The sequence below is a fragment of the Rhodococcus mengyinensis genome (assembly GCF_048381435.1).
GTDB classification, from domain to species: Bacteria; Actinomycetota; Actinomycetes; order Mycobacteriales; family Mycobacteriaceae; genus Rhodococcus_F; species Rhodococcus_F opacus_D.
In genome coordinates, this window is the sequence record NZ_JBLWIT010000050.1 from 115,123 (window position 1) to 227,763 (window position 112,641).

The window sequence follows — 112,641 nt, forward strand, 5'->3', positions numbered from 1 at the left end:
TGTGCGCCTCGTGCCGAAAACGCCAGACCCTCGACCCGGCACACGGAGGTTCGTAGACAAATCTATTCACATCTGCGATCAGACGTAGATATGGCTAGATTCCTCTAGCGACGCCTCGACCAGCGATAACTGCCACCGCCCGCACGAACAGCCGAGGTACGTGACGACTCCCGTGCTCGTCCGATGCCGAGATACTTCCTGCCAGTCGTGTTCGTGATGCTCGCTCATGCACCCAGCATGATGTAATGGCATTGTGCATCTCAACCCTTACGGCGAATACGCGGTCACACTCGCCGCCGACCTCGCGAATCACCCACCCGACTCGACCGGCGACCTCGTCGACCGATGCGTCGACGCCGGCATCGTCGTCGACTTCCCGGTCACCGACGACGACCTCGCCGACGTGCTCGCGATGCTCGACCGGTGGGCGTCGATCGCGGACACCACCAGCGACGAAGCCCGGGCCGAACAGGTCAACCTCATGCTCACGAAGGCATCCGCCTACCCGCGACTGACCAACCACGCCGGCGACGGCTGGCACCTCCACTACCGTGACGACCAGCAGTCGCTGGCAGGCGTGCTCGAGGCGCTCTTCTCCGTCGGCACCGCACTGCACCTCGTCGGCCGCGGCATGCACCGACTCGGCCGCTGCGCACTCGACGAGTGCACCGCCATCTACGCCGACACGTCCCGCAACGGCCGTCAGCGGTACTGCTCACCGAAGTGCGCGAACCGGGACGCCGTTCGACGCCACCGGGCGCGCTGACCCGTATCGCTCAGTGCGGGAAGTCCTCTCCGGTGAACTCCCGCTTCTCCACGAGCACCAGCCAGTTGCCGGAGTTGTCCCGCATTACCGCCTCGACGCCGTAAGGGCGTTCGGCAGGCGGCTGGGTGAACTCGACGCCCTTGGCGACCAGATCCCTGTACGTCTCGCGACAGTCCGTGGTGGTCAGCCCGAATCCGCCCATCGTCCCCGCGGCCAGCGACCGGCGGATCGCCTCCGCCATGTCGGCGTCGAGCGGCGGCCCGGGCTTCATGAGCGTGACCTCGAGTTCTGGGTGGTCGGGGTGCAGGATCGTCACCCACCGGAACCCGTCGCCCATCGTGACGTCGGTGCCCTCGGCGAAACCGAGCGTGTCGATGTAGAACTTCTTCGCGTCGTCCTGGTCGGTGACCCACAGGGTGACGAGAGAAACGTTGGTGATCATGCGACCAACCTATGTCCGGCGCGACGGCCCGCGCTTCTCGGAAATTGCGGCATTTCGATCGCTCAGCCCGTGCATGAACACATAGCAGCCGGGAATGCGCGGCTCCCCGTGCTCGGCGAACTTCGCCTGATACACCGACGGCGACGCGCCGACCAGCTGGCGGAATTTGGACACTGAACGACCCGAGGCTGGTGTACCCGACGAGGTGGCAGATCTCGGTGACCGTCAGGTTCGCGCTCGCCCGACCGCTGCCATGCCCCCAGTCTGGCAGTGGCTACCGACTCGAGGACAGGAACGCCGTCGACCCGGACAGGTCGCCGGGGCGGTGACTGCGCGATTGCACGAGCCCGCGGCGTTCGAGGATCGGCCGGACCCCTTCGCCGAAGTTGAAGGCCTCTTCGAGGTGCGGGTAGCCGGAGAGGACGAAGTGATCGAGTCCGAGCGCCGCGTACTCGGCGATGCGGTCGGCGACCTCCTCGTGGGAGCCGACCAGCGCGGTGCCTGCGCCGCCGCGGACCAGCCCGACACCGGACCACAGGTTGGGGGCCACCTCGAGGGCGCGCGCTCCGGCGTCCTCGGAGTAGGCGCTTCCCCCGCCGTGCAGTTCACGCATGCGGCGCTGACCTTCGGAACCCGACCGGGCGAGGCTCTGCTGTGCCTGCTCGACCGTCGCCGGGTCGAGGGCGGAGAGCAGGCGGTCGGCCTCGGCCCACGCCTCCTCGGACGTGTCGCGGCTGATCACGTGCAGCCGGATGCCGTAATCGAGCGTGCGGCCCTGGACGTCGGCGAGGTCGCGGATCCAGGCGATCTTCCCGGCGACGGCGCTCGGCGGTTCACCCCAGGTGAGGTAGGTGTCGGCGAACTGGGACGCGACGGTGCCCGCGGCCGGCGACGAACCGCCGAAGAAGATCGGCGGCACCGGGTCGGGGATGCGCTGCAACTGGGCGTTCTCCACCCGGATGTAGTCGCCTGCGTAGTCGACCGGTCCGGTTCCCGCCCACAGCTGACGGATGACGTCGAGGAACTCGCCGCAGCGGGCGTAGCGCTGGTTCTTGTCGAGGTAGTCGCCGTAGGTGCGCTGCTCGTGGTCCTCGCCGCCGGTGACGACGTTGAGCAACAACCGCCCCTGCGACTGCCACTGGAACGTCGCCGCCATCTGCGCGGCCAGCGTGGGACTGAGCAGACCCGGCCGCAGCGCGACCAGAAATTTCAACGTCTCCGTGGTCTCCAGCATCATGGCCGTGGTGAGCCAGGCGTCCTCGCACCACGCGCCGGTGGGCGTCAGCACCGATTCGAAGCCGTTCGACTCCGCCGCCGCGCCGATCTGATTGAGGTACCGCAGCGTGGCGGGACGGTCTCCTGCCATGGAACTCCCGTGACCACCCGCCATCAGGTTGCGGGAATCACCGTAGGTGGGAAGGAACCAGTGGAAATGCAGAGACACGCGCGATCCTCTTGTCGACGACAGATGGGCAGCGCAGGCCAGTTCATCAACGACGAAGCCGGGGCGCGAGGGTTTCGATCACCGTGATTCGGAATCGTGCCCGACCGCAGCGAGCAGGGTTACGGTCGCCGCGCTATGACTACGCTGTCCGACGCCCCGTACGCATCCTCGACCGAGTCCGACCTCGAGCGGCGCAAGCGGCTCCGCACCGTCGTCGCCGCCAGCCTCCTGGGGACGACAGTCGAGTGGTACGACTTCTTCCTCTACGCGACGGCCGCCAGCCTGGTGTTCAACCAGCTGTTCTTCCCCGATCAGAGTTCGTTCGTCGGCACCATGCTGGCGTTCGCCACGTTCGCGGTCGGTTTCGTGGTCCGGCCGATCGGCGGAGTCGTCTTCGGCCACATCGGCGACCGCATCGGACGCAAGAAGACACTCGCGCTCACCATGTTCATCATGGGCATCGCCACCGCTCTGATGGGTGTGCTGCCCACGGCCGCGCAGGTCGGGGTGATCGCGCCGATCCTGCTGCTCCTGCTGCGCATCCTGCAGGGGTTCGCACTGGGCGGTGAATGGGCGGGCGCCGTGCTCCTCGCCGTCGAACACAGTCCCGCGAAGAAGCGCGGCATCTTCGGCAGCATTCCCCAGATCGGCCTGGCGCTGGGCCTGGCCCTGGGCACCGGCGTCTTCGCCGCGTTGCAGGTGATCTTCGACGACGCCCAGTTCCTCTCCTACGGGTGGCGGATCGCCTTCCTGCTCAGCCTGATTCTCGTATTCGTCGGATTCGTGGTCCGGCTGAAGGTCGAGGAGACCCCGGCGTTCCAGGAAGTGCACGACCTCGCGAAGCGCTCCTCCGCTCCGCTGAAGGACGTGTTCCGCGGCCGGGTCCGCCGGGGCACCCTCCTCGGCCTGCTCTCGCGCTGGGGTGAGGGCGCCGCGTTCAATACCTGGGGCGTCTTCGCGATCACGTACGCCACCAAGAATCTGGAGTTCGCGAAGATCCCCGTCCTCCTGGTCGTCACCGTCGCCGCGACGGTCATGGCCGTGCTCCTGCCGTTCTCCGGTCTGCTGGTCGACCGTTACGGCGCCAAGAGGATCTACCTCGTCGGGATCGGGGCCTACGGGCTCGCGGTCTTCCCCGCGTTCGCCTTGTTCGGCACGGAGAATCTCATCCTGTTCGGTGTCGCGATGGTGCTCGTGTTCGGCGTCGTCCACGCCCTCTTCTACGGTGCGCAGGGCACGCTGTACGCGAGCCTGTATCCCACCGAGATCCGCTACACCGGCCTGTCCGTCGTGTACCAGTTCTCCGGAATCTACGCATCGGGCATCACGCCGATGATCCTCACCGCCCTGATCGCCGTCGCAGGCGGAACTCCCTGGCTGGCCTGCGGATACCTCGTCGCCACCTCGGTCGTCAGCGTGGTGGCGACGGCCCTGATCCGAAAGCAGGACCTCTACCTCTGAGACCGCAGAACTCTCCGAACGGGCTCTGACAGCCGAGATCGATACACTGGTGTATCCGATACGCTAGTGTATCGACGGCTGCTGTCGACCCGATCGGAGGAGGGCCCATGCCGACGTCGCCGGCGCGCTCCCCCGAGCCTGCCACCGACACACCCCGCCGGGTGACGAAACGGCGAGGCCAGACTCGCAGGCGTCTGCTCGACGCCGCAGTCGAGGTGTTCGCGGAGAACGGCTTCGGACGGTCGACGGTCGAGCAGATCTGCGAACGCGGTGGTTACACCCGCGGCGCCTTCTACTCCAACTTCGCATCGCTGGACGAGATGTTCTTCGCCATGTGGGAACAGCGCTCCAGCGCGATGCTCGCACAGATCCGGCTCGCCGCCGACTCGTCCAGCATCGACCTCTCCGGGCTCACGGCCGCCGAAAAGCTGCGCGCCGGCACCGAACTGGTGCTCGGAGTCGTCCCCGTCGACGACCAGTGGTACCGGATCAACGCGGAATTCACCGCCCACGCCCTGCGCAACCCGTCGCTGAAGAAGGCCCTCGCAGCACGTGAGGACACGATTCTGGCGACCATCGTGCCGATCCTCGAGAAGGCGCTGCACCGGCTCGGGCGCCGCGTCGTCGGCGATCCGCGGGTGCTCGGCCGCGCGCTCGTGGCCCTGCACGACGGCACGAGCGTCCAGTGCCTCATCGAGGACGACGATGCGTCCGCCCGGGAACTACGTCTCGAATTGTTCACCCACGTCGTGGCCGCGTACACCGAACCCGACACCACCCACACCCACACACACCGGAAAGAGGGGTCCTCGTGACCGAACAGGCTGATGTGATCGTCGTCGGCGCCGGACTGGCCGGACTCGTCGCCACCTACGAGATGGTCAAGGCGGGCCGGAAGGTCCTCGTCGTCGACCAGGAGAGTTCCGCGAATCTCGGCGGGCAGGCCTTCTGGTCGCTCGGCGGCCTGTTCCTCGTCGACAGCCCCGAACAGCGGCGCCTCGGCATCAAGGACTCGTACGAACTGGCGATCCAGGACTGGATGGGCACCGCGGCCTTCGATCGAGCCCGCGAAGACCAGTGGCCGCGGCTGTGGGCCCAGGCGTACGTCGAGTTCGCGGCAGGCGAGAAGCGGCAGTACCTCCACGACCTCGGGCTGCGGTTGATGCCGAACGTCGGGTGGGCCGAACGCGGACGCGGATCCGCTCTCGGACAGGGTAATTCCGTTCCGCGCTTCCACATCACCTGGGGTACCGGACCGGGGGTCGTCGAAGTTTTCCTCACCCGCGTGATGGCCGCGTCGAAGCGGGGCCTCGTCACGTTCAAGCATCGTCACCAGGTCGACGAGATCGTCGTCACCGACGGCGCCGCCACCGGCGTGCGCGGCACCGTCCTCGAACCGTCCACCGAAGCACGCGGTGTGAAGAGTTCGCGGACCCCGGTCGGAGAATTCGAATTCGCCGCGCAGGCCGTGGTCGTCACGTCCGGCGGCATCGGCGGCAATCCCGAACTGGTCAAGAAGAATTGGCCCGCGCGCCTCGGCAAGGCTCCCGAGAACATGCTCGCCGGCGTCCCCGCGCACGTCGACGGCCGCATGCTCGAGATCACCGAGAACGCGGGCGGCAACATCGTGAACCGCGACCGGATGTGGCACTACACCGAGGGGATCCAGAACTGGGACCCGATCTGGCCGAACCACGGCATCCGCATCATCCCCGGACCGTCGTCGATGTGGTTCGACGGCAACGGCAAACGCCTGCCCAGCCCCAACTTCCCCGGTTTCGACACCATGGGAACCCTCGACCACATCATGAACAGCGGCCACCACCACACGTGGTTCGTCCTCGACCAGAAGATCATCGAGAAGGAGTTCGCGCTGTCGGGCTCCGAGCAGAACCCCGACATCACCGGCCGCGATTTCAAGCTGCTCGCCGAACGCCTCAAGAAGGGCGCGCCCGGTCCCGTCGAGGCGTTCAAACAGCACGGTGCGGACTTCGTCGTCCGCGACAATCTCCGTGACCTCGTCGACGGCATGAATGCCCTCACCCCCGAGGCACCGCTGAAGTACGAGGACCTCGAACGTGAAATCGTGGCCCGCGACAGGGAGGTGAAGAACAGCTACACCAAGGATTTCCAGATCATGGCGATCCACAATGCACGTAACCTGCTGGCCGACAAGATCACCCGCGTCGTGAGCCCCCACGAACTGCTCGACCCCAAGAACGGTCCCCTGATCGCGGTCCGGCTGCACCTGCTGACCCGCAAGACCCTCGGCGGCCTCGAAACCAACCTGGACTCGCAGGTGATCAGGCCCGACGGCACACCGTTCGAGGGTCTCTACGCCGCCGGTGAGGTCGCCGGATTCGGCGGCGGCGGCGTCCACGGGTACAGCGCACTCGAGGGCACCTTCCTCGGCGGCTGCATCTTCTCCGGCCGGGCCGCGGGTCGCGCGCTGGCCCGGCACCTGTAGGCGGCTCCGCCACCCGTGTGCGGTTGACGAGTCCCTGGGCTCGTTAACCACTCACGGGCGCGAGCCTCTCGGAAGCCTCGAGTTCGCGGACCAGCGGCAGGACGTTGGCGCCGAAGTATTCGATCTCCTCCTGGAAGTGCAGGAATCCGCCCAGGATGAGGTCGACTCCGCGGCGGCGGTATTCGACGATGCGCTCGGCGATCTGCTCCGGCGTCCCGATCAGCTGGGAGCGGAATCCGTCGTTGTACTGGACGAGATCCTCGAACGTGGAGTCGGCCCACATTCCCGACTTGTCGGCGGTGGACGCGCCTGCCTGCTGGACGGCGGACCTGAATCCCTCGACCGCGGGCTTGTTCGCCTTCTCGATGATTTCGCGGAGGGTGTCGCGTGCTTCCTTCTCGGTGTCGCGGGCGATGATGAATCCGTTGAGCCCGAACTTCACTTCCCGGTTGTGCTCGCGCGCCACCTTCCGCACGTCGACGATCTGTTCGGTGACGCCGTCGTAGTCCTTGCCGTTGCTGAAGTACCAGTCGGAGTACCGGCCCGCGTTCTGCCGTGCGGCGGCGGAGTTGCCGCCCTGGAACAGTTCGGGGTTCGGACGGTCGGGCGTGTTCAGCGGCTTCGGCTTGAGGGTGAAGTCGTGGATGCGGTAGAAGTCGCCACGGAAGTCGACGTCGTCCTCGGTCCAGATCTTGCGGAGCACCTGCAGGAACTCGGCGCTGCGCCGGTACCGCTCGTCGTGCTCGAGCCACGGCTCCCCGAGGTGGGTGAACTCGTCCTTGAACCAGCCGCTCACGACGTTGACGGCGAACCGGCCGTTCGACAGGTGGTCGGCCGTGGCCCCCAGTTTCGCCAGCACCGCGGGCTGCCACAGACCCGGGTGGACGGCAGCGATCACCTTCAACCGTTCGGTGGCCAGCAGCAGTGCGAGGCTGAAGCTGGTCGACTCGTGCTGGAACTCGGCCCCGTAGCTGGCCTCGTACCGGACCTGGCTGAGCGCGTACTCGAAACCGTTGTTCTCGGCGGTCTGGGCGAGCTTCTTGTTGTACTCGTAATCCCAGCTGGTCCGCTGTTCGATGTCGGACGTGACGAGCCCGCCACTGACGTTGGGCACCCAGTAGGCGAACTTGATCTGCTCAGCGATGTGTTCGGTTGACATACCCAGCATGCAACCCGCCTGCCCTGCTCACGCCCACCCTTCCAATCAGCGCGCGTCCAACCCTTCACCCGGCTCGCGGGTCCGTGTGAGGTTCGACGGCATGACAGCAGTACAGGGAGGTCAGGGATGACCGCCGTCCAGAGCGCCCACCGCATCAGTGACGAGGCCGAAGCCCTCGCCGTCGCTGACGAGCTCGCCGCACAGTTCGCCGAGGAGGCGGCAGGCCGCGATGCCCGCCGGCAACTCCCCTACCAACAGGTAGGCGCTCTCGCCGCGTCCGGACTGCTCGCACTCGGCGTTCCCCGCGAGCACGGCGGCATCGACGCGCGGACCGAAACCCTCGCCGAAGTCTTCCGCCTTCTCGCCGAGGGCGATCCGAGCATCGCGCAGATCCCGCACAGCCACTACACATTCCTCGAGGTGCTGCGCCACCAGGGCACGCCCGCGCAGCAGGAATTCTTCTACTCCGAGGTGCTCGCGGGGCGCCGGTTCGCCAACGCCCAGAGCGAGCGCGGAACCAAGACGATCGATATCGACGCCACGACGCTCACCGAGCAGGGCGGCGACTTCGTCGTCGACGGTCGCAAGTTCTACAGCACGGGCGCCCTGTTCGCCGACTGGATCGCGGTACGGGCCACCCTTCCGGGGACGACGACTCCGACGGGGACGCCCGCGAAGGCCGTCGCCTATCTGCCGCGCACCGCCGCCGGACTGTCGATCGTCGACGACTGGGACGGCATGGGGCAGAAGACCACGGCGAGCGGAACCGTCACCCTGGACGCTGTCCGGGTGCCCGCGTTCCACGTCGTGCCGTTCTCCCCCATCTTCGACGCACCCACCACGTACGGGTCGCAGGCCCAGATCCTGCACGCCGCCATCGACGCCGGGATCGCCGCAGCGGCCCTGAACGAGGGCGTGCGCTCCGCGCGTCAGGCAAGGCCCTATTTCGAGGCGGGCGTCACCGACGCCGTCGACGATCCCCTGCTGATCCAACTGGCCGGTGAGGCGGCGGTCAGCGTCCGGTCCGCGACGGCACTCCTCCGGGAGGGTGCGCGCAGCATCGACGCAGCGCGGCGCGACCTCAACGAGCAGAGCGCCGCGGTCGCCTCGATCGACGCCGCCGCAGCCAAGGTCGCCGCCGCCCGCGCGTCACTCGAGGCGTCGAGCGTGCTGTTCGAACTGGGCGGCACCCGCAGTGCATCGGAAACGTCCAACCTGTCGCGGTACTGGCGCGACGCCCGCACCCACACCCTGCACGACCCCACGCGGTGGAAGATCCAGCACATCGGCCGGTGGACACTGTCGGGCACCGTCCCACCCCGCCACGGCCTGCTGTAGGCCCTCCGGGCCTGTGCGCCTTTCTGGTTGCGGGAGCTACCAAAAAGGCGCACGGGCGCTACGCGCCTATGTCCGCCTTCATGAGGAAGACGTTGTAGTCGGACCAGGTCGACATGGTGAAGTACAGATCGTCGCCGCTCGACCACGGGTGGATGAAGCCGCCGTACAGTTCCGGGTACTCGACGGCGCTGACCATCGGCGCCCCGTCGGACCAGACGCCCTGCGGCGAGTAGGACTCACGGAGAACGATGGCCGCCTTGGACGTGTCGAGGTACGCCATCTGCCATTTGCCGGTGGCCTCCTCGTAGCGCACGGACAATTCGGCGGCGGGGGCGTCCACGATCGGCGTCGCCTCCGTGTAACCACCGACGGGCGTCCAGTTGCCGTTCTGCCAGTACTGGTACGCGGACGTGTTCAGCACATCGGCGGCCGGGACGCGGGCCAGGCCGATGGCGCCGAGCCTCGTGTTGGGGGTGCCGAACATGTACACGAAGTCGCCGGCCGGGACCATCGACGCGACCTGGAACTTGGTGACACCGAAGATGTTGTCCCACTTCGCGTACGGGTCCTTGGTCCACGTCGATCCACCGTCGTCCGAGTAGGCGATGCCGCCGTAGTTCGTCCACCACGTGGCGGGGATGCTGTTCCAGGTGCGGATCGACATGTAGCTCATGTACTGCCGGTTACCGACGGCGAAACCCGAGGTCGGGATGGTGGTGATCTCGATGTTGTCGAGTTTGCGGCTGTCGAGCAGTTCCGCCGCGTGGCATCGGCTGTCCTGGACCATGCTGTCGAGGCTCATACCGTCGGACAGGTTGCGGTCGGAGCTGAAACCGAGGACGTTGCTGCGCCAGTCGTCGCCCTGACCACCGGGCGGCTGGAATCCCTTGCCGACCGTGTCGCCGAACGCGACGGCGATCTGGTCGGGGGCGCTCTCCCACATGATGCCGAGGTCGGTGCCGTTGACCTGGTAACGCTTGTCGGTGCGGCTGACGGAACCGGACCCGGTCACCTTGGCCACGCGGGTCACGTCGCCGATCTTCGGGGTGGCCGGGGCCGCGCTGCGCGGCGCCTCCTCGGTCGCGGGGTGCACGAGGGGCGGCGGTGGGGGCAACTGGATGTCGGCGCCCGGGACGGGAATGCCGAAGTGGAAGGGTGTGAATTTCACGCTGACGTCGGGGATGTTCAGCACGCTCGACAGGTTTCCCGGGGCGTGGTCGGTCTCGTCGGTGAGGTCGGGGCACGGATCGGTGCACGTGTCGGCGGGCAACGCCTGCGACACGCGGACGGGCTCGGTGACGGGGGCGGGATACGGCACCGTCGTGATCTTGGGGTACGGGATCGGAATCTCGAGCTTCTCCGGTATCAGCGAATGTGTCTCGTTCGACACCTCGCTCGCGCAGGGACCGCTGCCGGGTAGGCCGTTGGACACCGGCTCGGGTTCCGCGACGGCGGTGTTCTGGTTCGAATAGGCGATCATGCCCGAGCCGATCGCCACTGCCGCGACCGACGCGACCCACCTCTTCGACATCCCCGACCCCTCCGTCAACTCCGGCCATTACCGGCGAGGGGAACATAGCATCGCGCTTGTACGCTCGCCGGTTACCACACGCCATACCTGGCGGTAACATTTTTGTCCCGATCCGAAATCGAGGCTGTGACTCCTGCCACGTGACGGCGGAAGTGACCCGTACGCGGAGTCACCGATACCGCAGGTCAACGACTTTCGACCGGTGTGTTCGCGTGCCGAACACCGTCAAGGGATCGGTGAACACCGGATTGCATCTGTTGACGCTCCGGATCGCCCGGTATTCACTGATCGTGCGCATCCACCGGATTCCCGGTCCGCGACGAGACCCCGAGCTCCTCGCCCTCTGCGCTGCGGGCCCGCCCGCGTTCTTCCGCTCCAGCGCGAACCACCGTTCTGCACGGGTCCCGCATTCCACCGATCACCGCCGTCGTCGCTCGGCGGCGTCGACCCGTGCGAATTCCGCTGTCAACGAAAGGAATCGACATGACCGCCGTCCTGGAACCGACCCTGTCCTATTCGTCGTCCATCCCCCGCGCACACGTGCACCGCGCCGCGATCTGCGAGGTCTTCCTCACCGACATCATCTGCGAGAGCTACCCACAGTTTCGTCTCGGTGTGCAGCTCCCCAGAGTCCACAGCTACTACAGCGATCACAATGTCGTTGTACGACAGTATGATCCGCTGCTGCTACTCGAAACGTTCCGGCAGGCATCCATCCTCATCTCGCATCGGCACGTCGACGCTCCGCTCGACGCCAAGTTCGTGTTCAATGCCGGAGCGCTCGAGGTCGTCGACCTCGACGCCGTGAGAGTGGGCCCCGCACCCGCCGCGGGGGTTCTGGACGCCACGATCACCGCGGAGAAGCGACGGGGCGCCGACATCGTCGGAATCACGCTCGCAATGACACTGGCGCTGGACGGAGCTGCCGCGGCCACCATGAGCATGACCATCCAGTGGATGCCCGGCGACGCGTGGGACCGCCTCCGGCAGAAGGGCCGGGCACCGCTGCAACTCGATCCCGCCCGTCCGCATCCGTTGCACGAGCGGGTCGAGCCTCGGGAGGTGGCTCGACATTCGTTCGACAACGTGGTGCTCAGCCGGATCGGTGTCGCCGGCGACACCGTGTGCAGCCAGGTTCTGGTCGATCAGGCCCATCCTGGCCTGTTCGATCACCCGCTCGACCACGTGCCGGGCGCCCTGATCTTCGAGGCCATGCGCCAGACCGCCCTCGTCGCCGCGCACGAATTGTTCGGCCTGTCCCCGCGAATGCTCGTCCTCGTGGGGTGTGACGCCGTCTTCGAGAGCTTCGGTGAGCTGGAGTTGCCGACCGATTGCGCAGCCGTCGCCGAGGCGGAAATCTGCTCCCGCCAGGTCGTCCTGTCCGTCACTCTGGCGCAGGAGGGCCGGCAGATCGCCCACGGCCGGGTCACCCTGCAACGAGTGAGCGCCTCGACTGCCGCTCTCGACCGGATCGTCCGATGACGACACGGGACGACACCATGGTCTGGTTCGACTTCGGTGGCGTGCTCTCACCCCCGCTCGCCGAACTCTTCGCGGCGTACGAAACGAAGACGGGCATCGCACCCGCCGCCCTGCAGGCGGCGATGAGCGCCGTCGGCGACGACCTCGGAGCACATCCTCTCGCCCCGATCGAATTGGCCCAGATCACCGAGCGCGAGTGGGGTGCGAGACTGAGAGAGCACCTCGCCGCCGCCGACCCCGGCCTGGACCTCACCCGGGCGCGGCTGGAGACGTTCGGCGAGCAGTGGTTCGACGGGATCACGGTCAACACGGCGATGGCCGCGACGCTACGCGGCCTGAAGGCTCACGGCCTGCGCGTCGGCGTCCTGTCGAACAACGTGGTCGAATGGGAGCGATTCTGGAGACCGATCATCGAACCCGCCGGCCCGCTCGATGCTCTCGTCGACTCGTGCCTGGTCGGGGCGCGCAAGCCGGACCCCCAGATCTTCGCGATCGCGGAGAAGACGGCCGGCGTCGACGCCGGCCAGTGCATCCTGATCGACGACCTCGAGCAGAACGTGCGCGCGGCACGCGAGAGCGGTTGGCGTGCCGTCCATTTCCGCACCAATGCCCAGGCGTCGAGTGAACTGTCCCGGCTGACCGGCGTCGCCGCCGTCCTGTGAATCCCATCAACAGAAGGAGTACGACGTGACGACCCAGATTTCGACACTCGCTCCACGTCGCCGCCGACACGATGTCGCGGTGTCCATCAACGACATTCCCTACCTCGACCCGCCGGTCGCGTACACCGCGGTGACCGCAGAGGGGCCCACCGGACTGCCGGAGATCACCCTGCCGAGCGGTCACACCGCCCTGCACGTCACACGATATGACGACGTGCTGAAGGTACTGACGGATCCGTCCTTCGGCCGGAAGGAGACCAACGTCGAAGGCGGGCCGAGTTTTCAGCCCACCACGATGCCCCCGGACCTTCTGCTGAATCTGGACACCCCGGATCACGCGCGGATGAAGAGTTTCGTCAACGCCGACTACAGCCCCGCCGGCGTCGAGAAGCTGAAGGGGTCGGTCCGCCGCATCCTCGACCGGCGGATCGCGTTGCTGCGCAACGAGGAGAACCCCGACCTGTTCGCGACGGTGCTCGACCGCCTGCCCGTCGAGGTGAATGCCGGATTCCTCGGAATCCCGGAGTCGGACATCGATTACTTCCGCCCGTCGTCGCGGGTCGTGCAGTTGTCGCACGACACCGACATTCCCGGCCTGCTGGAGAACTTCTGGCTCGTCTACCACTACGTGACCGATCTCGTGCAGGGGACGCGGCCCGTCGAACCGGGCGGGTTGATCGACCGATTCCTCGCGGCGCGGGGCGAGGCGGAACCGCCGCTGAGCGACAACGAACTCGTCGCGATCCTGCTCGGCTCCGTCCTCGGAGCCGACCAGAACGTGCTGTCCGTGCTCGCGAAGGCCGTGTACGTCCTGTTGCAGGCGCCTTCGCTGTGGTCGCTGCTGGTGGAGGAACCGGCCGCTGCGCCGCAGTTGGTCGAGGAGCTGTTGCGGGTGCTTCCGCTGGGAAACATTTCGACGTTTCCCCGGATCGCCACGCGCGAAGTTCGGCTGCGGGACTCCGTGATCCCCGTGGGTGCCCTCGTCTACGCCGACGCCTTCGCCGCGAACCGGGACCCCGACACGTTCCCGCACCCGGAACTCATCGACCCGTTCCGAGACGGGAAACGCCATCTGCAGTTCGGGTACGGCATGCATCACTGCATGGGCGCGTCGCTGGCCCGGATGGAGATCACCACGACACTGGTCCGGCTGGCGGAAGAGTTCCCGACTCTCGGTCTCGCCACCGAACCGGCCGCGGTGCCGTGGGATTCGGGAGTGCTTCTCCGGCGTCCGACGTCGCTTCCCGTCCGCTGGTAGGCGCTTCGCGCCCGTGCGCGGTTAACGAGTCCCTGCACTCGTCAACCGCGCACGGGCGGCGGAGCCGCCGAACGTCTCCGCGAGCCGGGCGACGAGTTCGCCGCCGTCGCCCAACTCCCCCGACCAGGCCACTTCACCGTCCGGGCGCACGAGCACGGTGGTGGGCCCGAGGTTCCGCGCCCGAATCAGCCGCACCCGTTCGCCCCAGAGGGGTTCGACGACTGCGTGGACGGACTCCGATGCGTCCCCGCACAGCAGGAGGCCTCGGTTTCCCGCCGCGACGTGCAACCGGATCAGGTCGGTGATTCCGGTGTCCGTCTCGATCACGGTGTTCGCGGCGAAGTCGCCGCGCGCCGCGTCCTGGAGAGCGCTGGGCGCCGGCTGACTCTGCGCACTGATCGCCGAACCCAGCGCCCGGTTGCGGTCGCGGTCCTCCAGCAGGACACCGAGTTCGTGTCGCAGGCGGTCACCGTCGACACCGATTCGCATACGTTCACGCTGATCCGCGACGTTGGCGATCACCCCGGCGGCACACGCGTGTCGCTCCCGCGAGTACACGTCCAGCACCGACGGGTCGGCCTGTCCCCGCGCGACGAGGGCGAGACGCCAGCCGAGGCCGATCGCGTCGCCGATACCGAGGTTCAACCCCTGCCCGCCGAGCGGAAAGTGCACGTGCGCAGCGTCACCGACGAGGAGGACCCGGCCGAGCCGGTAGTCGTCGACCAGCCGCGAGTAGTCGCTGAACCGGGACAGCGACCGCGCGTTGCGGAACGGAACGGGACGGCCCGCGAATCTGTCGACCGTCTCCTGCAGTTCCTCCGCGGTGAGGGGCCGGCGATGATCCTCGTGCGGACCACCGAGATCGAACGTGATGATGCGACTGAAGCCGGCATGATTGACGTTGAGGACGGTCCAGCCCCGTTCGGTGCGCACCCACCCCCTGGGGGCGTTCGCGGGGTCGTCGAGGACGGCGAGACCCAGGAGCGCGGCGGCGGTCGGCGCCGTTTCCGTCGCCGTGAAGCCCGCACTTCGCCGCACGATGCTGCGGGCGCCGTCCGCGCCGACCACCCAGTCGGCCGCCACCACCCGGGTGCGTCCTTCCTGGGTGAAGGTCACCGTCGCCCCGCCGTCGTCGTGGTCGACGTCCGTGACCACCGCCGCCTTCAGCACCGGGGTGCCGAGACCGATCAGCCGTGCGGTGAAGAGTCGTTCGAGATCGCTCTGCCCGATACCGGCGATGGCCGGTCCCTCGCCGGGCGGGGCCGTGATCTCCAGACCCCAGACCCCGGCGTAGTGAAAGGTGGTCGACGCGGCCCCTGCGCCGACGTCCGGCGCCGCGAAATGCCCTCGACGAGTGAGCAGCTGAATACTCCGCGCGTGGATCGTCCCCGCCTTCGGAACGTCCGTGGTGTGCGGGGCAGCCTCGAGGACGAGGACGTCGATTCCGCTGCGCGCCAGCTCGAGCGCCGTCAGCGATCCCACCGGGCCACCGCCGACCACCACGACCTGATAGTGCTGTCGCAGGTCGTCCGCCTCTGTCACCGCGCGCTCGCCCCGCGTCGCAGCAGCACCGCGATGACACCCGACAATCCGGCGACGACGACCGCCAGAACGACGAGCGTCGTGTGGAACGCACTGTTGTAGGCGTCGATCACGAGCGGCGCCACCTGGTCCCGGACGTCCGGCCCGGCCGCCGCCAGGGCCTGCTCCAGATCGCCGCTGGTGGCCTTGCCGACGACGTCCGCCGCATTGCCCACGCCGTCGACGCCGGCCAGCGCTTCCTCGCCCCTGCGGGTGACGAGACCGGTGAGCAGCGCCGCGTACACCGCTACCGCGATGGCCTCGCTGCCCAGTCGCATCGTGTTCACCACGCCCGCAGCCATACCTGCCTTCTCCTCGGGGACGAGGGCGAGCGCCTGACCGTCGACGAGACCGGCGGACAGTCCCATTCCGCAGCCCGCGAGGAGCAGCGGCACCGCGATGACGGCGACCACCGTGTCAGGTCCCGCCAACAGAAGTCCCAGGTCACCGGAAATCAAGGCTCCCAGGCTGATCCAGATCACCACGAGCGGGTTCACCCCGGCGCCCACCGCACGGCCTGCGGCGAGCGGTCCCACCACGACCGGAATCGTGAGGAGCACGATCACCAGACCCGCCTTCGCCGAAGACTGGCCGGCCACGAACTGGAGGAAGGTCGGGAAGTAAGTGAGCAACGTGACGAAGCCGAACGATGCCGCCACCGGAACGAGGCACAGGGCCATGAACCGGGCGTGGGTGAGCAGTTCGAGGTCCAGCAGCGGAGCCGGACGTCGCGATTCGACGCGGGCGAACGCGACGAGCAGCGCGACCGCGAGCACGAAGGACGTCACGACCGCCGGGCTGCCCCAGCCCCAGGGTTCGCCCTGGACGATGCCGACCATCGCGGCGAGCAGACCCAGCACCAGGAGGACGGTGCCGAGGAGGTCGAACTTCGCGGCCCCCTCGCCGGCCGGTCGTGCCAGTCCGATCACCGGGGTCGCCGCGAGCACCACGAGCAGCACGGCGGCCTGGACCGCGAAGATGGGCCGCCAGCCTGCCGTGTCGACGAGGAGCCCGGACAGCGTCGGTCCGAGCGCCACACCGATGCCCGCGGTCGTCCCGAACAGGGCGAACGCACGCAAACGGGCGGGCCCGTCGAAGGCGGAGGACAGGATGGCCGCGCCGCACGAGAAGATGGCGGCGCCACCGAGACCGGCGACGCCGCGGGCGACGTCGAGGACCACGATGTTCGGGGCCAGCGCGCTGGCGACGCTCCCGACCGCGAACGTGGCGGCACCGGCGGCGAACAGGCGGCCGCGGCCGAAACGGTCCGACAGCGACCCCCAGACCAGGGTGAAGCACGCGAACGACAGGTTGAACGCGTTCACCACCCACTGCTGGCCCGATGCGCCGCCACCGATGTCGGAGGAGATGGCGGGCAGCGCCACCGCGGTTCCGGAGATCGACATCGGGACGACGAGAACGGCCAGCAGTACGGCGGCGAGGGTGAGGTTCCCGCGTCGCGGGTCGGACGGTGGTGTTTCGGGTGGTGACGTCGGTGTCGTGGCATCCGACGTGGTCAGCTCCGAGGTCATGTCGATCCTTCCTGAAGTGTGCGGCCCCCGTGCACCAGAGGTTCGATACAATACGAACCATGCACCAGAGTTAGGTTCGATGCAAGACGAACCTCCACTCTGGTGGTCGACGACCCGAACCTGGAGGTGCGCCGTGCCCGACGCCGAGGGACATCCCGCGCTCGACGAGATCCAATTGGTCTCCGTCCTGGCCGCTCTCGCCGACCCCCTGCGACTGGAGGTCGTGCAGAAGCTCATGGTGGAGGCGGACGGGGCGGAACGTCACTGCACGTCGTTCGGGCTGCCGGTGTCCAAATCGACCCGCAGCCACCACTTCAAGGTTCTGCGTGAAGCCGGGCTGATCAAGCAGGTCGACCGCGGCAATTCGCGGATGGCTCAGCTGCGCAGATCCGACATCGAATCCCGCTTCCCCGGGCTCCTGGACGCCGTCGCGACCACACCGGACTGAACGCCGTCGCAGCGACCGTCTCGCCGAGCATCCGGATCGCCGCCGTGCGATGATCGTGCGCCATGAGGGGGGCGGTACGAGTGGAACAACGGGGAAGCGGAGACGGCTGGATACTGGTCGAAATCCTGGGAGACGCACCGACGGTGATCGCGGAGGGCATCAAACAGCGGCAGTGCCGGCCGCTCGGCAACGTCTACCGCGGCAGGATGCTGACGCTGGTGACGGGAGCCATCGACACGGTCAGGTCGTCGGGACAGCCGGTGCAGGTGACCCTCGGTGAGACGGTGGGCGACATCGATCTCGTCGTGGGGAAACCGGTACTCGGTCCGGGCGGAGACGTCCTCGCGGTGCAGATCTTCACCGGTCGTGCGGACAGTCCGGTGCCCCAACCGCACCGGGCGGCAGGGTGGGAATGGAACCTGTCCGTGTCGGCGGGTCCGCGACGCACTCGATGGACGCGTGAGTTCCGGAATCTGTACGGAGTCGCGGACACCCGGCCGGAGCACCACTACTTCGGTCTCGCCGACCTGTACCGGAGGGTGCCGCGGCTCTCCGACATCGCGGTGCTGATGGAACGCGTCGACAACGCGCGGGACGGCGAGTTCCTGTCCGGCGAACTCATCGCCCGCCACGACGACGGAACGCTGCGCCTCGTCCGGTTCGTGCGCCGAGCCGTCGCGACACCCGAGGGAGTGGTGCTGCGGGGCGTCGATCACGACGTCACGCACAAGACCGACGTCGGCGAACTGGCGATCCGGGTGATGGACTCCGATATCGCGTCGACCGTGCACGCGGTCGCGGGGGTTCATGCGGCACTGGTCGATTCACAGCACGGGTACGCCATCAAATGGATCACCGCACCGCTGGCGGGTTTGTCTGCCGCGGCGGAGGGCGGGCAGATCGGACTGCTGCACGGCGAAGACCTCGCGGCGGTGCGGCAACGGATCACGGCCCGTGTTCCCGGAGTCGCCCGCGTCGCCCTGTCCGACGGGTCCTGGTCCCGGCACACGGTGCGCACATTTCCCGTCCCCGGCTACGGTTCCACACCCGTGGTGATGATGACGTTCTCAGGCGCCTGTCCCGAACAGCATGCCCAGCAGGTAAGTGGCGGCGGCTGCGCCGTACCCGATTGCCAGCTGGCGTAACGCGCGCTTGACCGGGGGTCCACCCGACAGCAACCCCACAACCAGACCGGTCCCGAGCAACGCGACGCCGACCAGCGCAGCAGCGACCACGAGCGCGGCGGTGCCTTCCATGCCGAAGAGGTACGGCAACACGGGGATCACCGCACCGGACGCGAAGAAGCAGAAACTCGCGGCAGCCGCACCGAGCCCGGTGCCGATGGCCTCGTGCTCGTCGGTGGTTTCCGTACCCGAAACGGGCTCGGGCTGAACGGCTCTCCGCAGCACGTCGGCCGCGCGTTTCTCGGCGTCCTGCGCGGGCATGCCCCGCGCGCGGTACACGAGTGCAAGTTCGTTCGCGTCGACGTCGAGGAGCGGCACTGCCTCACGGGCGCCCTGCCCCGGCGCCGACGCCTCGAGCAGTTCACGCTGCGACCGCACGGAGACATACTCGCCCGCACCCATCGACAACGCGCCCGCGAGCAAACCGGCGAGGCCGGTCAGCAAAACGATGTGATTGTCGACGCCGCTACCACTGATGCCGAGCACGAGGGCGAGGTTGCTGACCAGGCCGTCGTTGGCACCGAACACGGCGGCACGAAACGTGCCGGACAGCCGATTTCGCCCGCGCGCCGCCAGCGCCCGCACCACCTCTTCGTGGATCCGCTCGTCCGCGCCCATGGCGTCGGTGGCGTCGACGTCGGTCGGGTACGGCGACCGGGTCTCCGCGCGCTGCGCGAGGGCGAGCACGAACACCGATCCGAACCGCCGGGCCAGCACACCGAGGATGCGAGTGCGGAGATCACCGCGCACGGGCTTGCCGACATGTTCGCCGAGCAGCCCGCGCCAGTGCGCCTCGTGCCGTCCCTCGGCGTCGGCGAGCGCCAGCAGAATCTCGCGTTCCTCACCGGTCCGACGTTTCGCGAGGTCGCGGTAGACGGCCGCCTCGGCGCGTTCGTCGGCGAGGTAGCGACGCCATTTCCGGATTTCACGCGGACCGGGATCCGGTCGTGCACCAACCATCGTCCGCCTCCCGATCGTCGACGGGAGAAGCCTACCGACGCGCCCTCCCCACCGCGGCGCTTCGAGGTCAGTCCTCGGCGGCGAGCGCCTTCCCGAGTGAGTCCTCCGGTTCGGAGACCACCACAGGATCGCGCCCGGACAGCAGGTCGAGGACGGCCTTCGGCCGGGCCAGCGATTCGCGCACGGTGTTCCTGGCCATCGTGATCGGGCGGCATTCGCATCCGGCGTTGACACCGGCGACGTCGATTCCGGCACCGCGGCACAGCGCGACCGCCCGGGGAACGTGGAAACCCTGCGTGACGATCAGCGCCTTGGTCACACCGTACGTCTGGACGGCGCGAGCGCACGTGTCGTAGGTGTCGAGCCCGTATCGATCGCCGACGATCTTGCTGGGGTCGATGCCCTTCTCGACCAGGTAGTCCGTCATCGCCGCGATCTCGTCGCCGGATCTGCCTGCTCCGTCGCCCGAGACGAGGACCGCCCGCGCGCGGCCGTCCTGCACGAGACGGACGGCGACGTCGAGGCGTCCGGCCAGGTACTCCCGGGGTTTGCCGTCGCGCACCTGCGCGCCGAGGACGATGACCACCGGTGCCTCGGGTGCGTCGTCGACGTCGTAGACATGGCCGGAGGCCTCCCGCGATATCCACACCGTCGAGGCCGCGACGACGAGGACGGCGAGCGCGCCGAGGCCCGCTCCGATGCCGACCAGTCGGCGGACGATCCGTCGTTCCCCCATGCCGCCATCAAACCACAGCGTCAGGCGACGGCCGGTTCTTCCCCGGCGCGCCGCTCACGCAGTCCGGATGCCAGGCACAGGCCGAGCCCGAACAGAACCCAGCAGGTCAGCACGAGTACCGCCGCACCGGCTCCGTGTCCGTCGAAGAACGCCGTCGATCGCACCGCGGTTCCCGCCGCTCCTGGTGGCAGCAACTGACCGAGTGCGCCCCACCCCGACGGCAGCCACGCCGCGGACGTCGCCAGTCCGGACAGCGGGTTGGCAAGGAAGATCATGGTCACCGCTCCGAGCGCGAATCCCGCTGTGCCCAGCACCGATTCGAGCCCGAGAACGGTCAGCGAGATGGCGGCGATGCCGAGCACGACAGCACCGGTGGTCGTCCAGTAGTTGCCGTCGACGCTTCCGAGGCCGAACTGCAGAATTGCCGTCAGCACCGCCCCGGCGCTCACGGCGAACAGCACCGCCCCGGCGACCCGTCGCCCGACACTGCGCGGAAACAGCCGCACGAGCGCGAGCGCGGGGATCATGCCACCGAAGACCAGGGGAAGCGCCAAGGCGCCGAGACCGACGCCGGCGGGGTCGTCGGCCGTCAGCGGAACGACGTCCTCGACCGGAACGGGTTGTCCCGCAGTCTTGCTCATGCCCGCCGCGAGGCCATTCATCGTCTGCGCGACGGGCGCCCCGCCTGCGCCGGCGGACAGGACCTTCATACCGTCCGGTGTCGCGACGATGCCGCCGACCACCTCCCTGTGTTCGATCGCCGTCCGGACCGCGTCGGCGTCGGGAAAGCGCTCGGTGACGAACGCGCCCGGGTGTCCCGCGGCGAGCGCGTTGTCGACCCGGGTGACGGCCGCGTCGGGTCCGGCGACGCCCAGCCGGAGGTCGTGCGGGCCGCTGTTGACGGCCGGCAACGCGAACGCCAGCAGCATGAGCGCGATCACCGCGGTGAGTCCCAGCACGACAGCGGTCAGTTTCACGGGATCGGACGGGCCGTGCGCCGACCGCTCGGTGGGCGCCGTGCGCGGCGCGACTGTCCCGATATCCGAGGCGGTCATCGGACTCCCCTTCCCTAAGTGGAGGAAATTCCTCCGTTCCTTGTGGAGAATATTCCTCCGGTTATGCTGGGTTGTCAACGGAAGAGGTGCAATCGTGCGGGCAGACGCGCTGGAACGACGCAACACCCTGATCAAGGCCGCCCGCGTGGTGTTCGCCGACCGTGGGCACGACGCGCCGCTCGACGCCATCGCCGCGCGAGCCGGCGTCGGGATCGCCACCCTCTACCGGAACTTTCCGAGCCGGGACGAGCTCGCCCACGCCGTCGCCCGGACGACGCTCGCCGAAGTCCGGGAACTCGCCGTCCGGGGACTGGACGACTGCGGCGACGACCCCGAGGGAGCGTGGCGGCGGTTCGTCAACGCAGTGGTCGAACTGCGGATGGGAGCGCTGGTTCCCGCGCTGGTCAACAGTCTCGACGAGCTACCACCCGACGTCCGCGAGTCGAGGGAGCTCACGAAGGCGACGGTCACCGACTTCATTCACCGGCTCCAGGACGTCGGGCTGGTGCGCGAGGACGTCGTGCCGCTCGAGATCATCATGGGGATCGCCATGCTCACCCGGCCCCACGTGCTGATGTTCGAGGACGCGACGGCCAATCTCGTTCCGCGGCTGATCACGGTGTTCCTCGCCGGGTTGCGCCCGGACGGGGCTGCGCTGCCGCCACCGATCCTCCCGGAGTCCGATGTACTGTGACGGGAATGCAGCCTGGGGGGCCTCTGCCACAGCCATGGAATCACCCGTATACGGGTGACGATCAGCCGCGGCTGAACGGCTGGGACGTGGCGGTGTCGGCGGCCGCACTCGTCGTCGCGGTCGCCGTCGCCAGCATCTCCGCGGTCGCGGGACTGTTCTGGCTGCTGTTCCTGGACTACTGCCCGCCCGAGACGTGCAGCGCCGAGAACGCGTGGATCGCGGTGTGCGTGGCGCTCGCGGTCGCCGCACTCGTGACCGTGATCGGCGGAATGGTCACGATCGCACGCATCGCGCGGCGCACGATCGCGTGGCCGGTGGCATGCGGAACCCTGATCCTCTGCGCAGGCGCGTGCGCGATCGGATTCGCCGGTTACGTCTCCGCGACGGGGATCTGAGCGGCCTCAGCCCACGTGATGGTGGTCGGTCCGGCTGATCGCGACAGCGGAGACGATCACCCCGACCACCACACCGACGAGCGTGTCTACGATGCGGCTCACCGCGATGTCCGGTGCGACCGCCGACCCGAGACCGGTGAGCAGCAGAGCCATGGGGGTGATGGCGACGGACGCGAACGCGTAGTTCTTGATGACCACCAGTTCGGTCACGGTTTGCAGCACCACGATGACCACGACGGTCTGCCAGTACCCCATCGCGGCGGCGATCAGCCCGGCGGCGAGGACGGCGCCCGCCACGTTACCGACGAGGCGTTGAATTCCCCGCTGCACGGTCTGGCTGAAGTTGAAACCCTGCATCGCGGCCATCGCGCCCATCGACGCCCACAGCGGATGCTCCAATCCCATTGCCACACAGATCCATCCGGCCAGCGCGGCGGCAGCGGCGATACGGGCCGCGTTGACGATCCCCTCTCGCGACCGCAGCGCACGGAGGCCGTCTGCGAAGAAGCCACCGGGCTGCGGCAGCACCGGGGTCTCCGCACCGAAGGCCGAAAGATCACTGCGTCGCTTCACCTTACGCAGTTCGGACTCGTGATCGACGAGCGCACGCAGAGTGTCGTGGTCACGCTCGTGCGCCCACCGATCGACGACCGTGTCCGCTTCGGCGAGAAGCGCGAACAATTGGTGCGAGTGCCCGTCCCGGCCCCGCCCGCTGTGGGCGATCACGTCACGCGCGTTGTCGATGGCCTTGCGTGCGGACGCGATCGCGGAGGCGTCGTGTGCATGCTGCAGTTCCGCGGCCGCGGCGAGTGCCCGCGCCACCGCCAGCCGGGCGGGACCGAGGGGAACGAACAGGCAGGGCGTCATGGCGGCCAGCCAGCCCACGACGACACCGATCGCCACGGCCACGACGGCCGGTCCGAGATCGGAGAGCCGGGTCGCGTGCCCGACCGCCGCGGTGGCCGCGAAGACCAGGATGACCGGCCCGGGACCGGCGATGCGGAACGCCGCCAGCAGGCACGCGGCGACGCCCGACGCGACGGACATGACCGCTATCTGCAGCCAGAGTGACAGTCCCGCCGCACCGAGGAGCGCTCCCCCGGCGACGAAGGCGATGAGCGCGACACCGACGAGTCCCGCCTTGCGGGCGAGCCGCGGGTACGGCTCGTATCGACCGAACGCGGCGGTCAGCGCACCGAGTGCCGCGAAGCCCGCGAGGTTGCCGTGCCCGAGAAAACCACCGACTACCAGCACCAGAGCCGTCGCCGCACCCACCCGCAGCGCGGGAGCGATGGTGGCATCGGCGTTCCGGACCTCGAACGCACGGCGCCACGTCGACGGCGCCATCGAATAGGCCAAAGCCCCACGGGAGTGATGGAGCCGGCTGAGGTCGGGTGCGTATCGAGAGGAAGCCTGCATGGCCTCAGCGTACCGTATACTTCACTAGTAAAATAGTTCTGAATTAGTGTGAAGTTGGTCGCTACGATGGTTTTCATGAGCACTGCCCCACGTCCGGATGAGGACTTCACCGATCGCGTTCGACGCGAATGGGCCGAGACCCATCCCGAAGTGGACACGTCACCGATCGAAGTGATGGGCCGCATCACCCGGATCGGATCCCAGGCCCTGCAGCAACTCGACCGTGCCCTGGACGCGAGCGGGGTCTCGCGCGCCGAATTCGACGTCCTGTGTGTACTCGCCCGCAGCGATCGACCACTGCGGGCCAGCGAGGTCACCGCCGTGACGATGCTCAGCGGCGCATCCACCACCAAACACGTCGACCGCCTTGCCCGGCTGGGACTCGTGGAACGGCTACCCTTCGAACGCGACGGGCGCGTCGTGTTGCTCCACCTGACCGAGTCCGGGCGGCAACTCGTCGACACCGAGTTCCCGCAGCGCGTCGAACGCGATCGGCAATTTCTCGCCGGGCTCGACGAGGACGAATGCGCCGTCCTGGCCGGGCTGCTCCGGCGGATCGCCGCCAACGTCGAATCCGGGCTTCGCCGGTAGTCCCTTGTCTTTCAGGGAATGACCTTCCGGGCCCGAAGGTCGCGGAAGATGTCGAGGAACATCTGCTCGGTCTCGACGTGACGGTGGAAACCCAGCCGGCGCGCCTTGGAACCGTCGGCGATGACGTCGTAGTCCCAGCCGAAGACGAAGTCGCCGAACGCCCACGACGAGACGTCCGAGTACGGCGTCGGCGCCAGCCCGTGCTTCGCGACGAGGTCGTTCCACACCGGCTCCTTGTCGGCCATGACGACGTCCATCGACATCGGCAGCGGCGGTGCGACGTCCAGGTCGAAGAAATCCGCGATCTTCGGCAGCATCTCGTCCCAGCGGAACAGATCGCCGTTGTTGATGTTGAACGCCTGATTCGCGCACTCGGGGGTGGTCGCGGCCCAGACGGTCGCCTCCGCCAGCAGTCCGGCGTCGGTCATCTCGATCAGACTCGTGTACGCGCCGGGCTTACCCGGAAACCGCAGTGGCACACCGAGTTCCTTCGACATCGTGGCGTAGACGGCAATCACCAGCGCGAGATTCATCGGATTGCCGAGAGCGAATCCGCACACGACCGAGGGGCGGATCGCGGACCACGTCCACCTCTTGCCGCGCTGACGGTCTTCGAGGAACTGCTGCTGATCCACGTTGAACTCGGGCGGCATGTGCGGCGGGTCGCTCTCGCGCGCCGGCGTCTTGAACGGTCCGAGGTGCGCGCCGTAGACCTTGTAGCCCTGCATCAGGCTGATGTGTTCGAGCCCGGCAGCCACGGGTTCGAGCGCGTTCACCGTGTTGACGAGCATCGCGACGTTGGGCGCGACGAGCTCCCCCCACGACGGACGGTCCTGGTAGGCGGCGTAGAAGATGTGGGTCACGTCGCGCAGTTCACCCAGCTTCTCAGCGGCGTCGCGCTGGTCGAGCAGATCGACCGCGATGTGCCGCACCCGGCCGGTGTCGGGTCCGCCGCGTCGCGACAGTCCGATGATCTCCCACTCCCCGGTTGCCTCGAGGTGGTCGATCAGATTTCCGCCGATCACCCCGCGCGCACCGACGACCACTGCCACTCTGCGCTTCGCCATCATTCGACTCCTATCGTCATATCGCGAAATTACGATATACCGAGTGAAGCACACATATCGGAAAATCGCGATATGGCGGTACGATCGGTCTGTGAGTGAACTTCCGGACGCGACCGACCTGGCCCTCGCCTTCAAGGCGCTGTCGAACCCGACCCGCGTACGCATCCTGCAGTGGCTGAAGGACCCCGACAGCTTTCCCCCACAGCTCGAACCCGCGGAAGAGGTGGGCGTGTGCCTGAAGCACATTCAGGCGAGGGCCGAGGTCTCCCAATCGACGGCCTCGCAGTACATGGCCGCCCTACAGAGCGCCGGACTGGTCACCAGCCATCGGATCGGCCAGTGGACCCACTACCGCCGCAACGAGGACCGGATCGCCCGGCTGGCCGATCACATCCGCACCGAACTCTGAACGAATCAGGGCATCTCGACGGTTTCGGCGCGCGCGATCTCGTCGAGCGCCCGGCGGACGTAACCGTCGGCGGGAACCTCCGCCGCACTCAGCAGATCGGCGATCACCAGGATCGCGGCCTCCACAGCACGCTCCGGTCTGCGCGGGCTCTCCTCGACATCGGCCACGCCGAGTGCACCGGTCAGCACGGTGACCAGCGAGTCGACGTCGACGGCCGGAAACCAGAGTGCCGCCGCCCGCGCGCAGCGGGTCAGGACGTCCTGCACGTCCTCCCCCGTCAGACCGTCCGGGTGCAACGTCTCGAGGAGTTCCCGGACCACCCCCGCCAGCACCGCACCGACCTGCTCCGCAGGCAGGGCCGCCAGTTCCTCCGTCGCCTCGGTCAGCGCCGACGCGTCCGACGCGCGCCCCGCGACGATGGCGGCGTCCAATGCCTCGGCGATGTCACGCGCGACAGCAGGCCAATGAGTGGGCCACATCCGGTAGATCCTCTTCTCGTCTCCGTCGATCAGCGCTCACTGTGCCATGGGGCACCGACAGTCGGCGCACGGTGCCATGGGGCTCCGACAGTCGGCGCACGGCGCCATGGGGCACCGACACTCAGCGCAGCCGTTCGATCAACCGCAGCGCGTCGAACGGCGCGTACCCCTTCATGTCGTTGTCGAAGTACGCGAAGCAGTCGAGTCCCTGCCCGAGCCACCGCTCGAACTTGCGGGCCCACTCGTCCAGCGCCTCGTCCGTGTATCCGCTGGCATACAACTCCTTGTCGCCGTGCAACCGGGCGTAGACGAAATCGCTCGTCACTGCCTCCACGTACGGGTACCGGCCTGCCGTGTCGGCGACGACGAACGCGACGTCGTGCGCGCAGAGCAACTCCCTCGCCTCCTCCGTGTCGAAACTGGGGTGCCGGACCTCGAGCGCGTGGCGGACGGGGCGATCGGCGTCCGTCTCCGTCCACGCCCTGTCGTCGGTGAGCTTGTCGTCGTGTCGAGACGCGAGCGCCGCGGCATCGGTGGTCGTCCTCGGCAGCTGGTCGAAGAACGCTGCGAGACTCGTCGAATCGAACGCGAGCGTCGGGGGCAGTTGCCACAGCAGCGGTCCGAGCTTGGGACCCAACGCGAGCACCCCGGACGCGAAGAAGTTCGCCAGCGCCGCCTCGGCGCCGACCAGCCTCTTCATGTGGGTGATGTAGCGACCGCCCTTGACGGCGAACACGAAACCCTCCGGTGTCTCGTCACGCCACTTCGCGTAACTCGTCGGTCGCTGCAACGAATAGAAGGACCCGTTGATCTCGATCGACGTCAATCGCCCCGCGGCGTAGGCCAACTCCTTGCGATGGGCCAGACCGTCCGGGTAGAAGTCACCGCGCCAACCGGGATACGTCCAGCCGGAGATACCTACGCGGGCCTCAGCCATCTCACGACCCTAGCGCCGGAACCTATTGCATGTGGCCCGTCCCGGGAGAACCATGAGAGGACCCACAATCGAGGAGGCACTGATGCCGAGATATCTCTGGCAGGTCACGTACTCACCGGAAGGCGCGAAGGGATTACTCGCCGAAGGCGGCACCGCACGACGCGACGCGATCACACAGATGGTCGAAAGCGTCGGGGGCACAGTCGAATCCTGCTACTTCGCACTGGGTGGCCGGGATCTGTTCGTGATCGGCGACGTGCCGGACGACGTCGCGGCCGCCGCGCTCGGGATCCGCACCACCGCTTCCGGTGCGGCGAGGTCCGAATCGGTGGTGCTGCTGACGCCGGAGCAGGTGGACGACGCGGTGCGCCGGGACGCCGAGTACCGGGCGCCCGGCAACTGATCCGCTACCCCTGCGGTAGCGAATATCGTTCTGCAGGATGATGTGCGGCGGCGGAGTCGGTCGATAGCGTCGAGCCATGTCAACTGACCAGGCCGACTCGACGACGGTGAACCCGTTCACCACCGAGTCCGCTCGCCGTGCCCTGTTCGCGCTGAGGGCGTTTCCCGCAGGCCTCGTCTCGCTCGGCGCGGCAGCGACCGGACGACATGGCTGGGCCGGGCGGTGGCAACTCGCTGCCGCCGACCCGAGCGAGTCGGAGCGGATCGACCGGCGTTCGCCGTCGTGGCTGCGCGTGTTCGCGCACTCGGTCCTGTCGCTGCTGATCGGGATGGTGGCCTGGTTTTTCGCGTTCCTCAGCGTGATCGCCGCGTTCCGGGGCCTGTTCTACGGGCTGATCACCGACGGTTCCTACGAGTACAGCTGGGGTGGCCCGACGCTCGCCGGCGCGTGGCTGGTGCATCTCGTGCTCGGTGTGCTGCTCGTGCCGGTCGCCATGTGGATCCTGAAGGCCATCGCCTCTCTGCTGGCCGGACTCACTCGGCGTCTGCTCGGCGACGGCGGCCCGGTGTGGGCCGTTCCCGTCGCGCTCGTGCTCGCCGCCGCGGGCGCGCTCCTGTTCCGCTCCTGGCTGCACCAGGCCTGAGAGCCGCAATCCGAAACACCGGAATGAATATCCACGAGGGAAGGTTGCACGCCACATGACGGAGACCACAGCAGAAACCCCGCAGCTCGGACAGTTCGGCGTCTGGCGTCACGCCGGCGGATTGGCCCCCGAGGTGGGTGCGGCGATCGAATCGGCAGGCTACGGCGCGATCTGGATCGGCGGCTCCCCGCCTGCCGATCTCGACGTCGCCGAACGCCTGCTCGACGCGACATCCACCATCACGGTCGCGACCGGAATCGTGAACATCTGGACCGCCCCCGCCGACGAGGTCGCGACCTCGTTCCACCGGCTCGAAGCCCGTCATCCGGGGCGCTTCCTCCTCGGCATCGGCGTCGGCCATCCCGAACAGCCCGGCCTGAACTACAGCAAGCCGTACGCCGCGCTCGTGGAGTATCTCGACGCCCTCGATGCTGCCGGCGTCCCGGCGGGACGGCGCGTCCTGGCCGCGCTCGGTCCAAAGGTTCTCGAACTGTCCGCAGCCCGCGCCGCCGGTGCCCATCCGTACCTGACCACGCCGCAGCACACCCGTGAAGCGCGGGAGCTGCTCGGCCCGGGCCCGGTGATCGCGCCGGAGCAGAAGGTCGTGCTGGACACCGATCCGGAACGCGCTCGCCCCATCGGACGTTCGGCCGTCGAGAATCCGTACCTGCACCTGCGCAACTACGTCAACAACCTGAAACGGCTCGGGTACACCGACGAGCAGATCGAGAACGGCGGCAGCGACGACCTCATCGACGCGCTCGCCGCCCACGGCGACACGCAGTACGTCGCCGGTCGCCTCCGGGAACACCTCGATGCGGGCGCCGATCACGTGGCCATCCAGGTACTCCCCGCAGGCGACGATCCGGTGCCTGCCCTGCGGGAACTCGCAGGCGCGCTGGGACTCTGAGTTCTGCTAACGAAATGATGTGATGGCGGGTACCGCATACTGAGAGGGGTTCGCCGAAACGGTCGGGGTATGGTCCCCTTCTGAACGGCAGGCAGGACTGAACGCAAGGTAGGAACTGTGCAAGAGCCAACGGCACGTCCGGTCGGCCCGTACGCTTCGGGGCCGCCACCTGCAGCCCTGACCGTGCACTCCGCGAGCCTCGACCATTTCCGCGCCGCGGAGTTGTGGCGGGCGCTCGTCATCGGCGTGGTCGTTGTCGCCTACACCCTGTTCGCGCTGGTCACCTGGCCTGTCCGACGTCGCGGCCGCACCCTTGCGGACGCGGCGTCGGAGGGCCTGGTCAACGGTTTCGAGGTGCTGGGCCCGACGTTCGTCAAGGTCGGTCAGTTGATGGCGTCGTCCTCCGGCGTGTTCCCCGCCCCGCTGGCCAACGCCTGTCTGCGATGTCTCGACGACGTGCCGCCGGTGCCCGCCGAGGAGGCCCGCCGGGTCATCGAAGCCGACCTGGGGCATCCCGTCGACGCGTTGTTCACGTCGTTCGACGACGTCCCCCTCGCGGCCGCCTCCGTTGCGCAGGTACACGGCTGCGTACTTCCCGACGGCAGGGAAGCCGTCATCAAGGTGCAACGCCCCGACATCTTCCGCCGCATGGTGGTGGACCTGCGCACCGCGTACTGGGGTGCGCGGATCCTCGAGAAGCTGTTCGAGTTCTTCCGCATCGCCAACGCCACCGCCATCATCCGCGACCTCCACGCGGCCACGATGACCGAACTCAACAGTGCGGTCGAGGCCGACCGGCAGGCCCGGTTCAGGACCAACATCGGGGCGTTCGGCGACAACAAGGGCGTCACCACCCCCGAGGTGTACTGGGACTACTGCGGCCCGCACGTCATCTGCATGGAACGCATGTACGGCCTGCCGCTCGACCGGTTCCCCGACCTCGTCCACATGGACACCCGGATGCTGATCCGCCGCGGCGTCAAGGTGTGGATCGAGTCCGTCATCCTCCACGGCCCGTTCCACGGCGACGTGCACGCCGGGAACCTGTGGGTCCTCGACGACGGACGCATCGCGATGCTCGACTTCGGCATCGTCGGTGAGCTCCCCGAGTCGTGGCGGCAGATCCTGCGCGACATGTTCTACGCGACCTTGATCGACGGCGACTTCTCCCGGATGGCCCGCGGAATCCGGGGCCTCGGCTACGCGACCGACAACGACGCCACCGACGACGAGATCGGACTCCAGGTGGCCGCCGCCCTCGCACCCCTGCTGGGCCGGGACCTCGGTGAGCTGCGGCTCAGCGAACTCATCATGGCGCTGATCGGCATCGGCAAGAAATGGGGCGTCGCCAGCCCCGAGGAACTCGTCCTGTTCGGGAAGCAACTCGGCTACTTCGAGCGGTATGCCACGGAACTCGCCCCCGGCTGGGTGATCGGGCAGGACCTGTTCCTGTTCCGCAACGTCTTCCCGGACGCCGTCGCCGCGAAGGCCCTCGAACTCGGGGTCGAACTGCCCGACGAGTGACGCGAGCTCGCGGCGAGGGATCTACTGCCCGGTCAGTGAATCCAGCACCGAGGCCCGGTGGAGGGGGTGATCCGGGAGCCGGTCGGGTGTCAGAATCCAGTCGTTGCCGGTCCACGGGTCGGAGACGGTGAGGACCCCCGACGTCGGAACCTGCTGCGCGATGCGTGCGAGCACCGCGACACCCGGATCCGAATCCGCCGAGGCACTGTCGCCGACGATGATCAGCGACGTCCCGACCGCGGGACCGTGATCGGCGAGGTGCACGATGCGGGCGGCGTCCTCAGCGCCGTACCCGTGCGGGAAGTCGCCCAGGATCACCAGCCGCGGCTCCGGCAGCGTGTCGCGGATTCCGCTGCGGGCCGCCATTTCGGCGAGGTCGACGCTCTCGGACAGCGCGGTGAGGCGGGCGGTGATGTCGGACGCCGAGGACACGACCGGCGAAGCCAGACGTGCGCCGAGGGGTTCGGTGAACGTGCGCAGCGAGCCGCTGAGGTCGACCACCTCCAACCGCTGCGCCGGCGCAGGTGACGCGACCAGCATGCGCGCTGCCAGCGCCGCGACCACCGGTGCGGCCTCGGCAGCATCGCCGACGATCCAGAGCGGACGCCCCAATGGGTAATGGACGCAGAACGGCACCCGCAGCTCACCGAGATCGGGTGCGGACAACTCGCCGAGCCTCAGCCCGTCCGTTACCGCGGTGGCGGTGACCGGGCTCGTCCAGGCGGCGGATTCGAAGGTGGCCAGCGACCGCGGCAGCAGCGGGTCGATGGCGCGGAGTTCGTCGGCCAGTTGCGAAGTCTCGCCGTCGAATTTGCGCTGCGCCTCGGCGACGAGGGCATCGCACCGCTCCTGCGCCCTGGCCTGCGATTGCACGACCGCGGGACTGTTGCGCGTGGACGGGTCGGCCACCGACTCGGACAGTTCGTCGTCCAGCCGCGCCTGCGCGTAGTCGCGGGAGGATCGGAAGGAGGCCGCGGACCGGGCGGCATCCTCGAAGATCATCCACGCCCTCTCGAACGAGTGGGCCGGGTCGAGCGGGATGCCCGCAGGACCGGGTGTCGCCGGAACCTCCTCGGCGACAGGGTGCGTGGGTTCGTCCACCTCGACGCCGTGCCGGGTGACGAGTTCGGCGAGGCCGCCGTCGTATCCCTGCCCGACGGCCCGCACCTTCCACTCGGTGCCGCGGCGGTAGATCTCGAGGCAGATCGCGGCCGCCTCGGAACCGACCAGCGGGACGTCGAAAACGACCAGGGGAAGACCATTTTCGTCGGCGAGCGTGGCCGACAGCCCCTCGCGGGCCAGCGTCGCCCGACCGTTCGGGGACGCCGGATCGACACTGACCACGCAGAGCACGCCCGCCGCAGCGGCGTCCACCTCGTCCAGCTGCAGCCGGACCGTTCCGTCCGCGTCGAGTTCCACCCCGGCGGCGCGGCGCTGGTTGTAGAACACGAAATGGTCCGAGGACAGCGTGCGCAGATCGCCGTCCACGATCAACGCGGAGACGTCGATCGGCGTCGCATCGACTGCGCGGAAACTCAGTACGCGCGACGGCAGCGGGGCGTTCTGCCCCGGAACGAGGTGGACCGTCACCGCCGCCCCTAGACGCCGAGGAAGCGGGCGAGTTGAGGCGCGGCCTCACCGGCGTGTTTGGCCTGAATGCCCTCACCGATGGCCTGCAGCTTCCACTCGCCGCCCACTCGGTACACCTTGGCCATCACCATTCCGGTGAACGGCATCCCGCCCTGCAGCGTGAACCGGGCGAGTTCGGCCGACGACGTGGTGTCCACGAGGCGGCAGAAGGCGTTCTTCACCTGCTCGAACGTGTGCCCGCGGTACGACGTCACGATGAACACGATGGTCGAGATGTGCGGCGGAATGCGAGTGAGGTCCACGAGGATCACCTCGTCGTCGCCGGCGCCCTCACCGGTGAGGTTGTCGCCCTGATGCCGGATCGACCCGTCCTTCGACGTCAGCTGGCCGTAGTAGGCGACGTCGACCATGTTGTTGTCCGCGAACAGGACCGCCGACGCGTCGAGGTCGACGTTGGCGGAACGGTTCCCGAACATGCCGCGCTTCTCGATCGGGTCCCAGCCGAGTCCCATCTGGATGTACGTCAGTGCGACACCACCGTCCTTGCGGAGCGTGACCTTCTGTCCCTTGGAGAGACTGACCGGTCGTGCCTTGGTGAGACTGACCTCGGCCGGAGCGGACGGGGCGGCGGGTGCGGGGGGTGCAGCGGGAGCCGGGGGCGCAACCGGTGCGGCGGGCGGCGGGTAGGCGGCCTGCGGTGCCGGTGCGGGCGCCGGCGGCTGCTGGACGGGAGCGACGGCGGGTGCGGGGGCGTCGTCGACGGACACGCCGTGATCGGTGACCAGTGCGGCGAACCCGCCGGCATAGCCCTGCCCGACGGCCCGCACCTTCCAGGCGCCCTGGCGTCGGTACAGCTCGAGCGCGATGACGATCGACTCGGAGTTCAGCCCCTCGATCTTGTACTCGTACAGCGAGTTTCCGGCGCCGTCGGCGACCCGGGCGGTCGGCGGCGCGGAGCGGCCGAAGCTACTGGTGGCGTCGTCGAGCGTGATGACCGCGCGCACCTGCGCGATGTCGGCAGGCACCGCGCCGAGCGACACCTTCAGCGAGGCCGCCTGCCCGGTGGCTCCTGGCACGAGTTGCACCCCGGGACCGGTCGGCTGGTTGAAGAAGACGAAGTCGGCGTCCGAACGGACCTTCCCCGAGTCCGTGACGAGCAGCGCGGACAGGTCGGCGGCGGCCGTCAGTTCGAGGGAGACGATGACGTCGTCGACGCTCAGCGGGCCGTTCTGACCCTTGGCTAGCGGAGTGGACACTGCGGTGGTTCCTTCACTGTGGGAGCGTCGGGTTTGTCCCGTTTGGTCTGTTTGCCTACAACCTACAAAAGAGAGCCGACGGCCGTCGTCCCCGCACCCCGCGCGACACGGTCCGCGAACCAGCGCAGGATCTCCTCACCAGCGGCGATACCGCTGCTTCCGGTGACCGACAGGGTCGGGTGCTGCCAGTCGAGGGTTTCGAGTTCGCCGTGCCGGGGGCGGATGGCGGCGTCGGCGGCACTGAGCATGGTGGCGTCGAGGGCCCCGTCCCCGGCCGCCAGCACGGGCGCTTCCGGCGCGAGCACTCCGTCGTCGACGAGCCTCGTACGGACCTCCGCGACCGCGCGGCTCTTGCACACCGCGTCGGGCATCGTGTAGATCTTGCGGCCCTGCCGGGAGGCCCCCCATCCCCGGTCGACGCACCAGTCGTTCCACTCCTCGACGAAGCCGGCCGGCATCGCGTCGAGGTCCACGACCAGGTAGGAGAACAACTCGTCGGCCACCCGGGACGAACGCACCCAGCTGTCGTCGATGCGTCGGCTCAGCTCGGCGCCGACCTCCACCAGCGAGGCTCCACCGTCGGCCATCGCGATGTCGACACCCGACCGCCAGCCCGCATCGGGCACCCCGTCGACGAGGATGTTGCCGCCGTTGGTCGTGATCGCGTACCGCCACGGCGCCCCCGGCAGGTCGATGCGCTGGAACTGGGCGACGGTGCGCGTGGTGGTAGGCACGACCACGGCGGACGCGGTGAGCTTCCGCAGCATGGCCTCGGCGGCCGACGTGACGTAGGACAGCGGCTTGCCGTCGTACACCTCGACGCAGAGGAGGTCCTCGTCGCCGGGCCGCTCGGCCACGTCACTCTCGATGACGGCGAGTTCCATGGCCCCGCGCGAGTAGATCATGGTGCGGTCGAGGTCGGTCGCGATCAGCGCGGTCATGTCACATCCTTGATCAGGCCCATACACGAATAGGCCAGGTCGGGGACCTCTTCGACGGGGACCGCCCGCGCGGCGGCGAGTAGCCGGATGTGTGCGTGCTCCGGGGCGTCGAGATCGCGGACGAGCACCCGCCACGGCACCCGGCGCAGCAGCACCCGGGTGGTCTCGCCGACGCCCGGCTTCACGAAGTTCACACTCGAGATCCCGTACTGCTCCCGGACCGCCTCGACGGACTTCCAGCCGTCCCAGGTGGGGGTGCGGTCCGACCGCAGCAGGTCCTCGACGTCGCCGGGAACGTGCTCACGCACATCCCCGAAGGAGGCGCCGACGGAATCGAGGAGATGATTGGACACGTCCTCGTCCGCCAGGTGCGCGTAGAACTTGGCGCCGTGGAAGTCGCCGGGTCCGATCAGTGTGTCGTTGAGGACGGTCCGCGACACCAGGCCCGACACGGTCGAGTTCAGGCACGCGGAGGCGATCAGGAAGTCGTCGCGGGTGCCGAACGTGCGGACGCAGTGCCCGGGATCGGCGAGGACGGCGAGGTCGTCGTCGAATTCGGCGCCACCGGCTTCGCGGTACTCGGCGAGTGCCTGCGACAACTCGCGGGCGATGGCGCCCTTGCCCGTCCATCCGTCGACGAACACCACGTTCGCGGGGTCGTGATGACGCGCAAGGTAGTCGAGCGCGACGGCGTCGATCCCCCGGTCGCGGACGATGGAGACGGCGTAGTGCGGCAGCGTCAACCCGTGGACGTCCCGCGCCCAGCGGCGCATGAGCACACCCACCGGGGTTCCCGCCCGCGCCAGTGACACGAGGGTGACGTCGCGGCCCCGCTCGGCCAGCACGAGGTCGGTGACCGTCCCCACGGCGCGCGCCAGCCGGATGGAGCTGTCCTGCAGCACCTTCTCGAACAGCTCGCGGTACTCCGCGTCGGGCTGGTACTCGATGGGCAGCGTCTCCGCGTAGTGGGACTCACCCGACTGGATTCGGCGCTCCCGCTCGGCGACATCGGCTTCGAGGTCGACGTGCGACAGGTCTTTGAGCAGCCAGCCCACCTCGTCGGCGGAGTACGAACCGAACGCCGGGCCGGTCAGCGGCGCCGTCACGTCGACGCTCCCGCACGTGCGGCGCGCAGCGACCGCGGGTCGGCGCCGGACACGACGGCCAGGAGCACATCCGTCCCCGACGCGGTGAGCACGTCGAGGAATCCGCCGGCCGCCGTGAGCCGGTCGGTGTCGGCCGCGGCGTCGATCACCGCGACCACGACGGCGTCCTCGTCCGGCCACTCGGCGTTGTAGACGAAACGCGGCTGCTCTTCACCGTTCTCGGGCGCTGTGAAACGGAATCCTCGGCGCAGCGGATATCCCGGCTGGTCGAGCACGTAGGCGGGTGACCGCGTGGTCGTCTGGAAACGAACCCGGACACCGGACGTGGCGAGCGCGTCCGCAATTCGCAGAGGCAGGTACATCAGCTCTTCGTGTCCGACGACGATCACCGGGCGCTGCGGATCGAGCCGGTCCCGGAGCACCGCGGCCGCCGACGCGACGGCCGCATCGAACTCCTCGGTGTCTTCCCGCAGGAACCCGTGCCGGCCACCTTCCGGAACCGCTGCGGGCCACGGTATGTCGGCGCGCTCGACGGCCCCGGTCCGCTCACCGACGGGGTTGAGCACCGGTTCCGGAAGGGCACCGACCGAGTCGATCAGGCCGTCGGGAAGCTCGGTGCGCCCCACCGCCAGACTCACGCTGTCGATCTGCACCCCCAGTTCGGCGGCGGCGGCGTCGACGGCGTCCCGGTGGCCCTGCTCGCGCATGTCGACGAGCGACGCCACGACGTAACGGCTGCGCGGGTTCTGCCGGTGCAGCGCGCGGATCGCGTCGACAGCGGTGGCGCCGGTGGAAATCTCGTCGTCCACGAGGACGAGGGGACGATCGCCCGTGAACAACTCGACGGACGTCGGCTGCAGCTGGTGGCTGGTCGCGTGCGAGTGCCCCTCCTCGAACCCGGCGGACGTCCCGATCTCGGGGACGTCCCGGCGCGTGGAGTGCAGGTAACACCGAGCGCGCAGCCGGGCCGCGACACAATGCCCCAGACCTGTTGCGGTCTCCGCGAATCCGAGCACCACGGGATCTGCATCCGGTCCGAGAACGTCGGCGACCAGATCGCCGAGACGGTCGCCCGCGCCGATCACGGCACCCGGGTCGGTGGGCACGTGCTTGCCGAGGACCGTCGAGACGAGCAGGTGGGCACGACGCGGGTTACGCCGCAGGCCGGGCTCGACGAGTTCGGGGATGGTCAGCCCCGTGCCCGAACCCACGTGGGCGAGCGTCAACCCCAGGTGTTCCGTGGCCCAGGGCACTGCGCGCACGGCAGTGGGTGAGCTCATCGGACGGCCAGTGCAGTCAGTAGATCCACGAACGTGATTCCCTCGTTTGTCACGCCGAACACCTTCGCCCGGACGAGTGTCTTCTCGGCCCAGCTGCGGTGCGGGCGCATTTCGTTCATCTTGTTGCGGTATCCCGACGCCTGGACGCCGCCGACGCCCTCGGCGCCGAGAATGTCGAGCGCATCGTGGTACTCCTCGTGCGTCACCGCGGACAGGGCGTGCACGGCCGCGACGTGCGTGGGGTGGATGACCGTCTTGCCCTGGATGCCGTTGGCGCGGTCGAGGGCGATTTCCCGCAGCAGACCGTCCAGATCCCGGCTGACCAGCTGCTGACGGAACCGCACCTCGTTGTGCTCCTCGAACGGCGTGGCGCGCAGGGTCGGCCGGAACATCCGCTCGTGGTCGGCGAAGTACTCCCACACGGGACCGGTGATGACGTGTCCGGTGTCGTCGGCGCGGCCCAGGAAGTTGACGATGCCGGCAATCGCGTCCGCGACCACCCGCACGTCGTAGATCGTCAGGTCGCGGTCGCGGCGGATACCGAACGTGGCACACATGTCGGTGGCGCCGATGCGCACGGCGAGGATCCGCTCGCGGTGTTCGACGAGCAGTTCACCGATCTTCGCGAGTTCGTCGTCGCGGGTCTCCCGGTGCACCAGTGCCGGCGATTCGAGCACCGGCATCGCGTACAGGTGCTTGCCGAGCCGCTCCGACGCCGCGGCCAGCTCGTCGAGGAATGCACGTCCCGTCGCACCACCGAACTTGGGGATCACGAATCCGGACAACACCTCGACGCCGGTGGTCAGCAGGTCGGCGATCCGCCGAAGGTCCTCGGCCGCCCGCACCCGCACGAACAACTGCATCCGCGCACCACCGTGGACGGCGAGCCGATCGAGCGCGTCGACGGCGTTGAGCAGCGCCGCCTCCACCTGATCGTCGGCCACCGCGTCCTCGAGGTCCAGGACCATCGAGCAGACTCCGTCACCGGACCGGCGAAGGATCGTGTCCGCGAGGTCGGACCTCGTCGCAGGCACGTACAGCGTCGCGCCCAGCGCGACGGCCAGCACCGTGCGATCCTCGTCCGGCCCGAGAGCGTGCGGAGCGTGCAGGAACAGCCGGCCGTGCGTTTCGGGATCGAGGTGGTGGAAGTGCCGCACGTGCCGCACCGCCGCCGTCGTCGCACCTGGCGGCATGTCTTCGCTAATGCTCATCGTTCCCCCGTGTCATCGCTGTCCTGTGTGTCCTCTCATCTTCTGAACCACCTCGGCGATGAACGCCGACACGGCATCGAGCTGGGCGACGTACGCCCAGTAGTCGGGATGCCTCCCGGTCAGTGTCCCTGCAATTCGGTCTATCCGCTCGAGCTGAGCGTCGAGGACCGATCCCCATTCCCGCACGAGACCACGATTGACAGCCAACATCTGGGCGTCGCGGAGGCGAAATCTGATCTCGTTCTCCTTGGCCCGTGGGTTCTCGCGGACCTCCCGCAGCAACAGCAGGCGATCGGTGACACCGTCGACGTTCGCCTCGGCGTCGACCAGATGGGTCCGCGCGGCGGCGGTCAGATCCAGCGCCCCCTCCGGATTTCCGGCGGTCAGAGCCTTCTGCGCCTGCTGCAGATCGGTTTGCGCCTGCTCGATGTGCCTGCGGCTCTCGCGGTCGTTGTGGACGAGATCCGCCGAACTGGCCGCGTTGAACTCGCGCAGCAGGGCGGAGTAGGCGGGCGCCAGCCGTTCCGCCCGCGTCTGCACCGCGGCGATCCTCGTCGTCACCGACGACACGGCGTGAGCGGCGTCCAGTTCCTTGGACGGGGCCGCGGCCAGTGCCTTCTCGAGCGCCGCCGACACCTCCCGCACGCGCGCTGCCGCTTCGCGGACCGGATTGGCGCCACGGGCGCCCTGCAGCGCCACGACCGCGGCGTCGAGTGCCGCTCCCCGGTCGCGCACCGACGGGTAGCCTGCGTACGCGCCGCCCTCGGTCTGCACCCGCTGCTGCGCCGCGGAGGCGACCTGAAGCGCCTGCTGGGCGAGTTGGGGTACGGCCGCCAGCATCGCGGTCGACTCCTCGAGATGGCCCCGATATGTGCGATAGAACTCGTCGAGAGACTGCGTCGCCGCCACCAACTGCCGCGTCACCTGCTCGTACGCGGCGGCCGCCGCGGGTGTCTGCACGTTCTCGAATTGGTCTTCCGCCGCCAGATACGCCGTCGCGGCCTGGTAGCACCCGTCGCGAACCGGTTCCCAGGCCCGCCGGATTCCGCGTTCCGGAGTCAGCTGGTCCGAGGCGTCCACGGCCGCGGCGGCGATGCTCTGCCGGTTGTCCATATCGAGAAACGCTGCGACCATCGTGTCGTGGGCGCGACGAGCCGAGTCGTCGCCCCGGGCTCTTCCTCGGAAGCGTCCCGCCCATCCGCTCGTCACGTCCTGAATCGTACTGGTCGGGCCGACAACACCGAGTGGTCCGGAATTGCCTGTGCACAAACCTGTGGACAGTTCGCGGGATGGGACAAGTCGGACAAATTCATTATCGTGGTGTTGCACGACGAACCCGGAACTTCGACAGTTGTCGAGGGTCCACCCACCTCCTCTCGAAAGGACCCCTGAATGGGCGTCAGCTTGACCAAGGGCGGCAATGTTTCTCTCACGAAGGAGGCGCCGAACCTGACCGCGGTGGCTGTCGGACTCGGATGGGATGCCCGCTCGACCACCGGCACCGACTTCGACCTCGACGCCAGCGCCATCGGTGCGGGCGCCGACAAGAAGGTCGTGTCGGATCAGCACTTCGTGTTCTTCAACAACTTGCGCTCCCCCGACGGCTCGATCGAGCACATCGGTGACAACACCACCGGTGCGGGCGAGGGCGACGACGAGGTGATCAACGTCAACCTGGCGGCGGTCCCCGCGAACATCGAGAGCATCCTGTTCCCCGTCTCGATCTACGATGCGGAGACCCGTTCGCAGTCGTTCGGTCAGGTCCGCAACGCCTACATCCGCGTCGTCGACCAGGCCAACGGCAACGAGCTCGCCCGCTACGACCTGTCCGAGGACGCGTCGACCGAGACCGCTATGGTTTTCGGCGAGCTGTACCGCAACGGTGCGGAGTGGAAGTTCCGCGCCATCGGACAGGGCTACGCGTCCGGGCTGGCCGGTATCGCCCGCGACTACGGCGTCAACGTCTGACAGTCGTCACGTTCTCCAGCCGGGGGAGGGTTTCACGGCCCTGACGTGAAACCCTCCCCCGGTGCTCGTCCACCTGCAGTAGCCACCCTGCATGCCCACTAGAGAAAGGCCACGCTTCGTGGTTCTGCGAATATTCGGTCTCTCCTTCGCCGTGACGGTGATTTCCATCATCATCGCGGCGCTCTACGGAGGCCCCCAGGCCGTCCTCCTCGTGGTGATCCTGTCGATCCTCGAGATCTCACTGTCCTTCGACAACGCCGTCATCAACGCCACCGTGCTCCGCCGGATGAGCGAGTTCTGGCAGAAGATCTTCCTCACCGTCGGCATCGTCATCGCGGTGTTCGGTATGCGTCTGGTCTTCCCCCTCGTCATCGTGTGGCTCGCGTCCGGCCTCGGCCCCGTCGCCGCCCTCGACCTGGCTCTCAACCCGCCTGCCGACGGTGCCGCGTACTTCCCCGACGGCAGCGCCAGCTACGAAACGCTGCTCACCGACGCGCACCCGCAGATCGCGGCGTTCGGCGGCATGTTCCTGCTGATGCTGTTCCTCGGCTTCATCCTGGAAGAGCGGGAGATCACCTGGCTGTCCTGGCTGGAGAAGCCCCTTGCCCGCGCGGGCAAGCTCGACCAGCTGGCCGTCATCATCGCCGGCGCCCTGCTGCTGATCACCGCCGCGTACATCGCCCCCGCGGACACGGTCTCCACGGTGATGATCGCGGGCGTCCTCGGCATGGTCACCTACATCGCCGTCAACGGTCTCGGTGAGTTGTTCAACACTCCGGGGGAAGACGAAGACGGAGAACTGGTCGAAGGGTCCAAGGGCGGACCGACCGAGCTGGCCAAGGCCACCGGTAAGGCCGGGTTCTTCCTGTTCCTCTACCTCGAGGTCCTCGACGCGTCGTTCTCCTTCGACGGTGTTATCGGCGCGTTCGCGATCACGTCCGACCCGATCATCATCGCCCTCGGCCTCGGCTTCGTCGGCGCGATGTTCGTCCGGTCCATTACGGTGTTCCTGGTCCGCAAGGGCACCCTGTCGGACTACGTGTACCTCGAGCACGGCGCCCACTGGGCCATCGGCGCACTGGCCGTAATCCTGCTGGTGTCCATCGGCTACCACGTCAACGAGAACGTCACCGGACTCGTCGGCGTCGCCCTCATCGGTGCCGCCTTCATCTCCAGCATCGTCCGCAACCGCAAGGCCGTCGCGACGGCGGGCCAAGCGGAAGACGACGTGGACGAGCAGAACCCGGTGTCCGTCGGCTAGGTTCTGCCTGTACTCACATCCAGCGGCAGTGCTCGTGACTCGGTCACGGGCACTGCCGCTCGACACTGGAAAGGGCACCCATGGGGCGGCTGCTCGACAAGTCGAAGAAGGTGGTGGAGGCGCAGCTCGCCGGAACCACCATCCGGGCGATACAGGGTTCGATGATCGCCTACGAGGGCAATGTCAGTTTCAAGTCGGCAGGTTTCGGTGGCGGTGACGGGGTCCTCGCCGGAATGAAGAGGCGCGCCACGGGCGAGGCCCTGTCGCTGATGGAATGCTCCGGCCACGGTGTCGTGTACCTCGCGGTGGGCGGTCAGTACGTCTCCGTCGTCGACCTGGCGAACGAGACCCTGCAGGTGGAATCGCAGCAGCTGCTCGCCTTGAGCGGCAACCTGAACACCAACGTCACGTTCACCGGACTACGCGGCGGGGTCGGCGGTCAGGGCCTGTTCACCACGACCGTCTCCGGCCAGGGTCAGGTGGCACTGCTGTCGGCGGGCGGGCCACTCATCCACCTCGAGGTGTCGCCGCAGTACCCGCTGGTGGTCGATCCCGACGCGTTCGTCTCGGCGCGCGGGCAGGTGACGCAGTCGTTCGTGACCGACGTGTCGTGGCGCAGCGCCGTCGGCCAGGGCAACGGTGAGGCCTTCTCCCTCAAGTGGGACGGTCACGGCGTCGTCTCCATTCAACCGGCAGAGCGGTGAGCCCCATGGTCTTCTCGAAAGTGAACTCGAAGGTCGTCAAGGTCGACGTCGGCGCCGCAGGCGGTGTGGTGGCGCGCACGGGTGCGATGTTGTTCTACACGGGTCAGGTGCAGTTCTCACCGCATCAGGTGCCAGGTTCCCAGTCGATGGCGGGCATGGGTGGATTCACCCGGATGGCCGGACGCATGATGCAGGGCGAGCACGAACGCACGATGCTCGCGCAGGGGCAGGGCGAGGTGCACTACGGTCACGCCGGACTCGAGGTGCATGTCGTCGACATGTCGCAGGGTGGCGCGCTGTGCGTCGAGGCGTCCCGGCTGCTCGCGCACAATGCGGGACTGCAGAGTTCGGTGATCTCCGTGACGAGTCAGGGCGGTGGTGGCGGCGGACGCGGCATGCTCGGCGCCCTACGCGGCGCGGCGGCAGGCGCCCTCTCCGGGACCGGAATGTTCACCACGCAGTTGTCCGGGTACGGGTCGGCGGTGCTGCTCGCACACGGCGGCTTCATCGAACTCCCTGTCGGCGGCCCGAATCCGGTGTTCGTCGACCCCGACGCTTTCGTCGGCACGTACGGGAGCGTCCAGGTGGAACTGAAATCCGCCGTCGGCTGGCGTGAGGCCATGGGTCGCGGGGTCGGGGAAGCAATGCAATTGCAGTGCACGGGTCAGGGCATCGTCTACGTTCAGGCTTCGGAGGAGAAACTGTGACCGCCATCCACAATCCGTCGACTCTCGGCGCCAGCGACAACATTCCCGACAACAGCTACGCATTCTGCATCGACCTCACCGCGCCCTGGTTCATCCGCAAGGGTGCGATGATCGCCTATTACGGTCAGATGCAGTTCCAGGCCCTGACCCACGGATTGCACGGCGCCGCACTGCACATGGTCGCCAACCAGTTCTCCGCACCGCTGTACATGGGCGACTATGCGGTGGCCGAAGGATTCGGGAAACTGATCATCGGCGACCGCGGTTACGACATCAACTCGTACGACCTCGACGACGGCAACCTCACCATCCGGGCGTCGAATCTCCTTGCATTCGAACCGGGTCTGGCCCTGAACCAGTCCATCGTGCCGGGATTCCTGACGCTCATCGGGACCGGCAAGTTCCTGGCGTCGTCCAACGGCCCGGTGATGTTCGCCGAGCCGCCGCTGCGGATCGATCCGGAGGCGCTCGTCGGGTGGGCCGACTGCCCGTCCCCGAGTCACCATTACGACCAGGGGTGGATCAGCAACTTCCTCGCGGCGGGCGCCCACATGATGGGAATCAACTCCGGGGAGGAACGGCAATTCGACTTCACCGGCGCCGGAACGGTTCTGATCCAGTCGAGTGAGAAGGTCCTCAGCGACACGCATGTCGTGCGCAGTATCGAGGGGCAGATCCACGGCATCACTCCGAGCGGTCTGCAACGGCTCAACGGCGTGATCGCCGCCAAACTGGCGGAGCAGCCTCGCTGACACCCAGGCGATTGACAGGCTGAGCGAAGAGTTGCGGCAGGGACGGGGAGCACTCTGATCTGTGTCAGGAAGTTCTGACACCGCATCCGATACGTTCCAGGAGGAACCGCATGAAGTCCGTCGTGACCAAGGCCGTCGCAACCGGTGGCATCGCCCTCGCAGCCCTCGGCATCGGAGCCGGCGTTGCCAGCGCCGACCCGGTGGGCCACAACCCCGCCCCGGCCCAGCAGCAGCAGGCGCCGCAGCCTCAGCAGCAGCACGCTCCACAGCAGCAGACCCCCGCGCCGAGCCCGCACGGATTCTGGTTCTTCGGCACCTGGGTTTCCCTGCCCTGATCTGCGTTCCCCTCGCAGGGCGAAGGTGCCCTTCGGCGCTCCCACGGCGCCGAAGGGCACCTTCGTATGTCTACCCGCGACGACTAGCGGGCGGGTCGCATACTCGGATTCGGGCCGAGAGTGATCGTCCGGGTTCTCGGCAGAAGTCCTATTTCCTTCCACCCCGCGGTCAGTGTGATCGTCCCCGACTCCGGGTAGTCGCTGATCCAGTAGTGCGGCGCGGAGTGATATTCGGACGCGTCCGCGGCGTCGGTCTTCGACGTCGAATGCGGGTGGCGTGGATCGGCGACACCCTCCATGTCGTCGACCTGCACGTTCACCGCGAGATACGACCACCGCGCCGAGGGGTCGTCGGGATCGTCCAGCGGACGCGTCTCGTGCCGCGCGAGATCAGCGGATCTGCCTCTCGCCGTCAACTCGATGCGCAGCAGCATGCCCGTCGGGTGCGCGACGACCTCCGCCAGTCTCAGGCTCAGGTCGCGGCTCGTCACGAGCTCCACCGGCCCGTGCACCACGATTCCCTCCGTGGCAGGCGGCGGTGCCGCCGGCCACCGTCTCCTGCGCATGACTCAATCGTCCCACCGGCTCCGACCGGCTGCCACAGCTACGTTTCGCACACTCAGGGCAACTGGGCCATGCCGTACACCTTCGTCGCTCGGACCCGGAGTACCTGCCGGTGCTCGGACACCATCGCGCGGCGGAACTCTTCCCAGTCGTCGTGCTCTTTTCCGGACGCGAGCCGGAACACGTCGACGAGCTCGTCCGCCGCCGCGTCGTGCGGATCGGCCGCGACCGCGCTCAGTTCCGCGTCTCCCTCCACGACCGCGTAGCTCCAGAAGTCGGTCGCGCTGACGTGCAGCGAGACCCGCGGGTCGCGGGCGGCGTTCCGGGTCTTGGCCCGATCCGCCGTCACCGACACTCTCGCGGTCTGCGTGCCGGGGTCCCAGGCATAGATCACGTTGGACAATTGCGGGCGCCCGTCGCGTTTGATCGTCGCGAGGACCGCACGGTTGTGTGCGGCGACGAGGTCGAGAAGGGGGCGCCGGTCGTCATTCGCATCGAGGGTCATGTCTCACCCAACCACGGTCACCGCGGAGGTGTTCCCGTGCGGAGTCGCGGCTGCCCCTGGTCGCAGTCCAGGGCCCTACCGACGAGTAGGGCACCGGGATCGGAAAAACATTGGCCGGTAACGTGTTCCAGGAAATCTCAGGATACTGACCGGTACACATTCTCGTGTGGGATCTGCGGTTCTTCTCGGGTACGCTCTCGTGATCCCGAGCCGGAAGGACCACACGTGAACGACTCATATCTCGTCATCGGCGAAACCACCGTGGCCCGACGGGTCTGTGCATCCCTCCGCGAAAGGGACTTTCACGTACGCCATCTCGTCGCCCCCGACGACGACGAACTCCGCCTGGCGATGGCGGACGAACCTTGCGGTATGGCCGTACTGGTGCGGGACGACGTCGTCGCGCTGCGCTACGCGCTGGCCGCGGCGCACATCTCCGCGTCGATCCCGTTGGTGGTGACGATCTTCGACCGCACGGTCGCGGACCAGCTGTCACAGCTGCTCCCGCAGTGCGAGGTGACGTCACCGGCAGACCTGGCCGCACCGACGCTCGCCGGTCCGTGCCTGGAACCCGAACTCGTCGCGGCCCGGCACGCGGGCGAGCACATGCTGACGGTCCGCATGATCGACGGCCACCCGGAGGGCGCGCACGTCGACCTGCCCCGGCGGAACTGGTGGCGCACCGCGGCGACCGGCGCAACCGGACTGTTGCGGTCGCACGACATCGGCACGCGCATCCTGCTCGGTGGGCTCGCGGGACTCCTGGCGGTCCTGTTCGCCGACTGGCTGTGGCTGATGCTCGGCCAGCACGTGGCACCGCTCGACGCGTTCAACGAGGCGGTGCGGGTGGTGACCACCGTGGGCCCGGGAACCGATACCCACGGCAGCCCCGCCTACGCGGTGTTCGCCTCGGTGGCGATGCTGTTCACCGTCGTCTTCACGGCCATGTTCACCGCCGGAATCATCGAGCGCCTGCTCGGCCCCCGGCTGGTCGGCCTGGTGGGCAGCCGCGTCCTGCCCCGCTCGGGTCACGTCATCGTGGTGGGCCTCGGCCAGGTCGGGCTCCGGCTGTGCCGGGAGCTACAGGCCCTCGGTGTCGCGGTGGTGGGCGTCGAACGCGACCCCCACGCCAAGAACCTCCGGCTCGTGCGGTCGATGAACATCCCGACCGTCGTCGGGCACGGCGGCGACCGTGAACTCCTCGAGCGACTGGGCGTGGGCCGCGCCCTGGCGCTGGCAGCCGTCGGCTCCGACGACCTGGACAACATCGCGGTGTCCGTGGCCGCGCAGGCCCTGTCGCCCGGGCTGCGGCTGGTCCTGCGGGCCGGGGAGCAGGAGGCGATCGCCGAGACGCGGTCGTTGCTGCGGCTCGGCATCATCCGCGACGTCACCAGCCTGAGCGCCACGTACGTGGTGGCCAAGCTGATCGGCCTGCAACCGCAGGGGGTCGTGGCGGACGGCAGCCACCTCTACCTGGAGGTGCCGACGGCGGACACGTCCGAGCCCGTCTTCACCGAGCTGCCCATGTCGCCGCGGATGAGCTGCCGGCACCTCGTCACCGCGTAGCGACCTAGCCGGTCACTGCCAGCGCGTCGATCTCGACGAGCATGACCTCGTGCGGGAGGTCGACGAACACCGTGGTCCGGCACGGCAGCTGTCCGCTCGGCACGTTCGCCGCAATGAACTCTCCGTACACGTCGTTCATCGCGGCGAAGTCGTCCCGGGTGGTGAGGTAGACGCGGAACATCAGCACGTCCTCCACGCTCGCGCCGCCGGCTTCGAGGATCGCCTTGACGTTCTCGAGGGTGCGACGGGTCTGCTCGCGCACGTCGCCCTCCGCGATGTACTTGTTGGTGACGGGGTCCATGGGACCCTGCCCCGACACCTGGAGCATGTTGCCCTTCTTGATGCCCTGGCTGAACGTGTGCGCGGGGGCGGGGGCGCCTTCGGTGCGGATGACGGTGGTGTCGGACATATCGATTCTCCTGTGTGTCGTTACTTTTCGGGTGGACGGGGGACGGTCAGGGCTGGGCGCGGTATCCACAGTCGCGGGAGATCCGCGCCCCCACGGCCTGAAGGGGTTCGAGCAGGTCGAGGACGCGTTCGTAACTGAGCACGACGTCGGGCACCGAGACGGAGACGGCGGCGACGACGCGGCCGGACGCGCCACGGATGGGCACCCCGATGCAGTTGACGGACGGCTCGTTCTCCTCCTGATCGTGCGCCCAGCCCTGCTCCCGGACCATGCGGATCTCGTCGAGGTAGCGTTCGGGCGTCGTGATCGTGTTGGCGGTGCGGGCGGAGAAGTCCATCGAGTCGACGATGGGCCGCAGTTCCGAATCCGGCAGGTCGGCGAGGATCACCTTCGCGACCGCGGTGGAATTGAGGTTGGCGCGCAGTCCGATTCGCGAGTACATCCTGATCTGGTCGTGCGATTCGAGTTTGTCGATGTACACCACGTCACCGCCCTCCATCGCCGCGAGGTGTGTGGTGCGCCCGTATTCGCGGTTGAACGCGACGAGGTGCGGTGACGCGATGCGCCGGACTTCCCGCTGATCGGTGGCCTGCGCGGCGAGCTCGAAGATGCGGGAACCGAGGTGGTACTGGTTGCTGTTGTCGCGGAACGTGAACCGCTCGTCGGACAGCGTTCGCAGCAGCCGCAGCACGGTGGTCTTGTGGACCCCGGTGGATTCGGCCAGCTGGTCGAGATTGGCGGGACCGTTGCCGAGTTGCAACAGCAGGTGCAGGGCGCGGGAGACACTCTGACTCATCCGTTCACTCCACTTTCTCGGGGGGAGAAACCTTTGGCGGTGACGCTCGTGGCCGCCCAGTCCGATTCGGAGCACCGGAGCAGCTCGTCCAGCAGTTCGGCGGGCGGCGGTGGCGCCGAGTCCGCGGCCACCGTCAGGGTGGCGGCGGCACCGATGTGTCCGCGGCGCAGGCACCGTGCCTGATCCTCGCCGCGCACCACACCGCTGAGATATCCGGCGGCGAAGGCATCGCCCGCGCCGACGGGTTCGACGACGTCGACGCGGAGCGCCGGAACCGCCACACTGCGGCCACTGCGGTCGACGGCCAGCGCCCGGTGCGCTCCGTCCTTGACGACGACGGTGGCCGGGGCGGGCAGGATGAGCCGCAACTCGTGCGGATCCGCGGTGCCGAGAACGCGCAGGGCCTCGTCGGCGCCGACGAGAACCAGATCGGCGAGATTCGCCAGTTCCACGACCATCCGCGGGTCGCCGTCCGGCCACAGTTGCTCACGCCAGTTGACGTCGAAGCTGACCACACCGGAGATTCCCGGCCGGTCGCGGAGCAGTCTCCGCATCAGCGCGAGGCACGAATCGGACAGGGCCGGTGTGATTCCGCTGCAGTGGACCACGGCGGCGCGGCCGAACAGGTCCGCGACCGCCGGCCTGTCGAGGAAGCCGGGATCCATGGCCGACGCCGCCGAACCCGCCCGGGAATACAGGCTGTCCGTTCGCGGCTCGCCGTGCTCGTCGAGGGCGGTGGATTTCGAGTAGTGCCCGGTGGGCCGGTCGGGATCGACCTCGATCGCGCGGACGTCGACACCCCGCGCCTGCAGTTCGGTGCGGATGAGGGTGCCGAACTCGTCGTCGCCGAGGCGTCCGACCCAGGCGGCGGGGACACCCAGCGCGGCGAGCCCGGCGGCGACGTTCGCCTCGGCGCCTGCCAGGTGGAGTGTCGAGTCCGGGGCCACCAGGACCATCGCCTCACCGAGGCACGCGACACCGGACTCGGGGGTGGGGGTCGATTCCTGCACTTGTTACCTCTACGACTGCTCGGACCGGCACTGGAGTTGCGTTTCGAGAGCCCTCGCCCCGGCGATGCATGCCACACCGGACCGTTGACGATGACCCAGGCCAATGCTAGACATAGGTGACTCAAAAACGCAATCACCGTTGCATACAGCGCAACGTTGCACTTCACGACCCTCCCCCCGATGAAGACCAGCCCCACAGAACCCGAACGACAGGATCGACGATGACGATCAGCGGACCGGACACACTCGATTCCGGCGCCTTGGCGGAGCTCGACGAGCTGCACTTGTCCGACGTGGACAAAGCTCTCCCCTCCGCGGCGAACGGCCTCACCAAGACCGAGTTCCTCGGAACGCAGCCGCGGCTGTCCGCCTTCAGCACACCCGTCATGGTCCTCGACGAGACGGCCATCGCCGGCAATCTCGACACCATGGCGGCCTGGTGCGAGGCGCACGGGGTCGACCTCGCTCCGCACGGGAAGACGACGATGTCTCCGGTGCTGTGGGACCGGCAGATCCGCAGCGGCGCGTGGGGAATCACGCTCGCGAACTTCGGTCAGCTCCGGGTGGCGGTGCGATTCGGCGCGCGCCGGGTGCAGATCGCGAACTCGCTCGTCGACCCGACCGCGCTGCGGTGGCTGGCCGAGCAGATGGACGCGAACCCGGAACTCGAAGTCCTGATGTGGGCCGACTCCGCGCAGACGGTCGACGCGATGACCGCGGCGCTCGCGGACGTCACGGTGGTCCGTCCGCTGCCCGTGCTCGTCGAACTCGGCGGAGCGGGAGGACGCACCGGCGCACGCTCGGTGGCCGAGGCCGTGAAGGTGGCCGAACGTATCGGCGAGAGCCCCGCCCTCCGGTTGGCCGGCGTCTCCGGTTACGAGGGCGCCCTCGCACACGATGCCTCCGAGGAGTCCCTCGCCCGGGTCCGCACCTACCTCCGGTCGATGGCCGAACTGCATCGCCGGCTCGAGGCCGAGGGTCGCTACCCCGAGGGTCGGGACGTGTACGTGACCGCGGGCGGCAGCGCCTACTTCGACGTGGTCGCCGAGGTGCTCGCCGAACTTGCCGGCGGCAGAACCAAAGTGGTGGTCCGCGCCGGCGCATACATCATCCACGACGACGGCTTCTACACCGGGATCTCACCGTTCGGCCGCAGCGAAGACAGGCAGGCGCGTCGTCTCACGTCGGCGATGCACACGTGGGCCCGGGTGGTGTCCCGCCCCGAGCCGGGCCTCGCCCTGCTCGACGCCGGCAAGCGCGACGTCCCGTTCGACGAAGGACTCCCCACCGCGCAGGTCGTCGCCGGCCAACTCGGGGCGACGCCGCGGCCCCTCGACGGCACCGAAGTGACCGCCGTCAACGACCAGCACGCGTTCCTCCGGCTCGATCCCGCACGGCCCGAACACGATCTGCGTGTCGGGGACGTCGTCCGGCTCGGTCTCTCCCACCCGTGCACCGCGTTCGACAAGTGGCGCTGGATTCCCGTCGTCGGTGACGACTCCGACGATCCCGTCGTCGTCGACCTGATCCGCACCTTCTTCTGATCCCCCGGCCGAGGACTCACATCATGACCACTCTGATCCGTTCCGCCACCGTCGTCGACGGTTCGGAGGCGCCGCGGTACCGCGCCGACGTGCTCGTCGACGGAGACCGGATCGCCGAAATCCGGCCCGAGGCAGATCACTCCGAGACCGGACGCCCCCGCGCGGATCGGGTGATCGACGCCGACGGCCGGGTGCTCGCGCCCGGTTTCATCGACATGCACGCCCACTCGGATCTGCAGATCCTGCTGAACCCCGAGCACCCGTCGCGGATCACCCAGGGCGTCACCACCGAGGTACTCGGTCAGGACGGGCTGTCCTACGCGCCCGTCACCGACGACGTGCTCGCGGTGGTCCGGCGCAAGATCGCGGGGTGGAACACCGATCCCGAGGATTTCGACTTCTCCTGGCGGAGCGTCGGCGAGTACCTCGACCGACTCGACCGCGGTATCGCCACCAACGTCGCATATCTCGTCCCGCACGGGGTCGTCCGGGCGCTGGCGGTCGGCTGGGACGACCGGCCGGCGACACCGTCGGAGATCGTGGAGATGCAACGGATCGTGGCGCAGTCCATGGCAGAGGGTGCCGTCGGGTTGTCCGCGGGGCTGACCTACACGCCGGGGATGTACGCGGACAACGAGGAGTTGCTGGCACTGTGCCGGACCGTCGCCGAGTACGGCGGCTACTTCTCCCCGCACCACCGGTCCTACGGCGCCGGCGCCATGGAGGCCTACGCCGAGATGGTCGACCTGACGTCGCGGGCCGGGTGCGCTCTGCATCTCGCCCACGCCACGCTGAACTTCGGACCCAACAAGGGCCGCGCCCCGGAACTGCTGGCCCTGCTCGACACGGCCGAATCCGCGGGCGCGGACATCAGCCTCGACACCTACCCCTATCTTCCCGGCGCCACCACGCTGTCGGCGATCCTGCCCAGCTGGGCGTCGGCGGGCAGCATGGAACAGACGCTCGATCGACTCCGGGATCCGGTTGCGCTCGAACGCATCCGGGAACATCTCGAGGTCACCGGCTCCGACGGCTGCCACGGGGTGATCGCCGAGTGGCACACGCTCGAGATCAGCGGCGTGCAGAACGCGGAACTCGACGACTACGTGGGGAAGACCGTCGCGGACATCGCCGCCGCCGAGAACCGCGACCCCTTCGACGTGTGCATCGACATCCTGATCCGCGACCAACTCGGCAGCGGCATCCTGCAACACGTCGGCCACGAGGAGAACGTGCGCGCGATCATGCAGCACCCCCGGCACACCGGCGGCAGCGACGGACTGCTGGTCGGCGCGAAACCGCACCCGCGCGGGTGGGGAACGTTCGCACGCTACCTCGGGCACTACAGCCGCGACCTCGGTCTGATGTCCCTCGAGGAGTGCGTCGGTCACCTCAGCGGCCGAGCCGCGACGCGGTTGCGGCTGGTCGATCGCGGCTTCGTCCGCCGCGGCTACGCCGCCGACCTCGTGCTCTTCGATCCGGAGACGGTCAGCGACACCGCGACCTACGCGCAGCCGCGCCAGGCCGCGGCCGGTATCACCCACGTATTCGTTCGTGGCCGCCTCGCCCTCGAGGACGGCCGCCTGACCGGCGCGACCGCCGGAAGATCGTTGCGCCGCGAAGAAGGAGGAGCAGTTCGATGACCGAGATCGACATTTTGCGTGCCGACCGGGTACTGACGGTGGTGCGAGCGGAGACCATCCCCGACCCCGCGGACCTGTGCCACGCCCTCGCCGAGGGCGGAATCCGGACGGTCGAGTTGACGTTCACCACGCCCGATGTGCTCCATCATCTCGGTCGCGCCGCCGACGCCGCAGCCGCGGCAGGCAGCATCCTCGGCGTCGGAACCGTGATGACCAGCGATCAGGCCGCCGCAGCGATCGACGCCGGCGCCCGGTTCCTCGTCACCCCCGGCATTCGACCGGACGTCGCGAAAGTCGCGACGGGACGGTCGGTTCCCGTCTTCCTCGGCGCGTTCACCCCCACCGAGGTGGCCATGGCCGTCGACCTCGGCTCGGCCGCGGTGAAGATCTTCCCCGCCAAGCGGCTCGGCCCCGACTACCTGTCGGACCTGCACGGCCCGTATCCCGGCGTCGAACTCCTGCCGTCGGGTGGGATCAACGATTCCAACGCCCGCCAGTTCCTCGACGCCGGTGCGCTGGCCGTGTGCGCGGGCACCAGCGTCGTCCCACCGTCCAGCGTCGAGGCAGGCAACTGGACCGACATCACCGACCGCGCACGATCGTTCGTCGCCGCGCTCTCGAACTAGTCCCACTCTCGCCCGACCCCACCCACCTCCCCTGGAGACGCAATGACGTCGTTCGTCGACTGGCTGCAGCACGACACAGCCGGACTACTCACTCTCGCAGCGGTATCCATCGCCGTGCTGTTGATCCTCATCATCAAGCTGAAGCTCGAGCCGTTCATCGCGCTGATCGTCGTCGGCGTCGGCGTCGCGCTCATCGCGGGAGTGTCGGTGGTCGAACTGGTCGGCACACCGACGTCGGCGGCCGACTCGATCCTGGAGAAGGGGTTCGGCGGCATCCTGGGGCACATCACCCCGATCATCGGTCTGGGCACCGTCCTCGGCGCGATGATGGAACGCTCCGGCGGTGCCGACGTCCTGACCGAACGGCTCCTGAAGTTGTTCGGGCCCAAGGGCGCTCCGCTGGCGATGGGTGTCACCGGACTCGTGCTCGGCATCCCGGTCTTCTTCGACATCGGCATCTTCATCCTCGCCCCGCTCGTGTACGTGGCGGCGAAGCGCGGCGGCAAGTCGCTGGTGATGTACGCGATGCCGATGCTCGCCGGCCTGTCCATGACGCACGCGTTCCTGCCACCGCACCCGGGCCCCGTCGCCGCGGCCGGTCTGCTGCACGTCGACATGGGCTGGATCATCATCATGGGTCTCGCGTGCGGTATCCCCGCCTGGTTCGTCAGTGGCGTCGTCTGGGGTAGCTGGATCGGCAAGCGGGTGATCATCGAGGTCCCGGACGAGTTCATCCCGGAGGAGAAGGAAGCCGACAAGAACCCGCCGCCGCTCTGCCTGATCTCGTTCATCATCCTCGTCCCGATGGTGCTGATCCTCGGTGCGACGGTCGGCAACGTGGTCCTCGAAGAAGGCTCGACGCTGCTGTCGGTCCTCATCTTCCTCGGCACACCCACGATCGCGCTGACCATCGCCGTCCTGCTGGCGCTGTACCTGCTCGGGACCCGGCGCGGAATCACGGCGCAGGAGATCGGTGCGATGTCCGCGGCGGCGTTGAAACCGGTCGGCATGATCCTGCTGGTCGTCGGCGCAGGTGCGTTCTTCGGCGCGGTGCTGCGGGCCACCGGAGTCGGGCAGGCCCTGGCCGACTCGATGGACGCACTCGGCCTCCCGGTCATCCTGTCCGCGTACCTGATCAGCTGCGCACTCCGCATCGCCCAGGGCTCGGCGACCGTCGCCATCGTCACCACCGCAGGCGTCATCGAACCGTCGATCGCAGCCGGAAACTATTCGTCCCCGCAGATCGCCCTGATCGTGATCGCCGTGTCGGCCGGATCCATCATCGCCAGCCACGTCAACGACGGCGGATTCTGGATCGTGTCACGGTATTTCAACATGTCGGTGAAAGACACCCTGAAGACGTGGACGGTGCTCGAAACCATCCTGTCGATAGTGGGCTTCGCGATGGCCTCGCTGATCTGGGTGCTGGTCTAGCTCCCGGAATCCGCGTCGCGCAGCGCCCGCGCCGCACCGGCGAACGTCCGCACCTGCCGGTCGTCCCAGACATGGGCAGGCACACCGCCACCCAGCAGTGTGCGGACGAGTGCGGGGTCGTCGCCGATCGGCACGTCGCTGCCCGCGATCACGATGTTGCCGTAGCGGCGGCCCTTGAGCATGGCGGGATCGGCGATGATCGTGGTGTGCGGGAACACGCTGCCGATGGTCGCCGCCTCCCGGCGCGCCAGGACGAGGTCGCGGGTGTCGCCGCAATTGACCGCATAGATCCCGCCGGGCGCCAGCACCCGTCGCACGTGCCCGGTGAACTCCGTCGTCGTCAGCGGCGCCGGAGTCGTGTTCCCGGCGAACACGTCGCGCACGATCAGGTCGCGGCTGGACTCCGTCAGCGTCTCCGTGACCGCCCGCGCCTCACCCACCCGCAGTCGCAGCAATGGTGCCCGCGGGAGGTCGAACCATTCGCGGACCAACTCGGCGAGTTTGCCGTCGAGTTCGACCACCACCTGCCGGGCGTCCGGATACCGGGCGGCGAGATGCCGGGCAAGTGAGCAGGCGCCCCCGCCGAGGTGCAGGGCCCGCACCCGCTGATCCGTCCCCCAGTGCGAAGCGACCAGTTCGGCGATCCACCGCATGTACTCGAAATCGAGGTGCGTCGGGTCCGACAGGTCGATGTGGGAACTCTCGACCCCGTTCACCTTCAACACCCAGCCGTGCGGATTGAGGTGGTCTTCGGTGAGCTCGCAGGTGCCCGTGTCGATCGGGTACACACCGGCGACGGGACCCCCGTCGGCTGTCCGGGCAGCTCGACCGCCGCGCTGCCTGCCCATCGTCCGTCTTCCCTACTGCTCGCGTCGTCCGCTCGCGTCTGCTGCGAGAATCGTCCTCCCACGATACCGGGACGAGACACGGGTGACCTACCGTGGTGACGCGCACGAGAAGGGAAGACGATGGAACCTCAGGAAGTCGACTTCGCGCACACCGAAGGCGCTGCGAAGCGACGTCGCGAGAAGGCGATGGGACTCGCGCGGTACGTGTGGGATCGCGGAATCAGCGGTCAGGAACTCCTCGACCTCACCGATGGCACGCTGCGGAAACTCGCCCGGGCGGCCGGGTCGAACCCGCCGAGCACCATGGAGACATGGCTGACCGTGGTCGAGTTGCTCGACCAGAAAACGGCGTGGGCGGAGCGCCACCCCGACCATCCCGCCGCCACCCCGGCGCACCGCGACGAGAAGATCATGTGGGTGAAGCCGCCGATCGTCCCCTGGACCTCCTGACCCGTGAGTACTTATCAACCGCCCGCGGTTAACAAGTACTCACGGGCGGAGCATGAGGATGCGGTCGTCGCCCTCCCCCGGATCGCCGCGCCCGTCACGGTTACTGGTGCTGAACCAGACGGCACCGTCCGGTGTCGCGACGACGGTACGCAGTCGCCCGTACTCTCCGTCGAACAGCGACTGCGGTTCGCCGAGCGCGCCGTCACCGGCCACGGGGATCCGCCACAGTCGTTCGCCGCGCAGCGCCGCGACCCACAGCGCGCCGTCCTGGAACGCGAGCCCGGACGGGGACGCCTCGCCGGTGGACCATTGGACCACCGGATCGACGAAGCCCGCCTCGTCCGACCGCCCCTCGACCTCCGGCCATCCGTAGTTGCCGCCGGGTTCGATGAGGTTCACCTCGTCCCAGGTGTTCGCCCCGAATTCGGTGGCCCACAACCGGTCGGCGTCGTCCCACGCGAGGCCCTGCACGTTGCGGTGCCCGAACGACCAGACCGGTGAACCGGGGGTGGGGTTGTCGGCCGGGATCGACCCGTCGGGGTTGATCCGCAGAATCTTGCCGCCGAGTGAGGACGGGTCCTGGGCGCGTGGCCGGTCGCCGGCTTCACCGGTGGCGACGTACAGCTTGCCGTCCGGGCCGAATGCGATCCGGCCGCCGTCGTGGATCGATCCGGCGGGGATGCCCGTCAGGATCGGGGCCGGCTCGCCGAGGCTGCGGCCGTCGAACCGCAGGGCGACCACCCGATTGTCGTCGTCGGTGGTCAGGTACGCGTAAATCGTTTGATCCGTTGCGTAGGCCGGTGAGACGGCCAGGCCCAGCAGTCCCGATTCGCCCCGCGCCGCCACGCCGGGCACCTCGCCGATCACAGTCGTGTCGCCGTTCGCCTGCAGGTGCCGGATCGCGCCGCTGTCCCGTTCCGCGATCAGCGCCGTCCCGTCCGGCAGGAGCGCGATCCCCCACGGCACGACGAGGTCCGCGGCGATCACCGTGGGCTCGCTGCCTCCCGGCGCGGCGACCGCGGTACTCGTCGACGGCTGCGCGGAAGTCCCCTCGGACTGGCAAGCCGCACACGTAACGGCCACCAGCAACGCCGTGGCCGAGAAAAGTCGCCGTCCCATGGGTGTCCTCCCGTCACGCGACCGCACCCTGTCCATCCTCCCCCAGGTGAGTGGCAAAGTGTCCTCGACCACGCATCGCCACTCACGTGAGGAGGTGACGGCGGGTGATCCTTCCGCAGAAGATCGCGCAGGGGATCACAACCGTCGATCCGGACGAAATCACCGAGGACGACGCCCGCCGCGCCGGGGCCGCCTCCGTCGCCGAGGCGCTGGCCGCGCTGCGTGGCACCCCTGGACAGCCGGTGTACCGCATCGGCCTCGAGTGGGTCGGCGAGGATCCCCGCATCGCGCTGCGCAGCGACGACGACCTCGCGGCAACACCCGACGACCTCTGATCGGTCATTCGCCGCGCTTAGACTGTGCTCCATGGCCACTGCGGGCGATCTGAATCTGGAGCGGTACTTCGAACGGATCGGGTACGACGGCGACCGATCCGCGACGACGGCGACGCTGAACCAGCTTGCCGCACATCACGCCCGGTCGATCCCGTTCGAGAACCTCGACCCGTTCCTCGGCACACCCAACCGGCTCGACCTGCCGTCACTGCAACAGAAATTGGTCGAATCACGAAGAGGCGGTTACTGCTTCGAGCAGAATCTCCTGCTGCGCGCCGTCCTGGTCGAGCTCGGATTCGACGTGACGCCGCTCGCCGCGCGGGTTCTGTGGGGATCTCCGATCGATGCGGTCACTCCGCGCTCGCACATGCTGTTGCTCGTCGACGTCGCCGGCGAGCGGCGGCTCATCGACGTCGGGTTCGGCGGCATGACGCTCACCACCACGCTGCGCCTCGAACTGGACACCGTGCAGGACACGCCGCTGGAACCGTTCCGGCTGGTCGACGTCGCGGGCGACTACGCGATGCAGGCACTCGTCGGTGACCAGTGGCGGACCATCTACCGGTTCGACCTCACCAGGCAGTTCCCCGTCGACTACGAGGCCCCCAACTGGTACCTGTCGACCTGGCCCGGATCGCATTTCGTGACCGGACTGATGGCGGCGCGAGCGACGGAAGACCGCCGCTACGCCCTGGCCGGTACGCGACTGACGGTGCACCACCTCGGCGGGACGTCCGAGCGGCGCGACCTGGCGACCGTCGACGAACTGCGGGACAGCCTCGAATCCGATTTCCTCATCGACACGAGCGGACTGGCCACACTGGACGCGGCGTTCAGCCGGCTCCGGCACGCCTAGCCGCCCGGTAACATGACGGCGTGTGCGAAACAGGTGGCTGCTGAGGTGGCCGAGCAGCCGGCGTCGGGGGAACGATATTTCCTCGAGTCCCTGGACCGTGGCCTGACCGTTCTCGAATGCTTCGACGAGCAGCACCGGGAACGCACGCTGAGTGAGGTGGCGCAGGCTGTCGGGATCACCCGGTCCACGGCGCGCCGCATTCTGCTCACCCTGGTGGACAAGGGTTTTCTGCGTCTCGACGGACGCAGCTTCTCGCTCACACCCCGGGTGCTGCGGTTCGGCTTCTCGTACCTCGCCGCGCTGCGACTGCCGCAGGTCGCCGACCCGCACATCGAGGCTCTCGCGAAGGAACTGGGCGAGACCATCTCCGTCACCATCCTCGACGGTCCCGACGTGGTGTACGTGGCGCGGGTCCGCTCGCCCAGGATCATTCGCATCTCGATCACGGTGGGCATGCGGTTCCCCGCGTACGCGACGTCCACGGGACGGGTTCTGCTGGCCGGACTTTCGGCCGACGCGCTCGACGACTACCTGAAGGCCACCGAATTCCAGTCCTTCACACCCCACACGATCTCCGACGTCGAGCAACTGCGCGCCGAGGTTCGGAAGGTCGCCGCCGACGGCTGGTCGATGTCGGAGAACGAGCTCGAGATCGGCATCCGCGGCGCGGCCGTTCCCATCCGGGATAGGACGGGCGCCGTGGTCGCCGCCCTCAACTCCTCGCTGCAGGGCACGCAGTACACGCGGGACGACGTCGAGGTGTCGGTGGTGCCGAAACTCGTTGCGACCGCGGAGCGGATCGGTTCCGACCTGTCCCTCGGCTGACCGCCATGTTCAGTGTGCGTTCTCGAGCTTCGCGGGTGTGGCGGCGTCCGAGGTGTCGGCACTGGCATCGGGCTGCAGTCGCCATGCGATCAGGGCGCTGACGATGCAGCCGCCGGCGAGGTACACGGCCACGAGGTGCCAGGACCCGCCGCTGGCGGTGACCAGGGCTGCCGCGATGAACGGGGTGAAGCCGCCACCGATCGCGCTGGCCACCTGGTAGCCGACGCCCGCGCCGCTGTAGCGGTACTCGGCGCCGAACATCTCGGTGAACAGCGGCTGCTGCACGCTGACGACCATGTCGTGCGAGATGTTGACGAGGAGCACGGCGAGGATGACGGTGCCGATCATCGACCCGTTCTCGAGGAAGATGAAGAACGGGAACGCGCACACCGCGCCGATCAGGGCGCCGAGGATGTAGACGCGTCGCCGGCCGTGCTTGTCGGACAGCCACGCGAACAGCGGGATGGTGCCGATACCCACGGCACCGACGAGCAGGCCGACGTTGAGCATGAAGTTGCGCTCCATCCCCAGTTCCTGGGTGGAGTAGCTCAACGCGAACGTGGTCACGATGTACATCGAGAACAGTTCGGCGAAACGCAGACCGATGATCTGGAGGAATGCCTTCGGGTGGTTGCGCAATGCCTCGACGAGCGGAATCCGCTTCTTGTCCTGCGCGGTCTGCTCCTCCTCGACCTTCTCCACCTTCTCGACGAATTCGGGGCTCTCCTGCACTCCGGCGCGGATCCACAGGCCGATACCGACCAAGACGACGCTGGCGACGAACGGAACACGCCACCCCCACTGGCTGAACGCGTCCTCGGTGGTCAGGTTGCTCATGAGCATGACGAATCCGGTGGCGAGGATGAGCCCCACCGAGTAGCCGACCTGCACTCCGCTGCTGTAGAACGCCTTCTTCTTCGGCGGCGCGCTCTCGACGGCCATCAGCGCGGCCCCGCCCCACTCGCCGCCGACGGCGAAGCCCTGGATGGCGCGCAGGGTGACGAGCAGGACCGGTGCCCACCAGCCGATCGACCCGAACGACGGCAGCAGCCCGATCAGGGCGGTGCTCGTGCCCATGATCAGGACGGTGAGGATCAGCATCCGTTTGCGTCCGATGCGGTCGCCGTAGTGGCCGAACACGACGCCGCCGAGCGGCCGGAACAGGAATCCGACGCCGAACGTCGCGAACGCGGCGAGCGTCCCGATCGCCGGGCTGACGTTCGGGAAGAACTCCGAGTTGAAGACCAGAGCCGCGACCAACCCGTAGAGCAGGAAGTCGTACCAGTCGATGACCGCGCCGACGAAACTGCTCAGCGCTGCTCTTCGCGCCTGCTTCTCGGCTGCCGGGGTGAAGGCGTGATCGCTCATTCCGATGTCCCGTCTACGTTTGCGCCGGACAAGTCCCGTTCGTATACCGAACGCATGTCCGCTAGTCGAATAATGTGACGGTAGCCATAGCGTTTCCGCGTTGTCAAGAAGACGCAGATGCGTGGTACTGCCGTTTCGTCTATCTCGCCGGCCCGAAATTCACCGAATCGGCGGTTCCAGAGCCCCCACGACTCGTACACACTTTTCCGAATCAGCGACGCACATCACACCCGGAGTAGCGCCGAAGGGATTTCTCCATGTCAGGAACCACCGATCCGCAGCTTCAGCACACACTGAAGAAGCGGCACCTCTCGATGATCGCTATCGCGGGGGTGATCGGCGCAGGCCTCTTCGTGGGCTCCGGGGTCGCGATCCGCGAGACGGGCCCCGGTGTACTCGTCGCCTACGCGCTCGCAGGAATCGTCGTCATCCTCGTGATGCGCATGCTCGGCGAAATGTCGACCGCCAACCCCGAGACAGGATCGTTCTCGGCGTACGCCGACCGCGCGATCGGCCGCTGGGCCGGCTTCAGCATCGGCTGGCTCTACGCGTGGTTCTGGATCATCGTCCTCGGCATCGAGGCGACGGCCGGTGCCGTCATCATGAACCGCTGGATCCCCGACGTCCCGCAGTGGAGTTGGGCACTGATCCTGATGGTGTTGCTGACGCTGACGAACATCGCGTCCGTGAAGTCGTTCGGCGAGTTCGAGTTCTGGTTCGCGTCGATCAAGGTCGCGGCCATCGTCATCTTCCTGGTGCTCGGCGTCCTCGCGATCTGCGGAGCCCTGCCCGGCGTCGAAGCGCCCGGGCTCACCAACCTCACCGGCCACGGCGGATTCTTCCCCAACGGGGCAGGTGCCGTGTTCGCGGCGGTCCTCGTGGTCGTGTTCTCGTTCTTCGGCGCCGAGATCGCCACCATCGCCGCCGGTGAATCCGCCAACCCCGTGGCGGCAGTGCGCAACGCAGTGCGTTCCGTCGTGTGGCGCATCCTCATCTTCTACATCGGCTCCATCGCCGTCGTCGTGACGCTGCTCCCCTGGGACGACGCCTCCGTCGCGCTGAGCCCGTACGTCGCCGTGATGGACTCGTTCGGCATCCCGGCGGCGGGCAACATCATGGACGTCGTCGTGCTCACGTCCGTGCTGTCCTGCCTGAACTCCGGCCTGTACACGGCGAGCCGCATGATCTTCTCGCTCTCCCGCCGCGGCGACGCGCCGGCCTCGTTGTCGAAGATCGGATCGTCGGGCGTTCCCCGCCAGGCCGTCCTCGTCTCAACGGTCGTGGGATTCCTGACCGTGGGCCTCAACTACCTGTACCCGGACACCGTGTTCCTGTTCCTCGTCAACTCCTCGGGCGCGATCGCCCTGTTCGTATGGCTGGCGATCTCGGTGTCGCAGCTGCGCATGCGGCGCAGCCTCGAGGCAGAGGGCAAGGATCTGTCGCTGAAGATGTGGCTGTTCCCGTACCTGACGTGGTGCACCATCGCCGCCATCATCGCGCTCTGCGTCGGCATGCTCGTGCTGCCGGAGACCAGGAGCCAGATGTACGTCTCGATGGGACTCGCCGTGGTCGTGGTCGGAATCGGGATCTACCGCCAGCGCACGCGCGGGACCACCGACGAGACGCCGGATCCCTCGACCTCCGGCGAAGCGGTCGACGCCCTCCGCCCCTGAGCTCGAATCGGCCGGGCTGTTCGTATACCGAACAATAGTGCGCTCTCGGAACTCGGCGTACAGTCCCGCCGAGGAAGGCCGGACCCACCGGCCCGAGGAAGGACCGAAGCTCATGAGGTGGGCGATTCTCGGCGCGAGCAACATCGCTGCCACACGCGTGCTCCCCGCGTTGCGGGAGTGCGGGCAGACCGCGGCAGTCGTGCTCAGCAGCGACGCGGCACGCGCCGAGGACTACCGGAGGACCCACGACATCGAGTCCGCCACCGGTGACCTGCGCGACGCGGTGGGCGGGGACGTCCAGGCCGCCTACATCTCCTCGACCAACGACAAGCACTTCGACCACGCCATGGCCGCGATCGACGCCGGTCTGCACGTGCTGTGCGAGAAGCCGCTCTCCTTCGACGTCACTCAGGCGCAGAAGATGGTCGACGCGGCCGCGGCCGCGGGGGTGGTCTTCGCGACGAACCATCATCTCCGCACCCATCCCGTTCACCGCGCGGCGCGAAAGTTGCTGGCGGAGGGTGCGATCGGCGACCTCCTGTCGGTGCGCGTCAGCAACGCCATTCTGCTGCGCCAGGCCCTGCGTGGGTGGCGCCTCGACGGCGTCGGCGGCGGGGTCGTCCTCGACCTCGCGGTGCACGACATCGACACGCTCCGCTTCGTCACCGGAATGGAACCCACCACGGTGACGGCAGTGGGCGTGTGCCAGGGACTCAGCGAGGGTCCGGCGGACGCCGTGATGACGAGCGGCGTCCTCGGCACTTCCACCCTGTTCTCGCTCCACGACGCATACACGGTCCCGGGCGCCGTCACCGGATTCGAGATCCACGGAACCACGGGCACTCTCGTCGCAGGCGATTGCATGCGCCCCGATCCCACCGGAACGCTGCGGATCGTCGCGGACGGCCAGGACACGACCGTCCCGCTCGAGACCGTCGACAACCTGTACGCACCAGGGATTCGGGCGTTCGTCGACGCAGTCCGCGGGGACGGTGAACCCGTGGCAACCGGACACGACGGACTGCGTTCGGTGACCGCGGCACTGGCGGTCCTGCAGTCGATCGACGAGGGCCGGACGGTGCGCCTCTGAGGAGAGGCCGCTACATGATCAGCCCGCTGGGGCGACGCCGCAGCGGCGACTGTTCCTGCACGGGCATCGAATTCGGCGGCACAGGGTAGGGTGCACCGGCGTTGAGCGTCCCCGCGGCCACGTTCGGCCCGCACTGCGCGATCGCCGCCTGCAGGCGTGGTCCGGGGTCCGTCATCGCGGGAACGCCGGCGTTCGGTGCCGACGAGAAGTCGAACGCCGACGTCATGTCGCCGACGGCGCCGCGGCGCCACTCGGTGAGATTGGGGACGGGCACACCGAACCGCTTCTCCAGCAACCGGAGCTGCGACGTGTGGTCGAACGTGTCGGACGCGACGAGGCCGCCGCGACTGTACGGCGAGACGATCAGCGACGGCACCCGGAAACCGAGACCGATCGGACCCGGATTGTTCTCGCTCTCCGACACCGTGTTCAGCGGAACCGTCAGATATTCACCCGGGGTGCCCGGCGGCGGTGTGGGCGGGGTGACGTGGTCGAAGAAGCCGCCGTTCTCGTCGTAACTGATGATCAGCGCGGTCTTCTCCCAGATCGCCGGGTTCGACGTGAGGATGTCGAGTACCTCGACGATCCCGACCGCGCCCGCGGCCGGGGGCAGCGCCGGATGCTCGCACGTGAAGATGTTGGGCACGATCCAGGACACCGCGGGCAGCGTGCCGTTCGCGACGTCGGCCCGGAAGTCGTTCGGGTACGTCGGATCGAGACCGCGGCGAGCGAGTTCCGAATTCGGGTCGCTGTACTGCATGAAGCAGCCGAGCATCCCGTCGAGCGCGACACTCGACACGGGGCCGAGGTCCTTGTTGGCGTACACCTTCCAGCTGACGCCGGCCTCCTGCAGGTTCTCCGGATAGGTGCGCCAGGAGTAGGCGAACCTGGGGATCACCGTCGGCGTCTCGACCAGCGGCCCGCCGGCCAGCCCGTCCGGGTCGATCGTGCCCGTCATCCAGTACAGCCGGTTCGGGTCCGTCGGTCCGAGCACCGAGCAGAAGTAGTGGTCGCAGATCGTGAAGGCGTCGGCGAGGTCGTAGTGCACCGGGATGTCGGCGCGCGTGTAGTAGCCCATCGTCGCGGGACCGTTCAGCGGCCCCTCGTGCGCGATGTGCACCGGCATCCACCGGTCCATCGCGCCGCCGTTCCACGCGTCGTGCTGCGGACCCCACGAATGGGTGGGGTCGTTGATGCATTCGCCGTCGAGGTGCGTGCCCTGCGTGGTGTCGAGCCGGAACGGGTTGAGAAACCCGGTCGGGGTCGGACCGGCACCCGGCGTCCAGCCGTACTGCTGCCACGCCGGGGACGGGTCGTCGAAGCCGCGCACCCCCGACAGCGTGCCGTAGTAGTGGTCGAACGAGCGGTTCTCCTGCATGAGGTAGACGAAGTGCTCGATGTCGTTCAACGACCCGCTACCGCCCGGGGCCTGCGCGTAGGCGCGGTCGATCACCGGGCCCGCCCACGAACTGAGGAAGGCGGCGCCACCGGCCGCAGCGGCGGAGGCGAGGAACTTGCGTCGTGAGATGTCCGATGCCGGGGTCACGGATCGTGACGGTAGTCGCTGCGGACGCCGCCCGCCCGGCGAATGCGCAGGTTGCTCTACTGCGGGCCGACGGGCACGTCACCTTCCAGTGTGATGCGATGCATGACACGGTGCTGGGTGCCGTAGTCGCGGTTGGCGTAGTGCGCGGTGCTGCGGTTGTCCCACAGGACGAGGTCGCCGAGGCGCCAGCGGTGCCGCACGATGTGCTCGGGTTTGGTCAGGTGCGCGTAGAGGAAGTCGAGGATTCCCCGGCTCTCCGCCTCGGACACTCCGGCGATGTGGGACGTGAAGCCCGGGTTCACGAAGATGCCCTTGCGTCCCGTCTCCGGGTGCACCCGCACGACGGGATGCTCGACGGGCACGAGCGCGGTGACTTCCTCACCGTCCCAGACGTTTCCCTTGCCGCCACGCTTCTGCGCGAGGTAGTACCCGAACTCGCGGTTGCCGTCGTGCACCGCGGTCAGCTGATCGATCATCTGCCGGACCGGCAGCGACAGCGACTCGTACGCGAGTTGGCTGTCGGCCCAGTTGGTGTCGCCGCCGTGCGGCGGGAGGACGACGGGACGGAGGATCGACCCCAGTGGCGGTCGCTTCATGAACGTCACGTCCGTGTGCCACACGTCGGCGAAACCGTTGTCCTGGCTGTCGAGCGCGTACACCTCCTGCGCGACGTCGCCGCTGTCGTGGACGGGGTGCCCCGCGGTGAGCCGGCCGAGACGGCGCCCGAACTCGATGTGGCTCGCGTCGCCGAGTGACTGACCGCGCAGGACCAGCACCTTGTGTTCGGTCAAGGCCGAGCGGATCGCGGCCACCTCGTCGTCGGTGGCGGACGCGACGTCCAGGCCGATGATCTCGGCACCGAAGTGGGGGCCGAACTTGTCGAGCGTCAGCGACGGTGTTCTGGTTTCGAATGCAGTGCTCATGATGTCTTTCCGCGAGGGTGATGGTGCCTGGAGACGGGCGTACCGGCCCGGACCTGCGAACGCGGAGAATGCGTGAGGAATGACCGGATGCCGGAGGCTACCGAGGAGTGGACAGCACGCGGTACGCGCGCCGGACCATCAGCAACAACAGATGTTGGCGCACGTACGGCACAGGTCGACGGTGAGGCGTCGCACCAGGTGAGTCGTATGCACGACGCAATTCCTACCGGATGGGAGGGAAATGAGCAAGCTCGGGGCAATCGTCGGCGATCAGCTCCAGCGCGCCTGGCCGCCGTCGAGCGGGATGGTGGCACCGGACAGGTACCCGGCGTCGGGGCCGACGAGGAAGACGACGGCACGTCCGATGTCCTGCTCGCAATCACCGATCCGGCCGAGCGGGATCGACTTCACGAACTCGGCGGCCTCCTCGGGATTGTTCTCCGTCCACCATTTCAGGCCCGGGGACAGTGCGTGCGGCGCAATCGCGTTGACGCGGATTCCGTCGGGTCCCCATTCGCTGGCCGCGGTCCGGGTCAGCGAGCGCATCGCCTCCTTGGTGGCCGCGTAGAGCCCGTAGCCGCTGGTGTCCCACCGCACCGCCGAGGAGCTGACGAGGTTGATGATCGAGCCGCCGCCACGCGCCTTGAGGTGCGGGTAGCACAGCTGCATGAGGAACAGGGTGGCCACCGGGCCGACGGCCATGGCGCGGTCGAGAAGTTTCGGAGTGATGTCGAGGAGCGGTCCGAGTGCGCTCGCGTTGGCGTTGTTGACGAGAATGTCGATGCCACCGAACGCATCCACGACGCGGTCGACCATCGGGCCGAGCTGATCGCGTTTGCTGACGTCGCAGACGATCGGCTCGGCGATGCCGCCGAAGTCGGCGATGGCGGCGCACGTGTCGACGAGTTTCGACTCCGTTCGCCCGACCACCGCGATCCGGGCGCCCTCCTTGGCCAGCGCGAACGCCATGCCGGCGCCGACGCCCTGACCGGCGCCGGTGATCAGTGCGACCTTGCCGTCCAGTGTCCCCATCACGAGCTTCCTTTGCCGGGTTCCGTGTCGGCTGCCCACCGGTTGGACGTCAGCCGGAAGCTGGGAATGTCGGCGAGCGACATCACCGCCTCGTAGGTGCGCTCGTATCCGGTGTGGGCGATCCGCCATCGGCCGTCGGGTCCGCGGACGTAGCGGTCGGAGTAGAACGCCGCCCCGCGCAGCACCATGTCGTGTTCCGGGATCAGCACGGTGTCCGACAGATACCAGCGTCCGGTCGCCGTGTCGCCGTCGACGTCGATCTCCGGGTGACCGCAGTGGTGTTCGGTGATGGTCTGCGGCCCCAGATTCGACTTCATGAACTCGACGAGCGCGTCGCGCGACTCGAACGCGAGATGCTCACCGTAGTTCGCCGTTGCGTCGGGAAGGAGCGTGTCGGCGAACTCGTCCCAGCGTTTCGTGTCCAGGGCCCGCAGATACGCGTATTTGAGCCTGCTGATCGCGGCGACGGCCTCGAGATCCACGGAATTCACCCTTCGTCCGCCCCCAAAACTGACACCTGTTCTACCACGGATCGTCAGGTGTGGGGGCGGACTCGGGGATTACCGGCCGACGCTGCCCGCGGCGGTCATCGGCTGACGCTGCCCGCGTCGACCGGCAGGGCGACGGACGTGATGTAGCGCGCCTCGTCCGAGGCCAGGAACAGCGCGGCGTTGGCCACGTCGACCGGCTCGATCCACGGAATCGACAGCATGTTCATCGTCACGGCCGCCGCCGCGAACTCTTCGCGGGTGGGGTGCTCGAGGTCGGGCCGGAACGCCCGCCGCACCATGTCGTTCTGGATCATGTCCGTGTCCACGTTCGTGGGATGCACGCTGTTCACCCGCACCCGGTGCGGCGCGAGCTCCTTGGCCAGCGACCGCATCAGACCCACCACCCCGTGCTTGGCCGCGGTGTAGTGGGCGACGCCGACGAGCCCGCGCAGCCCCGCGATGGAACTCGTCAGGATCATCGCCCCGCCGCCCCGCTCGATCAGGTGCGGCGCCGCCGCCTTGCACGTCTGCCACACCCCCGTCAGATTGACGTCGAGCATCGTCTGCCACGTCTCGGCGTCGAGGTCCAGCGCGGCACCCGAGGACGTGATGCCTGCCGTGGCACACACGAAGTCCAGCCCGCCCAGCTCGCCGGCCGCCGCGGTGACCGCCTCGGCGAGCACCGCGCCGTCACGCACGTCCACCTGCGCAGTCACGATCCGGCGGCCGGTGTCCCGGACCAGTTTCGTGGTCTCCTCGAGATCCTCCGGACTCGCCGGTGGCGTCACCACCGTGCCGACCGGGCCACACAGGTCGACGGCCACGACGTCCGCGCCCTCCTGTGCGAACCGCAACGCCTGCGCCCGGCCGATCCCGCGTGCGGCACCGGTGACCAGGACGACTCTTCCGTTCACTCGACCTGTCATCTCTACACCTTCTGGGTCAGTCCGGCGTCGACCACGAGTTGTGTGCCGGTGATGTATCGCGATTCGTCCGAGGCCAGGAACAGCAGCGCATTGCTGACGTCCCGCGAGTCCAGCCACGGGACGGGCAGCATGTGGTTCGCCGCGAGGACGGGGACGACGTCGTCCCGGGTCGGATTCTCGAGGTCCGGCCGCAGCCGTGCCATCGTCTCCGGGTTCAGGGTCATACGGGTACCGACGGCGCCGGGGTGCAGCACGTTCACCCGGATGAACTGCGGTCCGAGTTCGTTGGCGAGGGTCCGGGCCAACCCGACCACGGCGGTCTTGGACGCCGAATAGTGGGCGGCCCCGGCCACCGCCTTGATACCGGCGGTCGAACTGACGATCACGACGGAACCGCCGCCGTCCCGCATCGCCGGGACCGCGGCCTTCGCCGTGTTCCACACGCCGGTGAGGTTGACGTCGAGCGATCGGTGCCAGACCGCGTCGTCGATCGTCCACGCCGGGCCGGGGTTGTCGCAGACACCCGCGTTCGCGACGACGACGTCGAGGGGCCCCAGTTCCGCGACTCCGGCGTCGACGGCTGCCCGCAACGCCGACGCGTCACGCACATCGGCGTGGGCGACGACCGCGCGCCGGCCGAGTTCGCCGACCAGCCTTCCGGTTTCGGCGAGATCCGCCTCGGCCGACGGCAGATCGACGACGACGACGTCGGCGCCCTCCTCCGCGAGCCGGACCGCGTGACTGCGTCCCATGCCGTTCCCGGCACCGGTGATGAAGGCGACCTTGCCTGCCATCCGTGACATCGGTTGTCCTCTCTAGTCCAGGCGGCCGGGAGTCGGGTAGCTGCGCAGGGAGAGCCCCACCCGCCCGTCCTCCACCGCGTCGTCGATCGATCCGCGCAGCGCGCCGCAGGTGGGGACGAACATCGAGTGCTCTCCCTCCTGCGCACGCCGGGCGAACTCCGGGCAGGTCTGCTCGGCGTCGCCCAGCCATTGCACGCTCGTGTGCGCCTCGCTGTATTTCTCCACGAGCACCGCGTTACCGCAGCGCCGGCATTCGACCGGAAGCACTCAGCTCACCGCCCCGGTGACACTGCGGGGCCCCGCCCCGGCTGCGTGCCGGGCGCCGACCCAGCCGAACACCATCGCGGGACCGATCGTCGCGCCCGCACCGGCGTAGTCGTTGCCCATCACGGACGCCGACGTGTTGCCGGTGGCGTAGAGCCCGGGGATCGGGTCGCCGCTGCTGCGGCACACCTGGCTGTGCTCGTTGCACACGAGCCCGCCCTTGGTGCCGAGGTCGCCTGCTTCCATCCGCACCGCGTAATACGGGGCCTTCTCCACCTCGTCCATGGTCGGGTTGGGCAGTCGCGGGTCGCCGTAGTACCGGTCGTAGGCGCTGTCGCCGCGACCGAAGTCGGCGTCGACCCCCGCGCGCGCGAAACCGTTGAACCGGGCGATCTCCGCGGACAGCGACTCCGCGGGAACGCCCATCTTCTGCGCGAGTTCGCCGACGGTAGCGGCGCGTTGCATCAGCCCCGTCTCGAACCATTCCGCGGGGAACTTCTGCCCGGGCATCACCCCACCGAACTGGTAGCGGCTCTTGGCCTTCGAATCGAACACGAACCACACCGGGTCGTGACCACCGGCGATCTGGTCGTGGACGAACGACACGTACGGGGACGCCTCGTTGGTGAACCTCTTGCCGTTCTGGTCGACGATCAGCGACGGCGGAATCGACCGCTCCGACACCAGGACGTGCATGATGCCGTCCGGCCGCCGGAACGACGGCATCCACCAGGCGTCGTCCATCAGATCGACGGCCGCGCCGACCTGCTCGCCGGCGACGATTCCGTCTCCGGTGTTGTCGGGTGAGCCGGCGCTGTAGTTGTCCTTGCCGCCTTCCCGGAGGAACCGCTTGCGCATCTCCTCGCTCTGCTCGAACCCGCCGGTGGCCATCATGACGCCGCGGCGGGCGCGCACGCGCAGTTCCCGTCCCCCGGACTCGACCACCGCGCCCGTGACGGCTCCGGATTCGTCGGTGACCAGACCCTTCAACGGGGAATTCAGCCACAGCGGAACCCCGGCCTCCTGGAGCGTGAGCCGCAGACGCCCGACGAGGGCCTGCCCCAGAGTCTCCATCCGCCTGCGCCGCAGCAACGCCACGACCGAACGCCAGCCGACACCCAGCGCGGTCCTGCGTCCGGCCCAGGTGCGGAAGACCATGTTGAGGTGACGGAACTCGGTGGACGTCATGTACAGCCCACCCGGCATCGCGAGGGAGTTCGGCCGCTGCAGGTCGCCGTCGGCGCCGAGCTGGTTCATGTCGAACGGCAACGGTTCGACCGTCCGCCCCTTCGGCCGTCCGCCCACGTTCTCGGGGTGGTAGTCGGAATAGTCCTCGCACCAGGAGAACCGGAGATGCGGGCAGTTCTGTTCGAAGAACCGCATCATGGCCGGCCCCTGCTCGATGTACGCGTCGAGGCGCTCGGCCGGCACGCTGTTGCCGACGATCGACTCCAGGTACTTCCGGACGTCGTCGGGGTCGTCGGCGCGGCCTTCACGGACGAGGATCGGCGAGTTGGGAATCCACAGGGCGCCACCCGACAGTGCCGTCGAACCGCCGTACACCCCGGACTTTTCGACGACGAGGGTGTCGAGCCCTCGCTCGGCCCCGGCGAGGGCGGCGGTCATGCCACCGGCACCGCTGCCGATCACCAGGAGATCTACCTCCCGGTCCCAGTTCTGCTCGTCTACGCTCATCGTGCACACCTTCCGAAGTGGTCTCGATCACACTCTGCCGGTGTCAATTGCTGTTTCCCACAGCCCTTCCCGCGGAGCGGGACACAGCGGCAGCGGGAGAAAGCGCGGCTATGTGGCCGCGGTGAAGATGCCGAGCCCGCCGCGGTACACCAGGAGCGGCGGCGCATCCCTGAGCACGTCCAGGCCGGTGACGCGCGCGACGACGATGGTGTGGTCACCGGCGTCGTGCTCGAATTCGACAGTGGCCTGCACCTGGGCCAGCACGCCGTCGAGCGCCGGGGCACCGTTGCGGGCGTGCGACCACCCGACGTCGGCGAACTTGTCGGCGCCGCTGGTCGCGAACGTCCCGCACACGTCGCGCTGGTCGTGGGCGAGGACGTTGACGCAGATGTGTTCGCTCGCCCGCAGCCGCGGCCAGCTGGTCGACGTCCGCGCGGGGCTGAACGACACGTACGGCGGGTCCAGCGACAGCGACACGAACGACTGGCACGTGAAGCCGTGCGGGCTCTCGCCGTCGTGTGCGGTGATCACCGTGACGCCGGTGCAGAAGTGCCCGAGCACCGACTTGAGCTCGGCGGGGTCGATGCGTCGTGCCGTCGGCGGCACGGGTTCTTCGGTTCGGGTCATCGTGTCTCCTCGGATCGACGGGTTGCGTTCAGCCTGGCCGCGGCGCCTGCAGGCGGGGAATGCCCCGTCCCGCCCAGCGGCAGGGTTTCGCGTGTCCGGCAGTCGGCGCACGGTTGATAGGCTCGGGAAATGCCATCGTCCGACCCCACACAGAGCTCCGGGTTCGCCGGCCTCCGATCGACGAGCTGGCCGGTACTCGGCATCCTGTCGTTCGGCGAGGAACTGTCCGGCTACGACCTGAAGAAGTGGGCGTCGTACAGTGTGCGTTTCTTCTACTGGAGCCCGTCCTTCAGCCAGGTATATTCGGAGCTGAAGAAGCTGGAAGACCTGGGATACGTGACGTCCCGGACCGTCGTGGACGACGAGGCACGGGTGAAACCCAAGCGCCTGTACAAGATCACGGACGCGGGCATGGCCGTCATGCGCAGCTGGGCGCGGGAGGCGCCGATCGATCCGCCCGTCCTCAAGCACGGCGTGATGCTGCGCATGTGGCTCGGTCACCTCACCGAGCCGGAGCAGCTCAAAGATGCCCTGAAGGAGCACATCTCGTACGTGGAGGGGATGAGCAGGCAGGCCGCGCTCGACGCCCGCGATTCCGACGTCGAACCGACGTGGGCGTTCGCGCACATGGTCAACAAGTGGTCCGAGCGGTACTACGCCGCCGAGAGCGAGCTCGCGAAGCAGATGCTCGCCGACATCGACGAGGCCGTCGAGCGGATGCACGGTGAAGGGACGCCGGAACATCCCGGTGTGCCGAAACCGACCGCATCGCATTCGATCCGGCGTTCCCGTGAGGCGCAGAAGGAGTACCAGGCCGCGATGAAGGCGGCACGGGACGCGGACGACGAGACGGAGCGCGAAGACTAGTCGGACGGAGTCCGCACCGGTTCGGCCACCAGATTCCGGAGCCGAGGCCACAGTTCCCGCCGCGCGGTCTGCGCCGCGGCCATCGCGTCGATCGTCAAGAATCCGTGGAACATTCCCTCGACCCGCCGGCACTGCACGGGAATACCGGCGTCGGCGAGCGCCGCGGCGTACTTCTCCCCCTCGTACCGGAGGGGATCGCGTTCGGCGGTGATCACGATCGCGGGAGGGAGCCCGCCGAGGTCCTCGGCCCGGACCGGGGCGGCGTAGGCGGGTACGGTCTCGCGGTGGGTCGGCAGGTACTGATCCCAATACCATTGCATCGCAGAGCGGGTGAGGAAATGACCCTCCGCGAACAGCTCGTAGGACTCGGTGTCGAAGACCGGTTCGATGACGGGGTAGAGCAGCAGCTGGCCGGCGACGGCGGGGGCCTCCCGGTCCCGGGCCATCAGCGCCGCGACCGCCGCGAGATTGCCCCCACTGCTGTCGCCGGCGACGAGAAGACGATCCGGATCGCCGCCGAACTCGCGGGCGTGCCGCGCGACCCAGCACGTCGCGGCGTAGGCGTCGTCCGCTGCGGCGGGCCACTGCGATTCCGGGGCGAGTCGATAGTCGACGGAGACGACGACGGCGCCGATCCCGTTGCACATCGCGCGACAGAAGCCGTCGTGGCTGTCGAGGTCGCAGATCACGAACCCGCCGCCGTGAAAGAAGACGACGACGGGCAGGGATTCCGCGGGATGCCCTGCCGGCGAATAGATCCGCACGGCAATCGGTCCGGCCCCGCCGGGGATCTCCCGGTCGCGCACACTACCGACCGGCTCGGGGTCGGCGACGGCCTTGCGTCCCGCCCTCGTCGCCGCCCGCGCCTGGGCGCCCGTCATGGTCTCCACCCGGGGGAAGTTCTCGTTCAGTCCCCGGAGGATGGTCTCGGCCTGTTCGTCGAGCGGCATTCGTGCTCCTTCGTCCCGCCTCAGGCGGAGTATCGGTCGGCGCGGCCGGCGGCCGGCGTCGCGGTCGCCATGTAGTTGCGCCAGGTGCCCTTGGCGGACATGCGGATCGGCGCGGTCAGGCGGTGATCGAGCTTGATCTGGCTGCTCGGACCGCACACGGAGATGGCCGCGACCACGTTGTCGTCGGTGCCCACCGGCACGGCGACGCAGCTGACGCCCACGAGATCCTCTTCCCGGTCGTACGCCGCTCCGCGCTCGCGGGTCTTCTGCAACTCGGCGCGGAACGCCGCGGGCGAGTCGATGCTGAAACGTGTGCTGCGGGGCAGACCCGCTTCGACGACGCGGTCGACCACGGACTCGGGCGAATGGGCCAGCAGCACCTTGCCGACACTCGTACAGTGCGCGGGCTGGCGGCCGCCGACGCGGGACGGCAACCCGACGCCGAACCGTCCGGCGATCTTCTCCAGGTAGACGACGTCGATCCCCTCGAGCACCGCGAGGTGCACGGCGTGCCCGGTGAGCCGGTGGAGTTCGTGCAGGAACGGCAGGGCGGCCCGGTGCAGACGGTCCTGGTGCACGGCCAGCGACCCGAGTTCGAACAGCCGCATGCCGAGTTCGTAGTCCCGGCCTTCCCGGCGGAGCCAGCGCAGCTGGACGAGACGTTCGAGCATCCGGTGCGCGGAGGAGCGCGGAAGCCCCGTGCGGCGCACGATCTGCGCGAGCGTGAGCCTGCCCGGGCCGTCGAAGGCGTCGAGGAGAAGGGCGGCGCGATCGAGGCCGGCGGTGGGGGTGGGGCTGAGTGTCGTCGTCATGGGGACCTCCGTAGCGGCGCTGCTCGGTGCGGCGACGCGGTGTGTGACTGGCGACACTTACTATAAATAGGCATATACCTATTTGCAATAGCGCTGGACGAACGGCCCCGAACAGCCCACAGGCCCGGCGCACGCATCGAGTGGATACACACACCGGGCCCGGACACCCGTTTACATCGCCGCCAGCGGCTCGCTTCCGGACCAGTCGTGGCCCCAGTAGCTGTCGGCGGTGATCTCCTCCGCGGAGTAGTACTTCTCGTCCACCTTCATCCCCTCGGTACCGAACTCGATGTCCCAGCCGCCGGGGGCACGCACGTAGAACGACACCATCTTGTCGTTGGTGTGGCGGCCGAGGGTCGAGGAGACGGAGAACCCGTCCTTGACGACGCGGTCGAGCGCCTGGCCGACGGCGTCGAGCGTGTCGACCTCCACCATGATGTGCACCAGTCCTGGCGCCCCGCCGTGCGGTGCCGGGCACAGCGCCAGGCTGTGGTGCCGCTCGTTGACACCCAGGAAACGCACCCGCATCGGACCGAACTCCGGCGGCGCCGGGATGCGGAAGGCGCCGCGGGGCAGGAAGCCGAGCACCTCGGTGTAGAAGTCGAACGCCCCGCTGAAATCCATCACCGGCAGCACCACGTGGCCGAGACCCTGCGCCCCCGTCACGAACTTCGCACCGAACGGGGTCACCACCGGGCTGTGGTCGAGGACGGCGCCGTGGAAGACCTCGATCGTCGCACCGGTCGGATCCTGGAACGTGACGACCTCTTCGACGCGGCGGGCGTCGGCCTCTTCCACCGACAGCGGTTTGACGGCGATCCCGGCGCCCTCGACCGCCTCCTGGACGCGAACCAGACCTGCATGATCGCGGACCTCCCACCCGATGGTGACGACTTCGTCCGTCTCGCCCGGCACGATCACGATGCGGGCCGCGCGCTCGTCCATGCGGAGGTACAGGGCGTCCTCGTCCGGGCCCGATCCCTCGGCGAATCCGAGCACGTCGAACCCGAACGTGCGCCACCGCTCCAGGTCGTTGGTCTGGATCTTGACGTAGCCAAGCCCCTTGATGTCTGTCATGTGTTGTCCTTCTGCTGTTTTCGAGGTCCGACGGCTGGTCAGATCATCGACTTGAGGTTGTCGGCCGGGTCGAGGCCGAGCGAGCTGAGCGCGGAGGCGTGGTAGACGGTGCTCGGCACGTGGATGGCGTGCGCCAGCCCGGCGTGCGCGTCCCGCCAGTACCGCTGCAGCGGCTTGTCCATGCGCAGCGCGTTGCCGCCGGAGCGGGCGAAGATCTGGTCGACGGCGGTGACCGCCCGCCACGCGGCACGCACCTGCGTCCGGCGCCCGGCCGCGCGGTCCTCGAACGTGACCTCTCTGCCCGACTCGACGAGGTCCCAGATCCTGTCGACGTTGGCGAGCAGTTCCTGGCGTGCGGCATTGATGTCGGCCGCGGCCTCGCCCACGGCGAACAGCACGTAGGGGTCGTCCTTGATCGCGGTGCCCTGCGCGCCGACGCGGTCGCGCTGGTAGTCGAGGTGAGCGGCCAAGGCGCCCTCGGCGATCCCCACCACGGCGGAGGAGATTCCGAGCGGGAACATCGTCGACCACGGCATGTTGTACAGCGTCTCGGTGCGCCCGAACTTCTGCACCGCGGTGCCGTTCATGACCTCGTCGGCGTCCATCACCCGGTAGTCGGGGACGAACGCGTTCCGGACGATGATGTCCTTGGAACCGGTGCCCTTGAGGCCGACGACGTTCCACGAGTCCTCGACGATCTCGTAGTCGCTGCGCGGCAGGATCATGTGCAGCATCTTCGGCGGCAGGGCCATCGCGCCGTCCTTGTCGCCGAGCATCGCGCCGAGGAAGATCCAGTCGCAGTGATCGGTTCCCGACGAGAACTGCCAGCGTCCGCTGAAGAGGTAGCCGCCGTCGACCGGGGTCGCGATCCCGGTCGGCGCGTACGGCGAGGCCATCCAGGTGTCGTTGTCGGCCGCCCACACCTCGTCCTGCACCTTCGGGTCGGCGAACGCCAGCTGCCAGGGGTGCACGCCGACGATGCCGCACACCCAACCGGTCGCCGGGTCGAGGGACGCGGCGGCCATGACCGTCTCCGCGAACTCGCGCGGATGAGCCTCGTAGCCGCCGTACGTGCCGGGCTGCAGAAGCTTGATCGGTCCGGCCTCACGGAGCTTCTTCGCCGTGTCGTCGGGCAGCCGGCCGATCCGCTCGGCCTCGGGCGCCTGATAGCGGAGCTGATCCGCGATCGCCATGATGTTGTCGAGAACCTCGTGGGTCATCTGTCGTGTCCTTCTTTTCGGAGCCGGGCTCAGGCGTTGGTGTCGAGCGGCACGACGCCGTTGGCGAGGTTGTCGGCGACTTCCGCCTCCCAGCTCTGCACCGCCCTGGTGGTGTCGATCTCGAATTCGAAGCGCTTGGTCATGTCGTCGGTGATGTCCTCGACGTCCACGTAGAACTGCTGGTACCAGCGACGCAGCTGGTACACCGGCCCGTCCTCCTCCGACAGCAGCGGGTTGTCGATGCGCGACTTGTTGAGCCAGATGTCGACGTCCTGCTTGAACCCGAGTTCCACGCCCTCGGCGAACTGCGCCGCCATGCCGTTCGCCACCTCGTCGGACAGCCCCTCGGGCTTCTTCACCATGGCGCCCCACTGCAGGACGAACGAATTCGCGGTAACCGGGTAGTGGCAGTTGATCAGCACAGTCTCGATCATCATGCCGTTCGCTTCGCTCCACAGCTTGTCGATCATGTAGGACGGGCCGAAGTACGACGCGTCCGAACGCAGCGTCGAATTGGGGTCGTCGTAGCTGGTGCCCACCGAGATGTCGTGGCGGGGCGTCGACTGCATGTACTGAGTGGCGACGTGCCCTTCGAAGACGTTCTTGAAGTATCGCGGGAACGAGAAGTGGACGTAGTAGAAGTGCGCCATGTCGACCACGTTGTCGACGATCTCGCGGCAGTGCGAGCCCTCGACGAGCAGCGAATTCCAGGTCCAGTCGGTCCATTCCGGGGAGCCGAATCCCTCGATCTCGGGAATCGTCACGTCGGCGGGCGGCGGGTTGCCCTGCGGGTCGTTCCAGACGTAGAGCTGCCCGTTGCGCTCGATGGTCGTCCAGGCCCGGGTCCGCGCCAGCGGCGGGACGCGTCGCGCATACGGGATTCCCGTGCACTTGCCGTTGCCGCCCCAGCGCCAGTCGTGGAACGGGCACGCGATGGAATCGCCCTTCACGGTGCCGTGCGCCAGGTTGCCACCCATGTGACGGCAGTAGGCGTCGAGCACGCTGAGAGTCCCGTCGGACGTCTCGAACACCACCAGCGACGTGCCGAACGCATCGACCTGATGCGGGGCGCCGTCCCTGAAGGTCTTCGCCAGACCCAGGCAATGCCACCCCCGCGCGAAACGCGTTGGTGCCGAACCCACTTCGATCATCCGGACTTCGTCGCCGTCAACGGCACTGTTGCGCGCCATGTCTACCTCCGCCTCGCTGTACGTCAAGAACACCCTCGGGGTGTGGTGTAGCTCATAGTCGACGCGACGGGTCCGCAGCGGTACCCGACTCTCCCACTCAGCGAGAGGCTTTCGTCTCCACGCCCAGAGCGGAAGTTCGGCGTCCCGATCACAGGGACCACACCCCCCGTTTACGGGCCGCGGCGACTACCGTGCGGATCACATACCCGGAAATTGGGAGGAACGATGGCCGCACTCATCTCTTCGCAGCGGTACACAGCGGAGGTTCGCCGGCTCTGCGCCGACGCCGTCCCGAGCGGGGTGGTCGTCGCACCCGAGCCGGGGTCGGCCGTCGAGCACGATTTCCTCCTGCTGCGACCGCACCGGTCCTCGCACGACGCCCTGTCCCCGCAGGTCCGGAGGGTGGGCGACCACGACCTGCTCGTCCGCTTCCGCAACCGCGACGAGCAGCTGGTCTTCGAGTTCTGGACGAACAGCTTCACCGGAACCCCGACGTCCGACGACCGGTCGGTGGACCTGCTGGAGCGCTACTGCGCCGAGCAGTTCCCCGGTACCCTCCGCAGGTTCCGCACCCGCATCCGGCGGGCCGTGCCGTCCGCAGCGGACTTCTCCGCGTCGCTGCAGCAGACGTACGTCCAGGACGGCACACGCATGGTGGACGTCACCGTCACGTGCACGCAGGGTGGTGACGTGCTCGCGCAGGCGTGGGCCACGTACGCACTCCCCGACTGATCTCGACCTCGTTCTCCCACGAATTGGTCAGCCGCGCAGGCAATTGTCTGCGCGGCTGACCAATGTCTGGGAAACTATCCCACCGGGTCGGCCAGCCTCGTCCGGGAACGGCTGAACTCGAAACCGCGGAACCCCTCCTCCGCGACGTCCGCGCAGATCCGCCCGTACGCGCCGAAGCCCCCGAGGTACGGCATGAACACGCGGGGCTTGCCCGGAATGTTGGCACCCATGTACCAGGAGTTCGCCAACGGGAACAGGGTCTGCGCGGCGAGCTCACGGCAGTGCTCCACCCACTGCTCGGTGGCGGGGACGGACGCCTCGATCGCGTCGTGGTCCTTCTCCCACAGGTGCTCGATGCAGTCCGCGATCCAGTCGACGTGCTGTTCGGCGCCGAGCACCATGTTCGCCAGCACCGACGGACTTCCCGGCCCCGTCACGACGAACAGGTTCGGGAACCCCGGAACACCCAGACCGAGATAGGTTTTCGGCCCCTCACTCCAGTACTCGGACAGCGACACACCGTCGCGCCCGACGATCCGCATGCGGTCGAGGGCGCCGGTCATGGCATCGAATCCGGTGGCGAACACCAGCGTGTCGAGGGCGTAGTCGGCGTCGGCGGTGGTGATCCCCGACGGGGTGATCGCTTCGATCGGCGCCGCCTTCAGATCCACCAGGGTGACGTTCGGCCGGTTGTACGTTTCGAAATAGTGGGTGTCGGTGACGATCCGCTTGGTCCCGATGGGGTGATCGTTCGGGATCAGCTTGTCCGCGACGGCGGGGTCGTCGACGAGCAGGCGGATCTTCTCCTCGGCGAACTGGCGTGCCGTCGCGTTCGCGGCCTCGGTCTTCGTCTGGTCCGGAAAGGTTTTCGCGAACAGCACCCCGCCGAGCTTCCATCGCGTCTCGTAGGCCTCGCGACGTTCCTCGTCGGAGACCTCCAGCGCCGACTTCGGATGTGCGTTGTACGGCGAGCCGCCACCGCTTTCCCGGGACAGCCGTCGGCGCTCGTCGTATCCCGCCTTGATCGCGCGCCGCATCTCGTCGTCCCACGTCTGGTTGCCCGCCGGGACGCTGTAGTTGGCGCTGCGCTGGAACACGTACAGGTGCTCGGCCTGCTCGGCGATGAGGGGAATCGACTGAATTCCCGAGGAACCGGTGCCGATGATCCCGACCCGTCTTCCGGTGAAGTCGACACCCTCGTGCGGCCACTGTCCGGTGTGATGTGTGTCCCCGGTGAACGATTCACGGCCGGCGATGTTCGGCATGTTCGCGGTGGACAGCGCGCCGGTCGCGAAGATGCAGTACCGGGCGGACAGCACGTCGCCGCGGTCGGTGCGCACCTCCCACCGGAGCGACTCCTCGTCCAGTTCCGCGGAGGTGACCCGGGTGCCGAACAGGAAACGGTCGCGCAGGTCGAACCGGTCCGCGACGTGATTGATGTACGCCAGGATCTCGGGCTGGGTGGCGTACTTCTCGCTCCAGTCCCACTCCTGCTCGAGTTCCCGCGAGAACGAGTACGAGTAGTCGACGCTTTCCACGTCGCACCGGGCGCCGGGATAGCGGTTCCAGAACCACGTTCCGCCGACGCCTCCCGCCGCCTCCACGCCCTGGACGGTCAGCCCCAGGCTCCGCAGCTTGTGGACGGCGTACAGTCCCGCGAATCCCGCGCCGACGACAACCGCGTCCACGTCGCCGATCCGATTCGCACGAGCATCAACTTCGGTGCGTGCACTCACGGGCGCGCTCCTCTCCCATTCGACAGACACATTCGGCAGCAAAGGCCTGTCTGGGACGGTAGGTCGCGGCACCGGGGAAGCCACAGGTTCGTTCCCGGTGAGCGGTCGGGCAGCGCCTAACTCGACACGACGGGAGCGAGAGCGGGGTCGATCACGTCGGCCAGCGCGTCCCACGGCACGGTGACGGTGACGAGTCCGATGGCGTGCGGCCCCACCTGGTAGTCGTTGAAATGGATCTCCATGCCTGCCGGGGTGGCCAGCCAATTCGCGAAGTTCGCCTCGGTCGGCTCTATGCCGCTGCGCTCGAAGTCCGCTCCGGCGACCGTCTCGGGGAGCAGGCGCGCGGATTCGTCCGACAGCGTCTGCAGTCCCGCCGGCAGGTCGGGGAAGAGATCACCGAGCGTGATCGGCGCGGCGGTGTCGGCATTCACCACCACCGTCGCGACGATCGGTGTCGGATGCGCACCGGGTGGGTCGGCGTTCCACGACGTCACCAGCAGCCCGCTGATCACGTGCTCGCCGATGTGCGCGACGCTGTGCTCCTGGCTGCTCAGCGTGAAGGCGTCGGTGCCCGAGCCGTCGATCTGGTCCTGGAGTGCGGCGCGCATCGATTCGTTGAACTCGGCGGTGACCGCCGGATTTCCACCCTCGATCTGTGGGATGAGGACGTCGTAGCCGACACGGCCGGTGGAACCCGTGACCTGGAGCTCGGTCTCCGTGTACGGCAGGCTCGCGGGCGTGGTCGCCTCGGCACTGGACGTGTCCGCGGCGGACACGGTCGTCGTTGTCGACGGCTCGCTCACTGCGGTGCCGGCTTGGTCGGAGCAGGCGGCCAGTGCGAGGAAGACCGCAACGAGCGCCGCTGCCCGACCAGATCTCCGGATGCCGCTCATGAGCTATCTCTACCACGTCGATTCCGCGGGGTCACCTACCGATCGGGTCGACGATGGTGTGCAGCGTGTCGACGAAACCCTGTGCGGTGGACGCGTCGTAGAGGTCGGCGGAATACACCAGTTCGGCATCGATTCCGGCGGGCCTCCCGTCGACGTCGTGACGTTCGGTGAAGTGGAAGTGCAGATCGCACTTGGCGATGTCGAGCGGACGGGGTGTGACCTCGAAGTCGAGCCCGGACACGTTCAGGGCCGCGGGAGCGAAGTTGTTCAGCGACAGCGCAACCTGGAACAGCGGGTGCAGGGACGGCGACCTCGGCGGGTCGAGCACCTGGACGAGTCGCTCGAACTGCACGTCGGCATTTGCCAGAGCCCGAAGCTCCACGCCGCGTGACCGATCGACGATGTCGCACAGCGTCATTGTCGGGTCCACCCGGGTGCGCAGAACCAGCGTGTTCACGAACATCCCCACCACGTCGTCGAGCGCCGGGTCTCCCCGGCCCGCGATCGGAGTTCCGATCGCGATGTCGGGGTCGCCGCTGACGCGGGCGAGCAGGACCGCCACCGCCGACCTGAGCGCCGTGAACAGGCTGGCGTGGTGCTCGTGCGCGGTGGCCAGCAGGCCTCGGTGCGCATGCTCGTCGAGGGAGAACGGAAGTCGCCCCGCTCGATAGGTCCACCGGCGCGGCCTGGGGCGATCGGTGGGCAGCGCGAGCTCCCCCCGAAGTCCCGACAGCTCCTTCGTCCAGTGGGCGATCTGCCGGGACGCGACACTGTCCGGGTCGGCCTCGTCACCGAGCAGGGCCCGGCGCCACACCGTGTAGTCGGCGTAGTGCACGGTCGGCGACTCCCACACGGGCTCACTGCCGTTCGCCCGGGCACGGTAGGAGTCGGCGAGATCTCGTGCCAACGGCGCGAGCGACCAGCCGTCGGCGGCGATGTGGTGGACGACGCAGGCCAGAAGGTGGTCGCCGTCGCCGAGCCGGAACAACCGGGCGCGCAGCGGAGGCTCGCGCCGCACGTCGAAGCCCGCGGACAGCAGCTCCGACGTCTGCGCTTCCACGTCCGCGGCGCCGGTCTCCACCGGAGTCAGGTCGGGCAACGCATCGGCCACGTCGAGCGCACGCTGGTACGGCCCCGACGGCGAGTCGGGAAACACCGTCCGCAGCGAGCGGTGTCGGCCCAGCACATCCGCCATCGCCGAGCGCAGCACCTCGACGTCGAATGCACCGCGTACTCGTACCGTGAACGGGATGTTGTGGAGAGCGCGTTCCCCTTTGCTGCGGTCGATGTAGCACTGCGACGGGGACAGCGGCACCCGGTCCGGCAGTGGTGCGGCGCCCAGCTTCGGCCCGTGGGGGCGCCCCGCGCTCTGCGGGTGTGCGCCGGTCTCCGCGATCGTCCGTGCGAGTGCCGCGACCGTCGGTGCATCGAAGAGTTCGCGCACGCCCAGCGTGGTGCCCAGCTCGGCGTTGATCGTCGCGACCACCCGGATGGCCGACAGCGAATCGCCGCTGAGATCGAAGAAGGAATCGTCGGCGCCGACCGAATCCACGCCGAGTACCGCGGCGAACACCCGTGCGACGCGGCGCTCGGCCGGGGTCTCGGGGTCACGATGAGGCACCGAATCCGAGCCGAACTCCGGCAGCGGGAGCGCCGCCCGGTCGAGCTTCCCCGTCGGCGTCAACGGGATCGAGTTCACGAGCATGATCGATTTCGGAACCATGTAGTCGGGCAGGAATCGTGCCAGGTGCGCCTTCAACGCCTCGCGATCGATGAACGCGTCCCCGTCGGCCATGATGTAGGACACCAGGGTCGGATCTCCGGCCGAATTCCGTTGCACCACCGTCGCGGCGAACGCGACGCCCGGATGCGTGTTCAGCGCGGCATTGATCTCGCCCAGCTCGACACGGAAACCTCGGATCTTGATCTGGTCGTCCGCCCTGTCCAGGAACTCGAGCGTTCCTGCCGCCGTCCAGCGCACCACGTCGCCGGTGCGGAACATCCGGGAGCCGCTGCGACCGAACGGGTCGGCGACGAACCGGGACGCGGTCAGCCCGGGGCGCCGATGGTAACCCCGGGCGAGTGCCGGGGTGGCGAGGTAGAGCTCACCGACAGCGCCCGGCGGAAGCGGACGTAGACGGTGATCCAGAACCACCGCGTCCACGCCGCGCATGAGCGAGCCGATCGTCATCCGCTCGTCCGGTGACAGAGGATCCGTGAGAGTGACGCTGCACGTCGTCTCCGTCGGACCGTACGCGTTCCGCATGGTCCGGCCACCGGCCCACCGCCGCGCCAGCTCCTGCGGACACGCTTCCCCTCCGACCAGCACCAACTCCAGTTCGTCCATGACGCAGGAGTCGACGGCGGCCAGGGCGGACGGCGTCGTCAGGAGGTGGGTGACGTGTTCGTCCCGCAACAGTCGTGACAGTTCCTCACCGCCGAACACCCCGGGCGGGGTCACGACGAGCGTCGCGCCGCCGACACAGGCTGCGAGCACTTCGACGAGCGCGGTGTCGAAGCTCGGCGAGGCGAAATGCAGGACACGAGAACGCGCGGTCACCGCGTACTTGTCCCGAATCTCCTGGGCGAGGTTGGCCAGGCCGCGATGGGTGACGACGACGCCCTTCGGCGCTCCCGTCGACCCGGACGTGTAGATCAGATACGCGGGATGGTCCACGAGCAGCGGACGGGTCCGTTCCGCACCGGGGAGGGTTTCCTCACAGAGGTTTTCGAGTTCGTCGATATCCGTGGTCAGCCATGCGACGGTGCCGGGCAGTCGGGTGCGCTCCGAGCGGACGGTCAGCCCGACTGTCGCACCGCAGTCGTCCAGGGCGTACGCGATGCGAGCGCTCGGGTGCGAGGGATCGATCGGAACGTATGCGGCGCCGGCCTTCGCGACGGCCCACAACGCCAGCACCGACTCGAGCGACCGCGGGATGGAGACCGCGACGATGCTCTCTGGTCCGATGCCCCGGCCGGTCAGGAGCCGGGCGAGCCGGCCGGCGAGCCGGTCCAGGTCACCGTAGGACAGTTCGCGTCCGCGGTCGCGGATCGCGATCGCCTCCGGGTGGTCGGCGACGGTCCCCGCGAGGAGGCAGTCGAGTGTGATCGGGTCGGCATCCGGAAGTCCCTGCGCGGGAGCGAATTCTCCGCGCTCGCCGGCGAGGAAGACGTCGAGGTCGGCGACCGGTCGTTCCGACTCGATCGACGCGGTGAACCTGTCGAGGTAGGCGAGGAAACGCGCGTGATGTCCGGTCAGTTCGGCGTGGTCGTACAGTGCCGGATTTCCCTCGAAGTCGATCCGGGCGGCACTGCCCTCGGCCCCCGGATAGATGTTGACGGCGAGGTCCGCGACGGGACCGGTGGTGAGTACCCGGACCGTCCCGTTCACGGCGCCGAGCGTGATCTCCTTCGTGAACATCATGACGTTGACCACCGGACCGAAATGCAGCAGTTCGACACCGCCCGTGGCGAGGTCCCGGCCGATGTCCTCGCGGCGGTAGCGTTGATGCCGCAGTGCCGCTGTCAACGCCGTCTCGGCGGTTCCGACCGCCTGACGGACGGTGGCAGAGCCGATTCCCTTCAGCCGCAGCGGAATCACATTGGACACCGAACCGCCCGAATACCTGAGGCGGGCCGTCGTTCTCGCCGACACCGGAAGCGACAGGACCACGTCGTCGACGCCGGTCATCCTGGCGAGGTAGGAGGCGAAGGCGGCGACCGTCACCGCCGTCGAATTCCGTGAGGTCCCGCTCGGGCTCGGGTGTCCGGTCGCCGTCCGGGCGTCGATGTCCGGTCGCGCCGTGCGACCGCTGAGGCTGAGGACCGAAGTCAGGTCGCCGCCGGAGTCGCGCCAGTAGTCGCGGTCCCGGGCGAACCGGGTCGAGGCACGGTAGGTCGCGTCCTCCCGCACGAGACGTTCGGGCCCCACGATCCGGCTGTCCGGCGGCTCCCTGCCCTCGATGGCGGCGACATACAGTTCGGCCGTGCGGCTCATCAGCATCATCGCGGCGTACCCGTCCGACACGATGTGGTGAGCGCGGGAGTACCAGTAGTAGTAATCGTCGCCCAGCTGCAGAATGTGCGAGACGAGGAGCGGTCCGTCGTACATGCCGGTGCGAGCGCTCCGGTCGTTCCGCATCCAGCGGTGGGCAGCGTCCACGGGATCGTCCTCGCCGCGAAGGTCGGCGGTGGGCACCCGGTCGTCGACGGTCGGGTCCACGACCTGATGCGGCTGCCCGTCGATGTCCACCAGGCGCACCGACCCCCAGCCGAATTCGCGATTCGCGCGCCGGGTGGCGTCACGCAGAACGGCAAGGTCGGCCGGACCACGCAGATCGACATAGTGGGCGATGACGTACGGGATCTCCGGCGTGAGCTGTTGCGCGAACCAGATGGATCGCTGCGCCGCGGTCAGCGGGAAGGCGCCCACTGCCGCTCGCGCCGGGCGCCCGAGCGGGCGTTCCACGATGGCGACGTCGGGCCGAACGGGCGCGGGCCTTTCCGGGCAAGCGCACGCCGTGCCGCCGGATCGCTGCTGCGAATCGAAATCGAAATTCATCTTTCCCCCTCAGGCTGCGCTCTGCACTCCATCACCCCACTGCGCAGAGTCGTCGCGGATGTCGGATCGGCGACTGCTATGGCACCAACCATCAGCCTCCTCGCCCCGCACCGCCTTCACCAGGCACCCCAGGGTGCGTACCCGCCTACCCTCCGAATTCGGGGAGGTGCCCGCGCCGCCACCCGAGTAGCGTCGAACGGGTGACTATTCGCCTTGGATACCAGATGCCGAATTTCAGTTACTCCACTCCCGTCGCGGACCTGTTCCCGACCGTCATCGCGCAGGCCCGCGAGGCCGAATCCGCGGGCTTCGACACCGCATTCGTGATGGACCACTTCTATCAGCTGCCGGGCATCGGTGCGCCCGACGAACCGATGCTCGAGGCGTACACCGCCCTCGGCGCCCTCGCCACGGCCACCGACAACATCCAGCTGTCCGCGCTGGTCACCGGCAACACCTACCGCAACCCGCCCATGCTTGCCAAGGCGGTGACCACCCTGGACGTCGCCAGCGGCGGTCGGGCCGTCCTCGGAATCGGCGCCGGCTGGTTCGAACTCGAGCACACGCAGTACGGCTACGAGTTCGGCACGTTCACCGACCGATTCGAACGGCTCGACGAGGCACTGCAGATCATCGCGCCGATGCTGCACGGCGAACGTCCGACGTTCGACGGCAAGTGGTATCACGTCGAGAACGCGATCAACGAGCCGCGGATCCGCGACGACCTGCCGATCATGCTGGGAGGTGGCGGAGAGAAGAAGACGTTCGGTCTCGCCGCACGGTTCGCGGACCACCTGAACATCATCTGCAACGCCCGCGAACTGCCGCGCAAGCTCGAGGCTCTCGATACCCGGTGCTCGGAGATCGGTCGCGACCGGTCCACGCTGGAGACCAGCTACCTGGCCTTCGTCATCATCGACGAGGACGGCGACCGCGCCCGGCAGCTTCAGCACGACTTCCTGCTCACGCAGGGCGTCGACCTGTCGACGGCGTCGGACGAGGAACGCGCCGCCGCCACCGACCGGCAGTTCTGCGGCGCCCCCGACGAGGTGGCCGAACAGCTGAAGACCCGTGTCCTCGACGCGGGAATCGACGGCATCGTCCTCAACCTCGTCGCCAACGGGCACGAACCCGGCATCGTCGAACTCACCGGGCGCACGTTGCGCCCCCTGGTCGACGCCTGACCGTTCCGGCAGCCAGGAATACGCGCACTACCTCTGCGGTTGGACCCAGAGGTAGTGCGCGAGGCTAGCCTCTCGCGCCTGTTCTTGGTGACGAAAGGTGACGAATCCCGTGAGCGCTGTTCTGTCGATTCTCGATCTGGCCTACATCCGCGAGGGCGACACGGCGCGGGACAGTTTCGATGCGAGCGTGAAGCTCGCACAACTCGCGGAGACCCGCGGGTACCGCCGCATCTGGTACGCGGAGCACCACAACATGCCGTCGATCGGCTCATCCGCGACGAGCGTCCTCATCGCGCACGTCGCCGCGCACACCGAGAGCATCCGGCTCGGCGCCGGCGGCATCATGCTGCCGAACCACGCGCCGCTGACGATTGCGGAGCAGTTCGGCACCCTCGAGACACTGCACCCCGGTCGCATCGACCTCGGACTCGGACGCGCCCCGGGCAGTGATCAGAAGACGATGTATGCGCTGCGCCGCGACCCGGCGTCCGCGGACCGCTTCCCGCAGGACGTGCTGGAACTCCAGGCATACCTCCGCGGTGTGTCACGGGTTCCCGGCGTCGACGCGATCCCCGGCAAGGGCACCAACGTTCCCCTCTACATTCTCGGGTCCTCGACGTTCGGCGCACAGCTCGCCGCGAAGCTCGGACTCCCCTACGCCAACGCGTCGCACTTCTCCCCCGACTCGCTCGTCGATGCCGTCACGCTGTACCGGGAGCGGTTCGAGCCGTCCGAGGATCTGTCCGAGCCGTACGTGATCGCCGGCGTCAACGCCATCGCCGCGGACACCACCGAGGACGCGCACCGGCAGTTCGAAGCGTCCCTGCGGCGGCGGGTGGTGCAGATGGTCGGTCGGGGGCAGAAATTCACCCCCGAGGAGGTCGACCTCATCATGACGTCCCCGGCGGGTCAGCAGGTCGCGCAGATGGTGCGCTACTCCGCCGTCGGAACGCCGACCGAGGTCAAGACGTACCTCGACGAGTTCGCCGAGCACGCGCAGGCCGACGAGCTGATCGTCGCCTCCCATGCCGAGAACACCGAGTCCTGGCTGAAGACGTACGACCTGCTCGCCGACGTGTGGCGCTCCGCGCCCGTGCGCCTTTCTGGTAGCTAGCACAACCAGAAAGGCGCACGGGCGGCGAAGCCGCCTACTGCTCGTGGACGATCACGCCACGCAGGTTCTTTCCGTCCCGCAGATCCTGGTAGCCCTCGTTCACCTGCTCGAGCGTGTACTTGGTGGTGATCAGCTCGTCGAGCTTGAGCTGACCCGCGTCGTACAGGCGCAGCAGGCGGACGATGTCGTACTGCGGGTTGGCCGAGCCGAACAGCGAACCCTTGATCGTCTTCTGGTTCAGGGTCAGGTCGGTTCCCGAGATGTGCACCGTGAGCTTCGCGGGGTCGGCGAGGCCGGTGATGACGACGGTGCCGCCCTTGCCGATGACGGCGGTCGCGTTCTGCACCACCTCTTCGTCGACGGTGCCCACCAGGATGAGGGCCTGATCGGCGCCCTGTCCCCAGGTCAGTTCGTTGACCTTCTCCGCCGCGGTCGCGGCGTCCGCGAACGCGTGGGTGGCACCGAACTTCAGCGCGGCCTCCCGCTTCATGGCCACCGGATCCACCACCACGACGTACTTGGCGCCGGCGCTGACCGCGCCCTGCACGGCGTTGATGCCGAGACCGCCGATGCCGTAGATGACGACGGTGTCACCGGCGCGAACTCCGCCGGCGTACACCGCGGTGCCCCAACCGGACGGCACACCGCAGCCGACGAGGACGGCGGTCTCCAGCGGAAGCCAGTCGTCCACCTTCACCACCGAGTGCTGCGAGATGGTGGCGCGCTCCGCGAACGTGCCGAGCATGCACATGGCACCGAAATCCTGCTTGCCCGAGTGGAACCGGAACGAGCCGTCGGGCATCGAACCCTCGAGGATGGTGGCGCCCATGTCACACAGGTTCTGGCGGCCGGTGGCACAGTACCGACACGTGCCGCAGTTCGGGATGAAGCTGCAGACCACGTGGTCGCCGGGCTTCACCTTGGTGACGCCGGGGCCGACTTCCTCGATGATGCCGGAACCCTCGTGCCCGCCGACGATGGGGAAACGCGGTGGCAGATCGCCGTCGGTGAGGTGCAGGTCCGAGTGGCACAGGCCTGCCGCCACATACTTGATGAGCACTTCGCCGGGGCCCGGACCGTCGAGCTCGAGTTCCACGATTTCGAACGGCTTGTGCGTTTCGAACAGAACCGCTGCTTTGGTCTTCATGTCTTCTCCTCGTTGAGTGACGGTCAGAGTGCGATGTTGACGGCTTTGGTCTGGGTGTAGAGATCGATGGCGGTCGCCCCGAGCTCACGTCCCCAACCGGACTGCTTGTATCCGCCGAACGGCATGGCGGTGTCGAACCCGTTGTACTGGTTGATCCACACCGAACCGGCCTTGAGCTGACGGGCCGTGAGGTGCGCCTTGGACAGGTCCTTGGTCCAGATTCCGGCGGCGAGGCCGTAGATGCTGCTGTTCGCCGCCTTCGCGACTCCCTCCTCTGCGTTGAACGGGAGCGCTGCGACGACGGGGCCGAAGATCTCCTCCTCCACGATGCTGAACTCGGGTTTCACGTCCACGAACACCGTCGGCTCGACGTAGAAGCCGGTGTCGCCCCAGCGCTTTCCGCCGGTGAGGGCGCGGGCGCCGTCGGCGAGTCCGGCGGCCAGGTAGCCGGTGACCTTGTCGAACTGCTCCTGCGACACCAGCGGTCCGAGCTGGGTGGTGGGGTCGAGTCCGGGGCCGATCTTGACCTGGCTCGCGGCCTCGGCGACCGCTGCGGTGAAGTCGTCGAAGATGCTGTCCTCGACGAACATCCGGGTGCCTGCGACGCAGCACTGGCCGTGGTTGAACAGCCAGGCGTTGAGCGATCCGGTGACGGCGGCGTCGAAGTCGGCGTCCGCGAACACGACGTTGGCGCTCTTGCCGCCGAGTTCGAGCGACACCTTCTTGAGGTTGCCCCTAGCGGCGTCGACGATCTTCTTCCCGACCTCGGTGGAGCCGGTGAACGCGATCTTGTCGACGTCGTCGTGGGCCGACAGTGCCGCGCCGGCATCGCCGTAGCCGGTGACGATGTTGACGACGCCGGGCGGGAAGCCGGCCTCCTCGAACACCTCACCGAGCAGGATCGCGGTGAGCGGGGTCTGCTCCGCGGGCTTGAGGATCACCGTGTTGCCGGCGGCGAGCGCGGGGGCCAGCTTGAATGCGGCCATCAGCAACGGGAAGTTCCAGGGAACGATCAGACCGCAGACGCCGACGGGTTCACGCAGCGTGTACGCATGGAACTGGCCACCGGGGACGAACGGCATGCTCACGTTGACCGTGCTGCCCTCGATCTTGGTGGCCCAGCCCGCGAAGTAGCGGAAGATGTCGGCCGACCAGGCGACGTCGACTGCCGCGGCGATGCCCGCCGACTTGCCGTTGTCCAGCGCCTCCAGCTGGCCGAATTCCTCGGCGCGCTCGGAGAGGATGTCGCCGACCCGCCAGATCAGCCGTTCCCGCTCGTTGGGCTTCATGGTGGCCCACGGGCCTTCCTCGAACGCCGTGCGAGCGGCCCGGACCGCGCGGTCTACGTCTTCGGCGCCGCCGCGCGCGACGGTGGTCAGCACCTGCCCGGTGGCCGGGTCGATCGTCTCGAACGTCTCACCGCTCGCCGATTCCACCCACTGCCCTCCGACGAGGAATCGCTTGGTGCCGGACAGAAAGTTCCGTACCGACGGCAAGAGTTCCGCTTGGCTGGGTTCGATCGTCGCTGTCATCAAAACCTCCGAAGTTGTGAATGTGACGTGGCTCATAGTGCACTGGTTGCCATATCACTAACTGTCCTGACTTCGGACACCTCCGGACGGTCGCGGATCGGTGGATGAAACTGCAGCTAGACGGTGATATCGAGGGCTCGGATCCGGACGTAGAGCGTGCTGCGGCTGATGCCCAGCGCGGCCGCGGCATGCACCTTGTTGCCGCCGCATTCCTGCAGTGCGTCGACAATGGCCTGCCGTTCGGCGCGCTCGCGGCCGGCCAGCCGGGACACCCGCGTCGGCGTCCGATACTGGTCAGGCAGATCCGCGACGGCGATGTTCGCGCTGCTGCGTCTGCCCGCGGCGGCCTGCAGCACGACGGACAGTTCCGCGATGTTGCCCGGCCAGTCGCGGGCGATCAGAGCGTCGAGCGCGCTCGCGGTGAGCCGGAGACCGGGATCGACGGAATCGAGGATCCCCTGCGCGATGTCGGCGAATTCGCGGCTGCGTTGTCGCAACGGCGGAAGCACCACTTGTCCGGGGCAGCGGCCGACGAGACCCGCCACGCCCGGCGGCAGGTCACCCAGAGGGGAACTCGTCATCACGATGCGTGGCCCCGCGTCGGCCGCCAGCATCTTCACGACCAGCGGCAGCATCGACTCGGGCAGCAGTTGCACTTCCTCGATCACCAGGACCGCGGAGGGTCCGGCCGCCAGCGTGAGAAGTCGGTCGATCCACGCGTCGGCGCCGTCGAGGGCGATGGCGGCGGCGTCCATACATACGAGCGACCGGTCGCCGGCCAGATCACGAACCGCCGTCGTCCTGCCGGTTCCCGGTTCTCCGCTGATCACCACCGGATCCCGGGTCTCCCGCAGCCGCGACAACTCCGACCTGCTGCGTTGGACGACGGAACTCGACGGGGACTTGCCGCGTCGGATGGGGGTGCTGGTCCGGCGGTCCGGTCGGACGACGAACACGGCCCCGCCGTCCGTGCCCGCCACGCGGTCGGCGCGGACCAACGCCGGTTCGCCCGAGGACAGTTGGATGCGCACCGTCTTCGACTGCTCCGGACGCAGGTCCGCGGCAAGTCCTCGCAGCGTCGCGTGATCGGACACCTGGAGCAGGTCGAGCGCCACCCGATTGCTGAGCAGGATGTCCTCGCCGATCGCGGTGACCGCCATCTGATTCTGCGGCGACACCCGCTGGAACGCGTCCACGAGCCGCTGCTGAGACACCCGGGACCCTTCGAGCAGCCGTCGTTCGATGTCCCCGGCCGCGCGGGCCAGGAACGGGGCGAACAGCGGGTTGGCGCGCGACGCGACGCCCGTCATGTCGAGGATGCCCTCGACGCGGCGCGTCACCGGATGGACGATCGGGTGTCCGTAACAGCTGAGGTCCTTGAACCGCTCGAGGTAGTGCTCCTCGCCGTGGATCACGACTCCACGCCGGACCTCCATCGGCGTCCCCAGCGCGGTGGTCCCGACGCAGTCCTCGCCGAACCGCGAACCCAGCACCGCCCCGGCACCGTCGATCAGGCGCTCGAGTCGGGGGCCGTCGAAGAGCCGGGCGACGATTCGGCAGTCGCGGTCGGCGAGCAGGACACAGAATCCGGTGCCCTGGATCTGCTGTTCCATCTCGTCGAGGACGGGCCGGGCCGCCTGCAGCAGCCGGCTGGACTTGTCCAGGTCGGAGCAGGGGTCACCGGTCGGCGTCGAACTCGGTTCCAGGCCGCTGAGCGCCGAACGCTTCCAGGACAACGCGATCTCCGGCCGCATCGCCGCGTGCCCGGTCATGCCGCCAAACTCCAACCTCGACTCCTTGCCGCGCGCGGGTCGGGTCGTGCACCGGTGCACGACTCACACCCGAACGTACCCACCCAGTGTGACCCACGCCATAGTGCCTGTGGGCGCGGCGAGCAACTGTCCGGAATCTGGACAGTGCCGCGTTCACTCGTCGAACAGCCCCCGCACGAACGGGATGGTGTCGGCCTGCGAATCGACGAGAGTGCCGCTGTGGTCGGTCGGATACGTCTTGAACGTGACCGGCTCACCGTTGGCGGTCAGTGCCGCGACCAGCGAGAACGCCGAGGGCGCGGGCACGTCGATGTCGGTGAGCCCCTGCCCGATGAACAGGGGACGGTCGTACCCACTCGTCGGGACGCCCATGTAGTCCACGAGCAGCCCATGGAAGTTCGGGATCTGGTTCAGCGGCTTGCTGAACAGGTCGCCGACCACCACACCCTCCGCGGCGTCGTGGAGGTCGTTGACGCACAGCTGCTCCGCGGCGTCCACGTACCGGGCGCCGAGCGGGGTGAGATACGAGTCGAGGTCGATCTCGGGGTGCGCCGACCGCAGTCCCGCGAGGATGTAGAACAGGTACGACGTGAGGCCGGCGGGGATCGCCGTGGGCGGCACCCCCGGGCCCAGCGGCAGCAGTGTCAACTCGATGTTCGCGGGCACACCCGTTCCCACGGCCCCGCGGTAGTCGAGCGTCTCGCCGCCGTACTCGGTGGCGTAGCGGGCGGTGGTGATCGCGGCACCGCCACCCTGCGACTGGCCGACCACCACCCACTTGTTCGACAGGGACTCGTCGACGGCGCGGGCGGCATTCACCGAGTCGACGACGCTGTGCGCCTCGACCTTTCCGTCGAGGTACGGCATCACACCGGGTGTGCCGAGACCGACGTAGTCGGTGGAGACGACGGCATATCCCTGCTCGAGCCAGCGTCCGAGGTACGGGTAGTCACGCTCGGGAAGCGCGGGCCCGACGAGCGAGGGAGCACAGTCGTCCGCGAGCCCGGACGTGCCGTGCGCCCACGCGACCACCGGCCATCCCCCGTCGGGCGCCTCCCCCGGTGGCACGTACACGGCGCCGCTGCTGAGTGCGGGGCTCCCGTCGGACCCGATCGACCAGTAGGTGATTCGCTGCGCGTCGGCAGCGCCGGGGATCCAGAGGTCGGCCGGTAGCGGCTCGACCTCCACGACGCTCCCCGGTGCGCGTTCGGCCTCGTCGGCGAACGCGGCCGGGGAGGCGAGGCAGGTGCCGCCCACCGTCAGGGATGCGATCGCGACACTTGCCGCGGCTCGCGCCATACCTACCGAGTGTGTCTTCACCGCTTCAAGATAGAGCGTCACCCGCACGTGAGTGGCACAGTGTGCGGGAGCACACTTTGCCACTCACGTGCGCTACGTCTGGGACGCGAGATCCCGTCCCCGGGTCTCCGGGATCGTGAACAGTGCGGCGATCGAGACCGCAACCAGGGCGAGCGCGTACCACTCGAACAGTTCCGGCGTACCGCGGTCGGCGAAAAACGTCTGGACGTATGCGGCCGTCCCGCCGAACGCTGCCACACCGATCGAGTACGGCACTCCGACACCGGCGGCACGTAATCCGGTCGGGAACAGTTCGGCCATCATCGCGGGCATCACGGACAGGATCGCGCCCATCACGAACAGGGCGATCGCCATCGCGACGAACAGCGTGACCGCACTGTGCCCGATCATGGCGTTGAGCGGGAACAGCAGGACAGCGATACCGACGTTGCCGATGTACAGTACCGGTTTGCGTCCGATCCGATCCGACAACGCACCCCAGAACGGCAGCGACGCAATCAGTACGAGGTTCGCGCCGACCCCCGCCCACAAAGCGCCGGACGGATCGATGCCCCGGACGGTGATCGCGTACGCCGGCGCCGACACGGCCCACACGTAGTAGACGACGGTGCCGCCGACCGTGAAGAACAGGATCTGGAACACCTGCCGCCGGTGCGCCAGGAACAGCTGCCACATCGACTGCTTCGCCGTCTCGTCACCCGACTCCTCGTAGACTTCGGTTTCCTTCATCCGGGACCGCATCCACAGCACGAACAGCCCGAGCACGCCGCCCAGCAGGAACGGCACCCGCCACCCCCAGTCGGCCATCTGCTCCGAACTCAGCGTCGTCGTGAGCAGTGCGCCGAGAAGCGTGCCGACGACGACTCCGGTGGTGTTGGAGATGTAGATGAGACTCGACCACAGTCCACGCCGGGCCGTCGGCGCGAATTCGACGATGTAGGTCTGCGCGGAGGGCAATTCACCACCATGCGCGACGCCCTGCGCGAGGCGCGCCACGACGAGGACCACCGCCGCCGCGACACCGATCGTCTGATGGGTCGGGGTCAGACCGATGATCAGGCTGCCGACCGCGGCCAGTCCGACGGCTAGCGTCATCGACAGCTTGCGTCCCCGCCGATCCGACAGCCAGCCGAACAGCAGACCGCCGAACGGCCTGGCGACGAATCCGACGGCGAAGACGCCGAACGACGCGAGCAGGTCGGAGACCGCGGAGCCGGTGTGGAAGAACTGCGGGGCGAAGAACGCGGCGAACGTCGCGTAGACGGTCCAATCGAAGTACTCGATCCCGTTGCCCGTGCCCACGCCGACGATCGCGCGGGCCTTCTCCCAGCGCTCGGACCTCTGCCGGCCGGTGTGCGGGCCGGCGTTCACGGTCCCTCTCTCGGTGGCGATCTCGGTCATCGTGCGTCACTCCCCGCCGCCACAGCAGCATTGTCGGACCGCGCCTTGTCCAGCCGTCGAACGGCCAGTCCGGCGTAGATGGTGGCGGCGTCGGCGAGTACCGCGTCGTCGAATTGCGCTCGGGGCGAATGGTTCATGGGAGCGGCAGCGGGATCCGCGCCGGGCATGCACGCGCCCAGTCCGATGAACGCGCCGGGCACTTCCTGCAGGACGTAGGAGAAGTCCTCGGACCCGGCCATCGGATGCGTGACCGTCTCGTATCGGTCTTCGCCCATGAGGTCGCTGACCACTTCGGCACCGAACGCGACCTCGTCGACGTCGTTGATCGTCATCGGGAACTCCGGGGCCACGGTGACGTCGACCTCGACCCGCTGAGCGGACGCCACCCCCTCGAGCACCCGGCGCAGCGCCGCCGGCACCTTCTCGTACGTGGCGGGCGAGTAGCACCGGACCGTCGCCTCGAACCGCGCATCGTCGGGAATGATGTTGTGCCGCGACCCAGCCTGCACGTTCGCGACCGTCACGACGACGGGATCGAACACGTCGAACGTCCGGGTGATCATGGTCTGCAGCGACGTGATCATTTCGGCCATCGCGGTGATCGGATCCCGGGCGGTCGACGGGGACGATCCGTGTCCACCCGCCCCGCGCACCGTGACGGTCAGTTTGTACGACGCCGCGAGCAAGGTGCCCGCCTTGGAGAAGAATCGCCCCTGCGGCTTCTGGCAGGAGAAGACGTGCATGCCGTAGGCGGTGTCGGCGCGGCGGCCGGCGGCGTCGAGGACACCCTCGTCCACCATCACCTTGGCGCCGTCCCACCCCTCCTCGCCGGGCTGGAACATCAGGACGACGTCGCCCGCCAACTGGTCGCGATGACGGCTGAGCAGTTGGGCGGCGCCGACCAGCGCGGCGGTGTGCAGGTCGTGCCCGCATCCGTGCATGGCGCCGTTCTGTGCCGCGAAGTCGAGTCCGGTCTGTTCGGTGACCGGGAGTCCGTCCATGTCGGCGCGCAGCAGCACCGTCTGCGCGGCGTCGATCGAGCGCCTGCCGCCGCGTAGCACCGCGGTCACCGACGTCGTGTTCGTTCCCGTCGAGATCTCGAGCGGCAGGCCGGCCAACGCCTCGAGGACACGTTCCTGCGTGCGCGGCAGGTCCAGTCCGACCTCCGGTTCGCGGTGCAGTACGCGACGCAACTGCACGAGGTCGCCCTGGAGGGCGCGGGCGTCGTCCACGAGATTCATTGCTCTCCCTTATGTCGGTGGTCACTTTCTCGACCGAATGCGTCGGTGGTCATATGCTGTGATCCGCGCAGCGACGGACCGCCGAGATCGTCGAAAACGATCATCTGTGCCGATTGAGGGAAGGTTTTATGAGCGAAACGCTGACAGAATCCGAGCTTTCGCTCATTCATGCACTGCAGATTCGTCCGCGCGCGACGTGGTCCGAGCTCGCCCCGATCCTGCGGACGACGTCCGCGACGCTGGCGAGGCGGTGGGAGTCGATCACCGAACGCGGACTGGCCTGGATCACCGCGTACCCCGCGCCGATGACGGGTGCCGGTGCGTTCACCGCCATGATCGAGGTGACGTGCGATCTCAGCGGCACGAAGGCACTGGTCGAGGCGCTCACCCGGGACCCGCGGGTGGCGTCGATCGAACATGCGGCGCGCGGGCGGGACCTCATCCTGACGGTGCAGACGGGATCCCTGCACGAATTGTCGGACCTGGTGCTCGAGGAATTGCCCCGCCACCCGAGCGTCAATTCGACCCGGACCCACACGTGCACCGCACTCCACGCGGAGGGCAGCCGCTGGCGCCTCGATTCCCTGGACACGGCACAGTCCGCCGCGATCGCCGCACTGGAGAACACCCCTCCGCAGTCCGGATCGGCTCGGCCGGAAAGCCTGACCGACGAGGTCGCCCGCGCGCTCGTCCGCGAACTCACCCGGAACGGCCGGGCATCCGCGCGCGAGATCGCCTCGGTCATCGACCGGCCCGCGTCGTCGGTTCGCAGGCAGCTCGCGGGGTTGCTGCGCTCCCGGGCCGTGGTGCTGCGCTGCGACGTGGCCCAGGACGCGACGCGGTGGCCCATCACTGTCACGTGGTGGTGCCGCCTGCCTGTGCGTGCACACCGGGAAGTCGTCGAGATCGTCAACGCCCGGCCCGAACTGAGGTTGTGCATGTCGCTCACCGGGCCCGCGAACTTCCTCGTCAGCATGTGGGTGCCTTCGCTGCCCGACCTGTTGCGGGTGCAGGAGTGGCTGGAGAGCCGGGCCCCCAGCCTCGAGATCATCGACTCGTCGGTGACGCTCCGGTCCCGGAAGCGGATGGGGTGGGAACTCGACACCCACGGCCGCGCGACCGGTTATGTCACCGTGCACGGCAACTGACCGCTACGGTCGAATGCGCATCATCGGACCGGCTGGAGCAGGTGATCACCGTGACCTCTACCGCGAAATCGTCGACTACCGGCGAGCGCGCCGACTTGCTGGAGTCGCTGGCGAAACACCGCTACTTCCTCCGCTACACCGTCCGGGACCTCACCGACGAACAGGCGGCCCAGCGCACGACGGCGAGCGAACTGTGCCTGGGCGGACTCGTCAAACACGTGTCGGACGTCGAATGGGTGTGGGCCGACTTCATCGTGCGCGGCACCGACGCTGTGCGTGGCGGTCCCGCGGACGGCACCGGCGCCGACAATCGCGAGAAGGAGTTCACCCTCCGCGACGACGAGACGCTGGCCGACGTCCTCGACCGCTACGCGAAGGTGGCGCACCGGACCGACGAGATCGTGGCCTCGCTGCCCGACCTCGACATCTCGCATCCGCTGCCGAAGGCGCCGTGGTTCGAACCGGGATCACGCTGGTCCGCGCGCCGGGTCCTGCTCCACATCATCGGGGAGACCGCCCAGCACGCCGGGCACGCCGACATCATCAGGGAGGCTCTCGACGGGTCGAAGTCGATGGGCTGAGTCAGCCGCGTTTGCGGGCCTCGATGAGGAAGCGGGTCGAGTGGGCCACGAACGGCCCCTCCGCCTCGATCAGGTCGTGCAGTTCCCGCAGACGTTCGCGGTACTCCGCGACGGTGAAGCCGGGCACCATCCAGATCACTTTGCGCAGGAAGTAGATGACGGCGCCGATGTCGAAGAACTCGATCCGCAGAGATTCGAAGCGGAGATCGACGACGTCGAGACCGGCGGCCTGCGCGTCCGCACTCTCGTCCTCGTAGTGGCGGCCACGCCGCACCTTCTCCGGTTGCGGCCCCAGGAAGTACTCGACGAGTTCGAAGACACTCGCAGCCCCGACGTGCTGCGAGAAGTACGTGCCTCCGGGTCGCAGGACGCGGGCGATTTCGTCCCACCACACCGTCGCGGGGTGCCTGCTCGTCACCAGGTCGAAGGCGCCGTCGGCGAAGGGCAGCGGCGGTTCGTCCGCGTCGGCCACCACGACCGCGCCGAGCGGATGCAGCAGCGCCGTCGCCTTCGCGACGTTCGGCGGCCACGATTCCGTCGCCACCATCACGGGAGGCATCGTCGTTGTACCGGCGAGGACCTCCCCTCCCCCGGTCTGGATGTCCAGAGCGGCGTCCGCACGCGCGAGGCGTTCACCCATCAGGCGCTGATACCCCCACGACGGCCGCTGTTCGGTGGCCCGGCCGTCCAGCCAGGAGAAATCCCAGCCGTCCACCGACACGGATTCCGCCTCGGCCACCAACTCCTCGAATGTGCGTGCCATGCCGGGAAGCCTGACAGAAAGTCCCGGATCGATCGAGCGGATTACCGGGGAAGCACCGGGCCCTCGCCGATGTTGATGCAGGCATGACCGTGCCGGAACACCGCACCCGAATCGCCGAGGAACGCGCCGACGCCGAACGCCGCATCGCCTCGCTGACCGGCCGTTTCACCGCAATTGTGGAGGGGTCGGAATTCACCACGGACGACGACGAACACGACCCCGAGGGCTCGACCATCGCGTTCGAACGGGCCCAGGTGTCGGCGCTGCTGGCCGACGCGCGGCGCGAGGTCGAGGATCTGGCAGCGGCGGAGCAGCGACTCGACAGTGGGACGTACGGTCTCTGCGCTCGGTGCGGCCTGCCGATCGCCGATGTGCGACTCGACGCGCTGCCTGCCGCGCAGACCTGTATCGACTGCGCCGGTTAGCCGGTGTCGCCGGGCAGGAGGGCTCCCCATTCCCGGGTGGCCACGTCCCGTGCCCGTCGATGGTCGTCGGCGTCGGGGTGCACGCCGTCGGCGAGGTCGGCGAGAGCTTCCGCCAGATCCCCGACATCGACCTGATGCCGCATGGAGGAATCGAGTAGTTCGTCGAAGGCCTGGTCCGCGCTGTACGAGCTACCGCGCGCGGTGGTCAGGATCTGTACTGCAGCGTCCAAAGCGGACAGGTGCCGTGTCGCGCGGGTGTCGCGGTGAGCTTCGATCGTCAATCTTCCGCCTCTGAGGTGTCGCCACTGGGCGTTGCCGGTCTCTTGTCATCACATCACATCACGATCCGGACGTCCGTGTTGCCGAATCGAGACCGTGTCCGAAAGTTGTTTCTCGCCAGCAGGATACGAACTCCGGCAAGATACTTGTAACTCGCGTTACTACTCCAGGGTTCTACCCGTCGGTAGGGGGCGGGCGGCACGACATTTCTGAATGGCTCCAGAACAGCGGATCGAAACCGAACAGACTGGCCGTTCCGCAATACTGGTTTCCGGGTGGAGGCCCTCCGCCCGACGCGATCGGACGGCCGTGCGCCGCGCAGTCCTGTGGACCCGTGTGACCAGAACTGTTCAGAATCGGGATGATTGACGTGAAACTCGTCGTCGACCTCAATCGGTGCCAGGGCTACGCGCAGTGCGTGTTCCTCGCACCCGGCGTCTTCACCCTGCACGGAGAGGAGGCTCTTCTCTACGACGCGGGCCCCACCGACGACGAACGCGACCACGTGGCGCAAGCCGCCGCCGCGTGCCCGGTGCATGCCATCACCACGGACATCCCCGACCGACACGATGGGCAGTGACGTGCGGATCGTCATCGTCGGAGCGTCGCTCGCGGGCCTGCGCGCCGCGGAGGCACTGCGGGGGCAGGGCTTCGACGGTTCCCTCACCCTGATCGGCGACGAACCCTACGAGCCGTACGACAGGCCCCCGCTGTCGAAGGCCGTGCTCCTCGGAATCATGCCGCCCGACCACGCGGCGCTGCCCTTCCGCCCGGACCTCGACGCGCAGTGGCGGCTCGGCGTGCGGGCCACCAGTCTCGATCTGGAGCACAACCGGGTGGTTCTCAGCGACGGCGACACCGTCGAGTTCGACAAGGTGCTGATCGCGACCGGCGTCCGCGCCAGGCCGTGGTCGAATTCGTCCGAGGCCGCACTCGACGGCGTCTTCACCATCCGAACCTGCGACGACTCACGCCGGCTGAACGAGCGACTGTCCGCCGGACCACGTCATGTCCTGGTGATCGGGGCCGGGTTCACCGGCTCGGAGATCGCGTCGGTGTGCCGGGAGCGCGGGCTGTCTGTGACGGTCACCGAACGCGGCCCGGCACCGCTGGTCGGCGCGCTCGGCGGAGTGGTGGCGGCGGTCGCGGCCGACATGCAACGCGACCACGGCGTCGACCTGCGCACCGGGGTCACCGTGACCGGGCTCGACGGGGACGGCAACGGGCAGCTGTGCCGTGCGCATCTGTCGGACGGGACCACACTCGACGTCGACGTGGCGATCGTCGCGCAGGGCAGTATCCGCAACACCGACTGGCTGTTCGGCTCCGGCCTCGCCGCCGGGCCCCGCGGAGTCACGTGCGACGCCGGTTGCCGGGCGTTCGACATCAACAGCATCGTCACCGACAACGTGTTCGTCGCCGGCGACGTTGCGCGGCAACCGCATCCGCTCTACGACTACCAGCTGCTGGCATTGGAGCACTGGGGTAACGCGATCGGTCAGGCCGAGGTGGCGGCGCACAACATGATCCACGACGGTCTCCGCCGGCGGCCGCACCTCGAGATTCCGGCGTTCTGGTCCAGCCAGTTCGGCGTCAACATCAAGTCCGTGGGCATCCCCACCTACTCCGATCAGGTGGTGATCACGCAGGGGTCCGTCGCCGACCGGCGTTTCGTGGCGGCATACGGCTTCCGCGGACGCGTCACGGCCGCTGTGGCGTTCAATCAGGGTAAGTGGCTCGACTTCTACCGGGGACTGATCGAGTCTGCCGCGGCGTTTCCCCCCGACTTCGATGTCATGGACCGGGCGGAGCCGTTCGAGGTGCGTGCGTCAGAGTTGCCGGACCCGGCCGTTCTCAGCCACGGCCCCACCGTCGCGGTGACCGGCCATCTGCCCACCGAACGTCGCGTCGAGTTCGTCTCGCTACCGAAGTAACAGGGAGAGTGTCCATGTCGCGTGCGCAGCTGTTCCAGCGGATCACCGACCAGGCGAGCAGGCCGAATCCGTATCCGCTGTACGAGGAACTTCGTGAGACTCGGGTGGCGCCGCAGGACAACGGTTCCTACCTCGTCGGACGGTACTACGACGTGAAGGCACTCCTGCACGACCCGAGGATCAGCTCCGACCTGCACAACCGTGGGCCGGGACTCCCCGGAGCGGATCGTGCCGGCGACGGACCGGAGTCCTTCCTCAAACTCGATCCACCCGAGCACGATCGGTTGCGCAGACTGACGACGCGGCAGTTCGGTCCGCCGCACAGCCCCGACCGAATCGACTCCATGCGTGGCGAACTCGCCGCACTCGTCACGAAGCTGGTCGACGGGCTGGACGGTAAGGAGCGCATCGACATCGTCGACGATTTCGCGTACCCCTTCCCCGTCACCGTGATCTGCCGACTGCTCGGGGTGCCCCACGAGGAGGAAACCCGGTTCCACGCCTGGGCCGACGCGTTGGTGGCAGCCATCGACCCGCGGCGTGCCAGCGCCGACAACGAGCAGGTGAAGGTGGCGCAGAAGGCTCAGATGGAGATGGCCATGTTCATGGCAGGTCTCATCGAGGACCGTCGCCGCGATCCCGGTGACGACATGCTGTCGGGGCTGGCCAACGATTCGGGGCCCGACGGTCAGTTGAACACCGTCGAGTTGGTCACCAACTCCATCCTGCTGTTCATCGCCGGGCACGAGACCACCGTCAACCTCATCACCAACGGCATGCTGACCTTGCTGCGCAATCCCGACGTTCTCGAACGTCTTCGCGCCGAACCGAAGTTGATGCCGCAGGCTGTGGAGGAACTGCTCCGCTTCGAACCGCCCGTGCATCTCCTGGGCCAGCGAACGCCGATCGTGGACATCGAAATCGACGGTGTCACGGTCCCGAAGGGTTCGCCCCTCGTCCTCGCGTTGGCATCGGCGAACCGCGACCCCGAACGCTTCGTCGACGCCGACAAGTTCGTCCCCGACCGCGCCGACAACCAGCACCTGGGTCTGGGCAGCGGCATCCACAGTTGCTTCGGCGCACCCCTCGCCCGCCTGGAGGGGCAAATGGCGCTCGCCGAACTCATCCGCCGCCTCCCCAATCCGCGCCTCGTCGAGGACCCGCCGCCCTACCGGCCCAACCCGGTGCTGCGAGGTCCCCGGCACCTGCTGGTGGACTGTGGGTGACGGGGCTTACCGAGAACTACGCGAGAATTCCGTCGATAAGGATGCTCGCGCCGAGCACAGTTCCGAACACGTGCTGTAACGCGACTACCGGTCATCGATGGCTGGGCGGCGGTGAGCTGACGGGTTTCCTCGAGGATCCGAGGCATTCCGAATTGATGCCTCGGACCGTCGAGGAAAAGCCGGGCCGACACCGTCGCATTGGGGGCGGGATAGCCGACAGCGTGTTATCACGGCGCCCGAGCCTCTCCTCGCGCATGCTCGATCAACTCACCGGGGTGATGTCGGTGGTTGATTCGCGGTCTTCGGGTGGGGTCGATGTGTGGTGGCGGGATCCATTCGGTTCGGCCCGCGTATGCGGAGTGATGGGGCGCGGACCTCGTCGCCCACCCGGCCGGACCGTCGTTGACCTGAGCGTGGCAGGCGTCGCAGACCAGGGCGAGACCCTCGATGTCGGTGTGCCCACCCTTGTGCCAGTCCGTGACATGGTGCACCGCACACAGACTCGCCGGTGCCGAGCACCCCGGGCGGGTGCAACCCCCGTCCGCGGCGATCAGTGCGAGCCGTTGGTCGGCGTTGGCCAGTCGACGCCGCCGCCCCAGGTGCAGTGGACGACCCGCATGGTCGAACAGCGCGAGCACCGGATGCGCCTCCTCGGCCAGCGCCAATGCGTCCGCGATGGGGAGCACCCCACCTGTGGCTGTCGTGGCCAGGCCCCCGACCGCCTGCTCCAACTGCTCGAGTGTCATCGTGACGATCACTGTGGCCGGTAGACCCCGGTGCCGGCCGAGCACCCCCGACTCGAGCAGCGCCCGGAACACTGCGCTGAAGGCGTCGTGATTGCGCTGCGCTGCGGTGCGGGTATCGCGGGCGGCCGCCGCCGCCAACAGGTCACGATCGATCGACGGGTCTTCGCCGTCACCGGCCGGTGAGTCGGGATCGTCCGGATTGTTCATTCCGGGCCGCGCCCATTTTGCGAGGATCGGATCGAGCATCGCCCGCGCGACAGGGTCGAGTTCACCGGAGATTCTCGACATCAGTTCGGTGTCCTGCCGGCTGATCGAGATGCCCCGTCGGCGTTTCCGGTCGCGGTCGTCGCCGAGGTTCCCGTCCGGATTCAGGTATGCCAGCAGCCGATGCCCCGCCTGCTCCACATCCTCCGGGGTTCCGCTCCTCGCCAACGTGGCCAGTACGGCCTCGGCGTCGGCCACCGCGTCGTTGTCGACGGCGTGGGGAATCTTGCGCATCACCTTCGCGATCGCCCGCACATGATCCGTGCCGATGCCGCCGTCGGCCTGTGCCGCAGCGGTTTCCGGTAAGACGGGAGGCATCGGTTCGCCGGCCAGCGTGTGCCACACCCCGAGCTCACGAGCTGCGGTGACCCGAGCGGACGCGTCCGCGCCCGAGATCCGCAGCACGTCGATCAGGAGTTTCTTCGGCGACGTATACCCCAGATTCGCCGGGACCGAGCGTTCCACGCTCTCCACGACCAATCGGTGTGAGGCCGACTCCGCACGGCGAAGGGACTGTTCCATTCCGCGCATCACCTCGACGAGCTCAGTGTCCGACAACTCGGCCAGGTCGGCATCGAGCAGCCCGTCGACCGCGGCAGCGAGCATCGACAGATGCTCCGCCACCCGGCTACCCACCGACCCCCCAGTCGAACTCATGTGCGAATACTATCGCGGGGGTCCGACAAGTTTCGGACGCGAACTCCGACGGCCTTACCGCTTCGACACCGCGACATACACGAGCCGCTCAGAGCCGGCAGGCGCGTGGACATGCACCCCCGCCGGAGGACAAACAAAATTCAGTACGCCAGAACCGTTGCAAGCAAGACTCATAAAGAGATACCTGACACTGGAAGCCAAGCCCACGATGCAACGTACCTGTCGCCAGCGATCCTTTGGACACGCTTCCGACCGAGCCTCGCCACCGAACCCATCAGAGCCCGCGATCGCGCAGTGACTCGGACGGCGTCACGCCGTACTTGCGGCGGTAGGCGGCGGCGAATCTGCCGGTGTGCATGATCCCCCAGCGTGTCGCGACTTCGGAAACAGTTGCGCAGGAATCGCTTCCGGTGAGGTCTGCGTGGACACGCTCGAGGCGCACGTCGACGAGGTACTCCATCGGCGTCATGCCCACGTATTCTCGGAACCCCTGCTGCATGCGCCGGACGCTCACGCCAACGAGTTCGGCCATCTCCCCCGCGCTCCACGGGCGGGCCGGGTCCTGCTGGATCGCGTCGATGACCCGCTTGACGATGCGCGGCCGGATTCCCGCGGCACCCGTGTCGTCGTCCGGCATCGCGGTGAGCACGAGCGCCGTGGTCAATGCTCCACACAGTTGTTGCGACACCTGATCGCTGTGCAGGAGAACGCTATCGCGCAACGCCTGGTCGGCGACGGAGCGGACGAACCTCAGCCAGTCGGCGCCGGCGCCGGTGCGTAGGTCGAGTTGCCGCGGCAACTCCTGCCCGGGCCGTGCGAGCACGCGGTCCATTTCGCGCTGCAGGTAGTCCCTGTCCACCTTGAACCCGATGATCTCGCAGGAACTGCTCCAGTTGGTGATGACGGTCCGGGTGTCGGGCGGGCAGATGGTGGCCAGCCCCGGCGTCGAGGTCACTTCCGTGCCGCCGGTGACGGAGACGATGCGGCCGGCCAGCGGGATGTTGATGCCGTAGGCACCGGGATGGTCGGACTCGATCGACACGGGCGCCCCGAAACCGATCCGGGCGAGCCTGGACGCGCCCATCTGGGAGGACTCCAGCGACGATCGCGCCGCGGTGTCCCGCGACAGCGGACGCAGCTCGTGAGGGAAGTACGCGTCCGCGACCACCTCGTGAACCTCGTCCCAGTCGGTGAAACCGGGACCTTCCAGCTCTCCTCGCATGCGTACGTCCAGACCTCTCACCTCGCGCCACGACCGCGCATGGGCAACTCCCGACCCTAGCATCGCCTGTGACTCACGTCACTGCAAGTACCGGCGACCCCCGTCCGGCAAACCCGTTTCGCGTTCCGGATCGCGCCTTCGCAATGCGGATCGACGGACTGTGACGCCCGTCATACGTTGTGCAGGTCCCCCATCGCGGGGGCTATCGCACGAATCGTGCAGAAAGGCGGTCAGGAGAAATGGACCAGCGCACTCTGCGTAACATTTTCGGCCAGTTCGCCAGTGGCGTCACCGTGATCACGTGCGCCAATGCCGCCGGCGAGCCGCACGGCGCGACCGTCACCGCCTTCACCGCCGTCTCGATCGAGCCGCGGCTGTGCCAGGTGACGTTGACCCGGAAATCGAAGGCATGCAGCTACCTCGGTGATGCACCGTTCGCGGTGAACATTCTGGCCGCCGATCAGCTCGACACGGCCATGCATTTCGCCGGCAAACCGCAACGGACGGAACCGGTGTGGGACTCCTCAGGCATCGCTCCCGCACTGTCCGGCAACGCGGCGACGCTCACGTGCTCGCCCTGGGCGTCCTACGACGGTGGTGACCACATCATCTTCATCGGCGAGATCGTCGATGCATCCGTCGACCAGACCAAGGACCCACTGCTGTTCTACCGCAGCACCTTCCACGATCTCGGTGCCGCGTCGGGCACCACGGCGTGGAACGGCTGCCTCGACGACCCCCACAGCGGATGGTTCGACGCCGCCGCGTCGTTCACACCACTCCACCTGCAGCTCGCCCAGGCTGCCTCGTAATCCTGACCGAAAGGGAACACCATGACCACCACCGAAGCTGCCGCCGATACCGACGTCGACCGCACGAAGGTCAATGTCGCCGCGGACTGTGAAGCGAACCGGACCGCGAACTTCGCCACCCGCCCGATGACCGGTGACGAGTACATCGAGTCGCTGCGTGACGACCGCGAGATCTACCTGCACGGCGAGCGTGTCAAGGATGTCACGACGCATCCGGCGTTCCGTAACCCGATCCGGATGACCGCCCGCCTCTACGACGCGATGCACACCGGCGAGCACGTCGACGCCCTGACCACCCCGACGGACACCGGCAGCGGGGGTGTGACGATGCCGTTCTTTCGGGCGCCGAAGAACTCCGACGATCTGCTGAAGGATCGTGACGCGATCGCCACCTGGGCGCGGATGACGTATGGGTGGATGGGCCGCAGCCCCGATTACAAGGCGTCGTTCCTCGGCACCCTGCACGCGAACAAGGAACTGTATTCACCGTTCCAGGACAACGCCGAACGCTGGTACAAGGAATCGCAGGAGAAGGTTCTGTACTGGAATCACGCGATCATCAACCCGCCGGTCGACCGCCAGCTCCCGCCCGACGAGGTGGGTGACGTGTTCATGAAGGTGGAGAAGGAAACCGACGCCGGCCTCATCGTCTCCGGTGCGAAGGTCGTGGCGACCGGGTCGGCGATCACCAATTACAACTTCATCGCCCACTACGGCCTGCCGATCAAGAAGAAGCAATTCGCGCTGATCTGCACCGTGCCGATGGACGCACCGGGGGTGAAGCTGATCTGCCGCACCTCCTACACCCAGCAGGCCGCGGTGATGGGCTCCCCGTTCGACTACCCCCTGTCGAGCCGGATGGACGAGAACGACACCATCTTCGTCTTCGACAAGGTATTGGTGCCGTGGGAGAACGTGTTCATGTACGGCGACGTGGACAAGATCAACGCGTTCTTCCCGCAGTCCGGGTTCCTGCCCCGCTTCACCCTTCAGGGCTGCACCCGCTTGGCGGTGAAACTGGATTTCATCGCCGGGCTGTTGATGAAGGCCCTCGACGCCACCGGAGCGGGCGGCTTCCGCGGAGTGCAGACCCGCGTCGGTGAGGTCATCGGCTGGCGGAACCTGTTCTGGTCGTTGACCGAATCGATGGTCCGCGACCCGGAACCGTGGGTGGGTGACACCGTCATCCCGAAGCTCGAGTACGGACTGACGTACCGGATGTTCATGCAGCAGGGCTACCCGCGGATCAAGGAGATCATCGAACAGGACGTCGCGTCCGGGCTGATCTACCTGCCGTCCTCGTCCGCCGACTTCAAGAGCCCCGACGTCCGCCCGTACCTCGACAAGTACGTCCGCGGCTCGGAGGGCATGACCGCGGTCGAGCGCGTCAAGATCATGAAGGCGCTGTGGGATTCGATCGGCAGCGAGTTCGGTGGCCGCCACGAACTCTACGAGCGCAACTACGCCGGCAACCACGAGGGCGTGAAGGCGGAACTGCTGATGTTCGCCGAGAACCGGGGCACGGTCAGCTCGATGAAGGGTCTGGCCGAGCAGTGCCTGGCCGAGTACGACCTGGACGGGTGGACGGTGCCCGACCTGATCGGCAACGACGACGTGTCCTACTTCGGCCGCAGCTAACCGCGCAGACCAGGAGAAACCATGACCACCATCGACAGCCCCACCGCGGTCGGCTCCGGCAACGCCGCCACCGACAAGTTCAAGGGCGCAAGGTTCACCGCCGACACGTCCACGGAACGCCTGTCCGCGATCGCCACCGAGGCGCTCGCCGGGCTGAGCGCCCTGATCCACAAGCACGCCGTCACCTACCCGGAGTACCGGGTCCTCAAGCAGTGGCTCATCGATGTCGGTGAGGGTGGCGAGTGGCCGCTGCTGCTCGACGTGTTCGTCGAGCACGACATCGAGGAGGTCAACTCCACCCGGTTCCGGGGCACCAAGGGCAGCATCGAGGGACCGTACTACGTGCCCGGCGCACCGGAACTGCCCGCGCGGTGCACCCTGCCGATGCGCGAGGAGGACCGGGCCCACCCCGCCCTCGTCCTCCGCGGCCGGGTCACCGACCTCGACGGGGCAGGCCTCGGCGGGGCGATCATCGAGTTGTGGCACGCCGACGACGAGGGTTACTACTCGCAGTTCGCCCCGCACCTGCCGGAATGGAACCTGCGCGGGACCATCGTCACCGACCCGGAGGGCCGGTACGAAATCACCACCATCGAGCCTGCCCCGTACCAGATCCCGACCGACGGCCCGACCGGACAGTTCATCGAGGGGGCCGGCTGGCACCCGTGGCGTCCGGCGCACCTGCACCTGCGGGTGACGTCCCCGGGCAAGCAGCCGATCATCACCCAGCTGTACTTCGCCGGCGGCGACTGGATCGACGACGACGTCGCCACCGCAACCAAACCCGAACTCCTTCTCGACCCGCAGCTCGACGACGCCGGGCGTAAGGTTGTCAGCTACGACTTCGCGCTCGATCCCGCCGCGGACTGAGACACCCACCCTCCCCCGGGCGACGCGAAAGATCGTGTCGCCCGGGGGATCGACGTTTGTGGAGGAAACATCATGCCGAGCACATCACCGGCGCGGACGACAGAGTTCGTGCACACCGCGACGGCCGTGATCGAGGTGGTCGTCGAGGGCAGCGGTCCGTCGGTGATCCTGCTGCCTTCCCTCGGCCGCGAGTCGTACGACTACGACGACGTCGCGAGTGGACTCGCGCGGAACGGTTTCCGGGTGTGCCGTCCCCAGCCGCGCGGCATCGGCCGGAGCACGGGACCCCTGGAGGACATCACGTTGCACGACCTGGCCGCCGACGTCGGAGCAGTGATCGAGGAACAGGACAACGGTGCGGCCGTCGTTCTCGGACATGCCTTCGGGCACTACGTCGCACGGATGCTCGCCGCCGACCGGCCCGACCTGGTGCGCGGGGTCGTCGTGGCTGCGGCGGGTGCCCGCAACTACCCAGCCGCGCTGACGGCGCTGGCGGTCAAATGCTCCGATTCCTCACTGCCCGAGGCAGAGCGGATCGGCTACCTGCAGGCCGGATTCTTCGCACCCGGCAACGATCCGGCCGAGTGGCTGACCGGCTGGTATCCGGAGGTGTCGAAGCGGCAACTCGCTGCCTCGGCCGCCACACCCAAGGACGAGTGGTGGGAGGTCGCGCACCAGCCGATCCTGGACCTGCAATCCGCTCTCGATCCGTTCCGTCCGCGCGAGACGGAGAACGAATTGCTTGATCGGTTCGGCGAGTTGGTCACCGTGACCGTCGTCCCGAATGCGAGCCATGCGCTCATGCCGGAAGCGCCCGCACAGGTTGTGCGGGCGCTCACCGACTGGATTCGGGCTCTCGACAGCTGAGTGGTCAGACCCTCTCGAAGATCGCGGTCAGTCCCTGGCCACCGCCGATGCACATCGTCTCGAGGCCGTAACGGGCTCCGCGACGGTCCATCTCGCGCAGCAGTGTAGTCAGGATCCGCACCCCGGTCGCACCGACGGGATGCCCGAGCGAGATTCCCGAGCCGTTGACATTGGTGCGGTCGAAATCCTGTGCACCGAAATTCCATTCGCGCGTGACAGCCAGCGCCTGCGCCGCAAAGGCCTCGTTCAGTTCGATGAGGTCGATGTCGGCGAGGGTCAGCCCGGCGCGTTTCAGGGCCCGTTCGGTGGACGGCACCGGTCCGATACCCATCTCGGACGGCTCCACCCCGGCGACCGCCCAGGTGACCAGGCGTGCGAGGGGCCGGAGCCCCAAACGCTCCGCCTCCGCCCGGGTGGTGACGAGGCATGCTGCCGCACCGTCGTTCTGCCCACTGGCGTTGCCGGCGGTGACGGTCGAGTCGGGGTCGGTGCCGCCCATGATGGGCCGCAACCGAGCGAGCGACTCGATTGTCGTGTCGGCACGGGGGTGCTCGTCCCGGTCGACGACCTGCGGATCGCCCTTGCGGACGGGAACTTCCACCGGCACGATCTCCTCGGCGAACTTTCCCGAGTCGATCGCGGCGACCGCCCGCCGGTGGGAACTCACCGCGAGCTCGTCCTGCTCGAGGCGGCTGATGTCGTACTTGCGGCGCAGGTTCTCCGCCGTCTCGAGCATGCCGCCCGGCACCGGATAATTGCGTCCGCCTGCGGTGACACGACCGCGGGCGAGCCGGTCGTGGAGCGCTGCCGGCGCACCGTTGGCTCCCCAGCGCATCGACTCGGTGTAGTACTCGGCGCGGCTCATCGATTCCACGCCGCCGGCGATCACCAGTGCGGCGATCCCCGTCTGCACCCGCATCGCCGCGTCGAGCACCGCCTGCAGACCGGATCCGCAACGACGGTCGAGTTGCTGACCGGGAACCGTCACCGGCATTCCCGCGTCCAGGGCCACAACGCGGCCGATGGCAGGCGCCTCACCGTTCGGGTAGCACTGACCGAAGATCACGTCGTCGACGCTGCCCGGATCGACCTTCGTCCGGGCGAGCAGTTCGGACACCACCCGAGCGCCGAGGTCGGCGGCGGGTACGTCCTTGAACTGACCGCCGTATCGGCCGACGGGGGTGCGCAGGGGCTCGCAGACGACGACATCGTCCGCCTGGGCATTCGTATTTTCAGGCACTGCGGAAATCCCTTTCGTGATCGGTCCAGCGCTGCGCCCATTCACGCAGTTCGACCGCTCGGATCTTGGCTCCGTTGCCGCCCACGGTGGTCGGCATTTCCTCGATCACGTGCACCGCGGCGGGAACCTTGAACGCCGCCAGCGACTCTGCGCACCATGCCTTGAGCTCGGCGGCGCCGGCCGACGCACCGTCGGTGGGGACGACGAACGCCACCGCCTCGGTGTATCCGCCGGAGCCGGTGATCCCCACGACCTTCGTCAGGTGCACGGCCTCGTGTTCGGCCAGCCGGTGCTCGATCTCGGCGGGATCCACCAGGAACCCGCGCAGCCGGAGGACGTCCCCCATCCGGCACACGTACGTATAGCCGCCGTCGCCGGTCGCGACGGCCAGGTCGCCGCTGCGGAACCACCCGTCCCTCGTGAACGCCCTACCCGCCGCATCCGGATTGCCGAGGTAGGCGTCGACGACGTTCGGTCCGCGCACCTGGAGCTCGCCCTGCTCACCGTCCGGAAGGACGGAGTCGTCCAGCGGGTCGACGATGCGAACCTCGATGCCGGGTTCGACCGGACGCCCACCGCCGTTCCAGCGCAAGGATTCCGGGTCTGCGGCATCCCACAGGAGCATCAGGGCGAACACCTCGGACGACCCGAAGACGCCCGTGGTGACGGCGTCGAATTCGTCGCGCACCCACGCGGCGACCTCGTGCGACCGGCCGAGGAAGTCGGCGATCCCGAGGCGTTTCAACGACGACAGGTCGGCGCGGTTACCCGCGTGCCACGTGTCGTGGAGCCGGGTGAAGAGATCGTCACCGCCGACGACGTGCGTCACCTTCGCCGATTCCATGCGGGCCAGCGTGGCCGCGGCGTCGAAGACGGGTTCCATCAGCAGCGTGCCGCCACCCGCGAGAGTGGCCAGAGCAGTGGAGTATCCGAATACCCCGGACACCGGCAGGACGCACAGGGTGACGTCGCCCGGTTCGACGGCGAGGACGACGGCGTCGGCTCGCGCGTGCCGTACCACCGCCGATTCGCGGTGCGCCGCGAGTTTGGGGACACCGGTGGATCCGGACGTCGTGAACGCGACTGCGAGCACGTCGTCCGGGTCAGCCCGCTCGCCGGCAGCCGTGACGGTTGCCCTGTCGGGTGTCTCCGGCACCTGGACGGTTCCGGTGTCCGCGCTGCCCGCTGTCCAGGCACCGCCGCTGAGGTCGAATCGCGCCGGGTCGGGAGCGGCGCTTTCCGTTCGAGGTCCGCACACGACGGCAACAGCCGGTGCCGGGAGGTCGAGGGAGTGCTGTGCCTCTTCGAGTCGGCCGAACAGGTCGAGACCGTGGAAGTGGTCGGCCACGGCCACCACCGCAGGTCGCGCCGAGGTGAGGATGTGTGCGATCTCGTGCGTGTTGTAGCGGGTGTTGACGCCGATGACGTGTGCACCCACAGCGGACGCGGCGAGTTGCCACACGATCGCGTCCGACCAGTTCGGCAGCAGGACGGCCACACACTGGCCGCGCCGGACGCCGACGCGCAGGAGTTCCGACTTCAGGGCGTCGACGCGGGCTCGCAGTTCGGTGCGGCTGGTGACGACCGGCTCGCCGTCGACGACGTCGAGGGTTGCGGCGGCACCCGGGTCGGCGGTCACGAGTTCGTCGAGCAGCGAGGCGAGTGTGTCACGACGCGTCGCCGTGTCGTGCGCCGTCACGAGAGCACCACCGCCGCACGCAGTTCGGTCAACCACTCGTCCGCCACCGAGGCGAAGTCGTCGATCTCCTCCATGGGGTAGTGGCCGATGCCCTCGAGCAGGGTGAAGGACGCAAGTCCGGGACGGGCGGCGTCGAGCGCCGACACGGTCTGCTCGACACGTCCGGCGTCGATCCACGGGTCCTGCGCGCCGGCGACGAGCCTGAGAGGACAGGTGATCTCGGCGATCCGGTCGCGCACGTCGTGCGTCCCCCAGCCGATCAGGTCGGACGACGAGATCTCCGGGTCCTCACGCTTGTGCATCATGGCGATCAGGTGCGCCTTCGCCTCGGGCACGGAATGTCCGACGGAGGCGAGCGTGCCCAGGTAGGTGCGGTCGGCGCGGCTGGGCCCGGCGACATCCTCGAGTTCGCGGCGCAACCCTCCCACGTTGACGCGGCCGGGACCGGCCTCCGCTGCCATCGCA

Annotated in this window: 107 protein-coding genes and 1 pseudogene (1 of these 108 only partly in view); 49 read left to right on the plus strand and 59 right to left on the minus strand. The window is 68.0% G+C overall.

The features are described 5' to 3' along the window. Positions 1-253 precede the first annotated feature (253 nt). Positions 254-766, plus strand: a complete 513-nt coding sequence (locus ACNJ7E_RS09570; RefSeq protein ID WP_005258835.1) for a CGNR zinc finger domain-containing protein — start codon at positions 254-256, stop codon at positions 764-766. A gap of 10 nt (positions 767-776) precedes the next feature. Here the strand turns inward: ACNJ7E_RS09570 and ACNJ7E_RS09575 are convergent, their stop codons facing one another. The 3 genes and pseudogenes from ACNJ7E_RS09575 to ACNJ7E_RS09585 all read right to left on the minus strand — a co-directional run bounded on the left by ACNJ7E_RS09575 (position 777) and on the right by ACNJ7E_RS09585 (position 2,652). Further along, on the minus strand, positions 777-1,208 hold the full coding sequence (locus ACNJ7E_RS09575) for a VOC family protein (protein WP_418339699.1): 432 nt from the start codon (positions 1,206-1,208) through the stop codon (positions 777-779). A gap of 9 nt (positions 1,209-1,217) precedes the next feature. After that, positions 1,218-1,446, minus strand: a pseudogene (locus tag ACNJ7E_RS09580) (AraC family transcriptional regulator); the annotation flags it as partial. 36 nt (positions 1,447-1,482) lie between these two features. Continuing rightward, positions 1,483-2,652, minus strand: coding sequence for an LLM class flavin-dependent oxidoreductase (locus ACNJ7E_RS09585; protein WP_418339700.1), 1,170 nt, complete (start codon positions 2,650-2,652; stop codon positions 1,483-1,485). A gap of 135 nt (positions 2,653-2,787) precedes the next feature. Between ACNJ7E_RS09585 and ACNJ7E_RS09590 the strand changes: the two genes are divergently transcribed. The 3 genes from ACNJ7E_RS09590 to ACNJ7E_RS09600 all read left to right on the plus strand — a co-directional run bounded on the left by ACNJ7E_RS09590 (position 2,788) and on the right by ACNJ7E_RS09600 (position 6,580). Then, a complete protein-coding gene (locus ACNJ7E_RS09590; RefSeq protein WP_280780493.1) occupies positions 2,788-4,113 on the plus strand; it encodes an MFS transporter in 1,326 nt (441 codons plus the stop codon). 107 nt (positions 4,114-4,220) lie between these two features. Beyond that, positions 4,221-4,928 carry a TetR/AcrR family transcriptional regulator gene (locus tag ACNJ7E_RS09595; RefSeq protein ID WP_418339701.1) on the plus strand — a complete coding sequence of 236 codons (708 nt, stop codon included), beginning with the start codon at positions 4,221-4,223 and terminating at the stop codon, positions 4,926-4,928. Then, positions 4,925-6,580, plus strand: coding sequence for an FAD-binding dehydrogenase (locus tag ACNJ7E_RS09600; RefSeq protein ID WP_280780495.1), 1,656 nt, complete (start codon positions 4,925-4,927; stop codon positions 6,578-6,580). The genes ACNJ7E_RS09595 and ACNJ7E_RS09600 overlap by 4 nt, the downstream gene beginning before the upstream one ends. Before the next feature lie 43 nt (positions 6,581-6,623). On the opposite strand, the gene sfnG is transcribed toward ACNJ7E_RS09600, so the two are convergent. Further along, positions 6,624-7,739: a dimethylsulfone monooxygenase SfnG gene (gene sfnG, locus ACNJ7E_RS09605; protein ID WP_105415672.1), complete on the minus strand. Its 1,116-nt coding sequence runs from the start codon at positions 7,737-7,739 to the stop codon at positions 6,624-6,626. Between the two features lie 126 nt (positions 7,740-7,865). Here sfnG and ACNJ7E_RS09610 point away from each other — a divergent pair, with 126 nt between their 5' ends. Further along, positions 7,866-9,077, plus strand: coding sequence for an SfnB family sulfur acquisition oxidoreductase (locus ACNJ7E_RS09610; RefSeq protein WP_418339702.1), 1,212 nt, complete (start codon positions 7,866-7,868; stop codon positions 9,075-9,077). 58 nt (positions 9,078-9,135) lie between these two features. On the opposite strand, the gene ACNJ7E_RS09615 is transcribed toward ACNJ7E_RS09610, so the two are convergent. Beyond that, positions 9,136-10,608 carry a glycoside hydrolase family 183 protein gene (locus ACNJ7E_RS09615; protein WP_280780497.1) on the minus strand — a complete coding sequence of 491 codons (1,473 nt, stop codon included), beginning with the start codon at positions 10,606-10,608 and terminating at the stop codon, positions 9,136-9,138. 483 nt (positions 10,609-11,091) lie between these two features. On the opposite strand from ACNJ7E_RS09615, the gene ACNJ7E_RS09620 reads away from it, so the two are divergent. From ACNJ7E_RS09620 to ACNJ7E_RS09630, 3 genes are read left to right on the plus strand one after another with little or no spacing between them, the layout of a single operon-like run. Then, complete coding sequence (locus tag ACNJ7E_RS09620) at positions 11,092-12,090, plus strand: ScbA/BarX family gamma-butyrolactone biosynthesis protein (RefSeq protein WP_280780498.1); 999 nt, start codon at positions 11,092-11,094, stop codon at positions 12,088-12,090. Next, positions 12,087-12,752 (plus strand): HAD family hydrolase, encoded by a 666-nt coding sequence (locus ACNJ7E_RS09625; protein WP_283333791.1) that lies wholly within the window; start codon positions 12,087-12,089, stop codon positions 12,750-12,752. The genes ACNJ7E_RS09620 and ACNJ7E_RS09625 overlap by 4 nt, the downstream gene beginning before the upstream one ends. Positions 12,753-12,777: 25 nt before the next feature. Further along, positions 12,778-14,010, plus strand: coding sequence for a cytochrome P450 (locus ACNJ7E_RS09630; protein WP_418339703.1), 1,233 nt, complete (start codon positions 12,778-12,780; stop codon positions 14,008-14,010). 21 nt (positions 14,011-14,031) lie between these two features. Here ACNJ7E_RS09630 and ACNJ7E_RS09635 read toward each other — a convergent pair whose 3' ends face one another. Together ACNJ7E_RS09635 and ACNJ7E_RS09640 are read right to left on the minus strand one after the other, a co-directional pair. Next, positions 14,032-15,552, minus strand: a complete 1,521-nt coding sequence (locus tag ACNJ7E_RS09635; protein ID WP_418339704.1) for an FAD-dependent oxidoreductase — start codon at positions 15,550-15,552, stop codon at positions 14,032-14,034. Further along, positions 15,549-17,123 (minus strand): MFS transporter, encoded by a 1,575-nt coding sequence (locus ACNJ7E_RS09640; protein ID WP_418339705.1) that lies wholly within the window; start codon positions 17,121-17,123, stop codon positions 15,549-15,551. The genes ACNJ7E_RS09635 and ACNJ7E_RS09640 overlap by 4 nt, the downstream gene beginning before the upstream one ends. Positions 17,124-17,256: 133 nt before the next feature. On the opposite strand from ACNJ7E_RS09640, the gene ACNJ7E_RS09645 reads away from it, so the two are divergent. Both ACNJ7E_RS09645 and ACNJ7E_RS09650 read left to right on the plus strand, forming a co-directional pair. Continuing rightward, on the plus strand, positions 17,257-17,571 hold the full coding sequence (locus ACNJ7E_RS09645; protein WP_280780503.1) for an ArsR/SmtB family transcription factor: 315 nt from the start codon (positions 17,257-17,259) through the stop codon (positions 17,569-17,571). 80 nt (positions 17,572-17,651) lie between these two features. Continuing rightward, positions 17,652-18,716: a GAF domain-containing protein gene (locus ACNJ7E_RS09650; RefSeq protein WP_043779027.1), complete on the plus strand. Its 1,065-nt coding sequence runs from the start codon at positions 17,652-17,654 to the stop codon at positions 18,714-18,716. On the opposite strand, the gene ACNJ7E_RS09655 is transcribed toward ACNJ7E_RS09650, so the two are convergent. The 3 genes from ACNJ7E_RS09655 to ACNJ7E_RS09665 form a co-directional block, all read right to left on the minus strand. Then, entirely contained in the window at positions 18,639-19,715 is a 1,077-nt protein-coding gene (locus tag ACNJ7E_RS09655; RefSeq protein WP_280780504.1) for a VIT1/CCC1 transporter family protein, read from the minus strand. The genes ACNJ7E_RS09650 and ACNJ7E_RS09655 overlap by 78 nt on opposite strands. Before the next feature lie 67 nt (positions 19,716-19,782). Beyond that, entirely contained in the window at positions 19,783-20,451 is a 669-nt protein-coding gene (locus ACNJ7E_RS09660) for a SanA/YdcF family protein (protein ID WP_009475116.1), read from the minus strand. Positions 20,452-20,471: 20 nt separating this feature from the next. Then, entirely contained in the window at positions 20,472-21,506 is a 1,035-nt protein-coding gene (locus ACNJ7E_RS09665) for an ABC transporter permease (RefSeq protein WP_418339706.1), read from the minus strand. A gap of 94 nt (positions 21,507-21,600) precedes the next feature. Between ACNJ7E_RS09665 and ACNJ7E_RS09670 the strand changes: the two genes are divergently transcribed. After that, positions 21,601-22,200, plus strand: coding sequence for a TetR/AcrR family transcriptional regulator (locus tag ACNJ7E_RS09670; RefSeq protein WP_418339707.1), 600 nt, complete (start codon positions 21,601-21,603; stop codon positions 22,198-22,200). A 5-nt stretch (positions 22,201-22,205) separates the two neighbouring features. Further along, on the plus strand, positions 22,206-22,595 hold the full coding sequence (locus tag ACNJ7E_RS09675; RefSeq protein ID WP_280780506.1) for a hypothetical protein: 390 nt from the start codon (positions 22,206-22,208) through the stop codon (positions 22,593-22,595). Positions 22,596-22,601: 6 nt separating this feature from the next. Here ACNJ7E_RS09675 and ACNJ7E_RS09680 read toward each other — a convergent pair whose 3' ends face one another. After that, positions 22,602-24,014 (minus strand): FUSC family protein, encoded by a 1,413-nt coding sequence (locus ACNJ7E_RS09680; RefSeq protein ID WP_418339708.1) that lies wholly within the window; start codon positions 24,012-24,014, stop codon positions 22,602-22,604. Between the two features lie 66 nt (positions 24,015-24,080). Here ACNJ7E_RS09680 and ACNJ7E_RS09685 point away from each other — a divergent pair, with 66 nt between their 5' ends. Continuing rightward, positions 24,081-24,605: a MarR family winged helix-turn-helix transcriptional regulator gene (locus ACNJ7E_RS09685; protein ID WP_280780508.1), complete on the plus strand. Its 525-nt coding sequence runs from the start codon at positions 24,081-24,083 to the stop codon at positions 24,603-24,605. Between the two features lie 11 nt (positions 24,606-24,616). On the opposite strand, the gene ACNJ7E_RS09690 is transcribed toward ACNJ7E_RS09685, so the two are convergent. Continuing rightward, complete coding sequence (locus tag ACNJ7E_RS09690) at positions 24,617-25,675, minus strand: SDR family oxidoreductase (RefSeq protein WP_418339709.1); 1,059 nt, start codon at positions 25,673-25,675, stop codon at positions 24,617-24,619. 88 nt (positions 25,676-25,763) lie between these two features. Here ACNJ7E_RS09690 and ACNJ7E_RS09695 point away from each other — a divergent pair, with 88 nt between their 5' ends. Beyond that, positions 25,764-26,081 (plus strand): ArsR/SmtB family transcription factor, encoded by a 318-nt coding sequence (locus ACNJ7E_RS09695; protein ID WP_280780510.1) that lies wholly within the window; start codon positions 25,764-25,766, stop codon positions 26,079-26,081. Between the two features lie 5 nt (positions 26,082-26,086). Here the strand turns inward: ACNJ7E_RS09695 and ACNJ7E_RS09700 are convergent, their stop codons facing one another. Continuing rightward, positions 26,087-26,560, minus strand: coding sequence for a hypothetical protein (locus tag ACNJ7E_RS09700; protein WP_418339710.1), 474 nt, complete (start codon positions 26,558-26,560; stop codon positions 26,087-26,089). Positions 26,561-26,681: 121 nt separating this feature from the next. Further along, positions 26,682-27,497: a DUF72 domain-containing protein gene (locus ACNJ7E_RS09705; RefSeq protein WP_280780512.1), complete on the minus strand. Its 816-nt coding sequence runs from the start codon at positions 27,495-27,497 to the stop codon at positions 26,682-26,684. Positions 27,498-27,579: 82 nt separating this feature from the next. Between ACNJ7E_RS09705 and ACNJ7E_RS09710 the strand changes: the two genes are divergently transcribed. From ACNJ7E_RS09710 to ACNJ7E_RS09725, 4 genes are all read left to right on the plus strand, one after another. Beyond that, the gene (locus ACNJ7E_RS09710) at positions 27,580-27,900 is read left to right on the plus strand and encodes a GYD domain-containing protein (RefSeq protein WP_418339711.1); all 321 of its coding nucleotides are present in this window, start codon (positions 27,580-27,582) and stop codon (positions 27,898-27,900) included. A gap of 76 nt (positions 27,901-27,976) precedes the next feature. After that, positions 27,977-28,543, plus strand: coding sequence for a hypothetical protein (locus ACNJ7E_RS09715; protein ID WP_418339712.1), 567 nt, complete (start codon positions 27,977-27,979; stop codon positions 28,541-28,543). A gap of 55 nt (positions 28,544-28,598) precedes the next feature. Then, complete coding sequence (locus ACNJ7E_RS09720) at positions 28,599-29,453, plus strand: LLM class F420-dependent oxidoreductase (protein ID WP_418339713.1); 855 nt, start codon at positions 28,599-28,601, stop codon at positions 29,451-29,453. 117 nt (positions 29,454-29,570) lie between these two features. Continuing rightward, a complete protein-coding gene (locus tag ACNJ7E_RS09725) occupies positions 29,571-30,977 on the plus strand; it encodes an ABC1 kinase family protein (protein WP_418339714.1) in 1,407 nt (468 codons plus the stop codon). Positions 30,978-30,998: 21 nt separating this feature from the next. Here ACNJ7E_RS09725 and ACNJ7E_RS09730 read toward each other — a convergent pair whose 3' ends face one another. The 7 genes from ACNJ7E_RS09730 to ACNJ7E_RS09760 all read right to left on the minus strand — a co-directional run bounded on the left by ACNJ7E_RS09730 (position 30,999) and on the right by ACNJ7E_RS09760 (position 39,495). Continuing rightward, positions 30,999-32,567, minus strand: a complete 1,569-nt coding sequence (locus tag ACNJ7E_RS09730; protein ID WP_280780516.1) for a TerD family protein — start codon at positions 32,565-32,567, stop codon at positions 30,999-31,001. 8 nt (positions 32,568-32,575) lie between these two features. Next, a complete protein-coding gene (locus ACNJ7E_RS09735; protein ID WP_280780517.1) occupies positions 32,576-33,823 on the minus strand; it encodes a TerD family protein in 1,248 nt (415 codons plus the stop codon). A 62-nt stretch (positions 33,824-33,885) separates the two neighbouring features. Further along, the gene (locus tag ACNJ7E_RS09740) at positions 33,886-34,764 is read right to left on the minus strand and encodes an HAD family hydrolase (protein ID WP_418339715.1); all 879 of its coding nucleotides are present in this window, start codon (positions 34,762-34,764) and stop codon (positions 33,886-33,888) included. Further along, a complete protein-coding gene (locus ACNJ7E_RS09745; RefSeq protein WP_418339716.1) occupies positions 34,761-35,870 on the minus strand; it encodes a cysteine protease StiP family protein in 1,110 nt (369 codons plus the stop codon). The genes ACNJ7E_RS09740 and ACNJ7E_RS09745 overlap by 4 nt, the downstream gene beginning before the upstream one ends. Continuing rightward, positions 35,867-37,150, minus strand: a complete 1,284-nt coding sequence (locus tag ACNJ7E_RS09750; RefSeq protein ID WP_418339717.1) for a phosphoribosyltransferase family protein — start codon at positions 37,148-37,150, stop codon at positions 35,867-35,869. Before ACNJ7E_RS09750 ends, ACNJ7E_RS09745 begins: the two co-directional genes overlap by 4 nt. Further along, positions 37,147-38,361: an HpcH/HpaI aldolase/citrate lyase family protein gene (locus ACNJ7E_RS09755; protein ID WP_418339718.1), complete on the minus strand. Its 1,215-nt coding sequence runs from the start codon at positions 38,359-38,361 to the stop codon at positions 37,147-37,149. The genes ACNJ7E_RS09750 and ACNJ7E_RS09755 overlap by 4 nt, the downstream gene beginning before the upstream one ends. A gap of 12 nt (positions 38,362-38,373) precedes the next feature. Beyond that, positions 38,374-39,495, minus strand: coding sequence for a hypothetical protein (locus ACNJ7E_RS09760; protein WP_418339761.1), 1,122 nt, complete (start codon positions 39,493-39,495; stop codon positions 38,374-38,376). 258 nt (positions 39,496-39,753) lie between these two features. Here ACNJ7E_RS09760 and ACNJ7E_RS09765 point away from each other — a divergent pair, with 258 nt between their 5' ends. The 6 genes from ACNJ7E_RS09765 to ACNJ7E_RS09790 all read left to right on the plus strand — a co-directional run bounded on the left by ACNJ7E_RS09765 (position 39,754) and on the right by ACNJ7E_RS09790 (position 44,088). Next, the gene (locus ACNJ7E_RS09765) at positions 39,754-40,329 is read left to right on the plus strand and encodes a TerD family protein (RefSeq protein ID WP_009475137.1); all 576 of its coding nucleotides are present in this window, start codon (positions 39,754-39,756) and stop codon (positions 40,327-40,329) included. 118 nt (positions 40,330-40,447) lie between these two features. Then, a complete protein-coding gene (locus ACNJ7E_RS09770; RefSeq protein ID WP_418339719.1) occupies positions 40,448-41,590 on the plus strand; it encodes a DUF475 domain-containing protein in 1,143 nt (380 codons plus the stop codon). Between the two features lie 80 nt (positions 41,591-41,670). After that, a complete protein-coding gene (locus ACNJ7E_RS09775) occupies positions 41,671-42,294 on the plus strand; it encodes an AIM24 family protein (protein WP_280780522.1) in 624 nt (207 codons plus the stop codon). Between the two features lie 5 nt (positions 42,295-42,299). After that, on the plus strand, positions 42,300-43,001 hold the full coding sequence (locus tag ACNJ7E_RS09780) for an AIM24 family protein (protein WP_271209559.1): 702 nt from the start codon (positions 42,300-42,302) through the stop codon (positions 42,999-43,001). Next, positions 42,998-43,753 (plus strand): AIM24 family protein, encoded by a 756-nt coding sequence (locus ACNJ7E_RS09785; protein WP_011595185.1) that lies wholly within the window; start codon positions 42,998-43,000, stop codon positions 43,751-43,753. The genes ACNJ7E_RS09780 and ACNJ7E_RS09785 overlap by 4 nt, the downstream gene beginning before the upstream one ends. 110 nt (positions 43,754-43,863) lie before the next feature. After that, entirely contained in the window at positions 43,864-44,088 is a 225-nt protein-coding gene (locus tag ACNJ7E_RS09790; RefSeq protein ID WP_280780523.1) for a hypothetical protein, read from the plus strand. A gap of 83 nt (positions 44,089-44,171) precedes the next feature. Here the strand turns inward: ACNJ7E_RS09790 and ACNJ7E_RS09795 are convergent, their stop codons facing one another. Both ACNJ7E_RS09795 and ACNJ7E_RS09800 read right to left on the minus strand, forming a co-directional pair. Continuing rightward, the gene (locus tag ACNJ7E_RS09795; protein ID WP_280780524.1) at positions 44,172-44,654 is read right to left on the minus strand and encodes a hypothetical protein; all 483 of its coding nucleotides are present in this window, start codon (positions 44,652-44,654) and stop codon (positions 44,172-44,174) included. 53 nt (positions 44,655-44,707) lie between these two features. After that, positions 44,708-45,157, minus strand: coding sequence for a PPOX class F420-dependent oxidoreductase (locus tag ACNJ7E_RS09800; RefSeq protein WP_164059794.1), 450 nt, complete (start codon positions 45,155-45,157; stop codon positions 44,708-44,710). 225 nt (positions 45,158-45,382) lie between these two features. Between ACNJ7E_RS09800 and ACNJ7E_RS09805 the strand changes: the two genes are divergently transcribed. Further along, positions 45,383-46,723, plus strand: a complete 1,341-nt coding sequence (locus tag ACNJ7E_RS09805) for a potassium channel family protein (protein WP_280780526.1) — start codon at positions 45,383-45,385, stop codon at positions 46,721-46,723. Positions 46,724-46,727: 4 nt separating this feature from the next. On the opposite strand, the gene ACNJ7E_RS09810 is transcribed toward ACNJ7E_RS09805, so the two are convergent. The 3 genes from ACNJ7E_RS09810 to ACNJ7E_RS09820 are packed head-to-tail and all read right to left on the minus strand — an operon-like array spanning position 46,728 to position 48,938. Continuing rightward, positions 46,728-47,132 (minus strand): RidA family protein, encoded by a 405-nt coding sequence (locus ACNJ7E_RS09810; RefSeq protein ID WP_009475147.1) that lies wholly within the window; start codon positions 47,130-47,132, stop codon positions 46,728-46,730. A 46-nt stretch (positions 47,133-47,178) separates the two neighbouring features. Continuing rightward, positions 47,179-47,928 (minus strand): IclR family transcriptional regulator, encoded by a 750-nt coding sequence (locus ACNJ7E_RS09815; protein WP_280780527.1) that lies wholly within the window; start codon positions 47,926-47,928, stop codon positions 47,179-47,181. Beyond that, a complete protein-coding gene (locus ACNJ7E_RS09820) occupies positions 47,925-48,938 on the minus strand; it encodes a sugar kinase (protein WP_418339720.1) in 1,014 nt (337 codons plus the stop codon). Before ACNJ7E_RS09820 ends, ACNJ7E_RS09815 begins: the two co-directional genes overlap by 4 nt. Before the next feature lie 221 nt (positions 48,939-49,159). On the opposite strand from ACNJ7E_RS09820, the gene ACNJ7E_RS09825 reads away from it, so the two are divergent. The 4 genes from ACNJ7E_RS09825 to ACNJ7E_RS09840 are packed head-to-tail and all read left to right on the plus strand — an operon-like array spanning position 49,160 to position 54,185. Then, a complete protein-coding gene (locus ACNJ7E_RS09825; protein ID WP_418339721.1) occupies positions 49,160-50,482 on the plus strand; it encodes an amino acid deaminase in 1,323 nt (440 codons plus the stop codon). 23 nt (positions 50,483-50,505) lie between these two features. Beyond that, positions 50,506-52,125: an N-acyl-D-amino-acid deacylase family protein gene (locus ACNJ7E_RS09830; protein WP_418339722.1), complete on the plus strand. Its 1,620-nt coding sequence runs from the start codon at positions 50,506-50,508 to the stop codon at positions 52,123-52,125. After that, positions 52,122-52,751 (plus strand): bifunctional 4-hydroxy-2-oxoglutarate aldolase/2-dehydro-3-deoxy-phosphogluconate aldolase, encoded by a 630-nt coding sequence (locus ACNJ7E_RS09835; RefSeq protein WP_418339723.1) that lies wholly within the window; start codon positions 52,122-52,124, stop codon positions 52,749-52,751. The genes ACNJ7E_RS09830 and ACNJ7E_RS09835 overlap by 4 nt, the downstream gene beginning before the upstream one ends. A 42-nt stretch (positions 52,752-52,793) precedes the next feature. Then, positions 52,794-54,185: a GntP family permease gene (locus ACNJ7E_RS09840; RefSeq protein WP_418339724.1), complete on the plus strand. Its 1,392-nt coding sequence runs from the start codon at positions 52,794-52,796 to the stop codon at positions 54,183-54,185. Here ACNJ7E_RS09840 and ACNJ7E_RS09845 read toward each other — a convergent pair. Further along, entirely contained in the window at positions 54,182-55,033 is an 852-nt protein-coding gene (locus tag ACNJ7E_RS09845; protein WP_283354407.1) for a spermidine synthase, read from the minus strand. The two genes, ACNJ7E_RS09840 and ACNJ7E_RS09845, sit on opposite strands and share 4 nt — an antisense overlap. Before the next feature lie 120 nt (positions 55,034-55,153). On the opposite strand from ACNJ7E_RS09845, the gene ACNJ7E_RS09850 reads away from it, so the two are divergent. Continuing rightward, a complete protein-coding gene (locus ACNJ7E_RS09850; RefSeq protein WP_280780534.1) occupies positions 55,154-55,483 on the plus strand; it encodes a hypothetical protein in 330 nt (109 codons plus the stop codon). Between the two features lie 39 nt (positions 55,484-55,522). On the opposite strand, the gene ACNJ7E_RS09855 is transcribed toward ACNJ7E_RS09850, so the two are convergent. Next, positions 55,523-56,602 (minus strand): PQQ-dependent sugar dehydrogenase, encoded by a 1,080-nt coding sequence (locus ACNJ7E_RS09855; RefSeq protein ID WP_418339725.1) that lies wholly within the window; start codon positions 56,600-56,602, stop codon positions 55,523-55,525. A gap of 104 nt (positions 56,603-56,706) precedes the next feature. On the opposite strand from ACNJ7E_RS09855, the gene ACNJ7E_RS09860 reads away from it, so the two are divergent. From ACNJ7E_RS09860 to ACNJ7E_RS09870, 3 genes are read left to right on the plus strand one after another with little or no spacing between them, the layout of a single operon-like run. Continuing rightward, positions 56,707-56,937, plus strand: a complete 231-nt coding sequence (locus ACNJ7E_RS09860; RefSeq protein WP_418339726.1) for a hypothetical protein — start codon at positions 56,707-56,709, stop codon at positions 56,935-56,937. Between the two features lie 31 nt (positions 56,938-56,968). After that, positions 56,969-57,793, plus strand: coding sequence for an arylamine N-acetyltransferase family protein (locus ACNJ7E_RS09865; RefSeq protein ID WP_418339727.1), 825 nt, complete (start codon positions 56,969-56,971; stop codon positions 57,791-57,793). Between the two features lie 45 nt (positions 57,794-57,838). After that, positions 57,839-58,618: an IclR family transcriptional regulator domain-containing protein gene (locus ACNJ7E_RS09870; protein WP_280780538.1), complete on the plus strand. Its 780-nt coding sequence runs from the start codon at positions 57,839-57,841 to the stop codon at positions 58,616-58,618. A gap of 9 nt (positions 58,619-58,627) precedes the next feature. On the opposite strand, the gene shiA is transcribed toward ACNJ7E_RS09870, so the two are convergent. Next, positions 58,628-59,986 (minus strand): shikimate transporter, encoded by a 1,359-nt coding sequence (gene shiA / locus ACNJ7E_RS09875; RefSeq protein WP_283354403.1) that lies wholly within the window; start codon positions 59,984-59,986, stop codon positions 58,628-58,630. A 257-nt stretch (positions 59,987-60,243) separates the two neighbouring features. Between shiA and ACNJ7E_RS09880 the strand changes: the two genes are divergently transcribed. Beyond that, the gene (locus tag ACNJ7E_RS09880; protein ID WP_280780540.1) at positions 60,244-61,659 is read left to right on the plus strand and encodes an amino acid permease; all 1,416 of its coding nucleotides are present in this window, start codon (positions 60,244-60,246) and stop codon (positions 61,657-61,659) included. Positions 61,660-61,771: 112 nt separating this feature from the next. Beyond that, positions 61,772-62,749 (plus strand): Gfo/Idh/MocA family protein, encoded by a 978-nt coding sequence (locus ACNJ7E_RS09885; protein WP_418339728.1) that lies wholly within the window; start codon positions 61,772-61,774, stop codon positions 62,747-62,749. A 10-nt stretch (positions 62,750-62,759) separates the two neighbouring features. Here ACNJ7E_RS09885 and ACNJ7E_RS09890 read toward each other — a convergent pair whose 3' ends face one another. The 9 genes from ACNJ7E_RS09890 to ACNJ7E_RS09930 all read right to left on the minus strand — a co-directional run bounded on the left by ACNJ7E_RS09890 (position 62,760) and on the right by ACNJ7E_RS09930 (position 71,056). Then, the gene (locus tag ACNJ7E_RS09890; protein ID WP_418339729.1) at positions 62,760-64,295 is read right to left on the minus strand and encodes a phospholipase C; all 1,536 of its coding nucleotides are present in this window, start codon (positions 64,293-64,295) and stop codon (positions 62,760-62,762) included. 56 nt (positions 64,296-64,351) lie between these two features. Next, on the minus strand, positions 64,352-65,218 hold the full coding sequence (locus ACNJ7E_RS09895; RefSeq protein WP_009475163.1) for a TauD/TfdA dioxygenase family protein: 867 nt from the start codon (positions 65,216-65,218) through the stop codon (positions 64,352-64,354). 270 nt (positions 65,219-65,488) lie between these two features. Next, on the minus strand, positions 65,489-66,250 hold the full coding sequence (locus ACNJ7E_RS09900; RefSeq protein ID WP_280780543.1) for an SDR family NAD(P)-dependent oxidoreductase: 762 nt from the start codon (positions 66,248-66,250) through the stop codon (positions 65,489-65,491). Continuing rightward, a complete protein-coding gene (locus ACNJ7E_RS09905; RefSeq protein WP_418339730.1) occupies positions 66,250-66,732 on the minus strand; it encodes a nuclear transport factor 2 family protein in 483 nt (160 codons plus the stop codon). The genes ACNJ7E_RS09900 and ACNJ7E_RS09905 overlap by 1 nt, the downstream gene beginning before the upstream one ends. 104 nt (positions 66,733-66,836) lie before the next feature. Next, on the minus strand, positions 66,837-67,667 hold the full coding sequence (locus tag ACNJ7E_RS09910) for a mycofactocin-coupled SDR family oxidoreductase (RefSeq protein WP_105417900.1): 831 nt from the start codon (positions 67,665-67,667) through the stop codon (positions 66,837-66,839). A 2-nt stretch (positions 67,668-67,669) separates the two neighbouring features. Then, complete coding sequence (locus tag ACNJ7E_RS09915; protein ID WP_280780545.1) at positions 67,670-68,470, minus strand: mycofactocin-coupled SDR family oxidoreductase; 801 nt, start codon at positions 68,468-68,470, stop codon at positions 67,670-67,672. 12 nt (positions 68,471-68,482) lie between these two features. Next, positions 68,483-68,737, minus strand: coding sequence for a hypothetical protein (locus ACNJ7E_RS09920; RefSeq protein ID WP_005258959.1), 255 nt, complete (start codon positions 68,735-68,737; stop codon positions 68,483-68,485). Then, on the minus strand, positions 68,738-70,429 hold the full coding sequence (locus ACNJ7E_RS09925; protein ID WP_418339731.1) for an FAD-binding protein: 1,692 nt from the start codon (positions 70,427-70,429) through the stop codon (positions 68,738-68,740). Between the two features lie 108 nt (positions 70,430-70,537). Then, positions 70,538-71,056, minus strand: coding sequence for a flavin reductase family protein (locus tag ACNJ7E_RS09930; RefSeq protein WP_280780547.1), 519 nt, complete (start codon positions 71,054-71,056; stop codon positions 70,538-70,540). Positions 71,057-71,185: 129 nt separating this feature from the next. On the opposite strand from ACNJ7E_RS09930, the gene ACNJ7E_RS09935 reads away from it, so the two are divergent. After that, positions 71,186-71,923 (plus strand): PadR family transcriptional regulator, encoded by a 738-nt coding sequence (locus tag ACNJ7E_RS09935; RefSeq protein ID WP_271209576.1) that lies wholly within the window; start codon positions 71,186-71,188, stop codon positions 71,921-71,923. Here the strand turns inward: ACNJ7E_RS09935 and ACNJ7E_RS09940 are convergent. The 5 genes from ACNJ7E_RS09940 to ACNJ7E_RS09960 all read right to left on the minus strand — a co-directional run bounded on the left by ACNJ7E_RS09940 (position 71,920) and on the right by ACNJ7E_RS09960 (position 77,172). Next, on the minus strand, positions 71,920-72,873 hold the full coding sequence (locus tag ACNJ7E_RS09940) for an alpha/beta hydrolase (protein WP_418339732.1): 954 nt from the start codon (positions 72,871-72,873) through the stop codon (positions 71,920-71,922). The two genes, ACNJ7E_RS09935 and ACNJ7E_RS09940, sit on opposite strands and share 4 nt — an antisense overlap. 20 nt (positions 72,874-72,893) lie before the next feature. Beyond that, positions 72,894-73,685 (minus strand): IclR family transcriptional regulator, encoded by a 792-nt coding sequence (locus ACNJ7E_RS09945; protein ID WP_164059771.1) that lies wholly within the window; start codon positions 73,683-73,685, stop codon positions 72,894-72,896. 171 nt (positions 73,686-73,856) lie between these two features. Further along, positions 73,857-74,762, minus strand: coding sequence for a biphenyl-2,3-diol 1,2-dioxygenase (gene bphC, locus ACNJ7E_RS09950; RefSeq protein ID WP_418339733.1), 906 nt, complete (start codon positions 74,760-74,762; stop codon positions 73,857-73,859). Positions 74,763-74,800: 38 nt separating this feature from the next. Then, entirely contained in the window at positions 74,801-75,982 is a 1,182-nt protein-coding gene (locus tag ACNJ7E_RS09955; RefSeq protein ID WP_280780550.1) for an acyl-CoA dehydrogenase family protein, read from the minus strand. Positions 75,983-76,011: 29 nt separating this feature from the next. Next, positions 76,012-77,172, minus strand: a complete 1,161-nt coding sequence (locus ACNJ7E_RS09960; RefSeq protein WP_005258974.1) for a 3-ketosteroid-9-alpha-monooxygenase, oxygenase component — start codon at positions 77,170-77,172, stop codon at positions 76,012-76,014. A gap of 225 nt (positions 77,173-77,397) precedes the next feature. On the opposite strand from ACNJ7E_RS09960, the gene ACNJ7E_RS09965 reads away from it, so the two are divergent. Then, positions 77,398-77,904, plus strand: a complete 507-nt coding sequence (locus ACNJ7E_RS09965; RefSeq protein WP_418339734.1) for a hypothetical protein — start codon at positions 77,398-77,400, stop codon at positions 77,902-77,904. Between the two features lie 74 nt (positions 77,905-77,978). Here ACNJ7E_RS09965 and ACNJ7E_RS09970 read toward each other — a convergent pair whose 3' ends face one another. The 3 genes from ACNJ7E_RS09970 to ACNJ7E_RS09980 all read right to left on the minus strand — a co-directional run bounded on the left by ACNJ7E_RS09970 (position 77,979) and on the right by ACNJ7E_RS09980 (position 85,094). Then, a complete protein-coding gene (locus ACNJ7E_RS09970) occupies positions 77,979-79,601 on the minus strand; it encodes a flavin-containing monooxygenase (protein ID WP_280780619.1) in 1,623 nt (540 codons plus the stop codon). Between the two features lie 155 nt (positions 79,602-79,756). Further along, a complete protein-coding gene (locus ACNJ7E_RS09975; protein ID WP_280780552.1) occupies positions 79,757-80,533 on the minus strand; it encodes an RsiV family protein in 777 nt (258 codons plus the stop codon). 31 nt (positions 80,534-80,564) lie between these two features. Then, positions 80,565-85,094 (minus strand): amino acid adenylation domain-containing protein, encoded by a 4,530-nt coding sequence (locus ACNJ7E_RS09980; RefSeq protein WP_418339735.1) that lies wholly within the window; start codon positions 85,092-85,094, stop codon positions 80,565-80,567. 200 nt (positions 85,095-85,294) lie between these two features. Between ACNJ7E_RS09980 and ACNJ7E_RS09985 the strand changes: the two genes are divergently transcribed. Together ACNJ7E_RS09985 and ACNJ7E_RS09990 are read left to right on the plus strand one after the other, a co-directional pair. Further along, positions 85,295-86,278: an LLM class F420-dependent oxidoreductase gene (locus ACNJ7E_RS09985; protein ID WP_280780554.1), complete on the plus strand. Its 984-nt coding sequence runs from the start codon at positions 85,295-85,297 to the stop codon at positions 86,276-86,278. Between the two features lie 109 nt (positions 86,279-86,387). Further along, positions 86,388-87,392 (plus strand): LLM class flavin-dependent oxidoreductase, encoded by a 1,005-nt coding sequence (locus tag ACNJ7E_RS09990; protein ID WP_283333736.1) that lies wholly within the window; start codon positions 86,388-86,390, stop codon positions 87,390-87,392. A gap of 34 nt (positions 87,393-87,426) precedes the next feature. Here ACNJ7E_RS09990 and ACNJ7E_RS09995 read toward each other — a convergent pair whose 3' ends face one another. The 6 genes from ACNJ7E_RS09995 to ACNJ7E_RS10020 form a co-directional block, all read right to left on the minus strand. Beyond that, entirely contained in the window at positions 87,427-88,539 is a 1,113-nt protein-coding gene (locus ACNJ7E_RS09995; protein WP_061041241.1) for an NDMA-dependent alcohol dehydrogenase, read from the minus strand. Between the two features lie 23 nt (positions 88,540-88,562). Then, the gene (locus ACNJ7E_RS10000) at positions 88,563-90,071 is read right to left on the minus strand and encodes an aldehyde dehydrogenase family protein (RefSeq protein ID WP_280780556.1); all 1,509 of its coding nucleotides are present in this window, start codon (positions 90,069-90,071) and stop codon (positions 88,563-88,565) included. A 116-nt stretch (positions 90,072-90,187) separates the two neighbouring features. After that, a complete protein-coding gene (locus ACNJ7E_RS10005) occupies positions 90,188-91,903 on the minus strand; it encodes a sigma-54-dependent Fis family transcriptional regulator (protein WP_489686825.1) in 1,716 nt (571 codons plus the stop codon). A 93-nt stretch (positions 91,904-91,996) separates the two neighbouring features. Then, a complete protein-coding gene (locus ACNJ7E_RS10010; RefSeq protein ID WP_418339762.1) occupies positions 91,997-93,142 on the minus strand; it encodes a lipase family protein in 1,146 nt (381 codons plus the stop codon). 93 nt (positions 93,143-93,235) lie between these two features. Continuing rightward, positions 93,236-94,564, minus strand: coding sequence for an MFS transporter (locus tag ACNJ7E_RS10015; protein ID WP_418339737.1), 1,329 nt, complete (start codon positions 94,562-94,564; stop codon positions 93,236-93,238). Next, positions 94,561-95,805, minus strand: a complete 1,245-nt coding sequence (locus ACNJ7E_RS10020; RefSeq protein WP_418339738.1) for a M20 metallopeptidase family protein — start codon at positions 95,803-95,805, stop codon at positions 94,561-94,563. The genes ACNJ7E_RS10015 and ACNJ7E_RS10020 overlap by 4 nt, the downstream gene beginning before the upstream one ends. A 128-nt stretch (positions 95,806-95,933) precedes the next feature. On the opposite strand from ACNJ7E_RS10020, the gene ACNJ7E_RS10025 reads away from it, so the two are divergent. Then, the gene (locus tag ACNJ7E_RS10025) at positions 95,934-96,953 is read left to right on the plus strand and encodes an Lrp/AsnC family transcriptional regulator (protein ID WP_418339739.1); all 1,020 of its coding nucleotides are present in this window, start codon (positions 95,934-95,936) and stop codon (positions 96,951-96,953) included. A gap of 41 nt (positions 96,954-96,994) precedes the next feature. Continuing rightward, complete coding sequence (locus tag ACNJ7E_RS10030) at positions 96,995-97,534, plus strand: DinB family protein (protein ID WP_418339740.1); 540 nt, start codon at positions 96,995-96,997, stop codon at positions 97,532-97,534. Position 97,535: 1 nt separating this feature from the next. Here ACNJ7E_RS10030 and ACNJ7E_RS10035 read toward each other — a convergent pair whose 3' ends face one another. Next, positions 97,536-98,297 carry a class I SAM-dependent methyltransferase gene (locus tag ACNJ7E_RS10035; protein WP_418339741.1) on the minus strand — a complete coding sequence of 254 codons (762 nt, stop codon included), beginning with the start codon at positions 98,295-98,297 and terminating at the stop codon, positions 97,536-97,538. A gap of 83 nt (positions 98,298-98,380) precedes the next feature. On the opposite strand from ACNJ7E_RS10035, the gene ACNJ7E_RS10040 reads away from it, so the two are divergent. Next, positions 98,381-98,722, plus strand: coding sequence for a TraR/DksA family transcriptional regulator (locus ACNJ7E_RS10040; RefSeq protein WP_418339742.1), 342 nt, complete (start codon positions 98,381-98,383; stop codon positions 98,720-98,722). Here the strand turns inward: ACNJ7E_RS10040 and ACNJ7E_RS10045 are convergent. Further along, on the minus strand, positions 98,719-99,003 hold the full coding sequence (locus ACNJ7E_RS10045) for an ANTAR domain-containing protein (protein WP_280780564.1): 285 nt from the start codon (positions 99,001-99,003) through the stop codon (positions 98,719-98,721). The genes ACNJ7E_RS10040 and ACNJ7E_RS10045 overlap by 4 nt on opposite strands. Positions 99,004-99,362: 359 nt before the next feature. Here ACNJ7E_RS10045 and ACNJ7E_RS10050 point away from each other — a divergent pair, with 359 nt between their 5' ends. Genes ACNJ7E_RS10050 through ACNJ7E_RS10060 form a run of 3 tightly spaced genes read left to right on the plus strand, consistent with a single transcriptional unit; the run spans position 99,363 to position 102,161 of the window. After that, positions 99,363-99,581 carry a ferredoxin gene (locus ACNJ7E_RS10050; RefSeq protein ID WP_005251142.1) on the plus strand — a complete coding sequence of 73 codons (219 nt, stop codon included), beginning with the start codon at positions 99,363-99,365 and terminating at the stop codon, positions 99,579-99,581. Further along, the gene (locus ACNJ7E_RS10055) at positions 99,571-100,935 is read left to right on the plus strand and encodes an NAD(P)/FAD-dependent oxidoreductase (RefSeq protein WP_418339743.1); all 1,365 of its coding nucleotides are present in this window, start codon (positions 99,571-99,573) and stop codon (positions 100,933-100,935) included. The genes ACNJ7E_RS10050 and ACNJ7E_RS10055 overlap by 11 nt, the downstream gene beginning before the upstream one ends. 14 nt (positions 100,936-100,949) lie before the next feature. Beyond that, positions 100,950-102,161, plus strand: a complete 1,212-nt coding sequence (locus ACNJ7E_RS10060) for a cytochrome P450 (protein WP_418339744.1) — start codon at positions 100,950-100,952, stop codon at positions 102,159-102,161. 227 nt (positions 102,162-102,388) lie between these two features. Here ACNJ7E_RS10060 and ACNJ7E_RS10065 read toward each other — a convergent pair whose 3' ends face one another. Together ACNJ7E_RS10065 and ACNJ7E_RS10070 are read right to left on the minus strand one after the other, a co-directional pair. Then, the gene (locus ACNJ7E_RS10065; protein WP_418339745.1) at positions 102,389-103,828 is read right to left on the minus strand and encodes an HNH endonuclease signature motif containing protein; all 1,440 of its coding nucleotides are present in this window, start codon (positions 103,826-103,828) and stop codon (positions 102,389-102,391) included. Positions 103,829-104,102: 274 nt separating this feature from the next. Then, positions 104,103-105,050 (minus strand): AraC family transcriptional regulator, encoded by a 948-nt coding sequence (locus ACNJ7E_RS10070; protein WP_283333722.1) that lies wholly within the window; start codon positions 105,048-105,050, stop codon positions 104,103-104,105. Positions 105,051-105,289: 239 nt separating this feature from the next. Here ACNJ7E_RS10070 and ACNJ7E_RS10075 point away from each other — a divergent pair, with 239 nt between their 5' ends. The 4 genes from ACNJ7E_RS10075 to ACNJ7E_RS10090 all read left to right on the plus strand — a co-directional run bounded on the left by ACNJ7E_RS10075 (position 105,290) and on the right by ACNJ7E_RS10090 (position 109,237). Further along, the gene (locus ACNJ7E_RS10075) at positions 105,290-105,862 is read left to right on the plus strand and encodes a flavin reductase family protein (protein ID WP_280780569.1); all 573 of its coding nucleotides are present in this window, start codon (positions 105,290-105,292) and stop codon (positions 105,860-105,862) included. Positions 105,863-105,883: 21 nt separating this feature from the next. Further along, a complete protein-coding gene (locus ACNJ7E_RS10080) occupies positions 105,884-107,500 on the plus strand; it encodes a 4-hydroxyphenylacetate 3-hydroxylase family protein (RefSeq protein ID WP_280780570.1) in 1,617 nt (538 codons plus the stop codon). A 21-nt stretch (positions 107,501-107,521) separates the two neighbouring features. Beyond that, positions 107,522-108,370 carry a catechol 1,2-dioxygenase gene (gene catA / locus ACNJ7E_RS10085; protein WP_418339746.1) on the plus strand — a complete coding sequence of 283 codons (849 nt, stop codon included), beginning with the start codon at positions 107,522-107,524 and terminating at the stop codon, positions 108,368-108,370. A gap of 72 nt (positions 108,371-108,442) precedes the next feature. Beyond that, complete coding sequence (locus ACNJ7E_RS10090) at positions 108,443-109,237, plus strand: alpha/beta fold hydrolase (RefSeq protein WP_418339747.1); 795 nt, start codon at positions 108,443-108,445, stop codon at positions 109,235-109,237. Between the two features lie 4 nt (positions 109,238-109,241). Here ACNJ7E_RS10090 and ACNJ7E_RS10095 read toward each other — a convergent pair whose 3' ends face one another. The 3 genes in view from ACNJ7E_RS10095 to ACNJ7E_RS10105 are tightly spaced (each overlapping or abutting the next) and all read right to left on the minus strand, a layout consistent with a single transcriptional unit that may run on beyond the window. Continuing rightward, positions 109,242-110,477: an acetyl-CoA C-acetyltransferase gene (locus ACNJ7E_RS10095; RefSeq protein WP_280780573.1), complete on the minus strand. Its 1,236-nt coding sequence runs from the start codon at positions 110,475-110,477 to the stop codon at positions 109,242-109,244. Next, the gene (locus ACNJ7E_RS10100; RefSeq protein ID WP_418339748.1) at positions 110,470-112,176 is read right to left on the minus strand and encodes an AMP-binding protein; all 1,707 of its coding nucleotides are present in this window, start codon (positions 112,174-112,176) and stop codon (positions 110,470-110,472) included. Before ACNJ7E_RS10100 ends, ACNJ7E_RS10095 begins: the two co-directional genes overlap by 8 nt. After that, positions 112,173-112,641 carry the 3' portion of an alpha/beta fold hydrolase gene (locus ACNJ7E_RS10105; protein WP_418339749.1) on the minus strand. It continues 380 nt past the right edge of the window, so 469 of the gene's 849 nt are visible here — the last part of the coding sequence; its start codon lies beyond the right edge, outside the window; its stop codon occupies positions 112,173-112,175. The genes ACNJ7E_RS10100 and ACNJ7E_RS10105 overlap by 4 nt, the downstream gene beginning before the upstream one ends.

What these genes read in the sequence shown, in the direction of transcription:
- ACNJ7E_RS09575 (WP_418339699.1), bottom strand. Translation starts at nt 1,208, where the DNA reads ATGATCACCAACGTTTCTCTCGTCACCCTGTGGGTCACCGACCAGGAC.
- ACNJ7E_RS09590 (WP_280780493.1), top strand. Translation starts at nt 2,788, where the DNA reads ATGACTACGCTGTCCGACGCCCCGTACGCATCCTCGACCGAGTCCGAC.
- ACNJ7E_RS09595 (WP_418339701.1), top strand. Translation starts at nt 4,221, where the DNA reads ATGCCGACGTCGCCGGCGCGCTCCCCCGAGCCTGCCACCGACACACCC.
- sfnG (WP_105415672.1), bottom strand. Translation starts at nt 7,739, where the DNA reads ATGTCAACCGAACACATCGCTGAGCAGATCAAGTTCGCCTACTGGGTG.
- ACNJ7E_RS09610 (WP_418339702.1), top strand. Translation starts at nt 7,866, where the DNA reads ATGACCGCCGTCCAGAGCGCCCACCGCATCAGTGACGAGGCCGAAGCC.
- ACNJ7E_RS09615 (WP_280780497.1), bottom strand. Translation starts at nt 10,608, where the DNA reads ATGTCGAAGAGGTGGGTCGCGTCGGTCGCGGCAGTGGCGATCGGCTCG.
- ACNJ7E_RS09620 (WP_280780498.1), top strand. Translation starts at nt 11,092, where the DNA reads ATGACCGCCGTCCTGGAACCGACCCTGTCCTATTCGTCGTCCATCCCC.
- ACNJ7E_RS09625 (WP_283333791.1), top strand. Translation starts at nt 12,087, where the DNA reads ATGACGACACGGGACGACACCATGGTCTGGTTCGACTTCGGTGGCGTG.
- ACNJ7E_RS09640 (WP_418339705.1), bottom strand. Translation starts at nt 17,123, where the DNA reads ATGACCTCGGAGCTGACCACGTCGGATGCCACGACACCGACGTCACCA.
- ACNJ7E_RS09655 (WP_280780504.1), bottom strand. Translation starts at nt 19,715, where the DNA reads ATGGTTGGTGCACGACCGGATCCCGGTCCGCGTGAAATCCGGAAATGG.
- ACNJ7E_RS09660 (WP_009475116.1), bottom strand. Translation starts at nt 20,451, where the DNA reads ATGGGGGAACGACGGATCGTCCGCCGACTGGTCGGCATCGGAGCGGGC.
- ACNJ7E_RS09665 (WP_418339706.1), bottom strand. Translation starts at nt 21,506, where the DNA reads ATGACCGCCTCGGATATCGGGACAGTCGCGCCGCGCACGGCGCCCACC.
- ACNJ7E_RS09675 (WP_280780506.1), top strand. Translation starts at nt 22,206, where the DNA reads ATGCAGCCTGGGGGGCCTCTGCCACAGCCATGGAATCACCCGTATACG.
- ACNJ7E_RS09680 (WP_418339708.1), bottom strand. Translation starts at nt 24,014, where the DNA reads ATGCAGGCTTCCTCTCGATACGCACCCGACCTCAGCCGGCTCCATCAC.
- ACNJ7E_RS09685 (WP_280780508.1), top strand. Translation starts at nt 24,081, where the DNA reads ATGGTTTTCATGAGCACTGCCCCACGTCCGGATGAGGACTTCACCGAT.
- ACNJ7E_RS09690 (WP_418339709.1), bottom strand. Translation starts at nt 25,675, where the DNA reads ATGATGGCGAAGCGCAGAGTGGCAGTGGTCGTCGGTGCGCGCGGGGTG.
- ACNJ7E_RS09700 (WP_418339710.1), bottom strand. Translation starts at nt 26,560, where the DNA reads ATGTGGCCCACTCATTGGCCTGCTGTCGCGCGTGACATCGCCGAGGCA.
- ACNJ7E_RS09705 (WP_280780512.1), bottom strand. Translation starts at nt 27,497, where the DNA reads ATGGCTGAGGCCCGCGTAGGTATCTCCGGCTGGACGTATCCCGGTTGG.
- ACNJ7E_RS09710 (WP_418339711.1), top strand. Translation starts at nt 27,580, where the DNA reads ATGCCGAGATATCTCTGGCAGGTCACGTACTCACCGGAAGGCGCGAAG.
- ACNJ7E_RS09715 (WP_418339712.1), top strand. Translation starts at nt 27,977, where the DNA reads ATGTCAACTGACCAGGCCGACTCGACGACGGTGAACCCGTTCACCACC.
- ACNJ7E_RS09720 (WP_418339713.1), top strand. Translation starts at nt 28,599, where the DNA reads ATGACGGAGACCACAGCAGAAACCCCGCAGCTCGGACAGTTCGGCGTC.
- ACNJ7E_RS09740 (WP_418339715.1), bottom strand. Translation starts at nt 34,764, where the DNA reads ATGACCGCGCTGATCGCGACCGACCTCGACCGCACCATGATCTACTCG.
- ACNJ7E_RS09750 (WP_418339717.1), bottom strand. Translation starts at nt 37,150, where the DNA reads ATGAGCTCACCCACTGCCGTGCGCGCAGTGCCCTGGGCCACGGAACAC.
- ACNJ7E_RS09755 (WP_418339718.1), bottom strand. Translation starts at nt 38,361, where the DNA reads ATGAGCATTAGCGAAGACATGCCGCCAGGTGCGACGACGGCGGCGGTG.
- ACNJ7E_RS09760 (WP_418339761.1), bottom strand. Translation starts at nt 39,495, where the DNA reads ATGGTCGCAGCGTTTCTCGATATGGACAACCGGCAGAGCATCGCCGCC.
- ACNJ7E_RS09765 (WP_009475137.1), top strand. Translation starts at nt 39,754, where the DNA reads ATGGGCGTCAGCTTGACCAAGGGCGGCAATGTTTCTCTCACGAAGGAG.
- ACNJ7E_RS09775 (WP_280780522.1), top strand. Translation starts at nt 41,671, where the DNA reads ATGGGGCGGCTGCTCGACAAGTCGAAGAAGGTGGTGGAGGCGCAGCTC.
- ACNJ7E_RS09780 (WP_271209559.1), top strand. Translation starts at nt 42,300, where the DNA reads ATGGTCTTCTCGAAAGTGAACTCGAAGGTCGTCAAGGTCGACGTCGGC.
- ACNJ7E_RS09790 (WP_280780523.1), top strand. Translation starts at nt 43,864, where the DNA reads ATGAAGTCCGTCGTGACCAAGGCCGTCGCAACCGGTGGCATCGCCCTC.
- ACNJ7E_RS09795 (WP_280780524.1), bottom strand. Translation starts at nt 44,654, where the DNA reads ATGCGCAGGAGACGGTGGCCGGCGGCACCGCCGCCTGCCACGGAGGGA.
- ACNJ7E_RS09800 (WP_164059794.1), bottom strand. Translation starts at nt 45,157, where the DNA reads ATGACCCTCGATGCGAATGACGACCGGCGCCCCCTTCTCGACCTCGTC.
- ACNJ7E_RS09810 (WP_009475147.1), bottom strand. Translation starts at nt 47,132, where the DNA reads ATGTCCGACACCACCGTCATCCGCACCGAAGGCGCCCCCGCCCCCGCG.
- ACNJ7E_RS09815 (WP_280780527.1), bottom strand. Translation starts at nt 47,928, where the DNA reads ATGAGTCAGAGTGTCTCCCGCGCCCTGCACCTGCTGTTGCAACTCGGC.
- ACNJ7E_RS09825 (WP_418339721.1), top strand. Translation starts at nt 49,160, where the DNA reads ATGACGATCAGCGGACCGGACACACTCGATTCCGGCGCCTTGGCGGAG.
- ACNJ7E_RS09830 (WP_418339722.1), top strand. Translation starts at nt 50,506, where the DNA reads ATGACCACTCTGATCCGTTCCGCCACCGTCGTCGACGGTTCGGAGGCG.
- ACNJ7E_RS09835 (WP_418339723.1), top strand. Translation starts at nt 52,122, where the DNA reads ATGACCGAGATCGACATTTTGCGTGCCGACCGGGTACTGACGGTGGTG.
- ACNJ7E_RS09840 (WP_418339724.1), top strand. Translation starts at nt 52,794, where the DNA reads ATGACGTCGTTCGTCGACTGGCTGCAGCACGACACAGCCGGACTACTC.
- ACNJ7E_RS09845 (WP_283354407.1), bottom strand. Translation starts at nt 55,033, where the DNA reads ATGGGCAGGCAGCGCGGCGGTCGAGCTGCCCGGACAGCCGACGGGGGT.
- ACNJ7E_RS09850 (WP_280780534.1), top strand. Translation starts at nt 55,154, where the DNA reads ATGGAACCTCAGGAAGTCGACTTCGCGCACACCGAAGGCGCTGCGAAG.
- ACNJ7E_RS09855 (WP_418339725.1), bottom strand. Translation starts at nt 56,602, where the DNA reads ATGGGACGGCGACTTTTCTCGGCCACGGCGTTGCTGGTGGCCGTTACG.
- ACNJ7E_RS09865 (WP_418339727.1), top strand. Translation starts at nt 56,969, where the DNA reads ATGGCCACTGCGGGCGATCTGAATCTGGAGCGGTACTTCGAACGGATC.
- shiA (WP_283354403.1), bottom strand. Translation starts at nt 59,986, where the DNA reads ATGAGCGATCACGCCTTCACCCCGGCAGCCGAGAAGCAGGCGCGAAGA.
- ACNJ7E_RS09880 (WP_280780540.1), top strand. Translation starts at nt 60,244, where the DNA reads ATGTCAGGAACCACCGATCCGCAGCTTCAGCACACACTGAAGAAGCGG.
- ACNJ7E_RS09885 (WP_418339728.1), top strand. Translation starts at nt 61,772, where the DNA reads ATGAGGTGGGCGATTCTCGGCGCGAGCAACATCGCTGCCACACGCGTG.
- ACNJ7E_RS09895 (WP_009475163.1), bottom strand. Translation starts at nt 65,218, where the DNA reads ATGAGCACTGCATTCGAAACCAGAACACCGTCGCTGACGCTCGACAAG.
- ACNJ7E_RS09900 (WP_280780543.1), bottom strand. Translation starts at nt 66,250, where the DNA reads ATGGGGACACTGGACGGCAAGGTCGCACTGATCACCGGCGCCGGTCAG.
- ACNJ7E_RS09910 (WP_105417900.1), bottom strand. Translation starts at nt 67,667, where the DNA reads ATGACAGGTCGAGTGAACGGAAGAGTCGTCCTGGTCACCGGTGCCGCA.
- ACNJ7E_RS09915 (WP_280780545.1), bottom strand. Translation starts at nt 68,470, where the DNA reads ATGTCACGGATGGCAGGCAAGGTCGCCTTCATCACCGGTGCCGGGAAC.
- ACNJ7E_RS09925 (WP_418339731.1), bottom strand. Translation starts at nt 70,429, where the DNA reads ATGAGCGTAGACGAGCAGAACTGGGACCGGGAGGTAGATCTCCTGGTG.
- ACNJ7E_RS09930 (WP_280780547.1), bottom strand. Translation starts at nt 71,056, where the DNA reads ATGACCCGAACCGAAGAACCCGTGCCGCCGACGGCACGACGCATCGAC.
- ACNJ7E_RS09935 (WP_271209576.1), top strand. Translation starts at nt 71,186, where the DNA reads ATGCCATCGTCCGACCCCACACAGAGCTCCGGGTTCGCCGGCCTCCGA.
- ACNJ7E_RS09940 (WP_418339732.1), bottom strand. Translation starts at nt 72,873, where the DNA reads ATGCCGCTCGACGAACAGGCCGAGACCATCCTCCGGGGACTGAACGAG.
- ACNJ7E_RS09945 (WP_164059771.1), bottom strand. Translation starts at nt 73,685, where the DNA reads ATGACGACGACACTCAGCCCCACCCCCACCGCCGGCCTCGATCGCGCC.
- bphC (WP_418339733.1), bottom strand. Translation starts at nt 74,762, where the DNA reads ATGACAGACATCAAGGGGCTTGGCTACGTCAAGATCCAGACCAACGAC.
- ACNJ7E_RS09955 (WP_280780550.1), bottom strand. Translation starts at nt 75,982, where the DNA reads ATGACCCACGAGGTTCTCGACAACATCATGGCGATCGCGGATCAGCTC.
- ACNJ7E_RS09960 (WP_005258974.1), bottom strand. Translation starts at nt 77,172, where the DNA reads ATGGCGCGCAACAGTGCCGTTGACGGCGACGAAGTCCGGATGATCGAA.
- ACNJ7E_RS09965 (WP_418339734.1), top strand. Translation starts at nt 77,398, where the DNA reads ATGGCCGCACTCATCTCTTCGCAGCGGTACACAGCGGAGGTTCGCCGG.
- ACNJ7E_RS09975 (WP_280780552.1), bottom strand. Translation starts at nt 80,533, where the DNA reads ATGAGCGGCATCCGGAGATCTGGTCGGGCAGCGGCGCTCGTTGCGGTC.
- ACNJ7E_RS09980 (WP_418339735.1), bottom strand. Translation starts at nt 85,094, where the DNA reads ATGAATTTCGATTTCGATTCGCAGCAGCGATCCGGCGGCACGGCGTGC.
- ACNJ7E_RS09995 (WP_061041241.1), bottom strand. Translation starts at nt 88,539, where the DNA reads ATGAAGACCAAAGCAGCGGTTCTGTTCGAAACGCACAAGCCGTTCGAA.
- ACNJ7E_RS10000 (WP_280780556.1), bottom strand. Translation starts at nt 90,071, where the DNA reads ATGACAGCGACGATCGAACCCAGCCAAGCGGAACTCTTGCCGTCGGTA.
- ACNJ7E_RS10010 (WP_418339762.1), bottom strand. Translation starts at nt 93,142, where the DNA reads ATGGCGCGAGCCGCGGCAAGTGTCGCGATCGCATCCCTGACGGTGGGC.
- ACNJ7E_RS10015 (WP_418339737.1), bottom strand. Translation starts at nt 94,564, where the DNA reads ATGACCGAGATCGCCACCGAGAGAGGGACCGTGAACGCCGGCCCGCAC.
- ACNJ7E_RS10020 (WP_418339738.1), bottom strand. Translation starts at nt 95,805, where the DNA reads ATGAATCTCGTGGACGACGCCCGCGCCCTCCAGGGCGACCTCGTGCAG.
- ACNJ7E_RS10025 (WP_418339739.1), top strand. Translation starts at nt 95,934, where the DNA reads ATGAGCGAAACGCTGACAGAATCCGAGCTTTCGCTCATTCATGCACTG.
- ACNJ7E_RS10035 (WP_418339741.1), bottom strand. Translation starts at nt 98,297, where the DNA reads ATGGCACGCACATTCGAGGAGTTGGTGGCCGAGGCGGAATCCGTGTCG.
- ACNJ7E_RS10040 (WP_418339742.1), top strand. Translation starts at nt 98,381, where the DNA reads ATGACCGTGCCGGAACACCGCACCCGAATCGCCGAGGAACGCGCCGAC.
- ACNJ7E_RS10050 (WP_005251142.1), top strand. Translation starts at nt 99,363, where the DNA reads ATGATTGACGTGAAACTCGTCGTCGACCTCAATCGGTGCCAGGGCTAC.
- ACNJ7E_RS10055 (WP_418339743.1), top strand. Translation starts at nt 99,571, where the DNA reads ATGGGCAGTGACGTGCGGATCGTCATCGTCGGAGCGTCGCTCGCGGGC.
- ACNJ7E_RS10060 (WP_418339744.1), top strand. Translation starts at nt 100,950, where the DNA reads ATGTCGCGTGCGCAGCTGTTCCAGCGGATCACCGACCAGGCGAGCAGG.
- ACNJ7E_RS10065 (WP_418339745.1), bottom strand. Translation starts at nt 103,828, where the DNA reads ATGAGTTCGACTGGGGGGTCGGTGGGTAGCCGGGTGGCGGAGCATCTG.
- ACNJ7E_RS10070 (WP_283333722.1), bottom strand. Translation starts at nt 105,050, where the DNA reads ATGCGAGGAGAGCTGGAAGGTCCCGGTTTCACCGACTGGGACGAGGTT.
- ACNJ7E_RS10075 (WP_280780569.1), top strand. Translation starts at nt 105,290, where the DNA reads ATGGACCAGCGCACTCTGCGTAACATTTTCGGCCAGTTCGCCAGTGGC.
- ACNJ7E_RS10080 (WP_280780570.1), top strand. Translation starts at nt 105,884, where the DNA reads ATGACCACCACCGAAGCTGCCGCCGATACCGACGTCGACCGCACGAAG.
- catA (WP_418339746.1), top strand. Translation starts at nt 107,522, where the DNA reads ATGACCACCATCGACAGCCCCACCGCGGTCGGCTCCGGCAACGCCGCC.
- ACNJ7E_RS10090 (WP_418339747.1), top strand. Translation starts at nt 108,443, where the DNA reads ATGCCGAGCACATCACCGGCGCGGACGACAGAGTTCGTGCACACCGCG.